Here is a 115343-nt window from a genome sequence, read left to right as displayed (position 1 = left end):
GAAAGTCATTCAAGTTATAGATTATGCTAAAAATAAAAAAATTGTAATGTATTGTACAGGCGGTATTCGTTGTGAAAAAGCTAGCGCTTGGATGCATTTTAATGGTTTTAAATATGTATATCATTTGAAGGGTGGAATTCTTGGTTATGTGCACGATGCTAAAAAAAACGGATTACCGATTCTTTTCCAAGGAAGTAATTTTGTTTTTGATAATCGTATGAGTGAAAAAATTTCAGATAAGATTATATCTTTTTGTAAACAATGTCATAAACCTTCAGATAGATACGTTAATTGCAGTTTCGATTTATGTCATCTTCTTTTTATTCAGTGTAAAAATTGTATGATTAATTTTAAAAATTGTTGTTCTGAAAACTGTATGCAACATATTTTATAATTTTTTTTCTAAATTTTCCCAAGATATTAATGTTTTTTCTAATTTTTTTTCTTCTATATTAAATTCTTTTAAAATTGGTAACTGATTGATAATTTTTTGTTTAAAAAAGTTTGGTTCATTCATTTTGTTTTGTAATTTTTTAATGTTATTTTCTATTTTTTCTATTTCATCTAATACTTCTTTTAGTTCTTTTTTTACTTGATTATGTTTTATTTTTAAAAAGTTAATATTAGATTTAGTTTGATTTGACATATATTTTTTTTGTATTTTTTTATTTTTTTCTTCTTTTAAATTATCATATGAATTAAAATGTGTGTTTATTAATCCATCTCCTTTAAATATCCAGTATTTATTTACTGTATTTTCAATAAAATTTCTATCATGGCTTACTATTAAAACAGTGCCTAAATATTTGATAATAATGTCTTCTAACAATTCGAGTGTGTCTAAATCTAAGTCATTTGTAGGTTCATCAAAAATTAGAACATTACTTGGTTTTAAAAATAATTTTGCTAAAAGTAATCTATTACATTCACCTCCAGATAAAGTTTTTACTAAACAGTGTATTTGATTTGGTTTAAACAGGAATTTTTTTAGATATCCTATCAAATGTTGTTCTTTTCCATTTAATACAATCTTTTCTCTTCCATTATTGATGTTTTCCAAGATAGACTTATTAGAATCTAAAATTGATCGATCCTGATCAAAATATGCTATTTTCAATTCCTTTCCAAAATGAATTGAACCTGTTTGAATTTTTTTTTCTCCCATAAGTATTTTAATCATAGTACTTTTTCCCGATCCATTGTTTCCTACTAATCCTATTTTGTCGCCATATTGTATAATTGAAGAAAAATTTTGAATAATACTTTTTTTTTCAATAAAGAAATTTATATTTTTTAATTTAAAAATTATTTTACCTGGATAACTTTTAATTTCATTAATTTTAATGTTATTAAATGTTTCTATTTTTTTATAATTTTCATGCTCTTTTCGTAATATTTTTAAATTTTTTACTCTTCCTTCATTACGTGTAGTACGAGCTTTGATTCCTTTTCTAATCCAGATTTCTTCTTTTTTTAAATTTTGATCAAATAATTTTTTATTTATTTTTTCAATCCGATTATGTTCTTTTTTTAATTTTATAAATTCTTTATAATTTCCTGGAAAAGAAATCAATCTTCCTCTATCAAGATCAACAATTCTTGTACATACATTTTGAATAAAAGATCTATCATGTGATATAAATAATATTGTTCCTGAAAATTTTTTTAAAAAATTTTCTAACCATGTAATAGTATTAATATCTAAGTGATTTGTTGGCTCGTCAAGTAACAAGACGTCTGGTTTTCCTAATAGTACTGAACTCAATACCACTCTTCTTAAGAACCCTCCAGACAGTTCTGCAAGCAAAGAATTTTTGTCAACTTGAAAAGTTTTAATTATTTTTTTTATTTCTATAATTTCATTAACATTTATTTCTTTTTTGTTCTCTTTTTTAAATTGATTTTTAATAAAATCATATATAGAAATATTTAAATTTTTTGGATTATCTTGTTTTAAATAAGATATTTTTATATCTTTTTTATAAATAATAGAACCATGATCTAAATCTTGATTTTTATTAATTACTTTTAATAAAGTTGATTTTCCCGCACCGTTTTTACCAATTAAACTAATACGTTCGTTTTTGTTGATATAAAGTACAGCGTTTTTTAATATTTCCAAATCACTAAATGATAAAGAGGCATCTTGGATACTAATTAGAGGCATATGTTTCTCGTTTTTTGAGTTTATTAAATATGTTTTATTAACCAAGAATGATAATTCTTTTTTAAATAATCTTTTGTTTGTATTAAATGAGTAATTTTTCTTGCATATAGATTTATTTTTTTAATATCGTCTAAATTAATTTCAAAATTATGTGTTGAGCTTGAAAAAATAATATCACCATCTTTACGTAAGATTCTTTTTAGATTTATTATCAATTCAATATAATCTCTTTTTAATTCAAAAGTTTTTTTCATTCTCTTAGAATTTGAAAAAGTAGGTGGATTTATGAAAATTAAATCAAATTTTTTATTAGTTAAAACAATCCATTCTAAACAATCTTCTTGAATAAAAATATTTTTACTATTTATTAAATTGTTGATAGACATATTACGCATGGACCATCCAATATATGTATTGGATATATCTATAGTTGTAGTGCTTTTAGCTTTTCCTAATCCTGCATAAACAGTAGCAGCACCAGTATATGAAAATAAATTTAAAAAATCTTTTCCTATAGACATTTTACCTAATAATTTTCTTACAAGTCGATGTTCTGAAAATAAACCAGTATCTAAATAATCAATTAAATTTACTATTAACTTTACATGATATTCTTTAATTATAAAAAAACTATTCTTATTAAATAATTTTTGGTATTGTTCTTTGTTTTTTTGTTTTTTTCTAAATTTTATTACTATATTATTTGTAGGAATAGACAATATTTCTTTGCTATGGTAAATAGCACTGCATAATCTTTTATGCGCTTCTTGGTAATTTATTGATTTTGGTGCTTGATATTCTTGAATGACTAGCCATTTTTTATAAATGTCTACTATTATTTTATAATTTGGAAGATCTGAATCATATACACGAAAACATTCTACTTCTTTTAAATCATTCCATTTTTTTAATTTTTTAAAATTTTTTCGTAGTCTATTTTGATATTCTTCACTGTTATCATTAAGTTTATTTGAAAATATTTCATAGTTTTTTAAACGGCAATCTAATGGACCATTTTTAAAAAATAATTCTTCATATGATTCCATTTGTAAAAACGTTAATAAAAATTTAGAAGAACTGAATACTGATAATTTCCAATTTTTGAAGTGTTTTTTTGATACAATTCCTAGTTCAATATATAAAGCTATTAAATTATTTTCAGTTTCATATCTTTCTCCATAAGGGGGATTACTTATTAATGTTCCAATTTCTTTGCTTTGATAGGGATTTTTAAGATACTTTAAATCACATGCAACAAAGTTAACAATATTTTCTAAATTTGCATTTATTGCATTTTTTTTGGCTTTTTTTATAATATTAGGATTGAAATCATATCCTATAAAATAATTTTTAACACATGTTTTTATACCTATTTCAAATCTTTCTTTTGCTTTTTTTAAAATTTTATTCCAAATGTTTTCATTGTGTCTTTTCCAAGATTGAAATCCCCATTTTTTTCTTGTAAGTCCAGGAGCTCTATCAGAAGACATCATTGCCGCTTCAATTAATAGTGTTCCTGATCCACACATAGGATCTATTAAAGGAGTGTTTTTTTTCCATCCTGAACTTAATATAATTGCTGAACTTAAATTCTCTTTAATAGGAGCAATATCAAAAAATTTACGATATCCTCTTTTATTTAAAGACTCTCCACTTAAATCTAACATAACATGTACTGAGTTGTGAAATAAATATGCTGTAATACGAATATCTGGAGTAAGAAGATTTATATTAGGACGAGTAGAATATTTTTGGTAAAATTTATCAACAATCGCATCTTTAATTTTTAATGAACCAAATAAACTATTTTTAATAATATTATTTGTTCCCTTAAATTTAACTAAAAAAGTTTTTTCTAAGTATAATATTTTAGTCCAATTAATGTTATAAGTATTTTTATATAAATCATCGCTATTTGTTATAATAAATTTTTTTATGCATAAAAAAATTCTTGAAGAAATTCTGCTCCACATTAAAGTATTATATAATACTAAATCTTCTCCTTCATAATAAATACCACCTTTTATAATTTTTAAATTTTTACCTCCTAGCGACAGGAGTTCTTTTTCTAATAATTTTTCACATCCAAAATTTGTACTAGCAAATAAACAATTCATTTTTTTACTTTCATTTTTTTTAAAAAATGTTTAAAGTTTTTTAAAAAGTTGATATCTAAAAATATTTTTTAATAAAAAAAATCAATAAACATTCTTAAGAAATAAATTTTTAATTTATATAAAACACTTTTACTTTATAGGTTTCTAATTATTTTTCTAATAAAATTTGGACCATGATATATTAATCCAGAATATACTTGTATTAAATTAGCTCCACACATAATTTTTTCTCTAGCAGAATTTATAGAATTAATACCACCAACTCCGATAATAGGAATTTTTCTTTTTAGACTTTTATATAGTATTGATATCACATCGTTGCTTTTTTTTTGTAAAGGTAAACCACTCAATCCTCCTTCTTGTCTACTATTTTTAATTTTAGGTATTAATGAACGATCTAATGTTGTATTAGTTGCAATCACTCCATCTATTTTATAGTCAATTAACTTATTGGAAATGTAAATTAATTCTTTTTTTGATAGATCTGGAGAAATTTTAATTACTATTGGTACATATTTAGAATATTTGGAATGCATTTCTCTTTGTTTTTTTTTTATATCTCGTAATAAATTTTCAAACAATATACCATATTGTAGTTGTCTTAAATTAATAGTATTTGGAGAGGAAATATTAATAGCAATATAACTGGCATAAAAATATACTTTTTCTATACAAATTAAATAATCTTTTATTGCATCTTCAATTTTTGTTTTTTTATTTTTTCCTATGTTTACACCAATTATTCCTTTAAATTTAGATTTTTTTATATTAGAAACTAAATAATCTATTCCTAAATTATTAAACCCCATTCTATTAATAATTCCTTCTACTGAAGATATTCTAAAGATTCTAGGTTTTGGATTTCCATACTGGGGTAAGGGAGTAACTGTTCCTACTTCGATAAAACCAAATCCTATTTGAGATAAAGAATCTATATAATCTCCATTTTTATCCATTCCTGCAGCCAGACCAATTTTATTATTAAAGGTCAACCCCATACATTTTATTTTTTTTAATGGAATTGGTTTAATAAAAAAATTTCTTAGAATTTGAATTTTTTTAGAATTAAAATATTTTAATGTTAGTATATGTGCTTTTTCAGGGTCAATTAAAAATAAAAGTTTACGAATTAAATAGTAAAACATTATAATTCCTTTCTAAGAACAGTTAAGAATTTATTAAAAATTTTTATATATATTTTTTTAATAAAAAAACACTATTTTTTTAAAATTGATAACCTTTTTATTTATGTTATATTTTTATACATATTGGGATTATTGTTATAATTTTTTTAATATTTTATATATTTTAAATATAAAATTATATCATAATTATCATACTATAAAAAAGAATACTATGAAAACATATATATTATGAAACGATATAATTACCCAATAGTAAAAACATTACTTGATACTGATGCATATAAACTTCATATGCAACAAGCTGTTTTTTATCATTATAAAAATGTAAATGTAGTTGCAGAATTTATTTGTAGAGGTCCTAATATTTTAGGTTGTTATTCTCATATTTTATTAGATCAAATCAATATGATGTCTTCTTTATCTCTTAGTCACGAAGAATATTTATATATGACTACTTTTCCATTTTTTAAAAGAGAATATTTATATTGGTTGAAAAAATTTCGTTATAATATTACACAAGTTAAAGTAAGTAATTATCATGGTCAATTACATATTCGTATAAGTGGATTATGGAAAGAAGTAATTTTATGGGAAGTCCCTATTTTATCATTAATTAGTGAAATTTTTCATAAACATTGCTATCCAGAAATTACTTCAAATATTGCAGTACAGCATTTAGATAAAAAATTAACAGAATTTTTTCAAAAAAATAGGCATTTAGATTTATCTCGTTTAAAAATAGTGGATTTTGGAACAAGAAGGCGATTTTCTTATGATGTACAATATTCAATTATAAAACGATTAAAAGATAAATTTCCTTTTTTAATTGGTTCAAGTAATTACCATATATCACGTATTTTAAAATTACTACCAGTAGGAACTCAAGCTCACGAATGGTTTCAAGCACATCAACAAATTAGTTCCAGTCTAAGAAATAGTCAAATATTGGCATTGAAAACATGGTTATGTCAATATAATCAACATTTAAGTATTGCTCTTACAGATTGTATTACAATGGATTCATTTTTACGTGATTTTAATTTGTTTTTTTCAAAATCTTACCAGGGTATTAGACATGATTCAGGGGACCCAGTGAAATGGGGTGAGAAAGCTCTTAAACATTATGAACGTTTAGGAATTGATCCTACTACTAAAACATTATTGTTTTCAGATAATTTAAATTTTAGCAAGATTATATCTCTTTATAAAAAGTTTAATAATAGAATAAATGTTATATTTGGTATTGGAACACAATTAACTTGTGATATTCCAAATGTTAAGCCATTAAATATAGTAATTAAACTTGTTAAATGTAATGGTAAACCAGTTGCTAAATTATCTGATAGCCCTGGTAAAACCTTTTGTTTAGATAGAGAGTTTATTAAATCTTTGTGTAAAGCGTTTGATTTATCGTTAACATTTTGATTTAAAACTAGTCATATTGATTGACTATCTTTCGATAGACTATTTAAAAAAAAGATACAAGGAAAAAATTATGAGCACAATATCAATATCAGAAATTTATAAAGATGATATTATAGTAAATACTTCCATTACTGTATCTGGATGGGTTCGAAGTCGTAGAAGTTCGAAATCTGGTTTATCTTTTATTACAATTTATGATGGTTCATGTTTTGATTGCATACAAGTTGTTGCTAATAATACTTTGTCCAATTATCATAAAGATATATTGCATTTAACTATTGGTTGTTCTGTAACAATAACTGGAATTCTTATTTTATCTATAGGAAAAAAACAAAAATATGAAATAAAAGCGAAAAGACTTCAGGTATTAGGATGGATTCAAAATCCAGATACTTATCCAATGTCTGCAAAAAAACATAGTCTAGAACACTTAAGAGAAGTGGCGCATTTGCGTTCTAGAACGAATTTAATTGGAGTAATAGTAAGAATAAGAAATCATATATTTCAATCATTACATAAATTTTTACATCAAAAAGGTTATTATTGGATTCCTACACCTATTATTACTGGACTTAATACAGAAGGTGCAGGGGAGATGTTTCGTGTTTCAACAATGGATATGAAAAATATTCCTAAAAAAACAAATGGTTCCGTTGATTTTAAAAAAGATTTTTTCGGAAAAGAATCTTTTTTAACTGTTTCGGGACAACTTAATTTAGAAACATATGCTTGTTCTGTATCAAAAGTATATACTTTTGGCCCTACATTTAGAGCTGAAAACTCTAATACCAGTCGTCATTTAGCAGAATTTTGGATGTTAGAAATTGAATCGTCATTTTGTAATTTATATGAAATATCATTATTTGCTGAAGATATGTTGAAATATATTTGTAAATCTATTTTAAAATATTGTATGAATGATATTAAATTTCTTAAAAATTATATTGATAATGATATAATTAATCGTCTGGAAAATTTTTTATTAGTAGATTTTATACATATAAATTATAAAGATGCCATAGATATTTTATTAAATTCTAAAAATAAATTTGAGAATGTTGTTTCTTTAGGAATTGATCTTAATACTGAACACGAGAGGTTTCTTGTAGAAAAATATTTTAAAGCACCTATAGTAATAATTAATTATCCTAAAGAATTAAAAGCATTTTACATGAGGTTAAATGACGATAAAAAAACTGTTGCTGCAATGGATTTGCTAGTTCCAGGTGTTGGAGAATTAATAGGTGGTTCTCAACGTGAAGAACGTATTGCAGTTTTAGATTTACGTTTATCAGAATTAGGTTTAAAACAAGAAGATTATTGGTGGTATCGAGATCTTCGTCGTTATGGTACTGTTCATCATGCAGGTTTTGGGATGGGTTTTGAACGATTAATTTCTTATATTACTGGAATATCAAATATAAGAGATGTAATTCCATTTCCTCGTACTGTTAAAAACGCTAATTTTTAAGCATTTTTTTTGTATATAAAATTATTTGCTATTTTAATAATGTTTTATCAATTAAAACTTTATGAGAATATAATCATTCTTTAATTTACATCTGTTTTTTAACATAAACTATTTTTACTAAAAAGGTAGTATAAAAATTATGAAAAATCATAAATCTTTGGCAATTTTAATACCAATGCTATTCGCTAGTAACAGTTCAGTAAATGCTGTAGAAATTTTCAACAAAAATGGTAATAAATTAGAACTATATGGTAGTATGAATCCCAATCATAATTTTTCTAACAAATTCCTATCTACTAAAATTGCTTCTAAAGAAGATAATACAAATGCTATTTTAGGATTATCAGGAAAAATAAATATTACTGATAAACTATCAAGTTACGCTAAAATTGAATATAAAACAGATCTTTTTATGCCAGAAGAACTAATGGATAAACAACAACCTAATACTGTACGTTTAGGGTATGCCGGTTTAAAATATGGTAATTTAGGATCAATAGATTATGGTCGTAATTATGGTGTTATTCATGATGCTCAATCATTAACAAATCATATTCCATATATTAATAATAAAAGCGTATTTGCATATAATGATAATTACATGGTAGGTAGAAATAATAGTTTACTTACTTATAGAAATAACAACGTTTTTGGTTTAGTAGACGGTGTTAGTTTTGCATTACAATATCAAGATGAAATCAAAAATAGAATTTCAGATCAGCAAAATAGTGCTGGTTGGGGGGCATCATTAAAATATGAGAGTGATTCTGGACTAACTGCTGTTGGTTCTTGTTTTACATCTGAAAGATTAACATCTGATCAAAATAAAAAAGATTTAAAAAATGAATCTGTCGACTCATATGGATTAGGTTTTAAATATGATGCTAATAATGTATATATTGCAGCTTTTTATGGTGCTGCTCGTAATTTAACACCGCATCATATTCCTAGTAATCGTTTTATTAACGAAACACAAAATATTGAAGCCATTGCAGAATATAGTTTTGACTCTGGATTTCATCCTTCTTTAAGCTATTTAGATTCTAAAGGACAAAATTCAAACGCTCCGAATAAAAGTGAATTAGATTTAGCAAAACAAATTAATATTTCTACTCGTTATGAATTTAATAAAAATGTTTCAACATATATGAATTATAAAATTAACTTATTAAAAGAAAACGAATTTAATACAAAAAATAAAATTTCTACAGATAATATTATTGGTGCTGGAGTAGTTTATCAATTCTAATGTTATTGAATATAATTTTTTGTATTTTATAGAAATTTTTAGAATTTAATTATTAAAAATAAAAACTTTCTACTGATTTATAAAAAATAAAGAAATTGATTTTAATATCAGTAAAAATTTTATTTTTTATTTTTTAGTAGAAAGTAATTTTTTTCTGTAAAATAAAAGTAATTTTATTTCTAGTTTATCAATAAAATTTTTGTATTTTACAAAATATAATTTCTCCTGTCTTTACAAGTATTAATTGAACTTTTAATAAAAAAGGCTTATTGTCACCCATGACACAACTATCAAGATAGTATGTTGCATTGTTATTACGAGAAAGTAAAATCGCTTCGTTTATACTTAATGTATTATTATTTTTAGATAATCCTAATTTTTCTTTAGTTCTATTAATAGACTCTATGTCAACAATATGTATTTTTTTTATGTTTTTAGAAATAGTTTTTTTAAAAATATCAATTAATTTTGTATTTTCTAAAAAAATATTGCTTTTATTTTTTAGTGTACTAATATATAGCGATATTTTTTTAGAAAAAAATATATTCTTATTATTTAATATTTCTAAAATAACATTTTCAATAGCATTTTCAAAACTTAAAAAAATAAACTGTTCTTTTTCTAAAAAGAAATTAGTTTTTTTTATATTCTTTAACAAAGAACAACTGCTTATAAAAAATAAAAAAAAAGTTAAAAGTAATAAAATTTTGTTCAATTTTAAACCTTATAAAATTTAAAGAAGCCAAATATTTTTTAATATAGTGCTTTTAATTTCTCACCTCCTACTAAATGCATATGAAGATAGTTTATTTCTTGTCCACCATTTTTATTACAATTGATAATTATTTTATAGCCATCTTCACTAATTTTTTTATCTTTAGCTACTTTAACAGCAATATAAAACATGTGTGCAAAAATATTTTTATTTTTTTCATTGATATCATTTGATGTTTTTATAAAAGTATTAGGTATAATTAATATGTGTATCGGAGCTTTTGGGGAAATATCTTCAAAAGCCGTTACTATTTCATCTTGATAAACAATTTTTGTTGATGTTTCTTTATTTATTATTTTTTTAAAAATTAAATGTTTATTTTTCATAGAATATTTTTTTTATAATTTAATTTGATATAAAGTTTTATTAATACTAGGGCGAGTTAAATTTTACTCACCCTTTTTATTATATATTATTTATATATTCATCCATTGCGGTTTTTATGTTTTCGGATCTAGTACCAAAAACAGCTTGCACTCCAGATCCTGAAATAACTACACCTGCTGCCCCAAGATTTTTCAAACTATCTTGATTGACTTTTGATATTTCTAAAACTGTAATACGTAATCTAGTAATACATGCATCTAAATTTTTAATATTATTTTTTCCACCCAATGCTTCAATAATATACGGTGCTATTTCTATATTATTTTTAAAAGATATCGTTTTCTTGTTTTCTTCACGTCCAGGTGTTTTTAAATTGAATGTGGTTATTAAAAAATAAAATATAATGTAATATAAAAGACCGTAGCAAATTCCAACAATTGGAAAGAGAAATATTTGATTGCTGTGTCCACTTAATACTATAAAATCTATAAATCCGTGAGAAAAACTGGTTCCAGCACGCATATTTAAAAAAATACATAATGGAAAAGACAATCCTGCTAAAATAGCATGGACAACGTATAGTATTGGAGCGACTAATATGAAAGAAAACTCAATTGGTTCAGTAATTCCTGTCAAAAAAGCTGTTAAAGCTGCAGAAATCATAATACTCCCTATTTTAGCTCTATTTTCTTTTTTAGCTGTATGCCAAATTGCTAAAGCAGCTCCTGGAAGTCCATACATTTTAAAGATAAATCCACCTGATAAATTTCCAGCCGTTTTATCACCTGCCATATATCTTGCAATATCTCCATGGAAAATTTGTCCTACTGAATTTTTATATTCTCCAATTTGCATTTGAAATGGAACGTTCCATATATGATGCAAACCAAATGGTACTAATGCTCTTTCTACTAAACCGTATAGAGAAAAGGCAATGATAGGGTTTTGATAAGCAGCCCATTCAGAAAAAAGTTGAATTTTATTACCTATACTAGGCCAAATAAAAGATAATATTAATCCTGCAAATATTGCAAACAATCCTGAAATAATAGGAACAAATCTTTTTCCAGCAAAAAAACCTAAATATTCAGGTAGCTGAATTCTATAAAATTTGTTAAACATGTATGCTGAAATTGCTCCTGCTATAATTCCTCCTAATATGCCAATATCAGAAAAATTTTTGTTTTTTATTATATCAACATCTGTATTTAATATAGTTGATTCAACTGCAGACAGCGTTTGTATCAATATACTGTAAGCAACAACGGCAGCTAATGCTGCAACACCATCATTATTGCTAAATCCAAGAGCTACACCAATTGCAAAAATTAATGGCATATTGGAAAAAACAGAACCTCCTGTTTGCGCCATAATTTGAGAAATAGTTTCTGGTATCAATCTGAAATGAGCTGACCCTATCCCGAGAAGTATTCCTGCAATAGGTAATACTGAAACAGGTAACATCAGTGATTTACCAACCTTTTGAAGGCTTGCAAATACATTTTTAAACATATAAAAAACTCCTAACTATATCTAAAACATTAAATTAATTAAATAATATAATTTTATTAAAAATTTAAGTTAAATAATGTAAAAAAATTATTTGTAGTAATTTGAGCTAATTCCTCTAAACTGATTTCTTTTATAAGAGCAACTTTTTTTGCTATTTCAAGTAGATATGCCGGTTGATTTTTTTTTCCTCTGTATGGTATAGGTGCTAAATATGGTGAATCTGTTTCTATCAATAATTTTTCTAGTGGTATTTTTTTTAATGTATTACGTAATTCAATTGATTTCTTAAAAGTAATTATTCCAGAAAAGGAAATATAAAATCCAATATCTAATAATCTGAATGCTGATTTTTCGTTTTCAGTAAATGAATGTAAAATTCCGCCACATTTTTCTGCATTTTCTTCCTTTAATATTTTTATTGTATCTGTTATAGAATTTCGACTATGTACTATGATTGGTTTGTTTAGTTTTATTGCAATTCTAATATGTTCTCGGAAAAATTTTTGTTGTAGATTTTTCGTTTCAGATGAGTAATAATAGTCTAAACCTGTCTCTCCTAATGCTATAATACTCTTAGAATTAGATAATTTTTTTAATTCATTCAGATTTTCTGTTTCTTTTTGACAATGTAACGGATGAATACCACAAGAATAAAAAATAGAATCATATTTATCTAATAATTTTTTTGTTTTATAAAAATTATCTATAGAAGTTGATACTGTTAAAAATTTTTTTACATGATTTTGATATGCTTTTTTCAATATTTTTTCTATTTTTTCATGTAATGAATTATGATTTAGTTGGTCAATATGGCAGTGGGAATCAATTAAGAACAAAATTTTATCTCTTTAATTTAAAATTAAGTAAAACTTAAGGTACAATAATAAAACATAAAATTTTTTCCCATACAAGTAATTGTTCTAATAATAGTAATTCATTGTTAATACCAGATGTATTTAATAAAATAAATCGACATTTTGTCCAATTTTGAATACTTTTATTTAAAGTAATATTATTGTATTTTTCAGAAAAAAAATTAATTAGTTTTATTTGATCGCAGTTAGTTAATTTTTTTCTTTCATTAAAATTTATTTTTATAGCATCAAATAATAGTAAACATATCCAATCTATTTTAATTATAGTGTTTTTTTTGCATAATCTGGGTAATATTTTTAATAGGTTTTTATCTTTAATAGAATTTGATAAGGATCTATATAAATTTTTCCTTTCTTCCCATAGTTCTCCTTCAATAAAGTTTTGAGCACATATAGGGGAACCTTGATTAATACGTAATGACGTTAGATTTGATATGTGATCTTTTTTATTTTCATTTTTTAACCAATGTAAACTTTCTTTTTCTATAGGAGAAGATAATCTATATAAAAAACAACGACTTTTTAATGTAGAATGTAATTTTAAACAGTTATAATCTATCAGAAAAAACCAATTTTTTTCGGGCGGTTCTTCTAAAGTTTTTAACAATGCATTTACTGCTGATTCTGTTAATTTATGAACATCTGCTAAAAAAATAATTTTGTTATTTCCTTGCTGTGCTCGTTTAAATACTTTTTCGTTAATTATTCGAATAGATTCAACATCAAAGGTATCGTTTTTTTCATTAATTATATTGTGCCAATCTGGATGGTTTTTTGCAGACATTAGTTTGCATCCATGGCAATTGTTGCAAAATTTTATTCCTATTGGTTTTAGACATAGTAACCATTTACTAATAAGCCAAACTAGTGTAAAAACTCCCATGCCCTTTTGAGTTCTTATTAAAATTGCATGATGTGCTTTTTTTCTTTGATGTAATCCAATAATTTCTTTATATGGTTTTTCCAACCAAGGATACCATTTCATACGATTTTTTTTTCAAGCCATTTTAAAATTTGGCTTTTAATGTTTTGAGTGACAATTTGAATGTCTAAATTAGCGTTTATTTTTATTGTTTTTTTATCTAATTTTATATTTTTTAAATAGCTTTCTCTTGTTTTTTTAAAAAAATTCAAAGATCGATGTTCTATTCGATCTAATTTACTTCTTTTTGACGCTCTTTTTAAACCAATTTCAGGATAAACATCTAAATAAATAGTTAGATCAGGAATAAAGTCTTTTAAAAATAAATATTTTAGCTGATTAATTAGTTTCTTTTTTATACCTAATCCACCACCTTGATAGGCTAAAGAAGATAAATCATGACGATCTGAAATAACCCAAATTCCTTTTTTTAATGCTGGTTGTATTATTTTTTTAACTAGTTGTATTCTTGCAGCATACATTAGTAACAATTCTGTCTCTTTTACGAAGTCTTCAATATGAAAGTTGTTTTTTATTAATTTTCTTATTTTTTCTGCAATTGGTGTACTTCCAGGTTGACGTACTAACATAATATTTTTTATATTATATTCTTTTAAAGTGTGTTGAATACAAATGCTAGCATTAGTTTTTCCAGCACCTTCTAGTCCTTCAATCACAATAAATTTACTTTTTATCATTATTTTTTTAATTTGTTTACGTACGGTTTTAATCGTATACTTCAGGGAAAAATATTAAATATAGAATAAAAATTTATTTTTTATTTTGATTGTTAATATAATCAATTGATTTTTGTACTGTATTCAATTTTTCTGCATCTTCATCTGATATTTCAATATTAAATTCCTCTTCTAAAGCCATAATTAATTCTACTGTATCTAACGAATCAGCACCAAGATCATCTAAAAAAGATGAATTATTAAGTATTTTTTCTACCTTAACGTCTAATATTTTTGAAATTATTTTTTTTATTCTTTTTTCGATATCATTCATTTTAAATGTCTCTTTTTTTTAAATTATTGTCATTTTATCACAAAAAAACAGATTTTTAGATATAAAAAAATTATGTCATGTACATACCACCATTAACATGAAGTGTGTGTCCTGTTATATACGATGCTTTTTCAGAAGAGAGAAATATTACTGCATCAGCTATTTCTTCTACTGTTCCTATTCTTTTCATAGGAATTTTAGACAAATGTTTTTTATATTGAAAAATATTTAAATTTTTTGTAAGATTAGTTTTAATAAGGCCTGGAGCAACAATATTAACGGTAATACCTTTTGATGCTACTTCTAGTGCCAGTGATTTATGAAATCCAATCAGTCCTGATTTTGAAGCACTATAATTTACTTGACCTTCATTTCCAATATAACCAATTACAGAGCCAATTGTAATAATACGCCCATATTTTTTTTTAATCATTGAACGAATAACAGATTTTGACATATAAAATATTGATGTTAAATTAATTTTTATTACATTTTCCCATTCTTTGTTATTCATATAAACCAATAAATTATCTAATTTAACTCCAGCATTGTTAATAAGTATATCAATAGAATATTTTTTTTTGTAAATTTCTTTCATTTTTTCTAAAATTGAATCAGTGTCTTTTAAATCTAAAACAAAACCAAATCCATTTTTTTTTAAATATCTATCAATTACTTTAACTCCACTTATAGTTGTAGATGTTCCAATCACTTGTATTCCTTTTTGTGATAGTTTTATAGCGATTTCTTTCCCAATACCTTGGTTTGCACCTGTTACCAATGCAGTTTTTTTTTAATGTTCATGATTGTTTTTATGAATTTTTTTAAATGCGATTAAAAAATTTTTTAAATTATTTGTGTTTAACATAGTTATATTGTTATTTTTTTTTATCAAATTACTTAAAATTTTATTTGGTCCTATTTCTAACATTGTAAAAATTTTTTTTGATTTTATTAAGTCGATGATTTCTTTCCATCTTACAGTACTGTAAAATTGTCTAACTAATGCTTTTTTAATCTTTTTTTCATTTTTTTCACATATTACGTCTACATTGTTAATAACTGGTATTGTTGGGGATTTTATTTTAATAGATTTCAATACGTATTGAAATTTTTCTGAAACAGGTTTCATTAAACTACTGTGTATAGGTGTATTAATGTTTAATTTTACTACATATTTAGCTCCTTTTTGCTTACAATTTAAACCAACTTTATGTACTGCCGATTTATCTCCTGAAATAATAATTTGATTATCAGAATTTATACTTGCTATAGAAACAACTTTTGGGGAATGTTGTAAACATATATTTTCAATAATTTTTTTATCTAAACCAATAATTGCTTGAACTAGAGATGGTTGATTTATAACAGTTTTTTGCATTAATTTACTTCTTAATTTAACTATTTTTAATGCATCAGAAAATTTTATTGCATTAGCACAGACTAATGCTGAATATTCTCCCAAACTATGTCCTGACATAAATGCTGGACATCGCCCATTTTTTTCTTTCCAAAATTGATAAATAGCAATTGATGAAGTTAATATTGCTGATTGTATATATTTATAGTTATCGCGTTTTTTTGTTTCTCTATTTTGTATTAACTTTAATAAGTTATAATTAATATATTCTGATGCTTCATCAAATATTTTTTTAAAAATATTGTCTTTTTTTTGAAAAAAGGAAGATAACATATTTATATATTGAGATCCTTGACCTGGAAATAGCATGGCAAATGAGTTCATTAAATTTACCCTTTTTATTAAAAATAATATTTTTAAGAATACAATTTTTTTTTTGCAATAAATATGTTTGATAAAATGGTACTTTTTTTAAAAAAGTACCGTATATTTTTATTTTTTAAATTACTTTTTTTCCTCTATAGTATCCCTTGGCAGTAATATGATGTCGAATATGTGTTTCTCCAGAAAATTTATCTTTAGATAAAGTCATTTCTTTTAAAGAGTCATGAGAACGTCTCATTCCTCTTTTAGATCGAGTTGGTTTACTTTTTTGAACAGCCATTTTTTTCTCTATATAATATTATGTAAAATGAGTATTTTTTGTATAAAATTTTAGTAAAAAAAAATTTTATTGTATAATACTGTTTTAAAGTATTACAGTTGCTATACAAGAGTGTTTAAATAATTTTCAAAATTTACATCTAGTGGTGCCGTAATATGCATTTTTTTTCCATTTTCAGGGTGTAAAAAATTAATTGAAGTAGCATGCAGTAAAAGTCTATTAATTTTTGTTTTGTTTTTTATATTAGAATCTAAATCACGTTTCCCATAACGTTTATCAAACAATATTGGATGACCTGCATATAACGTGTGCACACGGATTTGATGAGTTCGACCTGTTTTAGGTGTAATAGAAACTAAAGTTGTGAATAAATATTGTTTTTTTATTCTAAAACATGTTTCTGAAGGTTTTCCTTCTTTGTTAATCGAAACTTTTTTTTGTTTGTTTTGCAATTGAGTTTTTAACAAAGGTTCAGATATCTTTCTTAAAGAAATAGGCCATAGACCATGTACTAATGCTAGATATTTTTTTTGTATTTTTTTTTCTCTCATTTGCTTATGCAGTAATACAAGAGATTTTCGTTTTTTTGCTAGCATTAGAACACCAGACGTATCTCGATCAATACGATGTACGAGTTCAAGAAATTTTTCCAATGGTCGAAGTTTTCGAAAACATTCTATAACTCCTAAGTTTATACCGCTTCCACCATGTACTGCAATACCAGAAGGTTTATTTATTATCAATAAATGATTATCTTCATATAGAATATTATTCAATAAATTTTTTTCATATTTAGTTACAAAAATACTATTTTTTTCTTTGTACATTATTTTTATTGGTGGAATTCTTAGTTTATCTCCAATTTTTAATTTGTAATGTGGTTTGATTCTTTTCTTATTAATTCGAATCTTTCCTGTTCTTATAATACGATAAATCATACTTTTTGGTACGTTTTTAAATTTTTTTTGTAAAAAATTATCTATACGTTGATTTATCATATCTTCATTAATATATATAATAGATACAGATGTCGTTTTATATGTCATTAAAAAAATCTCTATAAATTAAGTAATTTTTTTAATTTTTATTGATTATAATATAATTAAATATATAAATATATTAGTATAAATAATTAAATATTTATAATAATAAATTATAGAAAAAAATAACTTTTTTTGATTTTTTAAAGATTTTTTTTATTTTTAAATTATTTTAATACTATTTTAAAACAACTTATTTTTATATATATTTTAAATAAATATCAGAATTAAATATTAAAAAATTAATTTTTTAAAAGTATATATTTCCTGTTGATGTATTTACTTATTTATAAAAATAAGAGAGAAAACGTTATAATGAAAAGAATGTTAATTAATGCAACTCAGCAGGAAGAGTTACGTGTAGCTCTTGTTGATGGTCAGCGTTTATATGATCTTGATATAGAAAGTTCTGGATCAGAACAAAAAAAATCAAATATATATAAGGGGAAAATCACTCGAATTGAACCCAGCTTAGAAGCTGTTTTTATAGATTATGGTGTAGAAAAACATGGTTTTTTACCATTAAAAGAAATTTCTAAAAATTATTTTCCAGAAAACTATAATTATGATATGCGCGTAAATATCAAAGATATTTTACGAGAAGGTCAAGAACTTATTGTTCAAATAGATAAAGAAGAAAGAGGCACGAAAGGTGCTGCATTAACTACTTTTGTTACCTTAGCAGGAAGTTATTTAGTTTTAATGCCTAATAATCCTAAAATTGCTGGCATATCAAGACGGGTTGAGGGGGGTGATAGAATAGAATTAAAAGAATTATTATCATCTTTAAAAATACCTGAAAAAATGGGTTTAATTATTAGAACAGCTGGTGTGGGGAAATCTATAAAATCATTACAATGGGATTTGTCTCTTAGATTAAAACATTGGGATGCTATTAAAAAAGCTTCAAAAAGAAAATCTGCACCATTCTTAATTCATCAAGAAAGTAATGTCATCGTTCGTGCTTTTAGAGATTATTTACGTCAAGATATTGGTGAAATTTTAATTGATAATCCAGAGATATTAGATATTGCTCGTGAACATATTACAGCTTTAGGACGTCCGGATTTTATTAATAAAATCAAATTATATACTGGAGAAATACCACTTTTTAGTTACTATCAAATCGAATCTCAAATAGATTCTGCTTTTCAAAGAAAAGTAAGATTACCTTCTGGTGGATCAATTATGCTGGATACGACAGAAGCATTAACGGCTATTGATATTAATTCTGCTCGTTCTACTCGTGGGGCGGATATTGAAACAACAGCATTCAATACCAATTTAGAAGCAGTAGAAGAGATTTCTCGTCAATTAAGACTACGTGATTTAGGAGGTTTAATAGTTATTGATTTTATAGATATGACAGCTATAAGTCATCAAAAAACTATTGAAAATAAATTACGTGAAATTGTTCGTGAAGATAGAGCACGTGTTCAAATTGGCAATATTTCTAGATTTGGTCTTTTAGAGATGTCTAGACAAAGGTTGAGTTCATCTTTAGGTGAATCTAGTCATCATATTTGTCCTAGATGTACAGGTACGGGTACAATAAGAGATAACGAATCTTTATCTTTATCTATTTTGCGTTTAATTGAAGAAGAGGCTCTTAAAGAAAATACATATGAAGTTCATGCAATTGTACCAATAGAAATTGCTTGTTATTTATTAAATGAAAAAAGAGAAGCTGTCTATGCAATTGAAAAGCGTCAAGCGGGTGGTAAAACTATTATTGTTCCTAATAAAAATATGAAAACTCCGCATTATCTCGTATCTAGAATAAGAAAAGGTGAACAAATACGTTCTATGAGTTATTCTCTTTCTCATATTAGAAAGAATAAAATATTAAATAATATTAAAAAAGAAATTGTAGAGAAAAAAAATAGATCAAATCCAATTTTAACAAACATTTCCTTATCTAATTATTCATTTCATAAAAAAAATATAGAAAAAGAAAAGATTTTAAGAAAAAAGAATAATAATAATTTTATTGTTAATGCATTATTAAATAATAAAAACCCCTTTTTTAAATTTATGACTTGGATAAAAAATTCTTTTCTAAAAAAGCATGTTTTCATTAAAAATGAGATTTTTAAACGAAATATTTTTCAAAATAAAAAAAACGTTCTTTTTAATAAAAAAGAAAATTTTAATAGTATAAAAAAAATAAGTAAAAAAGATAAGATAGTATCTTCTATTGATAATGATGAAAAAAAGAAACTACTTGATGAAATTAAAAACAATAATTACAAAAAAAATTGTAATTTTTTTGATAAAAAAATTAAATCTACATCTTTAAAAAATATTGATTCTAAAAATAATAGTATTAATTTTAAAAATTTAAATTTTTTAGAAAAAAATTATTATTATATTTTTAATAAGTATAATTTTTTGTATACAAAAAATTATAGTATAAATAAATTTAAAGATTCTTTAAATGTTCCAAGTAAAAACAATATAGATTGCTATGAAATTTTTCAAAAAAGTTTAGAAAGAAATGTATTTTTTAAAAAAAAATTATTAAATAATAATATTATTTTTAATAGTTACTATCCTAATAATGTTATAGTTAATATTAGTTCTATAATTTCGAAAAAATATAACAATTCTCAATTTTTCAATTTTTTTCTTATTGAAAATTTAATTTCAATGAATCCTCATACTATTTTTTTATTAGAATTAGTGTTAGAAACATCGTTAAAAAAATATTGTTTTTTTAAGGATAATCAAGTAAAAAAATATCAAAAAAATAATAATTATAAAAAATCAAATTTATCTTCTGTTTATAAAACAAATAATTTTATTAAAAATTCAATTTTATGGCCAAAAGCACTTAAAAATAAAGAAATTAAAATCAATCAGTTTTGTAAAAAGAAAAAAATAACTACAAAGTCATATTTTATTAAAACATGTTTTAAATATAAAACTTTTACTCAAAATACTGCAAAATTAAAAGTAAAATTGATATCTAAAAAAAATAATTTTTTAGTTTCGGATGAAAAAAAAGTTTTTTTAAATCAAAATTTAAAAAAAGAAAATATAAAAAATAATTCAAGTGCACCAATAACAAAAATTTTTAGTGATGTATCTTTAAGTAAAAATCAAAAAATTATGAAATCTTCAATTTTTTTAAAAAAATCAAATAAAAAATTAAAAAAATCGGCTGGAGCGCATTCTGCTACAAATTTTTCTACTTCTCCTGTTAAAAAATTCGAATAAAATTATTTGTCAAAATATAAAATTTTTTTTAAATAAAAAAAATATTAAAAAAAATAAAATCTATTATTTATTAATGTTATAATTTTTATAAAAAATAAAAACTTACTTTTTAAGTAAGTTTTTATTTTTTATAAAATATTATTTAATTTTACAACTAACTATAACAATCAACAATTTCATTAAAAATTGTTTCAGCCATTTTTAAAATTTTAACATTTGCAAGATAACATTTTTGTTCATAACTTAATTTTTGATAATTTTCATGAATATCATCAGATTCTGATAGTTTTTTATTTTTTAATATTTCAATCATATTTCGTTTAAAAGGAACTTTTTCTTCAAGATCATTACATTTATAGGATATAGATTTTAAAAATTTTAGATAAGATTCATATAATGTTTCGTTTTTATTAACGATTTTTTCTTGGTTTAAATGATGTATTTTAATTGCATTATTTTTATTTTTTTGACTTAAATCATTTGATGAAGATATCGAAAACCGATCATTTTTAACAATTAATAACTCTAGCTCATTTAAAGTTTTAGAATATGGTTTAATCATATAAATATTGCCTTCAGCATTATCTCCTTCGATTTTGAATTCAATCCCATCAAAAGTAATATATGTGTTATTATCCAGATGATATATATCTGCTTCAACTGTTGAACGATCTCGTAATCTTGTAACTGTCCAATGATTGTTTTTTAAAAAGACCACATAATTAGTATCTTGTGCATCACTAGTAGCAACCCATTTTATGGATGTAGGAAGATATGATTGATTTGTTGAACTAGATATAATTTCTGGATTGCTAATACTAAAAACTTGTTTTCCAAGATTTCCAAGAATATCATATCCTAATGTATGACATTCATTAATACTATCAGCGAAATTTATAGTTAATTGTCCAATTTTATTTCTTGCATTTTGTAGATCTTCTCTACGAAACATGAGAAGAGCCCCTAAAGAAGAACTCGGAATCATATGTTCCATTTTTTTTAATGTCTTTTCATTATCGTCCCAATATCCTACGCTTATATACTTATCATCAGTACTAGAAGTTAATGCAATTAAATTTTGTTTATTATAGTCATCTATAATGCACATACCATTATTTAAGCATACTTTAAAAGTATTGTTTTCTTTAACTACTTTTACTCCTATTATATCATTTAATTCGTCTATTAATTGATCGCGTCTATCTATAAAACTATCTACTCTATTAGGTAACTGAACAGTAGGAAAAAATTTAATATCAATGTTGGTATCATAGATTTTATTAATTAAAATATTTGCTTTCTTTATTTTTTCTGTTATTGATTCTTTAACATCTTTTTCTAAAAAACTTAATTTTTCATCGAAATTTTTTAATTCACTAATAATTTTTTTTAAATTATTTTCTATATTTTCATTAAATATATTGACATTGTTGTTAACAACATCGTTTTCTATAGAAGAATATAATTGATTTATCAAAAGAGTAAAAATATTTGATTTTTCGCCAAATAAGTCTTCTAGTTTTAAATATTCTTCTATTTTTGTTTGTTCATCTTGCACTCTTTCACTAATTTTTCGTTTTTCTTCTTTAATAAAATCATTGTATTCATCATATACCTTTTTTATTCGAACTCCCGCGTTAAAATTAGATTCATCTACAGTATTCTCTACAAAAATATTTTGTTGTATTTCGTCTTTGTGTTTTGGATTAATAATTTTATTAGCAGTATTATTAATTAATATCTTTATTGCATTTATTCCAGTAACAGTAGAAGTTAATATAGAACTCATTTGGCTTCCCTTTTTATAAAAAATATCATTATTTATGTGATTTTTTTTGTTGAATTTGTTGTAAAATAATTTTTGTTAATCCTATACCCTTACTAGTCATTTCTTTTGAAATTTCTTGGTCATAAACTTCTGTATAAAGACGACTTTGATTACTATCTAATAAATTATCTTGTGTTAAAGAATTTCTCATACTTTTTAATAATATCTGAATAAAAAGACTTTCTACCTCTCTTGCTATTTCTAGTTGATATTTTTTAGGATTATTTTGTACTTGATATTTTAAATCATTAACAAATTTTGCTCTATAATTTGTTATATTAAATAAAGATAAATCATTTTTCATTAAACAATTTCCAATTTAGCATGAAGACAACCAGCATTTTTCATTAATTGCAGAATAGATATCAATTCGTCAGGTTTAGTTCCTAAAGAATTTAACACTCGAACAATATTATTTAAACTTTTATTTTTAAAAGAATTATTATTAATATAATTGCTATTAGTTATATTTTCTAAAAAATTTTCTTTTTTATTCTTTATTAACGTATTTAAAAAACTTGAATCAATGTTTTGCTCTTCTTTTTTTTCTATTAATATAGATAAATCACCATGAGAAACAATGCATGTTCCTAATTTTACTTCTTGATTAATAACAATGGATCCAGTACGAGGATTAACTATAACTTTAGCTTCTTGAGATGGCATAGAAATATCTATATTTTGAATATTAGAAAGCATATGAACTTGTATTGTATTATTAGCATACGTATTTAATTGTACTGTTTTAGAATTTAAAGCTGTTGCTGTATCTGGATATTTTATGTTAATCATATCACTTATTTTTTGTGCTATACTAAAGTCTTCTTCATTTAATTGTAGATTAATTATTTTATTCTTTCCGAAATCAGTATTTATTTCTCTTTCAATTGTTGCACCATGATTAATTCTCCCTGAATTTACTTGTTTTGAAAAAATAGAATTATTTTTTTTTTGAGAATTATTTTTTTCAGATACTAATATATTTCCTTGAGCAATAGCATAAATTTGATTATCGGTACCTTTTAGAGGAGTCATTAGCAATGTTCCTCCCTTAAGGCTTTTTGCATCACCCATTGATGATACTACTACGTCTATTTGTTCCCCTGTATGGCTGAAAGGAGGTAAGTTTGCCGTAACTATAACTGCAGCTACGTTTTTTAAATGCATGTTGGTATCAGGAGGTATAGTTACACCTAGTTGAGATAACATATTATGTAATGATTGATTGGTAAATGGAGTTTGTGTTGATTGATCACCTGTTCCATCTAAACCTACTATTAAACCATAACCAATTAATTGATTGTCTCTTATACCTTCAACACTTGTTAGATCACGTATTTTTTCAGCATATGTAAAAGAACATAAACTTATTAAAATACAAATAATAAATTTTAATAACGATATTGTCTTAGACATAAAATACCTTATATGCATTTACTTTATTAATTCTATTTTTACATCTATTATATATAAAATATATCTTCTATGATAAATGTTTTTATTAATAAATTTTGTTTTTTAATATACTAGTTTTTTACTCATAAAGGATTGTTTTTTTCAATCCCTTATGAGGTTTTTTTAAAAAAAATATTTTTATAATTAAATAGGTGAAATTTTTAATAAAAATCGCTGTAACCACCCCATTTTTTGAATATCGTTAATACGATTGTTACTTACGTATTCAATGCGTGTATCAGCAACTTGCGTGGAAGCGACTAAATTATTTTTATTTATATCATTAGGATTAATTACACCTGAAAAACGAATGAATTCTGTACCCTGATTAATAGCAACTTGTTTTTCACCAATTACTTTTAAATTTCCGTTTGGAAGAACATTCTGAACAGTAACAGTAATAAGACCAGTAAATGTATTTTTAGCTGAATTACTTCCTTTTCCTGAAAAATCATTTTTTCCTATACTATCTATTCCTGTTTTGTTATCATTAATATCAAATCCTAATACAGGATTTAATTTCCCTGGTGTTACTGTTACACCTACATTTGCTGTTCCATCACGAGTTAAATTTGAAGAAGAACTATTGCTAGCACTTATATTTTCCTGTAATACAACAGTTATTATATCTCCTATATTATGAGATCTATGATCTTCAAAAAGTGGTTGATATCCATAATTTATAGGTATTTTTTCTTGAAACAAAGAACCATTTTTAATTTTAGGTATTATATTAGGTGCTACAGCAGTTGTAATACCACCAACTAAAGGTTTATTTTCAACAGAAGCACAACTTTGAATCATTATTATAAAAAAAGCAGTCAAATAATATTTAATTTTATAACTAAATAATTTTACCACGGAAAAACAATCCTTAATTAAAACATGTTAAAATATATATTTTTAAATTTATTGTATTGATAATAAAGATCGATTTTTATAGTTGAGATAATTTTTGTAACATTTGATCTGAAGTATTTATAGATTTACTATTAATTTCATATGCACGTTGTGTTTGAATCATATTTACTAGTTCTTCAGCAACATTAACATTAGAAGTTTCAACATATCCTTGATATAACAAACCTGTACCGTTCAAACCAGGTGTAGTATCGATAGGACTTCCAGATGCTTGTGTTTCTTGATATAAATTTTCTCCTAAGCTTTCTAGTCCAGAATGATTGACAAAATTAATTAAGTTTAATTGACCAATAGAAATCGGTTGCGTCTGTCCTTGTATAGTTACACTAACAATACCATCTCTTGCTATATTAATATTGATTGAATTAGGTGGAATATTGATTTCAGGAATGATAGGAAAACCGCTATTAGTTACTAATTGACCATTTTGATCTAATTGAAAGGACCCATCTCTAGTATATGCCATATTACCATCTGGTAGTTGTACTTGAAAAAATCCAGGTCCATTAATAGCTACGTCTTTTGAAGAGTCAGTCTTAGAAAGATTTCCTTGACTATAAATTTTTTCAGTTGCTACCGGTCTAACTCCTGTACCTAATTGTAATCCAGACGGTAAAGTAGTATCAATTGATGAATTTGTGCCTGCTTGTCGCATTGTTTGATACATCAAATCTTCAAATACTGCTCTAGAACGTTTAAATCCGTTTGTACTTACATTTGCTAAATTATTAGAAATAACATTCATATTTATTTGTTGAGCATCAAGACCTGTTTTGGAAATCCATAAAGAAGGAATCATTTTTTTGTCCTTTTAACTTAATTGTTAATATTAAATAATTGATTTGCATATTCTGTATTTTGATCACACATAGATATAATTTTCATATTCATTTCAAATTGTCTAGCATTTGAAATCATATCAATCATGTTTTTTGTTGGATTTACATTACTTGCTTCTAACATTTCTGATTGTATGCGTACACTGCTATCATGAAGAATATTTTTATATTGATTTAAATTGTTTTCTTTAAGATAAAACAAACCATTTTCTTTTTGTATAAGATTGTTATTTGGTAGTCGTACTAACTTTAATGAACCTATTGTTGATTCGATAATACTATCTTTGGTTTTCTTGATTTTTTTAATTATACCATTAGATAAAATTTTTAAATTGATATTATTTGGTATTTTTATATTTCCATGATTTCCTATCACTTCATAATTTTGAACAGTAAGTTTTCCTTCTTGATTTATTTTTATATGACCATTTTTTGTATATGCTTCTTGACCATTTATATCTTTTATCGCCAGCCAACCATTATCTTTAACAACTAAATCTAACTTTCTTTGAGTATGAATTAAAGTTCCAGGATATGAATTATAATATTCTTTTACATTTTGATTGTATGTTTTATATAAATTTTGAACATTTTTATCTTTTATAAAAAGATTAAACGATTCTTTAAAACCCACTGTAGATATATTTGCTAAATTATTTGAAATCACTGCTTGTTTGTCTAACAATGTAATAGCAGCATTCATAGATTCATATATTGCTTTTTCCATTAGATGATCCAATTCGATTATAAAATTATTTTAAATTAACTAATGTATTAATTATTTTGTCTTCTGTTTTAAAAGCTTGAGCACTAGATTGATAGTTACGTTGTGCAACAATCATATTAATCAGTTCTTTATTTAAATCAACATTTGATGCTTCTAAAGATTTTGTGTACAATATACCAAAACCCCGGTCTCCAGCTGCTCCTATTTTTTCCTTTCCAGCTTCATTTGTTGCTGACCAAATACTACCACTTTCAGGTTTTAACTTTTCTGGATTGATAAATTTTGATAAAAATATTTGCCCTATTTTTTGTTCCTGTTCGTTTGTGTACTGTCCAATAATTTCACCATTATTTAAAATTTCAAAATGTTCTAAAGAACCTTCTGAATATCCATTTTGAGATAATTCTATTGAAGCAGTATCGGTTTCTGATTTTTTAAGAGCGCATTCTATATTTAATGTGATTCCATCTAAAACAATATTTTTAGAATTTTTTGATTTAATCTGCAAAGAAGAGTTAGATATTAATTTACCTTCAGAATCAAATTTTAAAATAAAATTATTATTAATGATTTCATCAACTGGAATTTTTTTATCACTTAATTTTATATTTAATTTCCATTGATTATTATCAATTCTATTAAAAGAAATATTTAATTCTTGAGGGTTTTTATTTTCATCATAAATAGTGATGTTATGTGTTTCTGTATTAGAGATATTATCATTAGTTCCAGTTATATCATTTGTAGAATTAATATCTCTTATTAAATTAGCTTTTAACTTAATTTCATTTGTTGCTTTTGCTCTTAATAAATCAGATTTTCTTAAATTGATAGGTTCGAGATTAGATACATTATTTAAATCATTTTTTAAATCAAATTGATTTTGACCAGTTAAGTACATCCCTTGTGCATTAACAATATTTTTATTTTTATCAAGTAAAAAATGACCATTTCTTGTATAATGTACATAACCTTTAGAATCTAAAACTCGAAAAAAACCATCTCTTACAATGCCTAAATCTAAATCTCTGTCTGTTTGAACTAATACTCCATCACTAAAGTTTTGAACTAAATTTGAAATTCCAACACCAGATTTAATTGTTTGATTAGAATAAAATGAGTGAGAAACTATGTCAAAAAATGAAGGAGTACTAGATTTAAATCCAATAGTAGAAGCATTTGCTATATTATTCGAGACAATATCTATATAATCATTATTAATCATTAATCCATTGATAGCTTCTATAATTGACATATAATTTATTCCTTAATAATTTTATATATACAAATTTCGTCAAATTGAATTATCTTTATTTAAGAATTTTACGAATCTTTGATAATGTTATAGTGCCCATTGCTCCTAAATCAATAATTGGATCGATTGAGGAAGTAATAATACTATTTACTAAAGCTTTGCTTAAAACTTGTACAGGAATTTCTTTATTCTTGTTTTGAGCTACAACAGCAACATTATATTTTGCAGTTTTCATTTCTTCTTCATCTAAATTTTTACCGTCCCATATAAAAGTATATATACCAGCTTTTAAGTTTTTCATTTCTTTAATGTATATAATTTGTCCTTTATCGTCTGTTATTTTTATATTTACTTTTGTTGTATCATTAATTAATTCCATTCCATATTCTGTTTCGATACCTTTAGTATGTACAATTTGAGAACTAGGTATCATTACATGATGTCCAATTAATGAAGAGACTTGTATATTTTGGCTTTGATTAATTTTATTAGAAAACTTTCCAACAGTATTATTTAATTTTTCAATTCCAGTCGCTGTGTTAATTTGAGCTAATTGTGATGTTAATTCAGTATTTTTAATAGGATCTGTAGGATCTTGATTTTTAATTTGTGCCATTAATAAACTTAGAAAGTTTTTTTGTAAATCTAGTCCATTAGAATTATTATTTTCAATAATATTGTTATTTATAGAAGAATTAATATTTACAGTATTCATTTCTTCTTCCTTATTCTCCAATTGACAACGTTTTCATTATCATAGATTTTGCAGTTTTTACTACTTCTACATTAGCTTGATAACTTCTCGAAGCTGAAATATGATTTACAGTTTCTGTAACTGGATTAACATTAGTTTGTAAAACATATCCTTTTTTATTAGATAAGGGATTATTTGGATCGTATATTAATTTCATTGGGTTGGGATCATTTATTATAGAAAAAACTTTTACTCCACCAATTAAAGAATTTTTTAATGAATCTAATTTAAAAACAACTTTTTTTGCAATATATGGATAAAATTTTCCATCTTTGCATACTATACTTTCTGCATTAGCTAAATTACTAGCAATAACATTTATTTTTTTTGACTGAGCAGTCATGGCTGAACCGGCAATATTAAGTATATTTAATAAAGACATAATTTTTTATCCTTTTAATACATTCATTATATTTTTAATTTCATTTTTTATGAAAACTAAATTTTCTTCATATTTTAAGGTGTTTTTTATAAATTCTATTCTTTCGCGATTCATATCTACTGTGTTGCCGTTTGATGAGACTTCTTTGTTTACTATAGGTTTAATTTCAAATCCAAAAAAATTATTTTTTTTTGGATTTAAATGATGTGATGAGGTTTTTTTTAATGTAATACCAGAATTATTTTTTTTGATTATCTTTTTAATTTCATCTTTGAAACTGATATCTATTGCTTTATAGTTTGGTGTATCTGCATTTGCTATATTTGATGATAAAATTTCTTCTCTTTTAGCATAAAAATTTAATAAATTTTGATTAAAATCAAGCATTTTATTTATTTTATTAAACATTTTCTATTCCTAATATTTTTATGAAAGATATAATGTTATTTATTTTTAAAGAAATATTTTCCAAATGTTGAATTATGTAGTATGAAATAAAATTTTTAGACAATTATAATGTAATTATATTATAGATTTTAAAAACGTTACCTTATTAAATAAATTTATATTATACATTTATTAGATATTTTGTATCAAGAAAAGAACCTTAAAAAATATAATATAGTTATTAAACAATCTTGATAAGTTTAATATTAATTTATATTACTCGATAATTAAGGAAATAAATGAAACTAATGAAAATATTTTTTTGTTTGTTTATATTTTTTTTATTTTTTCAGTCTTTTAAAGCTAACGCGTATAATTTAAGTGATCAATTAAACGATTTTTTTAAAAAAGAATATACTCTTAAAACAAAAAATATAAAAACAATAATACATACTCCACTAAAAAAAAAAATATTTTGTAAAAAACCTATTTTTTCATTGGTAAATAATAATCACGATTTTGGAATAGTTGATGTTATTTTAATTTGTGGAGCTCAACATCAATATTTACAAGTTGAATTACAAGTAGAAGGAGAATATATTATAGCTAAAAAAAAAATACCTAGAGGTACAAGAATAAGAGAAAGAGATTTAAAAAAAATGGTAGGACGTTTAGATACGTTGCCTCGTAATACATATCTTAATAAAAAAGATGTTATTAATAGAGTTAATTTACGTGATATTTTTCCCTTTCAACCTATTACCTCTTTTATGACTCGCCCCTATTGGTTAGTTAAAATCAATCAACAAGTTACTGTAAAGATGAAAGGAATTGATTTTGAAGTTGTTTTTTTAGGAAAAGCTTTAAGTAACGGGGTGAAAAAACAGAAGATACGTGTACAAATAAAAAACGGTAAAGTTTTAACTGGTATGATTGATGAAAATGGTGAAGTCATAGTTTTTTTATAAAAATTAAATAAAAAATTATATATATAGAATATAACTCAACGATAAGTGTTGTAAAAAAATGAAAGAATTAATTAATTTAGTTAAAGAGATGCAAGAAAATCTTATTTCTCTAGAAAATTTAATGAACCAAGAATATAATCTTTTGTCAAAATCTAAAACTAATATAGAAAAAATAGAGTTAATTATAGAAAAAAAAGAGTTTTTTTTAAGGAAAATCGCATCTTTAAAAGAAAAAAAGTTATTCCTTGAAAAGAAATACAGTATTTTTCCACCCTATTTTCAATTTAATGAATTAAATCAATGTTGGAATGAATTTTTTTCTAAATGTTGTTTACTGAAGAAAAAAAATATAAAAAATAAAATGATTTTAAATCAAAAATTTTATCTAAATCAACGTTTTTTAAATATTTTTCAAACATATAGATCAAATAAAAATAATACTACATATGATATTGATGGTAATTTAGAAAATTAAAAATTTATTTTTATGTTTCAATAGACCAATCTAATTTTTCTCCAGCCAAAAAAGGAACAATAACATTATTTCCAATATCAATTTTTTTTAAAATCTTATGAGGTTTTTTCACAAGTGTAATAGTTTCTTTATTAATTGGCATATTATAAAAATTAGGTCCATTTTCAGAACAAAAAGATTGTAAATGTTTTAACGAATTCATTTTTTCAAAAACGCTAACGTAACATAATAAAGAAGATGGAGCATTAAATATACCTGCACAACCAAAAACATCAATTTTATTTTTATGAAAGTGTGGAGCTGTATCACTTCCTAAAAAAAAATGTTTACTACCACTTGATATTACAGTTCTTAAAGCTATCTGGTGTTTTTTTCTTTTTAAAATAGGTAAACAATAAAGATATGGTTGAATTCCATTAATAAACATATTATTTCGATTTAGCATTAAATGATGTGGTGTAATAGTACCAGCTAAATATATAGAATCAGATTCTTCAATATAAGATACTGCTTCTTCTGTGGTAACATGTTCTAGTATTATTTTTAATTCTGGAAATTTCTTACGTAAGGGTTTTAACGTATTTTCAATAAATTTTGCCTCTCTATCATATATATCAATATTTGGATCTATTTCTTCTCCATGAATAAGCAATGGCATTTTTATTTTTTCCATAATCTTTAAAAGATGATAGATATCCTTAATATTTTTTACACCGTATTTTGAATTAGTTGTAGAATAGTTGGGATATAATTTTGCTCCTACAAATATTTTTTCAGAAAAACCCTGTTTTAATTCTTTAGGAGAAGTTTTTTCTGTTAAATAACAGATCATTAATGGTTGAAATTGAGTATTTGATTTCATGGAATTTAAAATTCTACGACGGTAGGAAATTGATCTAAAACAATTTGTAATAGGTTGATCGAGATTAGGCATAATTATTGCACGTTTATAAAATTTTCCAGTATATTGAGAAACTTTTTTTAAAATCTCATTATCTCTTAAGTGAACATGCCAATCATCAGGTTTTATAATTGTGATTTTTTTTAAAAGTTTAGACATTTTGCGTTTAATTAATATAAAAAATAATTTAATATTAACATTTTTTTGTTGAAAATACTTTATAAGTAAAAAGATATTTATTTTTTAACAATTAATTCTAAATCATAATTATAATATTTTAACCTCATAGGTTAGGTTAATTTCAAATGAATATTCTAAAGTCTTTAATATCAGTAAGTGTAATGACATTAATATCACGTGCATTAGGTTTTTTTCGTGATCTTTTAATTGCTCATATGTTTGGAGCTTCTATATTTACTGATGCTTTTTTTATAGCTTTTAAAATTCCTAATCTATTACGTCGAATTTTTGCTGAAGGAGCATTTTCTCAATCTTTTGTTCCTACTTTAATAAAGTATAAATTAAAAAAAGATGAACAGTATATACAAGAATTTGTTAAGTCTACATGCGGTTTAATTATATTAATTTTAACTGTTATTGTAATTTTAGGAATAATTTTTTCTGATTATCTTATTATAATTAGTGCCCCAGGATTTTCCGAATCACCTGAAAAATTACAATTGTCTTGTACATTATTAAGGATTATGTTCCCTTATATTTTATTTATTTCTTTATCATCATTATGTTCGTCTGTTTTGAATAGTTATAATTGTTTTTTTATTCCCTCTTTTTCTCCTAGTCTTTTAAACATTAGTATTATATTATTTTCATTTTTTTTTAATACTTATTTTGAACCTTCTATCATTGCTTTGGCATGGTCTGTTGTTATAGGTGGAATTTTTCAGCTATTTTATCAATTTCCATATTTATATAAAATAAACATGTTGGTTTTTCCTAACATTAGTTTTAAAAATATTGGTCTTTTAAAAGTTTTAAGGAAAATGGGACCTGCTTTTTTAGGTTCTTGTGCTAATCAAATTTCTTTAATCTTGAATACTATTTTTAGTTCTTTGTTGAATTCTGGTTCAATATCTTGGCTGTATTATGCTGATAGACTAATTGAGTTTCCAATAGGTATTATAGGGGTGTCTTTAAGTACAATTTTATTTACATATTTTTCTAGTAGTTATTCAAATAATAATAAATCAGAATACAAAAAATTGCTTAATTGGGGAATTCGTTTAGGTTTGATTTTGTCTTTACCCATTTCTGTTATATTATTTATATTTTCAAAACCATTAGTTATTATTTTATTTCAATACGGAAAATTTACAGATTTCGATGTTTTAATGACGCAGAAAGCACTGGAATTATATTCTTTTGGTTTAGTATCTTTTATCTTAGTTAAGATTTTAGTTTCATCTTTTTATGCTTATCAAGAAGTAAGTGTTCCAATGCGAATTTCAATTTTAACATTGTTTTTAACACAATTAATGAATCCATGTTTAATTTTTTACTTTCAACATTCAGGTCTTGCTTTATCTTGTAGTATAGCTAGTTGGATCAACTTTTTTTTGCTTTATCGAAAATTATACCAAAAAAAAATAGTTGATTTTAAATTAAATGATTTTATTTTTATTTGTCGTTTATTAGTTGCAATATTAGTTATGACATTTTTTTTAATTTTTATGCTATATTTTATTCCTTCTTGGAAGGTTGGTTCATTTTTTGATAAAATAATGCGTTTATTTACTATTTTATTAATTTCTGGAATAGTATATTTAATTACTTTATATTTTTTAGGAATACGTTTGTTACATTATTCCCATAAGTTATTTCAAAAAAATTAATTTTATACTAATAAAATTAATTTAAATATGTTATTTATAATAATATATTATTTATAATAAAATTCGAGATTATAAATCTTTTTCTATCAAATACGTAAAAAATTATATATATTTTTTATTATTTGTAATTAATATAATTAAAAAACGGAGTTTCAAATGAAAAAAAAAGCTCTTACTATTATTTTTTTATTAGTAAGCTTAGTTACTGGTATTCAAGCAAAAGAAAATGATGGTTGGTATTTAGGTACCAAAATGGGATGGTCTAATTTTAATATTCTCGAATATAAAAGTAAAGATGCTACAGAGAATGATAAAAAAGATAAATTAGGTGCACCTGTTTTTGGATTGTTTTTAGGTTATGAATTTAATCCATATTTTTCTTTCGAAATAGAAAATGATACAACAGGATTTTCTCCTCATTTAATTCTTCAAAAAAATGCAGAACATACACAACCCAACAGTATTCAACTTGCTACAAAATTCTCATATCCCATAACAGATGATTTTAATATTTACACTCGATTAGGTGGAATGATGTTTTGGGATAATTTATCTTCTAAAGAAGATTTAAGAAATATCTTTACTAAAAAAAGTACATTATTTCCTAATGTGTCTTTAGGGGCTGAATATATTTTTAATAAAAAATTTATTACTAGATTAGATTATACTTGGAAAAGTAATGTTGAAAAAATAATGAATTTATCTATGAAACCTACTTTAGGAGACTTTATTCTTTCTTTTGGATGGAAATTTGGAAAATCTCATATAAATGATATATTTTATTCATACATTCCTGAATCATCAAACAAACAATATGTTGCACTTAATGAGAATATTAATTTTCCCTTTAATAGTACAGAACTAAAACCTATATCTCATGATAAATTACAACAATTAAACAATGAAATAAAAAATATTAAATCAAAAAATGTTTTTATTATGTTATCTGGCCATGCTGATAGAATAGGAAATAAAGAATATAATCAAAAATTATCTGAAGATCGTGCATATAGTATTAAAAATTATTTTACTTCACATGGTATTTCTCAAGATAAAATAACTATTCAAGGGATGGGAAATGAATTTCCTTTAACTAATCAGATATGTAAAGATATATCTAGTAGACCTTTATTAATTAGTTGTTTAGCACCTGATCGTCGTGTAGAAATTGAAGTTTTGTCTGATTAGTAAAATGTTTAAATATAAAAATATTTTTTAGGGAGATGTTGTTTAATTTTAGTTTGTATTTTTATTTTTTTCGGAGAGAGAGAGATTCGAACTCTCGGATGATTTCTCATCGGCGGTTTTCAAGACCGCTGCCTTAAACCACTCGGCCACCTCTCCAGATAAAAAGTGAATTAAAAAAATACATAAAATACTTTCTAATATTAGAACATTACATGACTTAATGTAAAGATATTTTTTTATTTTTACAATTTAAATATTTTATTAATAAAATTTTATTTGTAATTTTGTTTTTTTTTTTCTATAATGTATTTAAATAAAGGCGTGTTGACAGATTGGCTATGTAGCGGATTGCAAATCCGTATAACCCGGTTCGATTCCGGGATACGCCTATAAATAATTTTCAAATAAAGCCCGGATGGTGAAATTGGTAGACACAAGGGACTTAAAATCCCTCGGCTTTTAAAGCTTTGCGGGTTCAAGTCCCGCTCCGGGTACCAAAAAATTAAATTTTTTTTAAAAAAGCTTGATATACTTTATATCTTTCATTTTTTTTGATTATAAAAAAATCAGAAAAAACTTTTTTTAAATAAAAATCATAGCTAAAACATTGATTTGTAACAAATCTTAATTCTCCATTTTTCTTTAAGTGCTTTATAGAATTAAATATTATTTTTTTTGTTGTATTAAAATTTGTTTTTAGATCATTATGAAAAGGTGGATTAGAAATAATCATGTTAAATTTATTAAAAACATTTGAATAAATATCACTTGATAAAACTTCTCCCTTAAAAAAATTTGCATCAAGCGTAGCTTGACTTGATATTAATGCAGACATTTTTCTATCTATCATCGTTAAAAGACACTTAGGCGATTTTCTTAATAAAGATACTGATAAAAAACCTGATCCACATCCAACATCTAATATTTTTCCATTAATTTTTTTAGAAAAAGTAGATGCAAGAAGTTTGCTACCTTCGTCTATTTTTTTATGACCAAAAACACCTGGTAGAGATTTTATAATTAAGTTTTTCCAAACATGTGTTTTAAAAAAGTTTTCTAGTATAAATTTTTTTTTGTTAACCAGAATGCCTGACATTAAAATAGAATGATTTGCATTATCTACTTTATTCAATTTAATCCATTCTTTTAATATTAACTTTGCACTTTTTACTCCACTTGAATTTCCTCCTACAATAAAAATTTCACTTTCAATAGGAAAATAGGATAGTATATTAAATAATTGAAATGTTGCTTCAGATTTGTTTTTAGGCCAAAAATAAATTAATGTATTATAGTCTTTAACGGTATCTTGTGAGACTAATAATTGACGATAAAAAGTGATATTTTTATTATCATTTGTTTTTTTTAAATTTTGACTTTTTTGAAGATGTATTTTAGTTTTTATAGTTAATAAATGTATAGGTAGTTGATCTTCTATATTCCCTGAAAAAAAAACTTTTTTATTTTTAAAAATTTTTTGATGACGCAGTACAAGTTTACTGTTTTTAGAAAATATCAATATTTTTTCTCTTTAAATTGTAAAATTTTAATAAATTCAAACTAAATAAATTTAAACTATAGCGTTCTTTTGTAAAGTTATAAACTGATTTAATTTTGTTTTAGTCAAAGTATTTTTTACTTTCAATAATTTTAATAAAAAATAGAAATTGTTATCATATAACATTTATATTATAATTTAATCAAACTTATTATTTTTCAATTTTTTAATATAAAAATATAATTTATATTTCATGTGCATATAATTAAATATTATTGAGCAATATATATGCAAAAAATTCCTATTGAACTGAAAGGTAGCAATTTTACATTATTAGTACTATATTTAAACACTAATAATATAGATTTAATCAGTAAATCGCTATATAAAAAAATTCAAGAATATCCTCAATTCTTTAAAAATGCCCCTATTATTGTTAATGTATCAAATTTACTAAATCAAGTAAATTGGAAAAAAATACAGGAAGTTATTATTGCACATGGTTTTTATATTGTAGGCGTAAGTGGATGTAAAGATAATTATTTTAAAAAAGTTATTATTGAATCAGGATTGCCTGTTTTATTAGAAGCCAAAAAAAATAATATGAATCAAGATTTAAATTCTTTTTATAATACTTGTAATTTAAAGAAAACAAAAAATGAACAGCGAGAACGAATTAAAAAAATAGAAAAAACTCACGTTATCAATACACCTGTTCGTTCAGGACAAAAAATCTATGCTCAATACTCTGATTTAGTAGTGATAAACAATGTAAGTGCTGGGGCAGAATTAGTTGCTGATGGTAATATTCATATTTACGGTTCAGTTCGAGGCAGGGTACTTGCTGGTGCCAATGGAGATATAACAAGTAAAATATTTTGTACTACATTATTTGCTGAATTGATATCAGTATCAGGTCAATATTGGTTATCAGATCAAATACCATCACATTTTGTTGGAAAATCAGCTCAAATTTACTTAAAAAATAAATTTTTAACTATTAATTCTCTCAGTTAAGTCTGTTTTTTTAGGAAATTTTTATATGACACGGATTATTGTAGTTACTTCAGGGAAAGGAGGTGTAGGTAAAACCACTTCAAGTGCTGCTATTGCAACCGGTTTAGCACAAAAAGGGAAAAAAACAGTTGTTATAGATTTTGATATAGGATTAAGAAATTTAGATTTAATAATGGGATGTGAGCGTAGAGTAGTATATGATTTTGTTAATGTTATTCAAGGTGATGCTAAAATTCAGCAAGCTTTGATTAAAGATAAAAAAACAAATAATTTATTTATTTTACCAGCATCACAAACTAGAGATAAGGAATCATTAACGTATTCAGGAGTAGAAAAAGTTTTAAATCAACTTATAAAAATGGAATTTGATTTTATCATTTGTGATTCACCTGCAGGAATTGAAACTGGTGCTATTTTAGCGATATATTTTGCAGATGAAGCTATTGTGACTACTAATCCAGAGGTGTCTTCAGTTCGAGATTCTGATAGAATCTTGGGTATTATATCATCTAAATCAAGAAGATCTGAACAAAATATAACTCCTATAAAGGAATATCTTTTATTAACACGTTATAATCCGACACGTGTTAAAAAAGGAGAAATGTTAAGCATGAAAGATGTTTTAGAAATACTGCGTATACCAATTATTGGTGTAATTCCAGAAGATGCTTCTGTTTTACGAGCATCTAATCAAGGTGAATCTATTATTTTAGATCAAACTTCTAATGCAGGAAATGCTTATTTTGACACAGTTAATAGATTATTAGGAGAAAATCATAAATTCCGTTTTATTGAAGAAGAAAAAAAAAGTTTTTTACGACGTTTATTCGGGAGATAGGTATGGCTTTATTAGACTTTTTTTTATCCCGGAACAAAAACACAGCTCATGTTGCAAAAGAAAGATTACAAATAATTGTTGCAGAACAAAGAAAATTTAAAAGTGAACCAGATTACTTGCCACAGTTAAAACGTGAAATACTTTCTGTAATTTGTAAATATGTAAATATAGATCCTCATATGGTTACAATACAGTTAGAACAAAAAAATGAAGATATTTCTGTATTAGAATTAAATATTGTTTTACCTGATTAAGTTTTTAAAATAATTAATAAAAAATTTTATTAAATTTATATAAACATTTTATCAAATTAAATATATAATCAATACTGAATTATATTTAATACTTCAGTATTGATTTTTTTAATTTTCAAATAATTTTAAAATAAATTATCTAAATAATTATTACTTATTTTAGTAAAATGTAAAAACTCTTGGTTTTTAATTTTCAACAAACAAAACGGAATAATATCTTTTGCATTAGGATATAAAACTTCTTTTTTTTCTAATTTTAAAGACTTTTTCCATTTGATTTTTTCCCATCCGTTACCAATTAATATCCAATTTTTTTGAAATTTTTTGATTTTATCTTCTATTTCATTTATTTTAATTAAAGATTCTGTTTCTTCTCCTGTCCATAATAAAACACTATTTCTAATATATGCACCCCAGTACACTTGGCCTATTTTTGCATTCATCGCTACTAATATCTTCTTTTTTTTATATTTTCGCCATGCTTTTTCGGCTAAAATAGATAAAGTTGAAATACCAAATATAGGTATTTTTAAACTTAGGGATAAACTTTGTGCAACTCCTATTGAAATACGTATTCCAGTAAATTTTCCTGGTCCTTTTGCAAAAGCTACATAATTTAAATCTTTCAGTGTAATTTTTGCATTTATTAATACCTTTTGAATCATTGGTAATATTTTTATAGTGTGTTCTTTTTTACAGTTTTCTGATAACGAATAAATGGTTTTTTTTTTGTATATAGCAACTGAACAACAATCAATAGAAGTATCAATGGCTAAAATTATATCAGACATACCTTGCTCAAAATAAATTGAATAAAAAATTTTGTTTAAATAAAAAATTACTGAGAAAACTCTTTATTTATATCTTGATTTCTAGTTATCCTAACTAAATCAATACGATATTCTGTAGCTTTAACAATATGAAAAGAAAAAGAATTAATATAAATTGTTTCTCCTGGAAGCGGTAATTGACCTTTTTGAGAAATTAATAATCCGCCTAAAGAAGCACAGTCGTCTTCTTTAATTAGTTCTTTAGTATTAAGTAATTGTTGTAAAGAATGCAAATCTGTTTCTCCTTTAACTAGCCAACTATTTTGTTCTTTTATAATATCTGGAGTTTCATCTGCGTCTGGAAATTCGCCTGCTATAGCCTCTAAAACATCTAAAGGTGTAATTAATCCTTGAACGACACCGAATTCATTACTTACAATTACAAAACTACCTTGAGCTCTACGCAGTACTCCAAGTAAATTTATAGGATCAAGAGTATCTGGTATTATAATAGGTGGTATTTGAGAAGCAAATTTGTAAACGTCTATATTTTTTTCAATGGCAACTAATAGTTCTTTAGCTCGTACAATACCTATAATTTCATCTAATTCACCTTTGCAAACAGGAAATAAGCTATGAGGTGTATCTAATAATTGTAATCGAATTTCATTAATTTTTTTTTCTGTATTTACCCAAGATATATTACTTCGTGGAGTCATAATACTTTTAATAGATCGACCAGCTAAAGTAAGAACTCCATTAATCATATATTTTTCTTCATCTTTAAAAGATTCAGCTTCTAAGGAAGATGATAGTGCTATTTCTTCTTTGTTATCAATTTTTATTCTTTTTTTACTTTTGTTTTTTTCTCTTATCATTAGACGTAAAATTGCTTCAGCTGCTCTTTGTCTCATGGGTTTTCTAGATTGATTTTTCATAAAATTATGACGAGCAATTTGATTAAAAATTTCGATTAAAATAGAAAAACCTATTGCTGCATATAAATAGCCCTTTGGAATATAAAATTTTAGCGCCTCTGCAACTAAACTAAAACCAATCATTAATAAAAAACTAAGACATAGTACCACTACAGTTTGATGAATATTAATAAAGTTTGTCAATGCTTTTGACGCTAATAACATTAATATTGTAGCTAGTATAACTGCTATCATCATAATTAATAATTGATTTACCATTCCAACTGCTGTAATTATCGCATCTAAGGAAAAAACAGCATCTAATACAACTATTTGAATTACTACGGCCCAAAAACTAGCATAATTTTTGTTTTCTGCGCTTTCGTGTTCTTTATTTTCTAGTCTTTCATGTAATTCAATTGTAGCTTTAAATAAAAGAAATAAGCCGCCAATAAGTAATATTAAATCACGTATTGATAAAGAAAAAAAATTATTACTAACAATAGGAGAAGTAAGTGTTACCACCCAAGATATCAATGATAATAATGCTAATCGCATAATTAAAGCTAGTCCTAAACCAATTAAACGTGCTTTATCTCTTTGATTAGGAGGTAATTTTTCTGATAAAATTGCTACAAATATTAAATTATCAATCCCTAATACCACTTCCAAAATAACTAACGTTAACAAGCCGGCCCAGATTGACGGGTCTAAAAAAAACTCCATCAGAAAAACTCCGTAAAAAAAATAGGACAGCCCAATATTTAATATATCTAAACATCTAAGATATAATATAATTTGAGATTATATAATATTTTATTATATCAAGAAAATTAAAAAATAGTTGAGACAAAATATGGACCATGTCTGATTAAATAGATTCTGCGAGACTTAATTTTTGTGAAGTTAGAAGTTATTATGTTTAGTTAAGTTATAGAGAAGTAAAGATTTTATTTTAAATTTGATAAATATTTATTAATAACTTTTTTTATTTCAAAAAAAGTATTTTTTTAAATATGGATAAATTTTTAGTAAAAAATATTTTTTTGTACACAAATTATATTGTTTTCTGCTAATTTTTTTTATTTAATTGTTATTTTTTTTTATTTTTTTAATTGTTTTTTTTAATATTTTTTCTCAAACTCAAACATAATACGAAGAAACTTATTTTTAACTGCTATTTTTTTTAATTTTTATAAATTTTAAAATTTAGTTTGATTTATTTTCTTAATAAAATTTATTAATTTTTTGTCTATTATAGAAAATAGAAGTTAATGATTTTTATAAGATATGAATTTAAGAAATTTAAGAAAAGTTTTGCTAATATTTTTATTATAAACATTTTTATATTAAAAAACAAGTTTAAATGATTACTTGAAACCGTAGATTTTAGAAATTTTATCTCTTAATAGAAAAGTGTTCTACTAAGAGAGATAATATTTTTAGGTTTTTGATATATACTACTACATATATTTTTTATTATTTAGAGCCTGTATTCTTTTTTCTAAAGAAGGATGAGAGGCGAATAATTCTATAAATGAGTTAGATTTTCCATTAATGCAAAACGCGATTATACTATCTGATTCTTGAGGTTCATGACTTGATTTTAAACGATTTAAAGCAGAAATCATTTTTTCTCGACCAACTAATTTTGCCGAACTTGCATCAGCATAAAATTCTCGATTTCTAGAAAACCACATAGTAATAATACTTGCAAGTACACCAAAAATTATTTCTAAAAACGTAGAAATTAAAAAAAATAAAAACGAATCTTTCCCATCTTCATTATCTTCATTTCGATTACTTGATAACAAGTTGCTTAATGCTTGAGAAAGAATACGAGATATAAAAATTACGAAAGTATTAACAACACCTTGTACTAAAGTCATCGTAATCATATCACCATTTGAAATATGACTAATTTCATGAGCAATTACTGCTTCTGCCTCGTTACGTGTCATATTTTCTAACAATCCTGTTGAAATGGCAATTAACGCTGAATTACGACGAGCACCTGTAGCAAATGCATTAATATCGGCAGCTTCATATATTGCTATTTGTGGCATAATGATATTTTTTTTTATAGATTGTTGACGAATTGTATCGATTAACCAATGTTCTGTTTCATTACTGGGATGATTGATGATTTTACCATTTACAGAACGTAATGCAATCCATTTAGACATCATAAGTGATAAGATAGATCCACTAAAACCAAATAGACTTGACATAATCAACAAACCATAAATACTTTCAGACTGAATTCCTGTTAAAGCAAGAATTAGACTGAATGTTGACATAACTGCTAAATTAGTTAATAAGAAAAGAATAATACGTATCATAAGATATTATCTTCCTCAATTTAGATAAAATAGTTTTAATTAAAAAAGAATTTAATTAAAGAAAATGTAAAAATATTTTTTTTAAGCTAACATAATTTTCTTAATTAAGTCAAGATAGATAAATTATTTAGAATTGATTTTTAATTAAATGTTTCCCAAAATCGACCATCTCGCATAATAAGTGAGTCCGAATTTTTTGGCCCCCATGTGCCAGATTTGTATAACTGTACAGTACTTGTGTTTGTTTTTTTCCAAGCATTTATTATGGGATCAATCCATTTCCATGCTTCTTCTACTTCATCTCGAGATACAAATAATGATTGTATTCCTCTCATACTTTCAAATAACAGTCTTTCATAGGCATCAACAAAATTTTCAGTGTTATTTGTATAGTTACATTCCATTTTGTCACTTTTTAATTCATATTCTCTATTAAGTCCTGGTACTTTATTTAAAAATTCTATTTTAATACCTTCATTAGGTTCTAGACGTATAATTAATTTGTTAGGTGATAAATTTTCATTAAATTCTTGAAATAAGTTCTTAGACATTTTTTTAAAGACAATGACTATTTCAGAGTATTTAGATGCTAAACGTTTACCTGTTCTTAAATAAAAGGGAACTCCAAACCATCGATCGTTATCGATATCAACTTTAATTGAAACGAATGTTTCTGTTTTACTACCTTTGTTTGCTCCATTCTCTTCTACATAAGAAGGTACTTTTTTACCATTTATAATACCAGATGTATACTGACCTCGTGCGGTTTTAATATTTATTTCATTTAAATCAATTTTTTTAAGAGAACGAAGTATTTTTAATTTTTCATTTCTTATATCTTCAGGTGTAATATTTTTTGGTTGATCCATAGAAATAATTGTAAGAATTTGTAGAAGATGATTTTGCACCATATCTCGTGTTTGTCCCATTTGATCAAAATAATTCCATCTATTTTCAATACCAACTTCTTCAGATACAGTGATTTGAATATGATCAATAATTTTGTTGTCCCAACTATGAAAAAAAAATGAATTTGAGAAACGTAATGCGAGAAGATTTAATATCGATTCTTTTCCAAGATAGTGATCAATTCGAAAGATTTGTGATTCTAAAAAATATTTAGAAATTTGTTTGTTAATTTTTTTCGAGGTTTCTAAAGATACTCCTAATGGTTTTTCTATTATTATTCTTGATGGCAAAGAATTTAAATTTACTTTCCCTAATCCTTTAAAAATAGCGTTAAATGTATTTGGAGGAACCGCACAGTAATATATAAAAATATTTTTTTTTGCATTTAATATTTTTTTTAATTCTAAGAAATAAAGATCTTTAAATACATCAATGTTAAAAAAATTTAAACGTGAACTTAATTTTTTCCAAATATTTTGATCAATTTTTTCATTTAAAAAATCTGTTATTGCTTTTTTTACTACTTTTATATAGTCTTCTGTATTCCAATCAGCACGACCTGCACCAATTATACGTGTATCTGGATGTATTTTTTGAGATTTTTCTAATTTGTATAAAGCTGGTAATAATTTTCTTCTTGCTAAATCTCCTTTTGTTCCAAAAATAACTAGATCGCAAGCTTGATTGGTTTCTATAATCATAATTTTCTCTTCAAATTTTAATTTTAAAAATATTTATATGTTAAAATATATATTATTTAAAATAACATTTTTAGTGTTAAAATATTTTTTAACAAAACTATTTTTATTAATTTTACTAAATAAACAAAAAAATATAAATGAATATTTCACATACTTATTTGGGTTTTTATAATTTTATTAAAAATATATTATTAAATTTCTTCTTCTTTTATATTTCCATTAACTTTTTAAAAGTTAAAACTATATATAATTAATAAAAATAAAGAGGTTTTTTTATGTTAAATCGTGTTAGAAGAACGAAAATTGTAGCAACTTTAGGACCGTCTACAGATCAAGCAAATAATCTTGAAAAGATTATTCTATCTGGAGCAAATGTTCTTCGTTTAAATTTTTCTCATGGTTCATCTGATGAACATAAACAAAGAGCACAAAAAGCAAAAGAAATAATGTTTAAATTAAACTGTCATATTGCTTTATTAGGTGATTTACAAGGACCAAAGATTAGAATTTCTAAATTTAAAAAAAATAACATTTTTTTGAAAATTAATAATACTTTTATATTAGATGCAAATTTAAACGAACAAAATGGAAATAATGAAAGAGTCGGAATTGATTATAAAAAACTACCAAATGATTTAAATGTAAATGATATCTTGTTGTTAGATGACGGAAAAATACAATTGAAAGTAACAAAAATTAATAAATTTGAAATATTTACAAAAGTTATTATAGGTGGTGTTCTTTCAAACAATAAAGGTATTAATAAATTAGGTGGTGGTTTATCAGCAGATGCACTAACAGAAAAAGATAAAAAAGATATAATTCTTGCTGCTGAAATTGATGTAGATTATTTAGCTGTATCTTTTCCTCGGTGTGCTAATGATTTAATAAAGGCTAGAGAGTTATTAAAAAAATCTGGTAGTGATGCTAAAATTATAGCTAAAATAGAAAGAGCTGAAGCAGTATTTGATCAAAATTCCATAGAAAGTATAATATTATCTTCAGATGCAATTATGATTGCTAGAGGAGATTTAGGTGTTGAAATTGGTGATGCTGAATTAGTAGGTATGCAAAAAAAACTAATTAGAACTGCTAGAAAATTAAATAAAGTGGCAATTACAGCAACGCAAATGATGGAATCAATGATTTTAAATCCATCACCTACTCGGGCGGAAGTTATGGATGTAGCAAACGCTGTATTAGATGGTAGCGATGCAGTCATGCTTTCTGCAGAAACTGCATCTGGTAAATATCCATCTGAAACTATTATAAGTATGGCTAAGGTATGTGAAGGAGCAGAAAAAGTTCCTAGTATTAATGTTTCTAGACACCGTCTTGATGTAGAGTTTCAAAATATTGAAGAAGCAATTGCTATGTCGTCAATGTATGCTGCTAATCATTTAAAGGGAATTACAGCAATTATTACTATGACTGAATCTGGAAAAACAGCATTAATGACATCTAGAATTACTTCCGGACTACCTATTTTTGCTTTATCAAAACATAAAAAAACTTTAAATCTAACTGCTCTTTATAGAGGCGTTATCCCTATTTATTTTGATAGTAAAAACGATGGCGTTAAAGCTGCTAATGAAGCTATAATTCTTTTATGTAAAAAGAATTATTTATTTAATAATGATTTAGTTATTGTCACTCAAGGTGATATAATGGGAAAAATAGGTAAAACAAATACTAGTAGAATTTTAAGAGTTATATATTAAAAATATTTTTTTTTGGATAAAAAAAATAAATTATTTTAATTTTAATAATATTTTTTTAGATTCTTTTAAATACTTTATTCTCTCGCTTTTTGTTAGAGGTTTTGAAAAAATACATTTTGCTTTTATAGGATTTATCGCACGATTGTTAATCCAAATTTCATAATGTAAATGTGGGCCAGTAGTACGACCAGTATTACCTGACAAAGCTATTTTTTGACCTTTTTTAACTTTTTGACCCACTTTAACTAGAATTTTTTTAAGATGCATATATCTAGTTGTATAATAATTCTTGTTTTTTAAAGAAATGTAAAAACCTGCAATTTTATTAAATTGTGCTTTTATGATTTTACCACTACTAGTAGCAATTACAGGAGTTCCTTGAGGCATGGCTAAATCTATCCCTAAATGACGACTAATACGATGTGTAACTGGATTAAGACGATGTAAATTGAATGAAGAAGATATGCGATATTTTTTTAAAAATGAAAAATTTATAAGTTTTTCTGATTCATTAAAACCATTAACGTCATAGAATTTTCCATTAAATGCTTTTATTGCAAAATATTCTTTATCTAAGTTATTTAACTTTACACCTAATAATATTTTTTTATTCTTTGTTTTTTTATTTAAAAAAATTAAATTAAACTTACTACCAATATTTAATTTATGAAAATTAATTTGCCATTCTATTGCTTTGATAACATTATTTATTTCAAATTGATTTAATCCTGATTGATAAGCACTTTTAAAAAAATTAGAATTTTTTTTAATATAAACACTTTTTTTTTCTAAAATAGAATCAGATACATATCTGATATATTTAAATTCATTTTTATATTTTTTGTATATTTTTTTTTGAAAATCAGAAATACACCATTTTAATTTGACTAAGTTGCCAAATTTATTTACTTTCCAATCAATTTTTTGTCCAATTTTTATATTATTTAAATTTTTATCTATTTTTATTAATTTTAGTATATCATTTATTTTTACTCCTGATTTTTTTAATAAAAAACTAATACTATCTCCATAAGAGATAACATTTTTATATATCGTATAATTTTTTAAACATTCTTTATTTTTTTTTAATCTTCCGAATTCCTTTTTTTGCTTTAAAATTTTTTGATTTAAAAAAGATGTTTTTTTATCTATTAAAAGACTACAACTTGATAGTGATATGAAAGTTATTATAAGGATAATGTTTATTAAAATTTTAATTATTTTATAAAAAAAATCTTCATGAAAAAATGGAAAAATTATTTTATAGAATTGCTGCACTTTTTTTTCCTTAAATATGTTTTAAGCAGCTAATGTATTGATTAGACAATTTCACAAGAAAATTTACATAGCTATTTTGTACTAATGGAATAGCTATACCAAAAAGATCAAGATTCCCTTTTTCAATATTTATTCCCCGTGTTATAACATCAATAATGTTTGAATTAAGATGTGGTTCTGTAAAAATACATCTTGCTTTTTTTTTTAATAGTTGTTTTTTAATTTCATATAAATATTTAGCTCCTGTTTGTATTCCAGGATATCTTGTAAATCTTCCTAATGGATGTAGTCCATAAAATTTTTCAAAATATTTATAAGCGTTATGAAAAGTAAAATATTTTCTTTCTTTAATAGATGATATATTTTTTTTTATGTCTTTATTAGTTTTTGATAAACATGATTTAAAATGCTTTAAATTTTTTTCTATAATATTTTTTTTTTGAGGAATTAACTTTAATAACATATCGTGTATAACTATTGCTGATTCTAATGCAATTTGAGGTGATAACCATATATGCATATCATATGATATATTATTAATTTCTTTTTCATTTTGTAAAGTATTTTTTTGTTTTTTTTTACTTTTTTCAAAATTGAAATCATGTGTTAAAAGAAACTTGATACTTTTTACTTCGCTTAATACAATAGTTTTTTTTTTAAAGTAATTTATTGCTTTTTTTAAAAAAAAAGGTTCTATCTGATCTCCTATTAAAATTATAACATCAGAATGTTTTATTTTAACTAGATCTAATGGTCGCAAATAGTAATTTTGTACTGTTGCTCCATCTGGTAAAATTACTTCTACCTTAGTGACGTTGTGTGCAATTGCTGCTGCAATAAAACCTAACGGTTTAAATATAGTTAATATAGAAGCATAAGAATTACTTGGTGTTAATATGAATAATATTCCTAATATAGAAAAAAAAATTTTCTTTTTATTTTTTAACATAATATTTATGTTCATCTTAAAAAAAATATTTTATAATGATTAATCTGCTATATATTCTAAAATAGAATTTATTTAACATGTTAGAATTAATTATTTTAAAAAATATTCATGTGAGTTTCTCTAATCGTTCTATTCTGTCTAATATATCATTTTCTTTAATTCCTAATCGTATTGTCACTTTAATAGGACCTAATGGAGCCGGAAAATCTACTTTAATACGTGTTGTATTAGGATTAATACAACCTGATTTAGGAAATGTTATTCGATCTCCTAACATATCTATTGGATATGTACCCCAGAAATTACATCTTAATAACTTATTACCTATTACAGTAGAAAGATTTATGAGATTATCAAAAAGGAAAAAAAACGTAAATATATTAAAAATACTAAAACGTGTAAAAGCAGAATCACTTCAGTATTCTCCATTACAAAAATTATCTGGTGGAGAAATGCAACGTATTCTTTTAGCTAGGGCATTATTAAATAATCCGAATTTACTTGTTTTAGATGAGCCTATACAGGGAGTTGATGTAATGGGTCAACTCGATTTATATGAATTAATTAATCAAATTCGATCTGAAATTCAATGCTCTATTTTAATAGTTTCTCATGATTTAAATTTTGTTATGGCTAAAACAGATTATGTAATTTGTTTAAATAAACATATTTGCTGTTCTGGTACTCCGAAAACAGTTTCTAAAAATTTAGAATTTATTTCTATATTTGGTTTAAAACGTATAAAAGAATTAGCAATTTATCAACATAATCATGATCATGTACATCAATATTAAAATTATAGAGTATTTTTTATTATGTTTGAATTAATTTATCCAGGATTGTTAGCTGGTATTTTATTATCTTTTTCAACAGGACCTCTAGGATCATTTATTATTTGGCGTCGTATATCATCTTTTGGTGATACACTTTCTCATTCTTCTATACTTGGCTTGGCGATATCTACACTATTTGAAATTGATTCTTTCTATACAGTATTATTCTTTATGATTTTTCTTGCAATTGTATTAGCGTGGATTGAAAAATTATTATCAGTTTCATTAGAAACAATATTAAGTATAATATCGCATAGTTCATTGTCTTTAGGAATGATTTTTATAAGTTTGATGTCTACTTCTCGTCATATAGATCTCGGTAACTACTTATTTGGTGATTTATTAATTGTAACGGTATTTGACTTATTTATTATTGCTTTAGGAAGTTTGACTGTTTTAACTGTTTTATTTTTCCGTTGGAATTCTATTTTGTTATTGACAATCAATGAAGAATTAGCCCAAATAGATGGTGTTAATATTTTTTATGCACGTTTAACTTTAATGTTAACTACTGCTTTATCTATTTCTATTGCTATTAAATTTGTCGGAGTGCTGTTAATAACTTCATTATTGATTATCCCCCCTGCAACTGCACAACTTTTTTCTAACTCTCCAGAAAAAATGGTTGTTTTTTCAATAGTAATAAGTATTATTTCGGTTACAGGTGGAATGTTTTTATCTTTTTTTTATAATACCCCAACTAGTCCATCCATTGTTTTTTTTTCTTCTTGTATTTATTTATTAAGTAATATAAAAAAAATTATATAAAATTGTTTTATTTTTCAATGATATTTATACCTAATTCATTTAAAGTAGATTTTTTTGATTTACTAGGAGAATTAGTCATTAGACAACTGGCTGAAGTCGTTTTTGGAAAAGCGATGACATCTTTAATGTTATTAGTTTTTGTTAAAAGCATGACTATTCTATCTAATCCTAAAGCTATTCCTGCATGAGGAGGTGCACCATATTTTAGTGCTTCCATCAAGAATCCAAATTTTTCTTTTTGAATTTTTTTTTCTATTCCAATAATGTCAAATATTTTTTTTTGTATTTTAGCATCATGGATACGTACTGAACCACCACCGATTTCATAACCATTAATTACTAAATCATAACTATCAGAAATAGCAAGATGCGGATTTTTTTCAAGTTTCTTTTGATTATTTTTTTTTAAGGCCGTAAATGGATGGTGATTAGAAGAAAATTTTCCATTAGAATCTTGTTTAAACATAGGAAAGTCTACGATCCAAACAGGCTTCCAAATATTTTTTTTAAAAAATATAAAATCATCACCTAATTTTATACGTAGCATTCCAAGAGATCTGTTGACAATTCTTTCTTCATCGGCAATTAAAAACAAGATATCTCCATTTTTTGCATTCGTTTTTTTTAAAATATTTTTTAGTATAGTTTTATCTAAAATATTTTTTATTGAACTTTGAATATCTTGCAAGCCATTTTCAATTTTATTTATTTTTATATAAAATAATTTTTTTGAACCAAATTTTTTTACATAATTAGAATATTCATCAATTTTTTTTCGACTTATCTTGTCACCTTGACAAAAACATAATAAAGCTATTCTATGTTTTTTCTCTAAATTGATTTTAAAAAATGATAAAACTTTTTCTTTAATAAGAAGATCGGAAACATCAATGATTTCCATTGGATTTCTTAAATCAGGTTTGTCTGATCCATAACGTTGCATAGCATCGTAAAAAGAAATTTTAGGAAATTTGTCTAAATGGCAATTAATGATTTTAACCCAAATTTTTTTTATTAATTTTTCTACGAAGTTTCTAATTTTAGTAGAACTTATGAAAGAAGCTTCAATATCAATTTGTGTAAATTCTGGTTGTCGATCTGAACGTAAATCTTCATCACGAAAACATTTAACTATTTGATAATATTTATCAATACCAGAAATCATCAATAATTGTTTAAACAATTGCGGTGATTGAGGTAATGCATAAAATTTTCCTGGATAATTTCTACTAGGTACTAAATAATCTCGAGCACCTTCTGGTGTAGATTTTGTCAGAAAAGGTGTCTCAATATCTAAAAAGTTTTTCTTTGTCATAAAAAGTCTTGTTAAATAAGTAATTTTATTTCTTATTTTAAGATTTTCTAATAACTGAGAACGACGGAGGTCTAAGTAACGATATTTTAATCGTATATCATCGTTACTATTATTTGAATAATCTAATGGCAGTGTTTTTGAAATATTAAAGATTTTTATTTTATTTACTAATATTTCTATTTCTCCAGTATCTAAATTTTTATTTTTAGTATTTCTTTTTTGAACAATTCCTATAATTCGAATACAAGATTCGTTCTTTAAATTTATAGCTTGTTTAAAAACTATATTGTTTTTTCGTTCAAAAACAAGTTGAATAATACCCGTCCAATCTCTCATATCAATAAAAATAAATTGATTTAAATTTCTTATTTTATTTACCCAACCACATAAAATTATTGATTTATGTAAATCAACTATTCTAATATTTCCACAATATTTAGTACGCATAAATTCTCTTCAAGATTTTCTTAATTTTCAAAAATTTCTCTTTTATCTATAAATAGAGTTTTTTATTTTAAAATATAATTAAAAATTTTTAAAATAAAAAAATTGTCTTGAAATATTTTTTTTGGGAGTTATTTAAGAAATAAAGTAGATTGTTAAATTTTATTTTTAAGTGTTTTTTTTATATTAATTAATATTTAATTTTTAATTGAATTTAAAAAAGAAATAAAAATATTTAACGGCTTCTAAAAATAATTCTTCCCTTTGTTAAGTCGTAGGGTGTTAGCTCAATAGTAACTTTATCTCCTGTTAATATTCTAATGTAATTTTTTCTCATTTTTCCTGAAATATGTGCTGTAATGACATGTTTATTTTCTAATTCAACACGAAACATTGTGTTTGGTAATGTATCAATAACAATTCCTTGCATTTCAATGTTATCTTCTTTAGCCATTTTTTTCTCTAGTTACGTTTATTTTTAAAAAATTATTAAAATATTTAATATTTCTTTTATTATATCTGATACTAGTCATTTTGACTAGTATGTTTTTATTGTTCTCTGGATTAAGATTAAGAGGCTAGGATAATGAATTAAGATAACGTTCGCTATCTAATGCAGCCATACAACCACTAGCAGATGACGTAATAGCTTGTCTATATACGTGATCAATTACGTCACCTGCTGCAAATATACCCGGTATGCTTGTTTGTGTATAGTTTCCATGTATTCCTTTGTTTACTTTAATGTATCCATTTTCCATTTCTAATTGATTAGTAAATAGATCTGTATTTGGTGTATACCCAATTGCAATAAATAATCCAGAAATTATAATTTTCCTTTCTTTATTTTCTTTTAAATCTTTATTTTGAATTAATAAATGAGTAACACCTTGATTATTACCTAAAATTTCTTTTACATTAGAATTTAAATACAAGATGACTTTTTTATTTTTTACCATTTTTAATAATCGATCAATTAGAATTTTTTCAGCTTTGAAATTAGTTCTACGATGAATTAAATGCACTTTTTCTACAAAATTTGATAAATATAATGTTTCTTCTAGAGCTGTGTTTCCACCTCCTACTACTGCAACTTCTTGATTTTTGTAAAAAAAACCATCACATACAGCACAAGTAGAAACACCTTTTCCTTTAAATTTATTCTCTGAATTTAGTCCTAAGTAACGTGGGTTTGCACCTGTAGCGATAATAACCGTATCACATGTATATTTATTACGTTCTCCTAATAAAAAAAATGGTTTTTTTTTAAATTCTACTGAAACAATATTGTCATATATAATTTCTGTATTTAATTTTACTGCATGTTTATGCATTCGATCCATTAGTTCAGGACCAGTAATCTTTTTGAAATCGCCTGGCCAATTTTCGATTTCATTGGTATTCATTAATTGACCACCTTTGTTAATTCCAGTAATTAATAAAGGATCTAAATTAGCTCTAGAGCTATATATGGCAGCAGTGTATCCTGCTGGTCCTGAACCTAAAATTATTACTTTTTTATGATTAATTAATTCCATATTGTATTTCCTTTAAATATTTTTAAAATAAGATGTATTAAAACATTATTTAAGATATAAATTTTTTGAAAATATTTTTTTATTAAAAAATATTAATATAATCTATGTAAGTTTAAAAAATTTTAATAATAATTATTCTCTAAATTTATCTTATAATTCATAATCTGGGTATATTATATATAAATAAATTTTATTTTCGTATTTTTAATATATTAGATACCTTTTATATTTTTTAAAAAATCAGTAGAATATTTTTAAAATAACTTTAATTTTCAATTTAAAAGACTTAAAAAATTATGTTAAATCCTTATTTATTACGAAATCAAATACATACGATAGCAGAGAAATTATTAAAAAAAAATTTCGAATTAGATATATCACTCATATCTTCTATGGAAGAAAAACGAAAAAAATTACAAATTAAAACAGAAAATTTACAATGCAAGCACAATACCTTATCAGGGTTGTTTAAAAAAGAAAAAAATTTTCAAGAAGTAGATGAAAATTTAAAAAGAAAACTTGTAGAATCAAGTAAAAGTTTATCTATATTAAAAATTGAGCTTAATCTATTACAAGAAAAAATCCATGATTTTTCTATATCTATACCTAATATTCCTTCTGATGATGTTCCAAAAGGAAATTCATCAAAAAACAATAAAATTGTAAAATATTGGGGTAAAAAAAAAGAATATAATTTTATAGTTCGAGATCATGTAGAAATAGGGAATAAACTAAATCAATTAGATTGGAAATCTTCAGCAAAAATATCAGGTTCACGATTTGTTGTGATGAAAGGAAAAATTGCTCTTTTACATCGTGCATTAAGTCAATTTATGTTAGATTTACATACGATAAAACATGGTTATATAGAAACTTATGTTCCTTATTTAGTTAATCATGATTCACTATACGGAACGGGACAATTACCAAAATTTAGTGATGATTTATTTCACATTAATTCTATTGATAATAAAAAATATGTATTAATTCCTACAGCGGAAGTGCCGTTAACTAATTTATTTTGTAACCAAATATTAGATGAAAAAAAACTACCTATCATGTTAACTTCTCATACCCCTTGTTTTCGATCTGAAGCTTCCTCTTACGGACGTGATAGTAAGGGATTAATTCGATTACATCAATTTGATAAAGTAGAATTAGTTCAAATTGTACAACCGGAATTATCTATGGATGCCTTAGAGTTATTAACTAATCATGCAGAAAAAGTTTTACAGCTTTTAGAATTACCATATAGAAAAGTTCTTTTATGTGGAGGGGAAATGGGTTTTTCTGCAGCTAAAACATATGATTTAGAAGTATGGTTTCCTTCTCAGAAAAAATACAGAGAAATTTCTTCTTGTTCTAATATGAGTGATTTTCAAGCTCGTCGTATGAAAACACGTTATAGAAAAAAAACCGAAAAAAACAATAATTTTGTTCATACATTAAATGGTTCAGGTTTGGCAGTTGGTAGAACATTAGCTGCTATATTAGAAAATTATCAATATAGCGACGGTCGAGTAGAAATTCCAAAAATTTTACAAAAAAAATATATGAAGGGTATAGAATACATAAATTAATTTAGATACATCAAAAAAATGATTATTGGTGAAAAAATGAACTTGATATATAATTTTAGTGCTGGACCAGCCATGATTCCAAAAGATGTTCTTTATCAAGCAAAAAAAGAATTACAAAATTGGAATCACATGGGCTGTTCTGTTATGGAAATAAGCCATCGCAGTAAAGAATTTATTCAAGTAGCTTTAGAAGCAGAAAAAGATTTAAGAGATTTATTAAATATATCCGATTCTTATAAAATATTATTTTGTCAAGGCGGGGCTAGAGGTCAGTTTGCTGCTGTTCCAATGAATTTATTAGGTAATTTTAAAGAAACAGATTACATTAATAGTGGATATTGGTCAAATTGTGCATTAATAGAAGCTAAGAAATATTGTATTCCTAAAAATATATTAGTTAGAAAAACAGAAAATGGTAAGCATTTTCTTTTAAAACCTTCTGAATGGAATATCAGTAATAATTCGGCATATATTCATTATTGTCCTAATGAAACCATAGATGGAATGTCAATTTATGAAGAACCAAATTTTAAAAATAAAATAATAGTTGGAGATTTTTCATCGTTTATTTTATCTCGTAAAATTAATATTAAAAATTATGGTTTGATTTATGCAGGTGCTCAAAAAAACATTGGCCCTTCGGGTATTACAATTATTCTTATTAGAAAAGATTTAATAGGATATGCTTCTAAAATATCTCCTTCTATTTTTAATTATCACACAATGTCAAAATATAATTCTATGTTTAACACACCTCCTACATTTTCTTGGTATTTATCAGGATTAGTGTTTAAATGGTTAAAAAAACAAGGTGGAATAAAAAAAATTGAAGTATTAAATCAAAAAAAATCAAATTTATTATATCAAATAATAGATAATAGCGATTTTTATATCAACAATATAGATAAGAGAAATCGATCTCAAATGAATGTCGTATTTCATTTATATGATTCTAAATTAAATGATTTCTTTTTAAAAGAAGCAAAAGATGTAGGTTTAAATGCTTTGAAAGGACATTATGTAGTTGGAGGTATGCGTGCATCTATCTATAATGCCATGCCATTAGAAGGCGTTCAATCTTTAGCAGAATTTATGTTATATTTTGAAAAAAAATATGGATAAAATATTTTTATTTTCTTAAGGAATAAATTAAAAATTTTATTTTAATTAGAGCGTATTTTTATTATGCAAAAACTTTTGAAGTTAAAACCAGTTTCTTACGTTAATGGAACTATTTATTTACCTGGCTCAAAAAGCATATCAAACAGAGTATTATTATTATCTTCTATGGCTAATGGTATTACTTGTTTAACAAACTTACTAGATAGTCAAGATACTCAATATATGTTAGCTGCTTTAAAAAAAATTGGAATTAAATTTTTTTTATCAAATAATAATACAACTTGTCATGTTCACGGTATTGGGAAAGCGTTTTATTTATCTGATCCTATTTCATTATTTTTAGGAAATGCAGGGACAGCTATGAGACCACTTCTTGCTGCTCTATCTTTAAATCAAAATCATGTTATCTTAAGTGGAGATGATAGAATGCATGAAAGACCAATTGAACATCTTGTTGACGCTTTAAAACAAGGTGGGGCAATTCTTGAATACAAAAAAAATATAGGATATCCTCCTATTTTGACTAAAGGTGGCTTTGTAGGTGGCTCTATTATATTAAACGGAAGTATTTCTAGTCAATTTTTAACATCATTATTAATGATTGCTCCATTAGCATTAAAAAATACTAGTATATTTATTCATGGAAATTTAGTTTCTAAACCTTATATTGATATTACATTAAATCTAATGAAATGTTTTGGAGTTAATATTACAAATAATTCTTATAAATCCTTTTATATAAAGGGAAACCAACAATATAAATCACCAGGAAATTATCTGATTGAAGGAGACGCATCTTCAGCATCATATTTTTTAGCAGCTGCTGCGATTAAAGGTGGTTCAGTAAAGGTTGTGGGTGTTGGAAAAAAAAGTATTCAAGGTGATATAAAATTTGCTGATGTACTTAAAAAAATGGGAGCTATTATTGATTGGGGAGACTCTTTTATTGTTTGTACACGTAATAAATTAGAAAAAATTAATTTAGATATGAATCATATTCCCGATGCAGCAATGACTATTGCAATAGTATCGCTTTTTGCTCAAGGCACTTCAATTATTAAAAATATATACAACTGGCGTGTTAAAGAAACTGATCGATTATTTGCAATGAGTACAGAATTAAAAAAAATTGGTGCAGTAGTTAAAGAAGGAAAAGATTTTTTATCTATTACTCCTCCTGTTTTATTTAAATTTGCAGAAATTGATACATATAACGATCATCGTATGGCAATGTGTTTTTCTCTTATATGTTTATCAGGCATGAGTGTTGGTATACGTAATCCAAATTGTATTTCTAAAACTTTTCCATCTTATTTTGAAGATTTTTTAAAAATTAGCAAATTTAATTAATTTTTAACATTATAGATGATGTTATCTATTTTAATTTAAATTTTTTTCTTTCAAAAAAAACAAATTTTTTAAAAATTTAGTAAAATTTGATCTAAATGAACAACTTTTTTTGAAGTTAGAAAAATTTTACTTTATTAAAAAAGCTATTTTTTTTAATCTCCTAGATTAATAGAAGAAGACGATCTAGATAGAATTTTTTTCCTAAAAATATAATAAAAATTTTTTAGATACAATATATAATATTGCATTTATAGAAAAATATTATAACTAAAAAAAATTAACATCATGTTAATTTCAAAGAATTGTTAAAACAAATAAAAATTCATGATGAACTTGATTAAAATCAATCAATTTCTCCTTTATACCTATCAGAAAATGCTATAATATTAAATTTAATAAATATGAATTTTGAAGAAATAATTAAAACTTTTATAAAGTATTTTATTAAAAAAATATATGTTTTAAAAATAAATATAAATCTTTATTCGCAAAAAATTGCACTCTTTGATATGGATTATTAAAAGATATATAAAACAAGCTTATTTTAACATGAAGTTAAAATGAACATTTAACAAAAGTTTTTTAAATATTATTAATATGAATGAATCTTTTGCTCAACTATTTGAAGAATCACTAAAAGAGATTAAAACTCGTCCAGGATCAATTATTCGAGGTATTGTTGTTTCTATAGAAAAAGAAACAGTACTCGTTGATGCAGGTCTTAAATCTGAATCAGCAATTCCAGCTGAACAATTTAAAAATGCTCAAGGATTTTTAGATGTAAAAGTTGGAGATGAGATTGATGTTGCTTTAGATGCTATTGAAGACGGATTTGGAGAAACACTTTTATCTCGAGAAAAAGCAAAACGACATGAAGCATGGTTAATATTAGAACAAGCTCATGAGAAATCAGAAACTGTTATTGGCATTATTAATGGAAAGGTTAAAGGTGGATTTACTGTAGAACTAAATGATATACGTGCTTTTTTACCAGGTTCTTTAGTTGATATTCGTCCTGTTAGAGATACTATTCATCTTGAAGGTAAGGAATTAGAATTTAAAGTAATAAAACTGGATCAAAAACGCAACAATGTTGTTGTTTCGAGACGTGCTGTAATTGAATCTGAAAATAGTGCTGAAAGAGATCAATTATTAGAAAATTTACAAGAAGGCATAGAAATTAAAGGAATTGTTAAAAATTTAACAGATTATGGAGCTTTTGTTGATTTAGGTGGTGTAGATGGATTGTTACATATTACTGACATGGCATGGAAAAGGGTTAAACATCCAAGTGAAATAGTTAATGTCGGAGATGAAATAAATGTTAAAATTTTAAAATTTGATAGAGAAAGAACACGTGTTTCTCTAGGATTAAAACAATTGGGTGAAGATCCATGGATAGCCATTTCTCATCGTTATCCAGAAGGAATTAAATTAAGTGGTCGTGTAACAAATTTAACAGATTACGGTTGTTTTGTAGAAATTGAAGAAGGCGTAGAAGGTCTTGTTCATGTATCTGAAATGGATTGGACTAATAAAAATATCCATCCTTCTAAAGTAGTTGCTGTGAATAATATAGTAGATGTCATAGTTTTAGACATTGATGAAGAACGTCGTCGTATTTCCCTTGGTTTAAAACAATGCAAGGTAAATCCTTGGCAAGAATTTTCTGAAACTCATAAAAAAGGAGTTCATGTTGCCGGAAAAATAAAATCTATTACAGATTTTGGTATTTTCATTGGTTTAAAGGGTGGTATTGATGGATTAGTACATTTATCAGATATTTCTTGGAAAATATCAGGTGAAGACGCCGTTAAAAATTATAAAAAAGGTGATGAAATATCTGCTGTGGTTTTACAAGTAGATGCTGAAAGAGAGCGTATTTCATTAGGAATTAAACAATTAGAAGAAGATCCTTTTAATGCATATGTTTCAAATCATAAAAAAGGAGCTATAATTACTGGAACGATAAAATCCTTCGATAAGAAAACTGCTATAGTAAAATTAGCAGAAGGCGTAGAAGGTACCATAAAATTTTCTGACTCTTCTCGTATTAATAGTGAAGAAATAATAAAAAAAATAAAAGTTGATGATACTATTTTAGTAAAACTATCTAATTTTGATCGAAAAAATAGAATTATTAATCTTGCTTTTCATGTTATAGATGAAAAAGATAATAAAAAAGATTTAAAAAATAAAATAAATATAAAATCAAATGATGAATCATTTTCTAATGTAATGACGGAAGCTTTTAAAGCAGCTCAAAATACTGAATAATTATTTGAAAAACAAAAATATATTTTTTGTAAGTTTTTAAAAAACATTTTTATAAAAATATATTAATTATAGAGGATTTATGACAAAGTCAGAATTATTCGAAAGAATTGCTGAACGAAAATCTTATATTTCAAATAAAATAATAGAATATGCTGTAAAAGAAATGCTCGAATATATGTCAATTTCGCTGTCTAAGGGAAAACGAATTGAAATTCGAGGATTTGGTAGTTTTTCTTTGCATTATAGATCTTCTCGTATAGGTCGAAATCCCAAAACTGGTAAAAAAATTAAATTAAATGAAAAATATGTACCTTATTTTAAACCAGGAAAAAAACTGCGAGATCGAGTTAATTTATATAAATAGTATATTTTAATACTTCTGCAATAGAAACTAAGTTCATATATAATTTTCTTATAAAAAGCTTAGTTTCTATAATATTAAACAAAATTTGAGTGTATTAATATGAAAAAAAACATTATTGTAGCTAATTGGAAATTAAACGGTGATATAAAAACTATTTCTTGCTATTTAACTTATTTAAAATTAAGATCTTCATCTTTTTCAAAAAAAAATATTATTGTAATTGCACCCCCTACTGTATTCTTAGAAAGAGTATACAAAGATATAAATAATACAAATATTTGTCTTGGTGCACAAAATGTAGATGTAAATTTGACAGGTGCATTTACTGGTGAAAATTCTGCTTTAATGATGAAAGATGTTGGTGTTAAATATATTATCCTCGGTCATTCTGAAAGACGTTTGTTCCACAACGAAAATAACGAAATAATTGCAAAAAAATTTAGTTTAGTAAAAAAATTAAACTTAATTCCTATTTTATGTATAGGTGAAACTGAAATAGAAAAAAAATCTAATAAGACTGAAAAAAGTTTAAAAATACAATTAAAGTCTATATTAAATGTTTGTGGAGAAAAAGCATTTAGAAATACAGTCATTGCATACGAACCTGTTTGGTCTATTGGTACGGGTATTTCAGCAGATCCTAAAAACGTGCAATTAATACATCAATTTATAAAAAATTATATAAAAAAATATGATTCTGTTAGTGCAGAAAATTTGATTGTACAATATGGTGGTTCTGTTAATTCATTAAATACAGAAAATTTCCTTAAGCAACCTGATGTTAATGGATTATTAATTGGCAGTGCATCTTTAAAACATGAAGAGTTTTTAAAAATTATAAAAATATCAGACAATATTTTATAAGAAAATAATTATTTTTTTATATAAATTGTGTATATCCATCCTCCTAGATTTATACCTAGAATAGGGGCAATTGTAGGTATTAAAAAATATGGAAAAATCATATTATCACTACCTGTAAATGCTAATTTACCCCATCCAATTAAACTTAAAAATATTCTAGGACCTAAATCTCGAGCTGGATTTAAAGTAATATTATTATATGAACCTAACAATAGGTTAATTATTGTAATTAACATTCCTATTAAAAAAGGATTTATAAAACTACAAGATGGAAACAAATTATTTTTTTCATTTATTTTCATAAGTATAATTATAAAAATCATTCCAACAGACATTTCTAATGTAAAATCATGAATTAAATTGCAATTTTCTTTAGGAAAAGCACAAAAAACTGAAGCTAATTCAAGACTTTTTTGTGTCCCCGGGACAATATTATATTGAGACTTAAATGAATTGAACAAATTATAACAAATAAGATACATTAAAACGGTAAAGAAGAACGCCCCAGCTATTTGAGATATAATATAAGGTATTACTTTTTTTTGATTAAATCGATAAGACAACCAAAGAAAAATAGTAATAGCTGGATTTAAATGTGCTCCAGATATTGAAAAACTAAAATACACTGATATAAATACTCCTAATCCCCAAAAAAAACTAATTTCATAGTTATTAAAATGAAAATTTGTTAATTTAGATATGGCAAAAGAAGTAATTCCTAAAAATATAATTAAACCTGTTCCTAAAAACTCAATAAAACACTGTTTTAAAATTTTTTTTTTTAAAAAGATTCATTGTTTTAATACCTTTATAATTTTATTTCTTTAAAAATAAAATTAACAATTTTAGAGCGCCGGAAAAACCGGCACTAATTTTTTTATTAGTATAGCTTTTTAGCTGTAATTAACCAATCTTTTTTAAAAACACGTTTCATATTTTTTAATGCATCTGTTATATCGTTAAATACCATTTTTTCATTTTGTACTCCAACACATTTTCCTTTGTAACCTTCTATCAGTAATTCTACTGCATACGCTCCCATTCTTGAAGCAAGTATTCGATCGTATACTACTGGAGCTCCTCCTCTTTGGATATGCCCTAAAATTGTAGCTCTTGTTTCTCTATTTGTTTTTCTCTGAATATACTTGGCTAATTTTTCTACATCACAAATGTATTCTGTTATCGCTACTATTGCATGTTTTTTACCTTTTTCGATTCCTGCTTGGATTTCAGAAACTAATTCTTCTTTTGTATAATTGATTTCTGGAAGAACAATAAATTCGCAACCACCAGCAATTGCAGCAGCTAATGTTAAGTCACCACAATATCTTCCCATAACTTCTACAATAGAAATTCTTTGATGAGAAGAAGAAGTATCTCTTAATCTATCAATTGCTTCTACAACTGTTTCTAAAGCTGTAAAATAACCTATTGTATAATCAGTACCTGCTACATCATTATCTATAGTTCCTGGAATACTAATACATGGAACACCCATTTTTGTTAATTTTTGAGCTCCTATATAGGATCCGTCACCTCCGATTACAACAAGGGCATCTATATTTCTTTTATTCAAATTATTCATTGCAATAGTACGTATTTCATTTTTATAAAAATCCGGAAATCTAGCAGATCCTAAAAATGTTCCGCCTCTATTAATCATATCAGAAACACTATATCTATCTAGTTGTATCATACGGTTTTCGTATAAACCTAAATATCCATCATAAATACCAAATACTTCTAATTTTTCACTTAATGCTGTTCTTACTACACCCCTAATTGCAGCATTCATTCCAGGAGCATCTCCACCGCTAGTTAATACTCCAATTTTTTTAATCATAAAAATCCCGTTTTTTCACTACTATAAAAGTTTCTTTTTTTTCCTATTATTAATTTTTAACAAAATTTTATTTAAAAAATTTTCAAATTCAATTTAATAAAAAACGTATTTATATAATGTATAAATATATTTTTATATATAATTATATGCACTTGATTTTAAAGTTATTAAACATTGAAAGTGTTAAAAACTTTTTTTAAAAAATTTATTTTAGTTTTTTTATTAAAATAAGATTTAATCTCTAATCAAATTAGAGATAATTTTTTTTATATAGCAATTTTTGATGAAAAAATGTTTTATATTAAACAATTGATTTTAAATAATACCATTTAATAGGAATACATTCTTCGTTGAATTCTAAAACAATGGGAATGGCAGTTGGAATATTTAATTCCAAAATTTTTTTATTGTCTATTTTATTTAAAAATTGAATTAATGCACGTAAAGAATTTCCGTGTGCTACAATAAGAACTTTTTTTCTTTTTTGTATTTGTGGTAAAATAAATTCATTCCAGTAAGGAATTACTCTTTTTGCAGTCAATTGTAAACTCTCACCTAATGGAAGTTTATCAGTTTCTATATTTGCATAACGTATGTCATTTCCTGGAAATCTTTTATCTTTTGATTTAATTTGAGGAGGGATAATATCGAAACTTCTTCTCCATAAATTTATTTGTTCTTCACCATATTTTTTAGTCATTTCATCTTTATTCAATCCTTCCAGTGCACCATAATGTCTTTCATTTAAACGCCAAGATTTTTGAACAGGTAACCAAGATTGATCTAACGTATCTAAAATATATCTTAAGGTATGTATCGCTCTTTTTAACATAGAAGTATGTGCATAATCGAAAAAAAAATTTTCTTTTTTTAATAACAAGCCTGCTTTTTGAGCTTCATTTTTTCCATTTTGACTTAGTTCTATATCGTGCCATCCAGTAAATTTATTTAAGTTGTTCCATTTGCTTTGACCGTGTCTAATTAATACTAATTTATTAGTTTTCATGTTTTATCTTCTATTTTTTTAAATATATATATAATTATTTTATTAAAAAATTAATATTAATAAAATAAAAATAATTAATTGTTATAAAAATAAAAGCACAGTTCATAACTAAGAATTACTGTACTTTTGAAGTATATTAAAAAATAAATTTTTTTTAACATATAAAAATAAATTTATATATTAATTAAAATGCGATTTAAATCTTCTAATATGTTTTTTATAGTTATTAAAAAACCAACAGACTCTTTTCCATCTATTAAACGATGATCATAAGATAATGCTAAATACATCATAGGAAGAATTTTTACTATTCCATTTATAGCCATAGGACGTTCTTTGATAACATGCATTCCCAATATCGCAGTTTGAGGAGGATTAATAATAGGTGTAGACATTAAAGAACCAAAAACACCACCATTAGTTATGGTAAAATTTCCTCCGATTAATTCTTCTAATTTTATTTTATTTTCGCTACTTTTAATGGAAAAGTCTTTTATTTTTTTCTCTATATCAGCGATGCTCATATTATCTGCATTTCTTAAAACTGGTGTTATTACTCCTCTTGGAGTAGAAACAGCAATACTAATGTCAAAGTTTTTATAATAAACAATGTCAGTTTTATCGATAGAAGCATTTATTTCTGGAAATTTTCTTAAAGCTTCTACTACTGCTTTTACAAAAAAAGACATAAATCCGATACGGACACCGTGTTCTTTTTCAAAAGATTCGCCATATTTTTTACGTAATGATATTATTGGTTGCATGTTTACTTCATTAAAAGTAGTAAGCATTGCTGTATTATTTTTAGTTTCTAATAATCTTTCAGCAATTTTTTGACGTAGTCGCGTCATTTTTATTCTATTTTCAAAAATTTTGTTTTCGTTTGCATTAAAAAAAGAATGTTTCTTTAATTTTTTTTCAATATTATTTTCAATATTTTTTTGATTTTTTATATAACTTAATTCATTAAATATTTCGTTATTTTTATTAATTCTTACTAAACGTCTTATAGAAGGTGTGAAATTATATATTTTTTCTTTAAAAGGAATATTAAAATTCTTATTTTTTGTAAAATTTTTTTTATTTTCTACTGATTGCAGTCTTGTTTTATTTTCAATATTTTTAGATTCAATAATCTTTCCTAATATTTGATTTGATTTAACAATCGCCCCTTCTTTTTCTAAAACAACATCTAATACTCCATTACATGGAGATGAAACTTCTAGCATCACTTTATCTGTTTCAATATCAACTATATTATCTTCAGAAGAAATTTTTTCTCCGATTTTTTTATGCCATTTTACGACAACTGCATCATTAACAGATTCAGGTAGATCTGGAACAAGAATGTTTATTCTATTCATTTTTTATCCTTTTATACTATTTTAAGAAATTAAATGCATTATATATTATTTTTTCTTGTTCTTTCCTATGTGTTAAAATATGACCGGCTGCAGGTGAAGCGGCAGATGGACGACCAATATAATTTAAATGAGTATTATGCGGTAAAAGAGTACATAAAGAATCTTTAATATAGAACCACGCACCCTGATTATGTGGTTCTTCTTGACACCAAATAAAATCTTGAACATAAGAATAAATTTTTAATATTTTCAATATTTCATATTTAGGAAATGGATATAATTGCTCAATTCGAATTAATTCAATATTATTAATATTATATTTATTACGATATTCTAAAAGATCATAATATATCTTACCAGAACAAAAAATTAGACGTCTTACTTCTTTTTGATTTTTATTTGTTTCATGTATTACATTTTTAAAGTTTCCATTTATTAAAACTTCTAAAGAAGATCCTGCCATAGTATTTCTTAAAAGTGATTTAGGAGTTAAAATAATTAATGGTTTATAAATATTACTAAATATTTGACGTCTTAATAAATGGAATATTTGTGAAGATACAGTAGGTATACATACCTGCATATTGTTTTCTGCACATAGTTGAAGAAATCTTTCAAGTCTAGCAGAAGAATGTTCAGGTCCTTGTCCTTCATATCCATGAGGTAAAAAAAGAACTAAATTAGATTTAATATTCCACTTTTGTTCACTTGAACTAATAAATTGATCTATAACGACTTGAGCACCGTTAGCAAAATCCCCAAATTGTGCTTCCCAAATTGTTAAATTATTTGATGGAAATAATGAATATCCATATTCAAAAGCTAAAACTGCTTCTTCTGATAGAACAGAATCCCAGATTTCAAATTTTCCTTGATTTTTTTCTATATTTTGTAAAGGGATGTAAATAGAATCGTTTTTTTGATCATGAATAGAAGCATGACGGTGAAAAAAGGTTCCTCTACTTATATCTTCTCCTGAAAGACGACATGAAATTCCTTCCTTTAGTATTGTTGCGTAAGCTAATAATTCAGCCGTACCCCAATCAAAAAATTTTCGTCCTTCAGACATCTCCATTCTTTCTTGATAAATTTTTTTAACTCGATCATGTACTTCAATTGAATTAGGAATAGTATTAATAGAATGTAATAAATCTTTAACATTAAAAAAATCTAATTTTTTGTTTTCTTTTTGTTTTTTTATAAAAAACTTTTCATTTTCATATTGAAATTTTATATCGTTATTTTTTGAGAAAATATCTTTTCCTTGTACTAGTTTATTAGTATATTTTTCTACTATTTTTTCAACATCATGAGATGTAATTAATTTTTCAAAAATTAATAAGTTAGAATATATTTCACTTATAGTAGGATGATTTCGGATTTTTTTATACATAAGAGGTTGTGTTACAGAAGGATCATCTACTTCATTATGTCCATGTCTTCTATAACAAACTAAATCTACAAAAACATCTTTTTTAAATTTCTTTTTGAATTTTAAGGCCAATTGAATTGCAAAAATAGAAGCTTCTATATCATCAGCATTGACATGAAATACAGGTGATTGAATTATTTTAGCAACATCAGTACAATACCTGCTAGAACGAAGATTTTTAGGATTAGATGTAGTAAATCCAATTTGATTATTAATTACTATATGAACAGTGCCACCTACTTTATAAGCTTCTGTTTGAGACATATTTAATGTTTCTTGAATTACACCTTGTCCGATAATAGAAGCATCGCCATGTATATTAATAGATAAAATTTTATTTTCAGAAATTTTTAATTGATCTATAGATGCTCGTGCTATACCTAAAACAACTGGATTGACTATTTCTAAATGAGATGGATTATATGCTAATTTTAAATTTATTTTTTCTTTTTCATTTTTTATTTGTGTAATTCCACCTATATGATATTTTACATCGCCACTATATTTTTTTGGTATGTTGATACCAGAAAATTCATCAAATAAGATTTTTGGATTTTTGTTTAATACATTTACTAATACATTCAATCTACCTCTATGTGCCATACCTAAGATAATTTCAGATATATTATTTTTTTTTGAATATCGAATTATTTCGTGCAGAATAGTAATTAATGCCTCTGCTCCTTCTAAAGAAAATCGTTTTGTACCAGAAAATTTTTTCCCCAAGTATTTTTCAAAAGTTTCTCCATAAATAATTTCTTTTAAAAATCTTATTTTTTCTTTTTGTAAAAATAAATTTTCTTTAAAAAACAGTTCTATATTTTTTGTAATCCATTTTTTTTCAAATGAATTTTCGATGTACATATATTCAAATCCAATAGAACCGCAATATTTATTATTTAATTCTTTATATAAATCTATAATTTTTATTTCATATTGAGAAGAATTTTTAAAATCCACTTTAACGGTTGTTTCTAATTCGTCTTTATTAAAGTCATAAAAAGAAGGTTCTAAATATTTATATTTTTTTTGTTCATTTAATTGAATAGGATCGATTAAAGCTTTTTTATAACCTTTTTTTCGAAAAGTATTAATAATATAATTTATTTTCTTTTCTAAGATATCTTGTTTATCAACTTTGATTTCTTTAAAATGATTATTTTTATAAAAACATTTTTTCTCCCTTAAAATATCTTTTTCTTTTTTAGATAAATTTGAAAATTTATTGTGCCATGTAACATCAACAGATTTTGGATTTATTAAATAATTTTCATATATTTTTTGAATATAACTCTGATTACTACTAGATAACCAGGAAGAATTAAACCATTTTTCTAGTGTATTTTTTTTCATATTTTTTATTTAAATTTTTTATTAAATTATTTAGATAGAAAATCTAAAAATAGGTAAAATTTTTATAATTTAATTTTTTTAAATTATGCGGGATTATAAATATCAATAAACTTTACATCTAAACCATACTTATTATTTAACCATTTACCTAAAGATTTAATTCCATCTTTTTCTGTGGCATGATGTCCTATGGAAAAAAAATGAACACCTAGTTCTTTAGCAATATGCATGGTTTCTTCTGAAATTTCACCTGTTAAAAAAGCATCTATTCCAAAATTATACGCTTTTTTTATAAAGTTTTGTCCTTTTCCACTACACCAAGCTATACGAGAAATATACAATGGAGCATTTTCATATATATGTATAGGCTTTTTTTTATATTTTTTTTCAATTTTTTTAGCAAAATCAAAAGCATTTATATTGTCTTCTAAAATTCCCCATAATAAATAAGGTAAAATATGACCTTTAATACAAATGTTTAATTTTTTAGCTATTTGCGCATTATTGCCTAGTGTAGGATGAATATCTAAGGGTAGGTGCCAACTGTATAAATTAATATTATTAGAAAGTATAGTTTTTAATCTTTTTCTCTTCATGTTATGAATATACTGAGATTCTCTTTTCCAAAAATAGCCATGATGAACTATTATAGTATTAGAATGGTAAGATAATGCTTTATCTAATAAGTCTTGGCAAGCAGTAACACCTGTAATAATTTTTTTAATTGTTTTTTCGCCTTCTATTTGTAACCCATTAGGTACAACATCATTGTATTCATCACTTGATAATTTTTTATTAATGATTTTTTCTAATAAAAAATTGTCCATATTGTTAAACCTTTTCTTTTTTAAAATCTAATTGAGCTTTATTGTATACTAATAATGCTTTTTTTTTACTGTTTTTATAGTCTATAATTGGTTCTGGATAGTTTATTTTACAGTTATTTTTTACTGACCACTCGTACGGGTTATGGATATAATTGTCTGGTACACAATTTAATTCTGGAATATATTTACGTATAAAAAAACCTGATTTATCAAATTTTTTTGATTGATTTAAAGGATTAAAAATACGTATATACGGAACAGAATCACTCCCTGTAGAAGCTGACCATTGCCATCCGCCATTGTTTAATGCAAAATCTCCGTCAATTAGATTAGACATAAAGTATTTTTCACCCTTTCTCCAATTAATTAAAAGATTTTTTACTAGAAAACTAGACGTAATCATTCTTAATCTATTATGCATCCAACCTGTTTGATTTAATTGTCTCATCCCTGCGTCTACTATAGGAAAACCTGTATTTCCATTTTTCCAAGCGTTAAAATAATTTATGTTATTTGTCCAATTAATTTTTTCTTCCCATATAACTAATGATTTAGATTTGCTGAGTATTGGAAAACCAATTAACAAATGATAATAAAATTCACGCCATATTATTTCATTTAACCAATCTGAACTTAAAATAATATTTAATGGTATTGTTTTATATTTTTTTAAAATTATTTTTAAACAATATCGTGGTGATATTATTCCTAAGGATAAATAGGGAGATAGCATACTAGTAGCGTTTAAAAATGGAAAATTTTTTTTTAAAGAATATCCTTCTATTTTATCGACACAAAAATTTTTTAGTCTATTAATGGCTTGTTTTTCTCCAATAGGAAAAACTTTTTGATCAAAATTAACAACCAAGTTATCTGAAAATAATTTTAGTAATGAAAAATTAGGATAAAATCTTCTTTTTATTGGAATAGGAAAACATTCAGGGATTTTTTTTGATAAATTATATATTACTTTTTTTTTGAAAAAAGAAAAAATTTTATATGTTTTATTGTTTGTATTTTTTATTCTATCAATAGAAATCAAGAGACTATCGTGAAATCCTTTTACAACAATACCTTTTCGAGATAATTTTTTTTTTACTAGATAATCACGATTTCGTTCATTTATTTCATATTGATAATTATAAAACAAACTATTTATTTTATTTTTTTTACAGAAATGAATTAAATAATCTATTGAAGTTAAAAAATTAGGACATTCATGATGATGTAGAATAATATTTAATTTAAATAATTCTTTTTGTAAACTAATTAAATTTTGGTAGATAAATGATATTTTTTTAGAAGAAAAAAAATGATCTTTCCATTGTTGTGGAGTAGAAATAAATAAACCAATAACTTTATCCATATCAAACATACAAGCGTTATGTAATGCAGTATTATCATATAGACGAAGATCGTTTCGAAACCAAATTAAATTTTTTTTCATGATTTTTTTTTAATATATTTGTATTTTTTTAAAAAATATATGTTACACTTTTTGTTTGTTTTTTTTTAAATTAAATTTTTTTTAAAAATTAAATTAAAAAAAAATATTTTTATTTTTATAGTTTTAACAAAAAAACTATTAAAAAATTTTGTTATGAATTAATCTATTAATAGATATAACTTATAAATCAGCTATTAGAATACATTTATTCTACTAAGATAACAAAAATAATTATAAATTTTTTAGATTTATATTTTTCATGTATTTTTTTAAAAAAATATTTTTAAATAAAAAAATCTTCAAATATTTTCTTACTTATAAAAAAGAAATATATTTCGATGCATAGGCGTAAAATATGAAAAAAATAGGTATTTTTTTTGGAAGTGATACTGGAAATACAGAAAAATCAGCAAAATTAATTCATAAAGAAATCGGTAGTAATATTTCTATATTACATGATATCAGCAATGCTTCTAAAAAAGATATTGAAATTTTTGATTATCTAATATTAGGGGTTCCTACTTGGTATTATGGCGAAATACAATGCGATTGGGATGATTTTTTACCTACTTTAAAAAAAATAAATTTTTTGAATAAAACTATAGCATTATTTGGATGTGGTGATCAGGAAGATTATGCGGAATATTTTTGTGATGCATTAGGTTTAATACATAAAGTTTTAAAAAAAAATAATGCTAAAATAGTTGGGAAATGGCCTACAATTGAATATAATTTTGAATCTTCTAAAGCTCTTTTAAATAAAGATTATTTTGTAGGATTAGCTTTAGACGAAGATCGGCAACCAGAAAAAACAGAAGAAAGAATAAAAACATGGATAAAAAACATTCTTCCTAATTTTCACGTATAAAAAATATGATATTGTCATAAAAAAATATATTAATTTAAAAAATAAATTTTATATGCAATATGATTATATATAACTATAAATTAAAGAAAAAATATGAGTTTTAAAATAAATAATTTTAATTTTCTAAAATCTATACCTAGAAAACAACATCGAAAAAAAATTAAACTAAATTATATTAATCTTCCTTTTGTAGGCAAAGATATTTGGACTTTATACGAACTATCTTGGTTAAATAAAAATGGTTTGCCGAAAATTGCCATAGCTAAAATAGAAGTTGATATAAATAGCACTAACATTGTCGAATCTAAAAGTTTTAAAATTTATATAAATAGTTTTAATCAAATAAAATTTAATAGTGATGCTGATTTTATTAAAATTTTAATTGATGATCTTACTAGATGTGTATGCGGAAAAATTTCTGTTAAACTTTTCAGTTTAGATGAAATTAAAAATCAAAAAATCATAGATTTTCATGGTATTTGTATAGATAATCAAAACATTAAAATAGAATCATATAAATATGAACCATCATTACTTATGATTAATTCTGAAAGAAAAATAATCAAAGAAGATTTATATACTCATTTATTTAAATCTAATTGTCCTGCTACCCGACAACCTGATTGGGCATCAATATATATTAAATATACTGGATTGTCAATTAAGCACGATTCACTATTACGTTATTTGATTTCTTTTCGTTCTCATAACGAATTTCATGAAGAATGTATTGAAAGAATTTTTAATGATATTAATAATATTTGTAAACCTAAAAAATTAAGTTTATATGCAAGATATACTCGAAGAGGTGGAATTGATATCAATCCATGGCGTAGCAATGATATTTTTTCACCTTCTCTTATTAGATTAGCTAGACAATAAAAAGTTAAAAAAAAAATTTTAAAAAAAGCAGTATTAAGATTATACTTAATACTGCCATATCAAAAAAAATAAGATACATCTTAATATATAAAATCATCTTATTTATTTAAAACACTTCATATATAAAAAAATATGCTTTTTATAGAAATAATTATATTTTATATTTCTTTTAAAGCAACTAATGTGACCAAATCTAGTACCTTACTAGAATAACCTGTTTCGTTATCATACCAGGAAATTAATTTAGAAAAATTTTTATTTAGAGACAAACCAGCTTTAGCATCAAAAATAGAAGTTAATTCGTTACCATTAAAATCTGTTGATACAACTTCATCTTCAGTATATCCTAAAATTCCTTTCATTTTATTTTCAGAAGCATTTTTAATAACTTCACAAATTTCATTGTATGTCGCTGATTTTTTATGGCGTACTGTTAAATCAACCACAGAGACATTTGAAGTGGGAACTCGAAAAGCTATTCCTGTTAATTTACCATTTAAATGTGGTAAAACTTTTCCTACAGCAATAGCTGCACCTGTAGAAGAAGGAATAATGTTTTGTAAAGCTCCTCGACCTCCTCTCCAATCTTTATTAGAAGCGCTATCAACAATTTTTTGAGTGGCCGTACTGGCATGTACAGTAGTCATTAGTCCTTCAACAATACCAAAATGATCGTCTATTATTTTTGATAAAGGAGCTAGACAATTAGTTGTACAAGAAGCATTAGATACAATTTTTTCTCCTTTATATTTATCAAAATTAGCACCTCTAACAAACATTGGAACACCATCTTTTGATGGTCCAGTGATAACAACTTTTTTTGCACCAGATAAAATATGTTTATAAGCAGTATCTTTTGTTAAAAAGAGACCGGTAGATTCAATTACTACATCAATTGATAATTTATCCCACATTAATTTTTCAGGATCTTTTATAGAGGTAATTCTAATTTTTTTTCCGTTAACAATAAGATTTTTATCTTTAACTTCAATATTTTTTTTAAAAATTCCATGAGTTGAATCATATTTTAACATATAGGCTACATATTCAGGATCAAGTAAATCATTGATCGCTACAACTTCAATGTTTTTACGTTCCTGAGCTAGACGGAATAAAACACGTCCAATACGACCAAATCCATTAATACCTACTTTAATAGTCATTGTTTCACCATTTTTTTGTAAATTATTTATAATCAATATCTTCTTTTTTATAAAAAAATATTTTTCAAAAGAAACAATTTTAATATTCTTTTAATATTTTATTAGGATGAATTTTTGATGCATAATATATTGGATACCAATTTGCAATAATTCCTATTATTAGAGTACTTATAAAAATAATAATTAAATCAAACAAATTTAATTTTAATAATAAAAAACTTTTATAATAAACATTTTTTAATAACCAACTTTCTTCAAAATTTTTTTCTAAAAAAAACATAATTTTTTTATAGTTTAATACTGTTATAATTCCTGTTAATAAACCTATTAAATTTCCTATAATAATAAAACGCATTCCATAGTAAAAAAAAATTAGCTGAATAAGAACATTATTGGCTCCTATACTTCTTAAAATAGCAATTTCTTTTGTTTTTTTAGATATAGATGTTAAGGAAATAGATACTACACTAAAACATGAAATTATTATTATTAAAAATAACGTAAAATATATTATTGTTTTAATTGTTTGAATATCATGATAGATATATTTATAACTATACATCCAACTATAAAAAAAAAGAGGTTGTTTTATTTTTTTAGCTATTTTGAGAATAATTTTATCTGCTTGAAATGGATCAGACATATATAATTCAATTTTATTAATATTGTTTTCTATTTTTAAAAATTTTTGAAAAAAAAGAAAAGGTATTAATCCAATATTTGAATTAGAAATTCCATTAGAATGAAATATAGATTTAATTTTAAAAGAAAAATTTTGTATTTTATTTTTATCAAAATTTATATATTTATTTAAAATAATTAAATTAATTGAATCTCCTTCTTTGAGAGAAAAATATTTTGCTAAGTCGGAAGAAAGAATGATTTCGTTATTATAGATTTTTTTTAATTTAGAAAAATTATATATTTTTTTTTGAAAAGAAAAATATTTTTTTATATATTTTATATTTTTAAAACTTTTAATGTTAATAAATTTCATTTGGTCATTTTTTAATAAAACACTATTCATTAAAATATATGGTTCAGAATAGATAACTTCTGGTAGTGACGTTAATTTTTTTGTAATATCTTTCCAAGTAAGTAATGATTTATCTGTTAGTTCAATAATTCCATGTGGTAGAGCTGATAAAATATTTTTTTTCATTAATATTTGAAAACCGTTTAGAGCACTAAAACTTAAAATTAATGTGAATATACTGATAGAAATTCCTATTTTAGATAAAATAGAAATTAATAATACTGCATGATTTTTATTATTTCGATGATACAATCGTTTTGAGACTAAAAAAGGTAAAACATTCATTTAATATATCTTTTCATGTTAATTTTTATTGTTAAATAATTGACCATTTTTCATTTCAAATAAAATAAATTCTTTTTTTATAAAACGAAAATCATGACTTACAATGACAAAAGAAGTATCTAAACTTCTATTTAACTTAAATATTAAATCAAAAACGATTTTTGCATTATTTTCATCTAAATTACTTGTTGGTTCGTCTGCTATTATTAAAGAAGGTTGATTTATTAAAGCTCGAGCGATGGCTACACGTTGTCTTTCACCACCAGATAATTCAGAAGGATATTTATTTATTTTTTTTTCTAAATTGACTTTTTTTAATATTTCATATGATTTTTCTTTTGATTCTTTGATACTTTTTCTGCTGATTAATGATGGCATGGCAACATTTTCAAGAACATTAAAATCTAAAAGTAAATGATGAAACTGAAAAATAAATCCTAATTTTAAATTTCTTAACTTAGCTATTTCGTTAGATGACATAGAATTTAACAAAATGCCTTCGAATAATATACTTCCAGAAGTAGGTGTATCTAATCCACTTAATAAGTGTAAAAGAGTACTTTTTCCAGAACCAGATTTTCCAGTTATAAATACTATATCGCCTTTGTGAATTTTTAATGATATTTTATTTAAAATTTTTATTTCTTCTTTTTTTTTGTAAAAAGATTTTGTTAAATTAATACATTGTAAAACTATATTTTTATTCATCAGATAAGATTCTAGATGGCATGGATTTAATAGCATACCAAATTGGATATAGCGTTGATAAAATTGTAAGAAATATAGATGTAATATTTATTATAAAAATTTGAATAGGGATAATCTTTATAGGAATTTTAATATCGATAAAAAAAATATTAATTAAAAAATTTAAAAAATCTTTTTGAAAAATTAATATAATACTAATTATGGTACCAAACAAGTTTCCGATTATAGAAATACTTGATCCTAAGACAATGAATATTAACATTATTTTATAACGAGGTAAGCCTTGAGATTGAAAAACTGAAATATTATTTTTTTTATCTAGTACATGAATAGTTAACGATATAACTATGTTAAAACCCGCTACCAATAAAATTAAAATAAAAAAAAATAACATGATGTAATTTTCAATTTGCATTGCTTTAAATAATTCACCTTTTTTCATTTTCCAATCTAATACAATGAAATTTTTATTTAATTTTTTTATTTTTTGAATATCCAGAGTAAATGGATCTTTCAACCATATTCTCCAACCAGTGACACTACTTTGGTCATAATTTAAAAAATTTAAAGCATTTTTTTCATTAATTAATATTTGATATTCATCAATTTCATTGTTAGTTGAGAATACACCAGTTATTTTAAATAATTGTATATTAAGACGATTTTTCAAAAATTTTTTTTTACTAGTAGGTAAAACAATTAATTTAATTTTATCATTGATATTAACATGTAGTTTTTTAGCTAGTTCTTTTCCTATAATTGCATGGTATTCTCTTGAATTAAGAGTATATAAAACATTTTTTATATTATAATTCTCCAAAATTTTTTTATTCTTTGTTTTAATACCAATTATCTCTCCTATATTTATTTCTTTTTTATCTTCAATAATTACTTTTTTACTAATAAAATTAGTAATTTTTTTAACATTTTTTAACTTTAGAATTTCTTTAGGAAAATCTAATTTATTAACATTACGATTTTTATTAGTAATAATTATATGAGGAATAAAAGATAAAATTTCATTTTTAAATTTATTTTGAAATCCATTAATTATAGATATGGTAACAATAGTTGAAGATATACCAATGCTTATTCCTAAAATTGATAAAATAGTAATAATTTTTTTAAAATTTGGTAAATGAGGATTCCATAGATAACGTAAACCAATAAATATATATATAGGCTTATACATTTATAATATCTTTAATAGTTAATAATTTTTTTTTAATAAATTTAATTAAAAAAATAGTTTTTTTTATGTTAACTTCATAATTAGTGTTTTTAATTATATATTAACATATTTAATAAAAAATTTTAAAAAATATATATAAACATATTTATAAATAAATTATTATTTATTTCTATGTTATTAAGAAAAAGATATTTTTTTTGATAATATGTTTAATCTATTTTTAAAAATTTTATAAAATATCTAGTTAGATAAATAATATATGATAAAAAAAAATAAAAAAATATATATATCAGATGAATTGATTTCATCAATAATTCCATTTGAATGTGCTTCTATTATTGAAAATCATCCAGACTTAGTTGTATTAATTACATCTAATATAAAAGATACCTTGCAATTGGAAAAATTAACAAAACAATTTACAGATAGACAAGTAATGGTTTTTCCAGATTGGCAAATATTGCCATATGATCACATTTCTCCTGACAAAAAGATTATTTCTTCTCGTATTTCTATTTTATATCATTTATCCAAAATAAAAAAAGGTTTATTAATTGTTGCAATTCAAACTCTTTTACAAAAAATATGCCCTTATAAATATATTTATAGAGAATCTTTCTTAATTAAAAAAGATAATTTTTTTGAATTTAAAAATTTAATTTCTAAGTTAGAAAACATTGGATATCATAAAAAAAATGAAGTAAAAGAGATTGGTGATTTTAGTATAAAAAAATCGTTAGTTGATATTTACCCTGTTGGTACAATTTCACCATATAGAATTTATTTTACAGAAAATAAAGTTTTTAATTTAAAACTTTTTAATATAAATAATCAGCTAACTTTTAAAGAAAAAAAATCAATTGTCATTATGCCAAAAAATGAATTTCCAATACATCAAGATGGAATTGATATTTTTAGAAAAAATTATAACCAAATTTTTTCTAAAATCATGGAATTTAATAATTTCTATAAAAATGTTTTTGATAAAAAAAATTTTTTTAGTATGGAGTATTTACAACCATTATTTTTTGTAGATCCATTGTCAACATTATTTGATTATTTATCTAAAAACACCTTAATTATTTATCAAGATCAATATCAAAAAAAATCTAATGAATTTTGGAAAAAAATCACGGAAAGATACAATATTTTACAAAAAAAATGTTTTGATTTAATAATCAAACCAGAAAAAATGTGGATCACCACTAAAGAATTGTCGTTTTTTTTAAAAAAATATTCTTCTGTCCGAATTTTACTTAGTAAAAATAGAGATACTAAGGGTTTTATTAAAAATAATTATAAAAAATTACCTGAATTTTTTCTAAACAATAACACTGATGAAATATTTTCTTTTTTAAAACATTTCTCAGGAAAAATAATTTTTTCTTTAACACAAGAGGAATGTATCAAAACATTTTTAAAAATTTTAGCATCTAAAAACATTTATCCGAAATATGTAAAAAATATCACTGATTTTAAGCAAAAATTTAATTATTTTTATATAATAGGGAATTTATACAATGGATTTATAAATGTAAAAAATAATTTTTTGTTTGTTCCTATCAATAAAATATTTCCAAAATTTAATCAAAAAAAACCTCTAACATTAATTAAAAAAAATATTTTTCAAAAAAAAAAGAATCATTTAAATCAATTAAAATTAAATGATCCAATCATACATATTGAACATGGTATTGGACGATATCAGGGATTAACTAAGATAAAAACAGCTAGTATTGAATCTGAATATTTAATTATTTTATATGCAGAAGAAGATAAATTGTATATTCCTATTTCTCATTTATATCTCATTTCTCCCTATGTTGGAATTCTAGAAGAAAATGTACCACTTCATAAATTAGGTGGTGATAGTTGGAATAAAGAAAAAAAGAAAATCAATAAAAATATTTACGATCATGCAGCATTTTTATTAGACATCTATGCACAGAGATCATCTCAAGATGGATTTTCATTTCAAATAGATACCAAGAAATACGAACTTTTTTGCAAAGAATTTCCATTTAAAACTACATTAGATCAAGATGAAGCGATAAAATGTGTATTGAATGATATGAAAAAGTCTATTCCAATGGATAGATTAATTTGTGGAGACGTGGGGTTTGGTAAAACTGAAGTAGCAATAAGAGCTGCTTTCATATCTGTATTAAATAATAAACAGGTTGTTGTGTTAGTACCAACTACTTTGTTAGCACAACAACATTTTGATAATTTTAAAAAACGTTTTTACAATTGGTCTGTCAAAGTTGATATTTTAACTCGATTTAGAAATGAAAAAGAACAAGAAAATATTTTAAAAAAAATTAAAAATGGAGATATTAAAATATTAATAGGAACACACAAAATTTTATTAAAAAATATAAATTGGTATAATCTTGGTTTACTTGTTATTGATGAAGAACACCGATTTGGTGTATATCACAAAGAAATTATAAAAAAAAAATATTCTAATATTGATATATTAACTTTAACAGCTACACCTATACCTCGTACCTTAAATATGGCTATGACAGGTATAAAAGATCTATCTATTATATCACAACCACCTAAAGAAAGATTAGAAATAAAAACTTTTATAGAAGAATATAATCCTATTTTAGTAAAAGAAGCAATTTTACGTGAAATATCGCGAGGTGGACAAGTATATTATATTTATAATAAAGTTAAAAATATCAATAATATAGCTAGAAAATTATCAAATTTAATTCCTGAAGCAAACATTAAAATAGGTCATGGTAAAATGAAAAATACCGAATTAAAAAATATAATGAACGGATTTTATCATCATCGTTTTAATGTTTTAGTTTGTACAACTATTATTGAAAGTGGTATTGATATACCAAAAGCCAATACAATTATTATAGAAAATTCAGATTGTTTTGGATTATCTCAACTTCATCAACTTAGAGGGAGAATCGGAAGATCAAATGATCAAGCATATGCTTTTTTTCTTGTTAACAATTTAAAAAAAATTACATCAGAGGCAAAAAAAAGATTAGATGCTATTTCATCAGTAAATAATTTTGGAGGTGGATTTACTTTATCCAATGAAGATTTAGAAATTAGAGGAATAGGTGAATTGTTAGGTAAGGAACAAAGTGGTCATATACAGAACATTGGTTTTTCTTTATATCTAAAATTGTTAAAGAAGGCAATAAAGATTTTGAAAAATGGTGGAGAAAGATCTTCATTAGAAGAATTAGTAAAAAAATCAGATATTGAACTTTATGCACCTTCTTTATTCCCCTCAAATTATATTTTTGATGTGAATAAACGATTATTTTATTATAAAAAAATTGCAAATTCTAAAAATAAAAACGATATAGAAAAAATTAAATTTGAGTTAGTAGATCAATTTGGAAAATTACCTATTCCTGCAAAAAATTTAATTTTAATTTCTAAAATTAGATTCTTAACAGAAGAAATCGGTATTTTACGAATTAAATCTAATAACAAAATAGGAATTATAGAATTTGATAAACATAATTTTATTAATACAGAATATTTATTAAAATTATTTAAAAAAGAACCTGATCTTTGGAAAATGGAAAATTCAACAAAATTAAACTTTTTTCATGATTTTAAAGATAATTATAAACGTCTTAAATGGATTAAAAATTTTTTGAAAAATTTAAATAAAAAAATTATAAAATTCAAATGAATTAAAATTGTTCTTAAAATTTTTTTTATAAATCACTGTATAAAAAATATTGAGGAAAATATATGAAACAAATTATTTATATTGCTAATGCAATAAGTGAAAATATAGAAGTATGGAATTTATATAATAATGGAGATATGGAATTAATACAAAAAGTTCAAACTAATGGTCAAGTACAACCAATTTCAATTATAAAAAATAAAAAATTATTATATGCTGGAGTTCGTCCTAACAATCGTATTATTACTTATTGTATAGATAAAAATGGTTTACTTGAAAAAAAAGGAGAAGGTATTATTCCTGGTACTCCTAACTATATTTCTTTTGATGGCAGTAAAAAATTTTTATTCTGCAGCTCATATCATGCTAATTGTATAAGCGTAAGTCCATTAGATAAAAATGGAGTTCCTAAAAATCCAATACAAATTGTTCATAATATTGAAGGTTGTCATGCTTCTAAGTTCAATAATAAATATAATGCTTTATTTGTTACTTCATTAAAAAATGATTGTATTTATTTATATTATTTAACAGATTTTGGTATACTAAAAAGCACAGAGCAAAAATTAGTTTATTCTCAAACAAAATCAGGACCACGTCATATTGTATTTCATCCAAACCAAAATTTTTCTTATACTATTAATGAATTGAACGGTACTGTTGATGTATGGAAAATATACAAAGAAAACAATATATTAAAGGTGAAAAACATACAAAATACAAAATTATCAAATAATTTAATGGAAAAAAAATATTGGTCTTCTGATATTCACATAACTATGTGCGGTAATTTTTTGTATGTATCTGATAGATTTCTTAATAGTATTTCATTATTTCATATTAATAAAAATGATAATACTGTTGTTTTTTTTAAAAAATACGATACAGAGGAACAACCTCGTTCATTTTGTATTGATAGTAACAATAGTTATTTAATCGTTGTTGGTCAAAAATCTAATAAGTTAAGTTTATATAGAATTTGTCAAAAAACAGGTGAATTAAACAAAGTAAATCAATATAAAACAGGTGAAGGTCCTTTATGGATAACTTCGCTTGTAATTTAAATTACTAAATAAAATACATTTTAAATATATAAATTAAATATTTTTTATATCAAATAAAGTATCATCATCTAAAGACTTTTTAATAACATTAATAAGTTTTTTTAAACATTCTACACTTATGATATAAGGTGGTACAATATAAATTGTTTTTTTAAAAGGTCGAATCCAAACACCATTTTTTACAAAAAATTTTTGTATAAGGGCCATATTGACAAAATGTAAACATTCAACTACCCCAATAGCGCCTAATACACGAACATCTACCACTCTTGGATGATGAATTAATGGTAATAAATTTTGACAAAGTTCTTTTTCAATATTAATGACTTGTTTTTTCCATGTATTCTCTTCTAATATTTTTATATTAGCATTAGCTGCAGCACATGCTAATGGATTACCCATATAAGTAGGGCCATGCATAAAACAACGTACCTTGCTTGTACTAATTGTATCTGCAATATTTCGTGAAGTTAAAGTGGCAGCCAATGTTATTGTACCACCCGTCATGGCTTTACCTAAACATAGTATATCTGGTATAACATTGGCATGTTGAAAAGCAAAAAATTTTCCAGTACGGCCAAACCCCGTTGCAATTTCATCAAAAACTAATGGAATAGAATAATTTTTACATATTTTTTTTATTTCCTTTAGATATGTAGGATGATAAAAATTCATTCCTCCTACACCTTGTACAATAGGTTCTAATAGCACACCAGCTATTTTTTTTGATTTTTTTTCTACTATTTTTTTAAAAGATTGAATATCAATAGAATTCCATTCTTTATGGAAAGAAGAAGTAGGTTTTTCTGCAAATAAATTTCTTGGTAAAAATTTATTATATATTCTATGCATAGAATTATCGGGATCAGAAATAGACATAGCTGCAAAAGTATCGCCATGATATCCATTTCTAATTGTTAGAATTTGTGTTCTTTCTTGGCCTAAAGCTTCCCAATATTGTATTAACATTTTTATCGCGACTTCAATAGCTATCGATCCAGAATCAGAAAGAAAAACACAATCTAATTTTTTTGGAGTTAATTTGATTAGTTTTCTACAAAGTAGAATTGCAGAAGGATGAGTAATACCTCCGAACATTACATGAGACATTTTTCTAATTTGTTTTTTTAAAGATCTATTTAATGTAGGATGATTGTAACCGTGTATGGTAGACCACCATGAAGACATACCATCAATTATATTTTTTCCATTTTTTAATTTTAAATAAACACCTTTTGCTGATATTACAGAATAACATGGAAGAGGGTTTACTATAGAAGAATATGGATGCCAAATATGTTTATGATCAAAAAATATATCAGATTGACTCATTATGATTTATATATAAAAATGTTAAATAAGTTATTATAAACCCTTACTTAAATAAAATCATATTTTTTTTGGAGATTATATGAATCGAAAATGGAATCTAGAAGATACAAAAAAAATTTTTGAAAAACCTTTTTTTGATCTTATATTCGAAGCTCAAAAAAAACACCGTGAACATTTTGATCCTAATAAAATACAAATTAGCACATTACTATCAATCAAAACCGGTGCATGTCCAGAAGATTGCAAGTATTGTCCACAAAGTTCGAGATATAAAACTGGTTTAAAAAAAGAACCATTATTAGAAATAGAACAAATTTTAAAAGCTGCAAAAAAAGCTAAATCTTCAGGTTCAACTCGATTTTGCATGGGCGCTGCATGGAAAAATCCTAAAGAAAAAGACATGCCATATTTAGAAAAAATTATCAAAGAAGTAAAAAAAATGGGAATGGAAACCTGTATGACTTTAGGAACATTAAATAATTCTCAAGCAAAAAAATTAGCTAGTGCAGGTTTAGATTTCTATAATCATAATTTAGATACATCTTCTAACTTTTATAGCAGTATTATAACAACTCGTACATATGAAGAACGTTTAAATACCTTAAAAAAAGTTCGAAATTCAGGTATGAAAATTTGTTCTGGAGGAATTATTGGTCTTGGAGAAAAAAAACAAGATCGTATGGAACTTCTAATGGAATTATCTAACTTATCTATTCAACCAGAAAGTGTGCCAATAAATATGTTAGTAAAAATACCAGGAACACCCATGGAAAAAAACGAAAATGTAGATCCATTTGAGTTTATTAGAGTAGTTGCTGCCACAAGAATTATGATGCCAAAATCTTATATTCGATTATCTGCAGGTCGTGAAAATATGAATGATCAGACTCAAGCTATGTGTTTTATGGCAGGAGCAAATTCTATTTTTTATGGATGTAAATTATTAACTTCAAGCAATCCAAAAGAAGAAAAAGATCAAAAACTTTTTCAAAAATTAAATCTTTTTCCTGATTATAAAACAAAAAGTATTACTGAAGAAAATAAAAATTATGAAAATTTAAAAATATCTAATTTAAGTAAAGAAAAATACTATAATGCAGCAATATAGTAAAATAAATATAAAAATATTTTTTAAGAAATATTTGTATTTATTTTAAAAAAATAATTTTTTTTTAATTTGAGTAACCAACCATTATATTCTTTTGTATTAATAAATTAGTTAAATACATAGAATAAACTGTGTTGAGTTACCCAACTTGAAATTTTATAAATTTAAAAAACTTATTTTTATTAAATAATAAAAATTACATATAATTCTTAATTATGAAAGAAAAAAAATTATGATAAAAAAAATATTTATTACTGGTACCGATACAGGTATAGGAAAAACAACTGTAAGCAGTATTTTATTAAAAAAAGCAAACGAATTAGGATATAAAACTGCAGGATATAAACCTATATCTTCTGGAACAAAAAAACGTAAGATTATATCTTCTAGAATAAACAAAAACAGACATAAATTTATAAATCAAGATGCTATAATTTTAAAAGAAAATAGTTCTGTTTTATTAGATTATAAAGAAGTAAATCCAATTTCCTTTTCTGGAAACATACCGCCTCATATACTTAGTTTAATTCAAAAAAAAGTTATAAGAAAAAAAGATTTATCTTTAGGTTTACAGCATATTTCTCAAAAATCTAATTGGATTTTAATAGAGGGGGCTGGTGGGTGGTATACACCTTTATCTGAAAAAAATACTTTTTCGGATTGGGTTAAGGAGGAAAAATTAGAAATTATTTTTGTTGTAGGAATAAAATTAGGATGTATTAATCATGCTATTTTAACTGAAAAAGCAATTCTTTCAGAAAACTTAACATGTTTAGGATGGATTGCTAATAATATAGCTCCAAAAAATAAATATACTTCGTATTATATCCAAACTTTGTTAAGTTATATTAAATCACCATTACTAGGAACAATTCCTTATTTAAAAAATAAACATACAATTAATATAAAAAAAATAAAAATTCTAGTTCCTGAATAAAATATAAAAATAAATCTTTTCAAAAATTTATTATTATAATAATTAATATTATCTTTAACAAAGATGGATACACTAAGTATATTTTGATTTAAATATAAACAGGATACTTTGAACAAAGTTCTAGTACTTCATTTTTTATATTAATAAAGCTATTTTTGTTTTTAATATTATTTAAAATATGAATTATCCAATCTGATACTTGTAATATTTCGTTTTCTTTAAAACCTCTTTTTGTGACAGCAGGTGTTCCAATACGAATTCCAGAAGTAATAAAAGGACTTCTTAAATCATTCGGAACAGTGTTTTTATTAACAGTGATGTTGCATTTTCCTAAAGCAATATCAGCTTCTTGTCCTGTTATTTCTTTATTTGTTAAATCTACTAAAAATAAATGATTAGATGTATTTCCAGATACAATCTGATAATCTTTTTTTAAAAAAGATTGAACCATAATTTTGGCATTTTTAATTACCTGTTTTTGATATATTTTAAAACTAGGTTCTAAAGCTTCTTTAAAAGCAATAGCTTTCGCGGCAATAACATGCATAAGTGGTCCACCTTGTGCACCTGGAAAAACAGATAAATTTATTTTTTTATAGAATTCATCAGTTCCATTTTTAGCCAGAATCAAACCACCTCGAGGACCTGCTAATGTTTTATGTGTTGTACTTGTTACCACGTGCGCATAATCTATAGGATTAGGATAAAGATTTGCAGCTATTAATCCAGCAATATGAGCAATATCAACAACAAAATAAGCATTAATTTCATCAGCAATATTGCGCATTTTTGACCAATTACAAACTCCGGAATATGCTGAAAAACCACCAATAATCATCTTAGGTTTATATTTTTTTGCTAATTTCAACATTTCTTGATAGTCAATTTCTCCATTTTTATCTACGCCATATCCAATGACATTATATATTTTCCCTGAAAAATTTACAGAAGAACCATGTGTTAAATGACCTCCATGAGATAATTTCATTCCTAATATTGTATCACCAGGATTTAGCAATGCGGTATAAACAGCAAAATTAGCTTGAGATCCTGAATGCGGTTGCACATTAGCATAATCAGCGTTGAAAAGCTTTTTTGCTCGATTAATTGCTAATTTTTCTACAATATCTACGTATTCACAACCACCATAGTAACGTTTTTCAGGATAACCTTCTGCATATTTGTTCGTTAATTGTGAACCTTGTGCATACATGACATAATTACTAGTATAGTTTTCTGATGCAATTAATTCTATATGATTTTCTTGTCTTTTTCTTTCTTGATTAATAGCTTTCCATAATTCTGGATCATATTTTGAAAATTCTATTTTTTTATTAAACATTTTTTTCCTATATTTTTAAAATAAGATGAAAATTAAACATATATAATTAAATTTTATATAGATAATTTTTTTAAGTATTTTATTTATTAAAAAATTTTTTAATTTTTAGTATTAGTTCACTTTTTGAAAAAAAATATTCTTTTCCTTTTTTTAAATCTTTCAATAAAAAACAATTTTTCTTTATTTCATTTGTACCTATTAAAATTGCTATATGAGCTGAAGAAGCTACAGCGTTTTTTATTTTTTTTGAAAGACTACAAGTTAAAAAATCTACAAATATTTTTAATTTAGGATATATATTTCTGATTTCTTCTGATAACCTTATTGCATAAACTTTATTTGATTCTCCTATAAATATAATATAAATATTAATTTCTTCTTCTTTACAAGAAAGAATGTTTAAAGATCGTATTAACAAAACTAAACGTTCAATACCTATTGCAAATCCTATTGCAGATGTTTTATTTCCACCTAATTCTTGAACTAAAGAATCATATCTTCCTCCGGCACAAATAGTATTTTGTGATCCTATTTGATCTGTTTTCCATTCAAATACAGTACTATTATAATAATCTAATCCTCGTACTAAATTATGGTTATGTATATATTTTATTTCGTGTGAATTCATCATATTACATAAAATATTAAAGTGATTAATTGAAGAAGAATTAATATAATTTTTTAATAGTGGAGCTTTTTTTAAAATTTTCTGTAAAACAGTATTTTTAGAATCTAAAATTCTGAACGGATTGGTATATAAGCGTTTTTTAGAATCTTCATCTAAAAAATTTTTGTGTTTTTCAAGAAAAAAAACTAATTCTTTCTGATATTTAATACGATCTAATTTTGAACCAATGGAATTAATTTCTAATTTTACATAAGGATCAACACCTAAACATTTCCATAAACGACTTATTAATAAAATAATTTCTAAGTCAATATCGGCTGTATTCAACCCAAAAACTTCAACTCCTAACTGATAAAATTGCCGATATCGACCTTTTTGTGGTCTTTCATATCTAAACATAGGACCTAAATACCAAAATCTTTGTTTCTTTTTAAAAAATAAATTATTTTCTATCATAGCACGTACACAACCTACTGTTCCTTCAGGACGTAAAGTTAAACTATTTCCCTTTCTATCTTTAAAAGAATACATTTCTTTTTCAACTACATCAGTTACATTGCCAATAGCTCTTTGAAAAATTTTAGTTTTTTCTAATATAGGTAATCTAATTTCTTCATAACAATAACTAGTTAATATTTGTTTTATAATATTTTCTACTTTTTTCCAAATTTTTAGTTCTTCAGGAAGATAATCATGCATTCCTCTTACTGAATTAATTTTTTTGTTCACTATTTTCTCTTATTATGTTTCTTAAGTATATTTTTTGATAATAGTTAAATGTTATTTTTTTTTAATTTGTCTAAAAATTTTGCTTTTTTACGAATTTGAATCTCAAGTTCTTTAACAATTTCTTCGTTTTTTAATTTATTTTTTTGACGTATACCGTCTTTATATAACGCACTTTTTTTAGATCCTCCAACAATTCCTAATGTAGATACTTTAGCTTCTCCGATTCCATTAACAATACAACCAATAATAGAAACATCCATAGGAGTGGAAAGATCTTCTAAATTTTTTTCTAATTGATTGACTACATTAATTACATCAAATTCTTGTCTAGAACAAGTTGGGCATGCAATAAAATTAACACCTCTAAATCTAATTCCTAACGTTTTGAGAATATCATATCCTACTTTTACTTCTTCCACTGGATCTGCAGCAAGTGAAATTCTTAAAGTATCACCAATACCAGCTAATAACATAGAAGCAATTCCAATAGAAGATTTAACTATTCCATTGCGCAAAGCTCCTGATTCTGTTATTCCAATATGTATTGGTTGTGTAATTTTTTTTGCTAAAATTTTATTTGCTTTCACTCCTGAAAAAACATCTGATGTTTTTATACTAACTTTAAATTGATTAAAGTTTAAAGCATCTAAATATTCAATATGCCTGATGGCTGATTCTACTAAAGCTTCAGGAATAGGTGATTTATATTTTTTTAATATATCATTTTCTAATGAACCTGCATTAACACCAATTCTAATAGGTATATTTTTATCTTTTGCACAATCAACTATCTCTGATATTCTTCTTTTATTACCGATATTGCCTGGATTGATTCTTAAACAATCAGCTCCATATTTTATTGATTTAATAGCTAATCTATAATCAAAATGTATGTCTGCAATTAACGGAACCTCTACATTTGCTTTAATTATTTTAAATGATTCAGCAGCTTCTAAGGTAGGAATAGAAATTCGAACAATATCAACTCCTACTTTTTTTAATTTTATAATTTGTTTTATTGTTTCTTCTATATTTGTAGTTTGAGTATTAGTCATTGACTGTACAGAAATAGGTGCTCCATTCCCAATAGGAACATCACCAACATAAATACGATTAGATTTTCTTCTTTTAATATTTTTATATTTATTCATATTTTTTTATATACATTTAATATAATTTTTATAAATTAAGAGAGTATTTCTAGTATATTTCAGATAAAATATTAAAAATATTTAAATATCAATACTCTTGAAAAATTTATAATTAATTTTTAATACGATTAATTATCTCTCCAGTTAATTGACCACACGCAGCGTTAATATCTTGACCTCTATTTTTTCTAATCGTTGTGTTAAAACCTTTTTTTCTTAAAATATTTGCAAAAATATTAATTCTATTATTACTGCTACACGCAAAATTTGCATTTTTAAAAAAATTCCAAGGAATAAGGTTTATTTTACTAGGTATTTTTTTTAAAATATTTGCTAATTCTTCAGCATTTTCATTTGAATCATTAATACCACTCAGCATTACATATTCTACAGTAACACCACCTCTGTTTGCGTGAGAACCTTTTAAATATTGAGAAACAGAATACAAAAAAGCTTTTATATTATATTTTTTATTTATTGGCATAATTGAATTTCTAATAAAATCATTTGGTGCATGTAAAGATATGGCTAAACTAACATCAATCTTTTTACTTAATTTGTCTAGGGCAGGAACAATTCCTGAAGTAGAAAGAGTAATACGACGTTTTGATAATCCAAATCCATTTTTATCTAAAATAATTTTTATTGCAGAAATAACATTGTTTAAATTTAATAAAGGTTCTCCCATTCCCATAAAAACTATATTAGTAATTATACTGTTATTTTTTTTTTCTTTTAACTTTTTATTTGCTTGCCAAATTTGAGAAATAATCTCAGAAACTTTTAAATTTCTGTTAAAACCTTGTTGTCCAGTAGCACAAAACTTGCATTTTAAAGAACAACCAATTTGTGAAGAAACACAAAGAGTGGCACGTTTTTTTTCGGGGATATAAATAGTTTCTATTTTTTGTTTATCAATAGATGTAATCCATTTTATGGTACCGTCATAAGACACTTTTTCTTCTATAAAATTTGACGCAAATATATAGGATTTTTCACTTAATTTTTTTCTCATATCTTTTTTAAGATTTGACATTAAATCAAAATTACTGCAATTATAATTATAAATCCATTTCATAAGTTGCTCTGTAACAAATTTTTTTGCCCCAAGAGAGACAAGAAAAAGTTCTATTTCTTTACGGTTTAAATCCAGTAAATTGATCTTATAATCAGAAATATTTTGTATATTAATACCCTTATGCATCTAATAGCCTTAAGTAATTAGTTCACAAACATTTTATAGATAATTAATTTAATTAAAAATATTAAAAATATATAAATTATGATAATATAAAAAACAATATATTTTTTTGATAAAACTTTATCTTTTTTAAAATTTAGGAGAATATAATGCATCCAATGTTAAATATTGCTATTCGTGCAATTCGAAGAGGAGGCAACATTATTGTTCAAAATTATGATACTCAAAAATTTATTAAAGAAGATATAGATAAAAAGAAAATATTTATTAAAAATATAATGTATAAAACATACAGAATAATTAATGAAGTAATTTATAAATCTTATCCAAATCATGTTATTTTGAATAAAAATACTGATTTTATAAAAAATGAAAACAACACCTTATGGATTATTAATGAATTAGACGGAAAAAATAATTTTATTAAAAATTTTCCACATTTTTGTATATCTATTGCTGTTGTTATAAAAAATAACACAGAAATATCAGTGATATATGATCCTATAAGAAATGACTTATTTACAGCTGTGAAGGGTCAAGGTTCACAGTTAAATGGTTATCGTATTCGATGTACTAACATTAATAGCCTAAACTATACTACGGTAGCCGTCAATTTACCTCTTAAAAACTATGAACAATCTTTATCTTATTTGGACATATACAAGAAATTACTTTCATGTGGAATTTCCCTTAGATGTACTGGTTCTACTGTACTAGATTTAGCTTATGTAGCTTCTGGTAGAATAGATTGTTTATTTGATTTTAATCCAAAACCCATTAATCTTATAGCAGGAAAATTACAAGCAAGAGAAGCAGGTTGCTTAACTAGTAATTTTACTGAAAATAGTAATGATCGTAATGATCATACTTCAAATTTAACTAGTAGTCCGAAATTTATTAGATTGATTACTGAAAAAATACGTCAATATTACTCCTTTAAAAATTAATTAAATTATTTTATTTATTAAAAACACACCATTTTTTATCAATAAAAAAGGCCGACCAACCTGTAAATTTTCCTTCTTTTTTAGAAGCAATGTATTGCTTTTTATCTAATTTATTAAAACAAACTATAGTTTTATTTCCTTTGTTATCTTTTTGAGGTCCACTAGCTAAATAGTGTAATTTTTTTGGTAATAAATGTTTGAATTTAGCAAGTTCTTCGACAAAAGGCGATCTTGTTTCGCGTGATTTAGGGAAATTATTTGCAGCAAAAAAAATACCAGAGATTCCCTCTCGTAAAACAAACCATGTATCAGATTGTTTACATAATATATCAGGGAATGGAATAGGTTCTAACTTTGGTTCTGATATTTCACCATTAGGTAAAATTTTCCTTGTATTTTTACATTCATTATTAATACACATAAAAAACTTTCCAAATCTACCAGTTTTAAATAACATGTCATTTTTACATTTATCACATCTTATTTTTTTGAATGAGTGATTTAAGTTTTTTTCAAATTCACCTTTCTTAAGATTATAACCACTACAACTGGGGTTATTTATACAAATATAAATTTTAAAATTTTCATTAATTAAATAAGCATCCATTACCATATTGCATATTTTACATCTTGTTTTTGAATTTAAACTTTTTTCTTTTTTTTCTTCTTCTTTTGTTTTACTTAAATCATTTAATGAAATTAAATTTATTGTATTTTTACAACGTTTTTCATGAGGTTCGGAATTATATCCTAAACAACTTAAAAAAACACCAGTGATAGCTGTTTTAATACCCATATTTTTATTACATATAGAACAAGTAATTTCAGTTGGAATAGTAATATTCAGTTCCATACCGCCTTCTTCAGGATCTTTTTTTGCTCTTTCCAACTGTTGGGAAAAATTATCGAAAAAAGAATTTAATAAATTTTTCCAATTAATTAGTTTTTCAGAAATTTGATCAAGGCTTTTTTCCATACGAGCTGTAAAATGATAATCAACTAAATCTGAAAAATTTTTTTTCAATCGAGTTATAAGAATTTCCCCTATTTTTGTAGCATAAAATTTATTTTTTTTAACTTTTAAATACCCTTTTTCTTTTATTTTTGTTATTATAGCAGCGTAAGTAGAAGGTCTTCCAATACCTCTTTTTTCTAATTCGCGTACTAAAGATGACTCACTAAACCTTGGTGGGGGCTTGGTAAAGATTTGATTAGGTAAAACTTCATCTAAAAGCAAAACACTTCCTATATCTAATATAGGAAATTCAAAATTAATATTTTTTGATTTTTTTAAAGCTTTAGTCCAACCTGAAAAAAGAATTATTTTTGTATTTGATTGCAATTTAAATGCATCAGCCATGACTGTTGTTTTAATAGATTTGTATTTTTCAGATTTCATCTGAGAAGCAACAAAATAATTCCAAATTAATTTATATAATTTTATAGCATCTACATCACAATTATTGATATTAGTAATTTGTACATCTGATGGTCGAATAGCTTCATGAGCTTCTTGAGAATATTTCTGATTTGAATATATATTTGGATTTTCAGGTAAATAATCACTTCCATATCTATTTTCTATATATATTCTAACTTTTTTAATAGCATAATCACTTAAAAAACAAGAATCAGTTCTTATATAAGTTATATATCCTTGCTCGTATAACTTTTGTGCTAAAAACATTGTTTTTTTTACACTAAATCCTAAATCAAGATTAGAAGCCTGTTGTAAAGTAGAGGTAATCAATGGAGCTGGTGGTTTTTTTTTTAAAATTTTATCTCTTCGATCAGTAACAAAAAAAGATAGATTTTTAATTCTTTCGATTGTAGAATTTACTTCTTTTTTATTTTTTAATAAAAATGTTTTATTTTTATAATGTGTTACGTCCATAATTATTTTTTTATTTTCTCTAGATAAAAGAGAAAGATTTATTTTCCAGTATTCATCTTCTATAAAATTTTTAATTTCATATTCTCGTTCTGCTATAAGCCTAACAGCTACAGATTGAACACGACCTGCAGATAACCCTCTTGATATTTTTTTCCATAATAAAGGTGAAATCATATATCCTACAATTCTGTCCATGAATCGACGAGCTTGTTGTGCATACACTCGATTCATATTAATTTTACCAATATTCTTAAAAGCTTTTTCAATTGATTTTTTAGTTATTTCATTAAAAACAACACGTCGAAATTTAGAAGAATTTCCTCCAATTACTTCTTTTAAATGCCATGCTATCGCCTCACCTTCTCTATCTAAATCCGTAGCAAGATATATATAGTGAACTGTATTTGCAATATCTTTTAATTCAGAAATAATTTTTTCCTTACCAGGTAAAATATGATATTCTGCTTTCCAATTTTTATATGGATTAATTCCCATTTGTTGTACTAAAGTTTCTTTTTCATTACATCCTAAGTTAGATCTTTTAAGATTTGTTTTATTTTTAGATTTATTACTTATTAAATCTCGTACATGTCCTACACTAGATTTTACTATATATTTATTACCTAAATATTTACTTATAGTTTTTGCTTTAATTGGAGATTCAACAATAACTAAAGATTTACACATAATTTTCGTCCGATGACATTAAAATTTCTTTTTTAAGACAATACCAGGATTAATTCAAAATAGATTAAAAAATTTACATGTACTTTTAATTTTTACAATATATATTGTAATTTAAAGAAGATGTTTTTTTAACAAAATAGTTAATTAACGTTTAAAGATAGTTTTTAAAAAGAAAATATTTTAATCATAATACTTTTAATATTTTCAATAATAAGAGATGTAAAATTTTCTAATTTTTTGTTATTATAAATATATTGAATATTTAATAAAGTATATTCTTCTTTCATTTTAGACATTAAAATACTATCACTTGTGTTAATTTCATCAACTAATTTTTTTTTAAAAGCTATTGTTCCAAACCAATGTTCTCCATTGGATACATTTTCAATATCTAAAGATGGTCTCATTTTCTTTATAAATTTTTTAAAAATTCCATGTGTTATATTTAGTTCTTCACAAAATTTTTTGCGTGTTAAGTCTGTATTTTTACCAAACATCGTTAATGTGCGTTTGTAATCTCCAGCAGTATGTAATTCAATATCAATGTCATGCTTTTTTAATAATTTATTAAAATTAGGCAATTGACCTACCACACCAATTGAACCTATTATAGCAAATGGTGCTGAAATAATATAATCTGCAACACAAGCCATCATATAACCACCACTAGCAGCAATTTTATCGATACATACAATTAAACGTATTTTGTTTTGACGTAATCTTTCTAATTGAGCTGCTGCTAAACCATATCCATGAATAACACCACCTGCACTTTCTAATCGTAATAGAACTTCATCATCTTGATTCGCAACTAAAAGTATTGCAGATATTTCTTCTCTTAATCCAATAACTTCGTTTGCATGAATTCCACCTTTAAAATCTAATATAAAAAGTGTTTTTTTTCTTGAAATCAAAATTTTATTTTTATTTTTTTTTTCAGATTCTTTATCTTTTTTTTTCTCTTCTTTGATCCAATTTTTTCTTTCAAATCTATTCATCTTAGATAATAAAATAGTTTTTTTTATACTTTTATATTTTTTTTCTAATAAAATTATTTTAAATTTTTTTTTATCTTTTCTTTTTCTTTTTATTATGTTGTAAGTTAATGGTATTAAAAAAATAATAAATAAAAAAGTAATTGTTTTTGCTAAAAACAACTCATAACTTAACAGTAAATTCACAAAATTAACCTTTTTAAAAAATAAATTTAAATAGTTTCTAACGTGCAAAATTTTATTTTTTTTCAACATTAATTAGATTATATAAATTATTCAATAGTGTTAAATTTAACATCATCCATTGACCTTCTTTTAAATTTTTTGGTAAAATAATATTACCGTATCGTACTCTAATTAATTGACTAACTTGACATTTAATTGATTTTAACATTAATCTAATTTCACGATTTTTACCTTCACATAAGATCCCCTTAAACCATTTATTTTTTCCTTCTTTTTTATCGTATAAAGGTACTATTTCTTTAAAAGAAGCATTACCATGTATAATTTTAACTCCTTTTTTTAAAGTATTTATTTTATTTTCATTGATTTCTCCAAAAATTCGAATTTTATATTCTCGTTCAATCTGATTACGTGGATGCATAAGTTTATTTGCTAAAACGCCATCATTAGTGAATAATAACAACCCTTTAGTATTAATATCTAATCTTCCTATACTAACCCATCGATTTAAATTCAACTTAGGAAGTTTATCAAATACAGTTAATCTTTTTTGAATGTCACTTCTAGTACAAATTTCTCCGATAGGTTTATTATAAATTAAAACTTTAGATTCATTTTTTTTTCTTTGTACAACTATTTTTTTTTTATTAATTAAAATTTCACCAGGATTTTTTTTATTTAAATATTCACCAATTACAGCTTTTTTCCCGTTAATAGTTATATTACCGCATTTAATCATATGTTCAATAAAACGACGTGAACCATATCCTAAATTAGATAATATTTTTTGTATTTTTTCAGTCATTTTGAAAACCTTATAACATTCTTAAAGAAGTTAATAGGAATTAAAGTTAATAATATTCCTAATCCTGATGGAAAAATAAACCATAATTTATACAATAAAATTGTTTTCTTATAAATATACATTTCTAAAAAACCTGCAATTAATGGAAAAATTAAAAAAACAATAGAAGCATAGAACGAACTTACTCTTTTTTGCAAATAAAAATAAGATAAAATACCACAAATTCCACAAAAATTACCAAGATAAAAAATAGCTAAAATAGATCTAGTAGAAAAAAAATTAATATGAGGAGTTTCGATAAACCAAGATATAGTAGACAAAAATATTCCAGATATTAAAGATGGTAATGCATTAAATGTAATAACAGATACATTACAAGATTTTTTTTGGCATTCAACATAAATTACAGCATGACTTAACAATGCTAAAAGTAAAGCTAAAATTCCTTTCCATTGAAAAAAGTATTCTGATTTAAGATCTATTAGTAATACAAAAAACAATGTAATTAAAGAGGTTACTATACCTATTTTTTGAATAAAATTTATTTTTTTTTTTAAATAAACATGTGAAATTAGTAATACTAAAACAGGCATATTAGCAAAGATAATAGAAGAAATAGAAGAATTTACACAACTACTACCGTACAACATTAATGTAAAAGGTATTGAAAAATAAAAAATAGAAATAAAAATCTGAAAACGTCTTTGACCATATGGAAACAAAAGAGGTGTTTTTGTTAAATAAGAAAGTATAATTAATAAAGGAGAAGCTGCTAAAAAACGTATTCCAGTGGCAAAAAAGGGTGGAATTGTTTCTACTGCAATTTTCATTGCTATCCAAGTGGTTCCCCAAGTAATTGATACTAAACAGAATAATGTTATTACTATAATTTTATTCATTTCAAAATTCCAAGATAATAAAAATGTTTACTATATAACATATTAAACTAATAACAGTTATGCTTTATTTTTTATAATTTTTATTCTAAATAATAACAAAATATTCAAGAATAAAGTTTTTTAAAATTTAATTTGAATTATTTTAGTCAATAGATTATTGTGAAAAATTATCCAAGATAATAAAAAAAATCTTAATGTTTTTAATTAAAGTCTTAAAAGGTAATCAATGCAAAATATCTTTAGCAAGATTTATGAATCAAAATCTTTAAATCAAGAAGAAAGTTATCAACTTTTTAAATCAATTGCCTTAGGTGAGATTAATGAAATACAATTATCATCTATTTTAACAGCAATGCAAATGAATGGTGAATCAGAAGAAGAAATATTAGGTGCAATATATGCTTTCTTAGAAAGAATGAAATTCTTTCCTAGACCCAATTATATTTTTTCTGATATAGTTGGAACAGGTGGAGACATTAAAAATACTATTAATGTTTCAACTGCAAGTGCTTTTGTTGCTGCATCATGTGGATTTAAAATTATTAAGCATTGTAATAAAGGGGTTTCAAGCAAATCTGGTTCTTCTGATATTTTAAATAAATTTAAAATTAACTTAAATGGATCTCTAGAAAATTCTAAAAAAATTTTGGATAAATTAAACATTTGTTTTCTTTTCGCCCCTAGATATCATAATAGTTTTAAATATGCATCTAACACTCGTAGTATTCTAAAAATTAAAACTATTTTTAATTTATTAGGACCATTTCTTAATCCTGCCAGTCCTCCGTTGACTGTAATTGGTGTTTATAAAAAAGATTTAATAAATCCTATGTCTAAAATTTTAAAAAAACTAAAATACCAACGTGGTATAGTTTTACATGGTAGTGATACAGATGAAGTTACATTGCATGGTACGACATATGTTTCTGAATTATTAAATAACAAAATTTATTCGTATGAACTAGAACCAGAAGATTTCGGTATAAAAAGATATCCTAAATCAATATCTGTGGAATGTTCATCAGAAGAAAATTATCATCTTATTAAAAAAACAATGAAAGGTCAGGGTGAAAAGTTATATGAAGAATTAATTGCAGTTAACGTTGCAATATTATTAAAAAACTTTGGATGCGAAAATTTAAAAGAAAATACAAAATTAGCACTAAAGAAAATTCGCAGTGGAGACGTCTATAAACATATAATGCAGGTTTCTAATATGTCGAAAGAAGATTAATATGCCAGAGACAATACTAAATAAAATTATAAAAGATAAAATAGATTGGATTAAAAATAGAAAAAAAAAACAACCATTAATTACATTTAAAGACAAAATTAATAAAGAAACACGTAATTTTTACGAAATTTTAAAAAGAAAACGACCTTTTTTTATATTAGAATGTAAAAAAAGTTCTCCTTCTTTGGGAATAATAAGAAAAAATTTTAATTTAATTGAAATTGCAAATATTTATAAAAAGTACGCTTCAGCTATTTCAGTTCTTACAGACGAAAAATATTTTAATGGAAATATAGAATATATAAATATAGTACGAAAATGTGTATATCAACCAATTTTGTGTAAAGATTTTTTTATTGATCCATATCAAGTTTATTTGGCTAGATATTACAATGCTGATGCTATTTTATTAATGTTATCTGTTTTAAACGATGTTCAATATATTGAATTATCTAGAATTGCTAAAGAATTAAACATGGGAATATTAACAGAAATTAATAATCTTGAAGAGTTAAAGCGAGCTATTAAATTAAATGCTTCTGTTATTGGAATAAATAACCGTAATTTACATGATTTATCAATAGATTTAAATAGAACACGAAGTTTATCACCTTTAATTAAAAATAGAATTATTATCAGTGAATCCGGTATAAAAACACATCATCAAATAAAAGAATTAAGTAAAATTGTTAATGGTTTTTTAATAGGTTCAAGTTTAATGCGTAAAAAAAACCTAGAAACAGATATAAAATCTTTAATAATAGGCGATAATAAGATATGTGGATTAACTCGCATTATTGACGCAAAAATTGTAGAAAATTGTGGAGCAGTTTACGGAGGATTAATTTTTGCAAAAAATTCATTACGTAAAATCAACAAAAAAATTGCAAAAAAAATTATCTTTGATAATAGTTTGAGATTTGTAGGTGTTTTTCAAAATCAAGATATAGAAACAATTATTGACATAGCTGAACAACTTTCTTTATATGCTGTTCAATTGCATGGTTCTGAAGATCAAGACTATATTAATATGCTAAGAAGAAGACTATGTAAAAATATAAGAATTTGGAAAGCTTTTTCTATTCAATCAACTTTACCATTGTTAAATTTGAACAATGTCGATAAATATATTTTTGATTCTGGTTCGGGAGGAACTAATAGAGCTTTTAATTGGTCTATTTTAAAAGGATCTATTTTAGACAACGTGATTTTAGCAGGAGGTATTAATACAAATAATTTTCTTATTGCATCTCAATTTAACTGTTCAGGATTAGATTTTAATTCAGGAGTAGAAAAATCTCCTGGAATTAAAGATCACAAAAAAATTAATTTAATTTTTAAAACACTAATATTTTAATAAATTGTTTTTTTAAAAAAAACTGGAAATCAATTAAAAATGACTTTACTTAATCCTTATTTTGGCAAATTTGGAGGTATGTATGTTCCTCAAATATTAATGCCAGCTTTATATCAATTAGAAAAAAATTTTGTTGATGCAAAAAAAGATCCAAATTTTCAAAAAAAATTTTTTGATTTTTTAAAAAACTATGCCGGAAGACCAACTCCATTAACTTTATGTAATAATTTAACTAAAGGTACAAAAACACGCATTTATCTTAAAAGAGAAGACTTATTACATGGAGGGGCACATAAAACCAATCAAGTATTAGGACAAGCAATGCTAGCAGTAAAAATGAAAAAAAAAGAAATAATTGCTGAAACTGGTGCTGGTCAACATGGTGTTGCTGCCGCCATTGCTTGTGCATTGTTTAACTTAAAATGTAAAATTTATATGGGTTACAAAGATATAAAAAGACAAAGTCCTAATGTTTTTCGAATGAAATTAATGGGTGCAGAAGTTATATCAGTAGAAAATGGCTCAGGCACATTAAAAGATGCATGTAATGAAGCCTTACGTGATTGGTCTAGAAATTACCAAAAATCACATTATATGATTGGTACAGCTGCAGGTCCACATCCTTACCCAACAATTGTAAAAGAATTTCAAAAAATGATTGGAGAAGAAGCAAAAAAACAAATTTTAGAACAAGAAAATAGGTTACCGGATGCAATTATTGCTTGTGTAGGAGGAGGGTCTAATGCAATTGGTATTTTTTCTGATTTTATAGACGAAAAAGTAAATTTAATTGGTGTAGAACCAGCTGGTAAGGGCATAGAAACAGGAAAACATGGAGCACCATTAACTCATGGTAGAACAGGTATTTATTTTGGAATGAAGTCGCATTTAATGCAAAGTCAAGAAGGTCAGATAGAAAAATCTTGGTCTGTTTCTGCTGGTTTAGATTTTCCATCTGTTGGTCCTGAACATTCTTGGTTAAATAGTATTAATCGTGCTAAATATGTTTCTGTTACTGATATAGAAGCTTTAGAAGCATTTCAGATTCTATCTAAAAAAGAAGGTATTATTCCTGCATTAGAATCTTCTCATGCATTAGCTTATGCATTGAAATTAATGTATCTTTATCCTAAAAAAGAACAAGTATTTATCGTTAATCTTTCTGGACGTGGAGATAAAGATATATTTACAGTTCGTGAGATTTTAAACAAACAGGAACAAAAAAATGAGTCGTTATAAAAAAACATTTCAAAATTTATCTTTTTTGAAAGAAGGATGTTTTGTGCCATTTGTAGTTATAGGAGACCCTTCTTTAGAAACGTCATTAAAAATCATTGAGACACTAATTGAAAGTGGGGCAGATGCATTAGAATTAGGAATTCCCTTTTCAGATCCATTAGCAGATGGTCCCACTATTCAAAATGCGAGTCTACGTTCATTATCTAAAAAAAACACTTTTTTAAAATGTTTTGAAGTAATTAAAAATATACGTAATAAATATCTAAATTTACCTATAGGTATCTTATTATATGCTAATTTAATATACAATTACGGTATTAAAAACTTCTATGATAAATGTTTTCAATCTGGTATAGATTCTGTATTAATAGCAGATGTACCTATAGAAGAATATAGCTATTTTTATAAAATAGCAAATCGATACGATATTGATTCTATTTTTATATGCCCACCAGATGCAGATAATATATTTTTATCTAAACTTTCTTTATATGCAAAAGGATATATTTATTTATTATCTCGTTCAGGAGTGACAGGAATAGAAAAGGAAATAATATCATTATCGAATGTATTTATAAACAGAGTAAAAAAATATAATTCTCTTCCACTTTTACAAGGATTTGGAATTGGAAATGCTATACAAATTCAAAGATCACTTTTATCTGGTACCAATGGTGTAATATGTGGTTCAGCAATTATAAATATAATTGAAAAAAATTTAAATAAAGAACAAAAAATGATAGATGAAATAAAAAATTTTGCTGTTAAATTAAAAAAAGCTACTAAATTTGTTCAGTCTTAATGTATAAAAATTTAAATTTTATTTATCTTCATAAATAAATTATTTCTTAAAAAAAATTCATCTAAAATAGATGTGTATAATCTTTAAATTTTATACAATGTTTATAAGGAATATACATATGTCTGTTACAATACGCGAATTATGCAATGATACATATCATTTCGTCTCCAAAGAAATAAAAATTATTATTTTTATATCTACATTAGCTACTTTTATGAGCATTTTGATAAATATGCTTATTAAACCTAATATGCACATTATTTCTATGATAGAAAATAAAAAATTTATAAGTTCTCATTCAATCTTTGATTTAATTAATAATATGAGTACATATGAAAAAAAAGAATTATTAAAATATTCAATATTTAAAATACTTGAATTTTTAATAAGTAAAACTTTTTTATTAGGTAGTATAATTACTTTAATTACACATTTATCTAAAAATAGAAGAGAATCGATTAAGTCTTCAGTTTACTCTTTATGTAAATTTTTACCAAGTTTATTTATATTAAATTTTATTACAACTTTTATTATTCAAATAGGTTTTATGTTTTTTATTTTTCCAGGTATATTTTTATCAGTTTTACTTGCTTTATCACCTATTATTTTATCATTTAAAAAAAATAATTTAATAGATTGTATACGTCTTAGTTTTTCTATTTCCTGTAAACATTTAAATATTATTGGAACAAGTGTTCTATTTTGGATGTGTGTTAAATTTATTTTAACGACAATATTTTCTAATAATTATATAATAAGTAAGAATTTTATTTTTTTAATATTGAATATTAATATGAATATATTTTTTTCAATTTTAATTGTATATTTATTTCGTTTTTACATGCTTTTTTTACGTTCTTAAAAAATTAAATATTTTTTAGGTTATTAATATGAAAAAAATACTAAATTTATTACCTATACTAACTTTCTTCATATTTTATAGATTTTATGATATTTTTACAGCATCAAAATCTTTAATTTTTACATCAGGTTTGACTTGTTTGCTTTACTGGATCATTTATAAAGAAACAGATAAAATTAATTTATTTAGTTTTATTACAATTGCTATTTTTGGTTCTCTAACAATATTTTTCCATAATAGTCAATTTATTAAATGGAAAATAACAATAATTTATATGATTTTTTCTATAATATTATTTATTAGTCAATTTTGGAAAAAAAAACCTATAGTTCAAATATTTTTAGAAAAAGATATAAAAATTTCCAATTTTTATTGGAAAAAAATCAATTTTTTTTGGGCATTGTTTTTTTTATTTTGCAGTATTTTAAACATTTATATAGCGTTTTGGTTACCAGAAAAAACTTGGGTAAATTTTAAAGTCTTTGGACTTTCATTTTTAATGTTTATTTCAATTTTAATTACAAGTGTTTATATAAATTTTAAAATATTAAAAGAAAAATAAATTGTATTTTGTTTCAATATAATAGAGTGAAAATTTTAATAATGCCAAAAAAAAACAAATCACCACAAGGAACAATAGTCTTAAAAACACTTACCATGCCTTCAGATACCAATGCTAATGGTGATATATTTGGTGGATGGATTATGTCTCAAATGGATATGGGTGGTGCTATATTAGCCAAGGAAATAGCGGGTGGAAGAGTAGTAACAGTACAAGTAGACGGCATTACTTTTTTTAAACCGGTATCAGTCGGAGATGTTGTAAGTTGTTATGCACATTGTATTAAAACTGGAAACAGTTCTATTACCATTAATCTAGAAGTGTGGATAAAAAAAATTTATTCTAAACCGTTAGGTCAATTTTATTGTGCTGCAGAAGCTATATTTATTTATGTAGCAATTGATAAAAGAGGAAAACCTCGAGAATTATTACCTATGAGTATTATTTAAAATAAAAATTTTAAAAAATTAAAAATATTTTTATAATTTTCATTACTATATAAATAAATTTTAAACATAATTTAATAAAAAATTTTAAACAATAAGACTCAACACTTTAAAAGTCAAATAACATGCATAATCTTATGCAATAAGATATTTACTTTTTATTTAAAGTGTTGAATTCATGAATTTTAAAATATATTTCTTTATTTTAAATGCTAAATTATCAATTTTTATTTCATGTTTAAAAATTATAAAAATATTCAATGAAATATAAAACACTTTTATGAAAAAGTATGAATAGGACCTTCAAATGAATGGATATTTTCTATGATTTAATAAAATGGCTAGTTGTGTTAATATACTGGTTACTAATTGCTAACATTACCTATCGTATTCTAATTAAACGTCGTAGTATACCTTCCTCTATGTCTTGGCTCTTAACTATTTATATTCTTCCATTCATAGGAATAGCCATTTGGTTTTTCTTTGGCGAGTTATATTTAGGAAAAAGACAAAAGAAAATAGCAAGAAAAATTTGGTCTATATCTAATACATATCTTAATGAACTTAAATCTTGTAAATATATCTTTCAAATAAAAAATAGTGAAGTAGCTACTTCTTTATTTCAATTGTGTAAACATCGACAGGGAATTTCTGGAATTAAAAACAACAATATAACTCTTTTAACTAATACTAAAAAAACCATGGAAGTTTTAATACGCGATATTTATTCAGCACGTAAAAATATTGAAATGGTGTTTTATATTTGGAAACCAGGGGGGATTGCTGATGATGTAGCTGTTGCTCTAATAGATTCTGCTAAACGCGGAGTACATTGTAGACTTATGTTAGATTCAGCAGGAAGTGTAGAATTTTTTAGAAGTCCCTGGTTTAATGTTATGAAAAAATCTGGAATTGAAATTGTAGAAGCATTGAAAGTTAGTTTGATAAGAATTTTTTTACGACGTTTAGATGTAAGACAACACAGAAAAATTATATTAATTGATAATTATATTTCTTATTCTGGTAGTATGAATCTAGTAGATCCATATTTATTTAAACAATCTTCAGGAATAGGTCAATGGATTGATTTAATGACAAGAATAGAAGGTCCTATAGCTACAACAATGGGCATTATTTATTCATGTGATTGGGAAATTGAAACAGGTTTTAAAATTTTACCTAAATTACCAAGTAAGGAAATGTTAAAAAAAAAATGTAATCAAAACTCTAGTGTTCAAGTGATTGCATCAGGTCCAGGGTTTCCTAAGAATGTAATTCATCAAGCATTATTAACTGCTATTTATTCAGCAAGAAATGAATTAATTATGACCACTCCATACCTTGTACCTAGTGATGATTTATTACATGCTATTTGTACTGCCGCTCAAAGAGGTGTAAAAGTCAGTATCATTATACCTTTGTACCATGATTCTATTCTAGTTAAATGGGCAAGTAGAGTGTTTTTTAGTGAATTATTAGAAGCAGGAGTAAAAATATATCAATTTAAAAAAGGATTGTTACATAGTAAAAGCATATTAATTGATCAACAACTTAGTTTAATTGGAACTGTTAATTTAGATATGAGAAGCTTATGGTTAAATTTTGAAATTACTTTAGTTATTGATGATAGTAAATTTAGTCATAATTTATCTTCTATACAAAAAGAATATATTGCTAATTCTCGATTATTAGATAAAAATATTTGGTCTATGCGTGCATATTGGACTCGCGTTTTAGAAAAAATTTTTTATTTTTTAAGTCCATTATTATAATTTTAAAAAAATAATTTTTTAAAAAACGTTTTTTATAAGTAAATAGATATTCAAAAATTTTTAGGGGTTCATTAAAAAAACCCCTGATATTTAAAATGATATTTAAAATAAAGAAAAAATATTTAAAATTTTTTTAACGGGAAAATTAAAATTTTTAAAAAATATATACGTAATAATTATATATTATTATAACAATATTTCATGAACTAAAAAATTAAATTACATATATATTTTTAAAAAATTTTACTTGAATAGTAAATGACCCATTTTTTCAGCTTTAGTTTTTAAATAACGAGCATTTTTATCATTTTTTTCTACAATAATAGGAATTCTTTCTACAATTTCTATTCCAGATGCCATGAGCATTTTAACTTTGAATGGATTATTTGTTAAAAGACGAATTTTTTTTATATTCAAAATATTAAAAATATCAGCGCATAATGAAAAATCTCTTTCGTCTGCAGAAAAACCAAGTTTTTGATTGGCTTCAACAGTATCTAAACCTTTGTCTTGCAAAGAATATGCTTTAATTTTATTAAGAAGACCAATATTTCTCCCCTCTTGACGGTGATATATTAATATACCGTTTCCTTCTGAAGCAATTTTACTCATTGCTATTTCTAATTGAATACCACAATCACATCTCAAACTAAAAAAAGCATCTCCTGTTAAACATTCAGAATGTACTCTAGCAAGAATAGGAATATTTTTTTGTATATTTCCATATACAAGAGCAATATGATTTTTTCCATTCTTTTTTTCTTCGAAACCAAATATCAAAAAATCTCCCCAAGGGGTTGGTAAAATAGCTTTTTCTATTTGAACTAATTGCATAAATTCTCCAATTTTACTGTACTTAATTATTTAAAAAAAAATTAGTTGATAGTTTACATATAGAAACATATTTCTTAAAAAATATTCTTAAGAATTTATTTTATATAAACATTTATTAATCTAAAAATATTATTGCATAGATTCTATTATAAAATTTAATTTTTTAATCGGATTCTTTGAAGTTGTAATAGAACGTCCTATAACTATATAGTCTATTTGACATTCTTTTGCTTCTTTTGGAGTAATAATATGCTTTTGATCAAATGAAGAATCAGTTGAAAATCTAATACCTGGAGTGACAATTTTACATTTATCTCCATATAATAATTTCATTTTTTTTGCTTCTTTTCCTGGACAAACAATTCCATCTAAACCACATTCATTAGATAATTTTGACAATATTAAAATATAATCTTTTAATGATATTTTAATTCCAATTTCTTTTAAATCTTTTTCTTTTAAACTAGTTAATACAGTTACAGCAATTAATAAAGGAGCTTTGTTAAAAGATTTTAAAGCTTTTTTTGCTGAAAGAAGCATGTTTTTACCACCAGATGCATGAACACTTAACATCCATACCCCCAAATCTGCAGCTGCTTTTGTTGCGTTAAACACAGTATTGGGAATATCATGAAATTTTAAGTCAAGAAATATATTAAATCCCAATTTATGTAATTCTTTTATAAATTTATATCCTAAAATTGTAAACATTTCTTTACCAATTTTTAGATAAAAAACAGAAGGATCAAGAAGATCTACTAATTTCATAGCTTTTTTCTTAGTACAAAAATCTAAAGCAATGATAATTTTTGGAACATTATAATGATTGGGATGTAACACTATTTGACCTCTATTAAAAATGATTTTTATATATTTTTTCAATATATCAAGATGCTAATTACATAATATTCAAAACATTTAAAATAAACAATAATGAAATTTTTAATAAATTAATTATTTTTTAACAAATAAATTCGTTTGAAAACTAGCATGGTATGATGAACGAACAAAAGGTCCGCAAAATGCATTAGTAAAACCAATAGATAATGCTTCTTTTTTTATATTTTCAAATTCTGAAAGCGGTATATAACGTTGTACTGGAATATGATTAATACTAGGTTGAAGATATTGTCCTATTGTCAATAATGTAACACCACTTGAATAAAGATCTTTCATTACTTGAATGATTTCTATATCTTTTTCACCTAATCCTAACATTAAACCTGATTTTGTAGGAATTTCAAAATATTTTTTCTTGAAGGACTCTAATAAAAATAACGATTTTTTATAATTAGCCCCAGGACGTATTTTTTTATAAAGACGAGGAACGTTTTCTATATTATGATTAAAAACATCAGGCAATCCTGAATTAAAAATTTTTAAAATTAATTCAACTCTTCCTCTGAAGTCAGGAACTAATATTTCAATTTTAACTTGATTCTTTTTTCTAATTGATTTAATGCAATTAACAAAATGTTGAGCGCCTCCATCATATAAATCATCTCTTACAACTGAAGTAATTACTACATAATCAATACCCATATCAAATACAGTTTTTGCTAAATTGTTTGGTTCTTCTACATTTAAAGAGTTAGGTATACCATGAGAAACTGCACAAAATGGACAATTACGAGTACATTTTGATCCAAGAATCATAAACGTTGCAGTTCCATGATTAAAGCATTCTGGTAAATTTGGACAATTAGCTTCTTCACAAACAGAATACAAATTATTTTTACGTAAAGCATTTTTTATTTTACGAATACGAGATGTATCAACAGGTATTTTAACTTTTATCCAATTAGGTTTGCTGAGTTTTGTTGTTTTTTTAGAAAAATTTTTAGTAGGAATAATATTTAATATTTTATTTTCTTTTATAATTTTAAATAAAGAATGTTTTTTTTTATTCATAAAATGAATTGTCTCGATTAGAAATATTAATTTCTATTATAGTTATTAACTTAAAAATAATTATTTAACAAAAATTTTATATTTTTTATTAAAAAATATAATTCTTTCTAAGAATTATTATTAATATTAAAATTTTTTTTCAATAATTGAAACATTTAATAATTGAGATAGTTTTTTAATTAAAATTAAACGAATATCTTTTAATGTTAAAAAAGTATTAAATTCTTTAATTTGTGTCATTTTCATATCAACATCACCACAAGGATGAATATAATTAAATGGTGTTAAATCCATATGAACATTTAATGATAAACCATGCAATGTAAATCCTTTTTTTACTCTTAACCCTAACGAACATATTTTTTTATTATTTATATAAACTCCAGGAGAGTTTTTTTTAACATTTGATTTAATAGAAAAATAATCTAGAGTTTCTATTATTAAATTATGCATTATATTTATAAGATCACGAATAGTAACTTTTCGACGTTTTAAATCAATTAAAAAATATAATATTTGTTGTCCAGGACCATGATATGTAATTTGACCACCTCTATCTGTAGTTACTACTGGAATATCGTGAAGAATATTATCATTAGATGTAGTTATATTTCTTTTATTTAACAAACCTTGAGTAAAAATTGGATAATGTTCTAAAAACCAAATTTCGTCAAATGTATAAATATCACGTGTTTTTGTAAAGAAATGCATTTTATTAAACATTTCAATCCAATGTTTTAAACCGAAATTGCGAAAAAAAATAATTTTATTATTCAATAAGAAAATCCAATTTTTTATTCAAAAAATACTAAATAAAATAAAAAATATTAATTTTAGTACATTACTAATGTAGTAGTTCAGAAAAAATAGACTTTATTCCAATACTAAGAAACTCTATTCCTAAAGACATTAGTAATAAACCCATAATACGTGTAATAATATTAATACCTGTTTTTCCTAATATTTCAACCACGCATGGAGCAGCTCGAAAACATAACCAGCAAACACATGAAAATAAAAAAATAGCTATACTACACCCTAAAAAATTGATCCAAGTAGAATAATAAGTACTCCAAACAATAGTTGAACTGATTGCTCCAGGTCCTGCAATTAATGGCATGGCTAAAGGTACAACACTTATGTTTTCTTGATTTTCTTCTGTACTTGTTTTTTTATTTTTTGTAAATTTTCCACTAATCATAGAAAAAGCAATACCAATAATCAGTATTCCTCCTGCTATACGAAATGAATTAATAGATATGCCAAAAGCATTTAAAATGCTATTACCTAAAAATAAAGATATTAACAAAATTAGAAAAGCAGAAAAATTAGCAATTAAATTAGTTTTTTTTCGTTCCAGATTAGATTGATTATTAGTCATAGTTGTAAATATAGGAATCATTCCAATTGGATTAACTAAAGCACATAAACTTACAAAAAATTTTATATATATAGAAAAATCAAACATTGAAATATGCATATTATACTCTTAATTTATATTGAATTTCTTTTAATTACATTAAAATAACAGCAATGTTTAATATAATAAAATTATTAAAAAAATATTAGCTCAAAGAACTGAGATAATATAAAAAATATATTTTTGTATATAAATTTAATTAAAAATTATTTAAACATTATTAATGTTAGTATTTAATTATCAAGTCGTGCAATAATACTGCGTGTTTGTAATCGAATCTCTGAAAGAATAACTTGTATTAAATCAGATACTTTATAGTGTAAAATACCTTTAATAAAGACTTTTCCTGTTTCTTGACTAAAAATTAATTCTTCTCTAACAGGATGTAAAAATAAAGCAGGAATAAATACATTTGCACCGTTTTCTAATAATTTAGCTCTTATTCCACTTCTAGAAACATCTGTAATTTCAGCATTAAATTTTTTATTTTTATATTCTTTTTTTTGTAGAAGTAAGGTGTAAAGCCAATCTGACACATCTCTTTCTGCAATTCTATTACGACGTTTCTGCTCACTAATTCTTAATTTTATATCTTCACTGGGCTTAGTAATATTTTTATCTTTATTAATAATAGATTTTAATAAACGATGATTAATCATATCACTGTATTTTCGAATAGGAGATGTCCAAGTAGCATACTCTGAAAGACCTAATGCAAAATGAGGACCTGGGGTAATACTAAAATCTCCAAAAGATTGATAACGACGAATACGGCTATTAACATAATTATTAGATAATATATTTAAAACACGTCTAAGATTACAAAATCCTTTTAATGTAATTATTTCTTTTACAGTAAATTTTAAGTTATATTTTTCTAAAAAAGAAACGACGTTTTCAGCATTAATAAAATCAAAACCAGTATGTGTATTATATATTCCAAATCCCAGGTTTTTTGATAAAAAATTGGCAGCAGATATATTTGCTATTATCATTGATTCTTCGATAATTTTATGTGCAATACGTCTTTTTTCTACAACAACATCTTCTACAATTCCAGTGTCAGAAAATTGAAATCTATATTCCAAACTATCTTTAAATAATACAGAATTTAATGCTCGCCATTTTATACGTAATAAACATAAACGATGTAAAAGCAATATTTGATTTTCAATTAATTTTGTTTCTGGCTTCCATGAACCTGTTTTTTCAATCCAATCTGATACATTGTCATAAGATAATTTTGATTTTGATTTAATCCATGCTAAAAAAAAATTAATTTTATTACAAATATTTCCGTTTTTTAAAACATTAATACGACATGCTAATACTGGACGGCGTTCGTTGGGATTTAAAGAACACATATCTTCTGATAAATTGCGAGGTAACATAGGAACATTGAAACCTGGTAAATAATTTGTAAATCCTCGTTTTGCAGCAATGATATCTAATTTACTACCACTTTTTATGTAAGAAGTCGGATCTGCAATAGCTACAGTTAAACAAAAACTGCCATCATTATTTTCTTTAATAAAAAGAGCGTCATCAATATCTTTTGTATTAAAATTATCTATTGTAATAAAGTTACAATGAGTTAAATCCTTTCTATCAGAACGATCTTTCAGAATAAGATCATCTTTTTCTATTGTAGGTGCTTTTCTCTCAAGATTATGACGTGATAAAGTTACCCACCATGGTATAAGTGGATTATTTGCCTTAACTATTTCTTCAACTAATTCAGCATAAAATATATGATTTCCGTTAAGTTTATGTTTAATTAATTTCGCTACGGCCCAATCCCCTGTCTCAAAAATATCAATACAATTTTTTTTAATTCGGCATAATATAAAGTCTTTTAAAAATGGATAGTCTGGTAAAATGAACAATTTATTGTCTTTTTTTTCAATTTTCCCTACAAATCGATTTAAAAAAGATTCAATTAATTTTTCAGGTTCAGCTATTTCACGATCTTTTTCCACTTTTAACAAAGCTAATATTTTATCTCCATGCATAACATTTTTCATATTTTTAGGAGGTATAAAATAACTTTTTTGTGCATCAACTTCTAAAAACCCAAATCCTCTTTCAGTACTTTTTACTATTCCTTCAACCCGTGGTGTTTTAGCATGTAGATTTTTTTTTAATTGTGCAAGTAATGGATTGTTTTGGAACATAATAATACTACCTAATTACCATAGTAGAAAATAAATAATTAATAATTTTAATATATAACTTATTTGAATAATATCATAGATAAATTTTATTAAAAATTTCAATGAAAATTAATATTATATTTATCAAATCAATTTAAAGTTAAATTTTAAATTAGTAAAATGAAAAAATATGTACAAAAATTTTTTGTTTAAATAATAGAACCTATTCCGTTTAAATGAAAACCATGGTCAACATTAATAATTGAACCAGTAATTCCAATAGATAAATCAGAGCATAAAAAAGATGCAACGTTTCCTATTTCTTCGCTAGTAACATGATTTTTTGTTAAAGATAAAGACTTGTGTATTTTTTTTATTTTTTCAAAATTTTTAATTTGATAAGAAGATACAGTTTTAATGGGTCCAGAAGAAATAACGTTAACTCTAATATTTTTTTTACCTAATGAATGAGCCATATAGCGAACATTTGCTTCTAAGGAAGATTTTGCTAAACCCATCATATTATAATTAGACACTATTTTTTGTGAACCTAAATAAGATAATGTTACTAAGGAGGAAAATTTATTTAACATATTTTTACATTCTCTTACCATGCTTAAGAAACTATATGAACTAATTTCGTGGCATATATTAAAGGATTCTCTATTACTACCTTCAATAAAATCTTCATGCATTTGTTTTTTAGGACAATAAGCAATAGAATGAATTAATCCATCAAAATTCTCCCAAACTTTTTTTATATTAAAAAATAGTTCTTTAATGTTTTCATCATGAGATACATCACAAAAGAAAATAGTATTATGATTAATTGGTTGAATTAAATATTTGATTTTATTAATTATTTTTTTGTTTTGACAAACAAAAATTAATTCTGCTTGTTGCTTATACATTGATTTTGCAATACCCAATGCGATTGATTTTTCATTTAATATACCAGTTATTAAAATTTTTTTACCTTTTAAAATGCCCATTTTAATATTCCAAATATATATCATATACGTGAAAATGTTCTATTTTTTATATTTAAAAACGGTAAAATATTTAAATTAAATTATAAATTCTTATTACTTTTTCTAAATATTGTGAAGCCTGTATTGATGGGTGTTTTTTTACATATTTAAAAAATGTTTTTACTGTCATAGAATTTATTATTTTTATTGCTTTATTTCTATTTTTAGAAAATATTTTTAATAATGCACTCGTTCCATTAACATATGCAACAATGGTTGCATATCTCATTATTTCCTTATTTTTTATACCAAATAAATTTTTTTTTTGTAATAAATTTATATAAGAGGTACCAATATTAATATTTATTTTAGGATTATATAATTCTTTAACAGAAGGTTGACCTTTTTTCCCATTTAAACGATATATTTCTAGACCTGCTGCAGACGGTTTTATTTGCATCAAACCAATTGCATTTGATTCACTTTTAGCATAAGGATTACCAGAAGACTCAGCATAAATAATAGATTTAATTAATTTTTCTTCAACATTATATTTATTTGATGCTTTCTTAATAAGAAAATTCCAGTTATGAATGGTTTTTTCTATATTTTTTTTATTTAAAAAAGAATAATTATTTGCTGTATTTTTTTTTACATTTAAATAATTATTGCATCCCATCAGTAATATAATAGAAAGAATTAGTATTTCTAATGTTACCAAAAAAAATTCCTTAAAATTAAAAGATAAATACATAAATAATATATTTACTTTATTTCATTAATAATTTGACTAGCTGCTCCAATATAATTGGATGGAGAGATTTTTTTTAAACGTTCTTTTTCTATCTTTGGAATATTTAATTTTTCAATAAATTTATGTATATCAATTTTCTTTATTTCTTTTCCTCGAGTTAATTTTTTTAATTTTTCGTATGCGTTTTCAATTTTATAACGACGCATAACAGTTTGAATTGCTTCAGATAAAACTGACCAATTTTTGTTTAAATTTTTTAATAGTTGTGAAGTATTAATTTTTAATTTATTTGTTCCAGATAAAACTGAATGATATGCAATAATAGAATATGAAAACGCCACTCCTATATTTCTTAAAACAGTGGAGTCACTTAAATCACGTTGCCATCTAGAAATCGGTAATTTGTTTATCATATGGTTCATTAAAGCATTTGATAATCCTAAATTACCTTCAGAATTTTCAAAATCAATAGGATTAATTTTATGAGGCATAATAGAAGAACCTATTTCTTGATCTACTGATTTTTGTTTGAAATAATTAAGCGAAATATACCCCCAAATGTCACGATTGAAATCAATTAATATATTATTAAAAAGAGACATACATCCAAAAAATTCTGCAATATAGTCATGTGGTTCTATTTGTGTCGTATATGGATTCCAAGAAATGCCAAGTGATGTTATGAATTCTTTGCTTACTGCATGCCAATTAACTTGTGGGTAGGCTACCAAATGCGCATTGTAGTTTCCAGTAGTGCCATTTATTTTGCCTAATATTTCTATTTTTTTTAATTTATGATATTGACGTTGCATGCGATAGTAAAAATTAACCATCTCTTTTCCCATAGTAGATGGAGTAGCTGGTTGTCCATGGGTTAAAGATAATAATGGAATATCTTTATATTGAAAAGAGGCGTTTTTTAAAAATTCAATTATCTTTTTCCATAACGGTAAAATAATTTCATCACGAGCATTTTTTATCATTAGCGCATATGCTACATTATTTATATCTTCTGAAGTACACAAAAAATGTACAAATTCTAAAAATGGTGATAATTTTTTTGATTGAGAGATTTTATTTCTTAAAAAATATTCTAATGCTTTAATATCGTGATTAGTTTCTTTTTCTATATTTTTAATAGATATAGCATCTTTTTCATCAAATTTTTCAAAAATACTATCAAGAAATAATATATCTGATTTTTCTATATTTTTAATCTCTGGTATTTGATGCATATTAATTATTTTTTTTAACCATTGAATCTCTACATTAAGACGATACTTTAAAAAGCTAAATTCACTAAAAATATTTCGTAATAACTTAGTAGAATTAGAATATCGACCATCAATTGGAGAAACAGCTGTTAATGAATTCAACTCCATATTTTATATTCCTAATTTTTAAAAATTGTAAAAAAATTCATAAATTAATTTTTTTAAATTTTTTTGTTAAAAACATCCAAATATACGATTAAATAAATCATTAAAAATAAATTATATTGAAAATAATTATTTTTATTTCTTAAAAAAATATTAAATTATAAAAATGGTAGTCTTGATTTTATAACCCCCCCGCCTATGCATATTTCTGATAAATAAAAAACTATTGATTGTCCAGGTGTAACTGCAATAACAGGAGAATCAAACAAAACTTTAATAGAAAAATTATTTATATATTTTATATTACAAAAAACATCGGTTTGACGATATCTTATTTTTGCTTGACAAAAAAAAGGAAAATTAATTTCATCATTATTAATCCAATTAATTTTTTCAGCTATTAAACCTATAGACATCAGATTTTTATTAAATGAACCTTGAGCAACAATTAACGTATTATTTTTCATTTTTTTTTCTACTACATACCATGGTATGTTATATTTTCCCTTAATTCCACCAATCCCTAAACCTTTACGTTGTCCTAATGTATAACAAAATAAACCTTTATGTTGCCCAATAATTTCACCATCAGTTGTAATAATATCGCCTTTTTTCGCTGTAATATAACGATTTAGAAAATTATTTATTTTTTTAGGCCCAATGAAACAAATTCCAGTAGAATCTTTTTTTTCAGCAATTTTTAAACCAATTTTTTTTGCAATTATTCTAACTTTATTTTTTTGTAAACTTCCAATGGGAAATAAAATGTTTTTTAGTTGTATACTTTTTAAGGTATATAAAAAATAGGTTTGATCTTTTTTCAGATCTGTTCCTTTTAAAAGATAATATTTTCCATTTTTTTTCTTAATCCGTGCATAATGACCGGTAGCAATATAATTTGCTTGAAGCTCTTTAATCGAATAATCAAAAAATATTTTAAATTTAATTTCTTTATTACACAATACGTCAGGATTTGGAGTTTTTCCTTTTTTATGTTCAATCAAAAAATTTTCAAATACTTTTTCCCAATATTCTTTAGAAAAATTTATTTTATGCAAATGAATATTTAACTTTTTACACACATCTTCGGCATCAGATAAATCCTGAGCCGCACTGCAATATTTTTTTTTATCATCTTCCTCCCAATTCTTCATAAATAAACCTTCTACTTGGTAGTTGTTTTTTTTTAAAAACCAAGCAGAAACTGATGAATCTACACCTCCAGACATAGCGATAATTACTTTTTTCTTTTTTTCTTTCATAAATAATCAGATCTTAATTTTTTTAAAAAATATTAAATTTAATATTTTTTTGAAATAAAAAAATTATTTTTTAATATTACAAAAATTTTTTAAATATTTTTTATATCTATAGAAATTTAACTAATTGAATTTATATTATATTCAAATGAATATAAGAAATATATTAAATATTTATACTTTTAAAAAATATTAATATAAAATAAATTTTCAATGTATTTTTAAGCAAATATTTTAACTAAATTAATTTTAAAAATGGTCAAAAAAATGAAAAATATAAGAAACTTTTCTATTATCGCTCATATTGATCATGGAAAATCAACTTTATCTGATCGTTTAATTCAAAAATGCGGTGGACTTTCTGAAAGAGAAATGTCTGACCAAGTTTTAGATTCTATGGATTTAGAAAAAGAAAGAGGTATTACAATTAAAGCACAAAGCGTAATGATTGATTATATAAATAAAAATGGTAAGATTTTTCATTTGAATTTTATTGATACACCTGGTCATGTAAATTTTTCCTACGAAGTTTCTAGATCA

102 protein-coding genes and 3 tRNA genes (2 of these 105 cut by a window edge) are annotated in these 115343 nt (G+C 24.2%); 39 read left to right on the top strand and 66 right to left on the bottom strand.

Annotated elements, in window-relative coordinates:
- Positions 1-394: the 3' end of an oxygen-dependent tRNA uridine(34) hydroxylase TrhO gene (gene trhO, locus D9V76_RS01870; RefSeq protein ID WP_158337273.1), read on the top strand. 545 nt of this gene lie to the left of the window's left edge; the window shows 394 of its 939 coding nt (coding positions 546-939); the start codon falls outside the window, past its left edge; it ends in the stop codon at positions 392-394.
- Here trhO and D9V76_RS01865 read toward each other — a convergent pair.
- The 3 genes from D9V76_RS01865 to pyrD all read right to left on the bottom strand — a co-directional run bounded on the left by D9V76_RS01865 (position 389) and on the right by pyrD (position 5429).
- The gene (locus D9V76_RS01865; protein WP_158337271.1) at positions 389-2167 is read right to left on the bottom strand and encodes an ATP-binding cassette domain-containing protein; all 1779 of its coding nucleotides are present in this window, start codon (positions 2165-2167) and stop codon (positions 389-391) included. The genes trhO and D9V76_RS01865 overlap by 6 nt on opposite strands.
- 23 nt (positions 2168-2190) lie before the next feature.
- Entirely contained in the window at positions 2191-4284 is a 2094-nt protein-coding gene (rlmKL, locus tag D9V76_RS01860; RefSeq protein WP_158337269.1) for a bifunctional 23S rRNA (guanine(2069)-N(7))-methyltransferase RlmK/23S rRNA (guanine(2445)-N(2))-methyltransferase RlmL, read from the bottom strand.
- 134 nt (positions 4285-4418) lie between these two features.
- A complete protein-coding gene (pyrD, locus tag D9V76_RS01855; RefSeq protein ID WP_158337267.1) occupies positions 4419-5429 on the bottom strand; it encodes a quinone-dependent dihydroorotate dehydrogenase in 1011 nt (336 codons plus the stop codon).
- A 228-nt stretch (positions 5430-5657) separates the two neighbouring features.
- Here pyrD and pncB point away from each other — a divergent pair, with 228 nt between their 5' ends.
- The 3 genes from pncB to D9V76_RS01840 all read left to right on the top strand — a co-directional run bounded on the left by pncB (position 5658) and on the right by D9V76_RS01840 (position 9574).
- Positions 5658-6854 (top strand): nicotinate phosphoribosyltransferase, encoded by a 1197-nt coding sequence (gene pncB / locus D9V76_RS01850; RefSeq protein WP_158337265.1) that lies wholly within the window; start codon positions 5658-5660, stop codon positions 6852-6854.
- Between the two features lie 70 nt (positions 6855-6924).
- The gene (gene asnS / locus D9V76_RS01845) at positions 6925-8325 is read left to right on the top strand and encodes an asparagine--tRNA ligase (protein ID WP_158337264.1); all 1401 of its coding nucleotides are present in this window, start codon (positions 6925-6927) and stop codon (positions 8323-8325) included.
- A gap of 139 nt (positions 8326-8464) precedes the next feature.
- Positions 8465-9574, top strand: a complete 1110-nt coding sequence (locus D9V76_RS01840) for a porin (protein WP_158337262.1) — start codon at positions 8465-8467, stop codon at positions 9572-9574.
- 187 nt (positions 9575-9761) lie between these two features.
- Here D9V76_RS01840 and D9V76_RS01835 read toward each other — a convergent pair whose 3' ends face one another.
- From D9V76_RS01835 to rluC, 11 genes are all read right to left on the bottom strand, one after another.
- The gene (locus D9V76_RS01835) at positions 9762-10289 is read right to left on the bottom strand and encodes a hypothetical protein (RefSeq protein ID WP_158337260.1); all 528 of its coding nucleotides are present in this window, start codon (positions 10287-10289) and stop codon (positions 9762-9764) included.
- 38 nt (positions 10290-10327) lie between these two features.
- Positions 10328-10675: a histidine triad nucleotide-binding protein gene (locus D9V76_RS01830; RefSeq protein ID WP_158337258.1), complete on the bottom strand. Its 348-nt coding sequence runs from the start codon at positions 10673-10675 to the stop codon at positions 10328-10330.
- A 79-nt stretch (positions 10676-10754) separates the two neighbouring features.
- Positions 10755-12188, bottom strand: a complete 1434-nt coding sequence (gene ptsG, locus D9V76_RS01825) for a PTS glucose transporter subunit IIBC (RefSeq protein ID WP_158337256.1) — start codon at positions 12186-12188, stop codon at positions 10755-10757.
- Between the two features lie 56 nt (positions 12189-12244).
- Positions 12245-13024, bottom strand: coding sequence for a TatD family hydrolase (locus D9V76_RS01820; protein ID WP_158337254.1), 780 nt, complete (start codon positions 13022-13024; stop codon positions 12245-12247).
- 34 nt (positions 13025-13058) lie between these two features.
- On the bottom strand, positions 13059-14048 hold the full coding sequence (locus D9V76_RS01815) for a DNA polymerase III subunit delta' C-terminal domain-containing protein (protein WP_158337252.1): 990 nt from the start codon (positions 14046-14048) through the stop codon (positions 13059-13061).
- Positions 14045-14683 (bottom strand): dTMP kinase, encoded by a 639-nt coding sequence (tmk, locus tag D9V76_RS01810; RefSeq protein WP_158337250.1) that lies wholly within the window; start codon positions 14681-14683, stop codon positions 14045-14047. The genes D9V76_RS01815 and tmk overlap by 4 nt, the downstream gene beginning before the upstream one ends.
- Positions 14684-14756: 73 nt before the next feature.
- A complete protein-coding gene (gene acpP / locus D9V76_RS01805) occupies positions 14757-14996 on the bottom strand; it encodes an acyl carrier protein (RefSeq protein ID WP_158337248.1) in 240 nt (79 codons plus the stop codon).
- A gap of 70 nt (positions 14997-15066) precedes the next feature.
- Positions 15067-15777 (bottom strand): beta-ketoacyl-ACP reductase, encoded by a 711-nt coding sequence (locus D9V76_RS01800; protein ID WP_158337246.1) that lies wholly within the window; start codon positions 15775-15777, stop codon positions 15067-15069.
- Between the two features lie 12 nt (positions 15778-15789).
- On the bottom strand, positions 15790-16740 hold the full coding sequence (fabD, locus tag D9V76_RS01795) for an ACP S-malonyltransferase (RefSeq protein ID WP_158337244.1): 951 nt from the start codon (positions 16738-16740) through the stop codon (positions 15790-15792).
- A 115-nt stretch (positions 16741-16855) separates the two neighbouring features.
- Positions 16856-17020: a 50S ribosomal protein L32 gene (rpmF, locus tag D9V76_RS01790; RefSeq protein WP_158337242.1), complete on the bottom strand. Its 165-nt coding sequence runs from the start codon at positions 17018-17020 to the stop codon at positions 16856-16858.
- A 101-nt stretch (positions 17021-17121) separates the two neighbouring features.
- Positions 17122-18066, bottom strand: coding sequence for a 23S rRNA pseudouridine(955/2504/2580) synthase RluC (gene rluC, locus D9V76_RS01785; protein ID WP_158337240.1), 945 nt, complete (start codon positions 18064-18066; stop codon positions 17122-17124).
- 309 nt (positions 18067-18375) lie between these two features.
- Between rluC and rne the strand changes: the two genes are divergently transcribed.
- A complete protein-coding gene (rne, locus tag D9V76_RS01780; RefSeq protein ID WP_158337238.1) occupies positions 18376-21279 on the top strand; it encodes a ribonuclease E in 2904 nt (967 codons plus the stop codon).
- Positions 21280-21433: 154 nt separating this feature from the next.
- Here the strand turns inward: rne and D9V76_RS01775 are convergent, their stop codons facing one another.
- From D9V76_RS01775 to flgB, 10 genes are all read right to left on the bottom strand, one after another.
- Positions 21434-23068: a FlgK family flagellar hook-associated protein gene (locus D9V76_RS01775; RefSeq protein WP_158337235.1), complete on the bottom strand. Its 1635-nt coding sequence runs from the start codon at positions 23066-23068 to the stop codon at positions 21434-21436.
- A 28-nt stretch (positions 23069-23096) separates the two neighbouring features.
- Complete coding sequence (locus tag D9V76_RS01770) at positions 23097-23411, bottom strand: rod-binding protein (RefSeq protein WP_158337233.1); 315 nt, start codon at positions 23409-23411, stop codon at positions 23097-23099.
- The gene (locus tag D9V76_RS01765) at positions 23411-24523 is read right to left on the bottom strand and encodes a flagellar basal body P-ring protein FlgI (protein WP_253254716.1); all 1113 of its coding nucleotides are present in this window, start codon (positions 24521-24523) and stop codon (positions 23411-23413) included. Before D9V76_RS01765 ends, D9V76_RS01770 begins: the two co-directional genes overlap by 1 nt.
- A 183-nt stretch (positions 24524-24706) precedes the next feature.
- Complete coding sequence (locus tag D9V76_RS01760; protein WP_158337230.1) at positions 24707-25423, bottom strand: flagellar basal body L-ring protein FlgH; 717 nt, start codon at positions 25421-25423, stop codon at positions 24707-24709.
- Between the two features lie 76 nt (positions 25424-25499).
- Positions 25500-26282 carry a flagellar basal-body rod protein FlgG gene (gene flgG, locus D9V76_RS01755; RefSeq protein WP_158337228.1) on the bottom strand — a complete coding sequence of 261 codons (783 nt, stop codon included), beginning with the start codon at positions 26280-26282 and terminating at the stop codon, positions 25500-25502.
- A gap of 17 nt (positions 26283-26299) precedes the next feature.
- Positions 26300-27049 carry a flagellar basal-body rod protein FlgF gene (gene flgF / locus D9V76_RS01750; protein ID WP_158337226.1) on the bottom strand — a complete coding sequence of 250 codons (750 nt, stop codon included), beginning with the start codon at positions 27047-27049 and terminating at the stop codon, positions 26300-26302.
- A gap of 25 nt (positions 27050-27074) precedes the next feature.
- On the bottom strand, positions 27075-28304 hold the full coding sequence (locus D9V76_RS01745; RefSeq protein ID WP_158337224.1) for a flagellar hook protein FlgE: 1230 nt from the start codon (positions 28302-28304) through the stop codon (positions 27075-27077).
- A 55-nt stretch (positions 28305-28359) separates the two neighbouring features.
- Positions 28360-29019 carry a flagellar hook assembly protein FlgD gene (locus D9V76_RS01740; RefSeq protein ID WP_158337222.1) on the bottom strand — a complete coding sequence of 220 codons (660 nt, stop codon included), beginning with the start codon at positions 29017-29019 and terminating at the stop codon, positions 28360-28362.
- A gap of 10 nt (positions 29020-29029) precedes the next feature.
- Positions 29030-29440: a flagellar basal body rod protein FlgC gene (gene flgC, locus D9V76_RS01735; protein WP_158337220.1), complete on the bottom strand. Its 411-nt coding sequence runs from the start codon at positions 29438-29440 to the stop codon at positions 29030-29032.
- A 6-nt stretch (positions 29441-29446) separates the two neighbouring features.
- Complete coding sequence (gene flgB / locus D9V76_RS01730) at positions 29447-29848, bottom strand: flagellar basal body rod protein FlgB (protein WP_158337218.1); 402 nt, start codon at positions 29846-29848, stop codon at positions 29447-29449.
- A gap of 278 nt (positions 29849-30126) precedes the next feature.
- Here flgB and flgA point away from each other — a divergent pair, with 278 nt between their 5' ends.
- Positions 30127-30795 (top strand): flagellar basal body P-ring formation chaperone FlgA, encoded by a 669-nt coding sequence (gene flgA / locus D9V76_RS01725; RefSeq protein WP_158337216.1) that lies wholly within the window; start codon positions 30127-30129, stop codon positions 30793-30795.
- 58 nt (positions 30796-30853) lie between these two features.
- A complete protein-coding gene (gene flgN / locus D9V76_RS01720) occupies positions 30854-31270 on the top strand; it encodes a flagellar export chaperone FlgN (RefSeq protein ID WP_158337214.1) in 417 nt (138 codons plus the stop codon).
- 10 nt (positions 31271-31280) lie between these two features.
- On the opposite strand, the gene pyrC is transcribed toward flgN, so the two are convergent.
- Positions 31281-32330: a dihydroorotase gene (gene pyrC, locus D9V76_RS01715; protein ID WP_158337212.1), complete on the bottom strand. Its 1050-nt coding sequence runs from the start codon at positions 32328-32330 to the stop codon at positions 31281-31283.
- A gap of 146 nt (positions 32331-32476) precedes the next feature.
- On the opposite strand from pyrC, the gene murJ reads away from it, so the two are divergent.
- A complete protein-coding gene (gene murJ, locus D9V76_RS01710) occupies positions 32477-34021 on the top strand; it encodes a murein biosynthesis integral membrane protein MurJ (protein WP_158337210.1) in 1545 nt (514 codons plus the stop codon).
- Between the two features lie 156 nt (positions 34022-34177).
- The gene (locus D9V76_RS01705; protein ID WP_158337208.1) at positions 34178-35209 is read left to right on the top strand and encodes an OmpA family protein; all 1032 of its coding nucleotides are present in this window, start codon (positions 34178-34180) and stop codon (positions 35207-35209) included.
- Positions 35210-35280: 71 nt separating this feature from the next.
- Here the strand turns inward: D9V76_RS01705 and D9V76_RS01700 are convergent.
- Positions 35281-35365, bottom strand: a tRNA-Ser gene (locus D9V76_RS01700).
- A gap of 162 nt (positions 35366-35527) precedes the next feature.
- Here D9V76_RS01700 and D9V76_RS01695 point away from each other — a divergent pair.
- Together D9V76_RS01695 and D9V76_RS01690 are read left to right on the top strand one after the other, a co-directional pair.
- A tRNA-Cys gene (locus D9V76_RS01695) sits at positions 35528-35598 on the top strand.
- Between the two features lie 20 nt (positions 35599-35618).
- Positions 35619-35706 (top strand) — tRNA-Leu (locus tag D9V76_RS01690).
- Positions 35707-35711: 5 nt separating this feature from the next.
- Here the strand turns inward: D9V76_RS01690 and rsmC are convergent.
- Positions 35712-36728: a 16S rRNA (guanine(1207)-N(2))-methyltransferase RsmC gene (gene rsmC / locus D9V76_RS01685; RefSeq protein WP_158337206.1), complete on the bottom strand. Its 1017-nt coding sequence runs from the start codon at positions 36726-36728 to the stop codon at positions 35712-35714.
- Between the two features lie 267 nt (positions 36729-36995).
- On the opposite strand from rsmC, the gene minC reads away from it, so the two are divergent.
- Genes minC through minE form a run of 3 tightly spaced genes read left to right on the top strand, consistent with a single transcriptional unit; the run spans position 36996 to position 38816 of the window.
- Positions 36996-37724, top strand: coding sequence for a septum site-determining protein MinC (gene minC / locus D9V76_RS01680; protein WP_158337204.1), 729 nt, complete (start codon positions 36996-36998; stop codon positions 37722-37724).
- Positions 37725-37749: 25 nt separating this feature from the next.
- Positions 37750-38562, top strand: coding sequence for a septum site-determining protein MinD (minD, locus tag D9V76_RS01675; RefSeq protein ID WP_158337202.1), 813 nt, complete (start codon positions 37750-37752; stop codon positions 38560-38562).
- A 2-nt stretch (positions 38563-38564) separates the two neighbouring features.
- Positions 38565-38816, top strand: coding sequence for a cell division topological specificity factor MinE (gene minE, locus D9V76_RS01670; protein WP_158337200.1), 252 nt, complete (start codon positions 38565-38567; stop codon positions 38814-38816).
- Between the two features lie 125 nt (positions 38817-38941).
- Here minE and tsaB read toward each other — a convergent pair whose 3' ends face one another.
- The 4 genes from tsaB to zwf all read right to left on the bottom strand — a co-directional run bounded on the left by tsaB (position 38942) and on the right by zwf (position 44455).
- Positions 38942-39607, bottom strand: coding sequence for a tRNA (adenosine(37)-N6)-threonylcarbamoyltransferase complex dimerization subunit type 1 TsaB (tsaB, locus tag D9V76_RS01665; protein ID WP_172599432.1), 666 nt, complete (start codon positions 39605-39607; stop codon positions 38942-38944).
- Positions 39608-39654: 47 nt separating this feature from the next.
- Positions 39655-41229, bottom strand: a complete 1575-nt coding sequence (locus D9V76_RS01660) for a TerC family protein (RefSeq protein ID WP_158337197.1) — start codon at positions 41227-41229, stop codon at positions 39655-39657.
- Positions 41230-41966: 737 nt separating this feature from the next.
- Positions 41967-42845 (bottom strand): protease HtpX, encoded by an 879-nt coding sequence (gene htpX / locus D9V76_RS01655; protein ID WP_158337195.1) that lies wholly within the window; start codon positions 42843-42845, stop codon positions 41967-41969.
- Between the two features lie 140 nt (positions 42846-42985).
- Positions 42986-44455, bottom strand: a complete 1470-nt coding sequence (gene zwf, locus D9V76_RS01650) for a glucose-6-phosphate dehydrogenase (RefSeq protein ID WP_158337193.1) — start codon at positions 44453-44455, stop codon at positions 42986-42988.
- A gap of 275 nt (positions 44456-44730) precedes the next feature.
- Between zwf and pyk the strand changes: the two genes are divergently transcribed.
- On the top strand, positions 44731-46176 hold the full coding sequence (pyk, locus tag D9V76_RS01645) for a pyruvate kinase (protein ID WP_158337191.1): 1446 nt from the start codon (positions 44731-44733) through the stop codon (positions 46174-46176).
- Between the two features lie 30 nt (positions 46177-46206).
- On the opposite strand, the gene mepM is transcribed toward pyk, so the two are convergent.
- Together mepM and znuA are read right to left on the bottom strand one after the other, a co-directional pair.
- Positions 46207-47454, bottom strand: coding sequence for a murein DD-endopeptidase MepM (gene mepM / locus D9V76_RS01640; RefSeq protein ID WP_172599431.1), 1248 nt, complete (start codon positions 47452-47454; stop codon positions 46207-46209).
- Between the two features lie 10 nt (positions 47455-47464).
- Positions 47465-48403: a zinc ABC transporter substrate-binding protein ZnuA gene (znuA, locus tag D9V76_RS01635; protein ID WP_172599430.1), complete on the bottom strand. Its 939-nt coding sequence runs from the start codon at positions 48401-48403 to the stop codon at positions 47465-47467.
- Positions 48404-48480: 77 nt separating this feature from the next.
- Between znuA and znuC the strand changes: the two genes are divergently transcribed.
- The gene (gene znuC, locus D9V76_RS01630; RefSeq protein WP_158337185.1) at positions 48481-49197 is read left to right on the top strand and encodes a zinc ABC transporter ATP-binding protein ZnuC; all 717 of its coding nucleotides are present in this window, start codon (positions 48481-48483) and stop codon (positions 49195-49197) included.
- A gap of 21 nt (positions 49198-49218) precedes the next feature.
- Positions 49219-50004 (top strand): zinc ABC transporter permease subunit ZnuB, encoded by a 786-nt coding sequence (znuB, locus tag D9V76_RS01625; RefSeq protein WP_158337183.1) that lies wholly within the window; start codon positions 49219-49221, stop codon positions 50002-50004.
- A gap of 7 nt (positions 50005-50011) precedes the next feature.
- Here the strand turns inward: znuB and aspS are convergent, their stop codons facing one another.
- From aspS to trxB, 3 genes are all read right to left on the bottom strand, one after another.
- A complete protein-coding gene (gene aspS / locus D9V76_RS01620) occupies positions 50012-51766 on the bottom strand; it encodes an aspartate--tRNA ligase (protein WP_158337181.1) in 1755 nt (584 codons plus the stop codon).
- Between the two features lie 232 nt (positions 51767-51998).
- Positions 51999-52217, bottom strand: coding sequence for a translation initiation factor IF-1 (gene infA / locus D9V76_RS01615; RefSeq protein ID WP_158337179.1), 219 nt, complete (start codon positions 52215-52217; stop codon positions 51999-52001).
- A gap of 124 nt (positions 52218-52341) precedes the next feature.
- The gene (gene trxB, locus D9V76_RS01610; RefSeq protein WP_158337177.1) at positions 52342-53301 is read right to left on the bottom strand and encodes a thioredoxin-disulfide reductase; all 960 of its coding nucleotides are present in this window, start codon (positions 53299-53301) and stop codon (positions 52342-52344) included.
- 296 nt (positions 53302-53597) lie between these two features.
- Between trxB and serS the strand changes: the two genes are divergently transcribed.
- The 6 genes from serS to tpiA all read left to right on the top strand — a co-directional run bounded on the left by serS (position 53598) and on the right by tpiA (position 60858).
- Complete coding sequence (gene serS, locus D9V76_RS01605) at positions 53598-54881, top strand: serine--tRNA ligase (protein ID WP_158337175.1); 1284 nt, start codon at positions 53598-53600, stop codon at positions 54879-54881.
- A 36-nt stretch (positions 54882-54917) separates the two neighbouring features.
- Positions 54918-56003 carry a phosphoserine transaminase gene (gene serC / locus D9V76_RS01600; RefSeq protein ID WP_158337724.1) on the top strand — a complete coding sequence of 362 codons (1086 nt, stop codon included), beginning with the start codon at positions 54918-54920 and terminating at the stop codon, positions 56001-56003.
- Positions 56004-56066: 63 nt separating this feature from the next.
- Positions 56067-57353 carry a 3-phosphoshikimate 1-carboxyvinyltransferase gene (gene aroA, locus D9V76_RS01595; protein ID WP_158337173.1) on the top strand — a complete coding sequence of 429 codons (1287 nt, stop codon included), beginning with the start codon at positions 56067-56069 and terminating at the stop codon, positions 57351-57353.
- 597 nt (positions 57354-57950) lie between these two features.
- Positions 57951-59630, top strand: coding sequence for a 30S ribosomal protein S1 (gene rpsA / locus D9V76_RS01590; RefSeq protein ID WP_158337171.1), 1680 nt, complete (start codon positions 57951-57953; stop codon positions 59628-59630).
- Between the two features lie 79 nt (positions 59631-59709).
- The gene (ihfB, locus tag D9V76_RS01585; RefSeq protein ID WP_158337169.1) at positions 59710-59994 is read left to right on the top strand and encodes an integration host factor subunit beta; all 285 of its coding nucleotides are present in this window, start codon (positions 59710-59712) and stop codon (positions 59992-59994) included.
- Positions 59995-60093: 99 nt separating this feature from the next.
- Positions 60094-60858, top strand: a complete 765-nt coding sequence (gene tpiA / locus D9V76_RS01580; protein ID WP_158337167.1) for a triose-phosphate isomerase — start codon at positions 60094-60096, stop codon at positions 60856-60858.
- An 8-nt stretch (positions 60859-60866) separates the two neighbouring features.
- Here the strand turns inward: tpiA and D9V76_RS01575 are convergent, their stop codons facing one another.
- From D9V76_RS01575 to phrB, 7 genes are all read right to left on the bottom strand, one after another.
- Positions 60867-61649 carry an MIP/aquaporin family protein gene (locus tag D9V76_RS01575; protein WP_158337165.1) on the bottom strand — a complete coding sequence of 261 codons (783 nt, stop codon included), beginning with the start codon at positions 61647-61649 and terminating at the stop codon, positions 60867-60869.
- Positions 61650-61738: 89 nt separating this feature from the next.
- Positions 61739-62701, bottom strand: a complete 963-nt coding sequence (gene pfkA, locus D9V76_RS01570; RefSeq protein WP_158337163.1) for a 6-phosphofructokinase — start codon at positions 62699-62701, stop codon at positions 61739-61741.
- 301 nt (positions 62702-63002) lie between these two features.
- Entirely contained in the window at positions 63003-63707 is a 705-nt protein-coding gene (gene gpmA / locus D9V76_RS01565; protein ID WP_158337161.1) for a 2,3-diphosphoglycerate-dependent phosphoglycerate mutase, read from the bottom strand.
- A 173-nt stretch (positions 63708-63880) separates the two neighbouring features.
- Positions 63881-65071 (bottom strand): dihydrolipoyllysine-residue succinyltransferase, encoded by a 1191-nt coding sequence (sucB, locus tag D9V76_RS01560; protein WP_158337159.1) that lies wholly within the window; start codon positions 65069-65071, stop codon positions 63881-63883.
- Between the two features lie 16 nt (positions 65072-65087).
- A complete protein-coding gene (locus D9V76_RS01555) occupies positions 65088-67856 on the bottom strand; it encodes a 2-oxoglutarate dehydrogenase E1 component (RefSeq protein WP_158337157.1) in 2769 nt (922 codons plus the stop codon).
- An 83-nt stretch (positions 67857-67939) separates the two neighbouring features.
- Positions 67940-68683 (bottom strand): Nif3-like dinuclear metal center hexameric protein, encoded by a 744-nt coding sequence (locus tag D9V76_RS01550; RefSeq protein ID WP_158337155.1) that lies wholly within the window; start codon positions 68681-68683, stop codon positions 67940-67942.
- 4 nt (positions 68684-68687) lie between these two features.
- Complete coding sequence (phrB, locus tag D9V76_RS01545) at positions 68688-70130, bottom strand: deoxyribodipyrimidine photo-lyase (RefSeq protein ID WP_158337152.1); 1443 nt, start codon at positions 70128-70130, stop codon at positions 68688-68690.
- 355 nt (positions 70131-70485) lie between these two features.
- On the opposite strand from phrB, the gene fldA reads away from it, so the two are divergent.
- Together fldA and queF are read left to right on the top strand one after the other, a co-directional pair.
- Positions 70486-70998, top strand: coding sequence for a flavodoxin FldA (fldA, locus tag D9V76_RS01540; protein WP_158337150.1), 513 nt, complete (start codon positions 70486-70488; stop codon positions 70996-70998).
- Positions 70999-71091: 93 nt separating this feature from the next.
- A complete protein-coding gene (queF, locus tag D9V76_RS01535) occupies positions 71092-71880 on the top strand; it encodes an NADPH-dependent 7-cyano-7-deazaguanine reductase QueF (RefSeq protein WP_158337148.1) in 789 nt (262 codons plus the stop codon).
- A 158-nt stretch (positions 71881-72038) separates the two neighbouring features.
- Here the strand turns inward: queF and gap are convergent, their stop codons facing one another.
- The 4 genes from gap to D9V76_RS01515 form a co-directional block, all read right to left on the bottom strand.
- On the bottom strand, positions 72039-73043 hold the full coding sequence (gene gap, locus D9V76_RS01530; RefSeq protein WP_158337146.1) for a type I glyceraldehyde-3-phosphate dehydrogenase: 1005 nt from the start codon (positions 73041-73043) through the stop codon (positions 72039-72041).
- A 79-nt stretch (positions 73044-73122) separates the two neighbouring features.
- A complete protein-coding gene (locus tag D9V76_RS01525) occupies positions 73123-74364 on the bottom strand; it encodes an FtsX-like permease family protein (RefSeq protein ID WP_158337144.1) in 1242 nt (413 codons plus the stop codon).
- A gap of 18 nt (positions 74365-74382) precedes the next feature.
- Positions 74383-75072 carry a lipoprotein-releasing ABC transporter ATP-binding protein LolD gene (gene lolD / locus D9V76_RS01520; RefSeq protein WP_158337142.1) on the bottom strand — a complete coding sequence of 230 codons (690 nt, stop codon included), beginning with the start codon at positions 75070-75072 and terminating at the stop codon, positions 74383-74385.
- Entirely contained in the window at positions 75065-76264 is a 1200-nt protein-coding gene (locus D9V76_RS01515; protein ID WP_158337140.1) for an ABC transporter permease, read from the bottom strand. Before D9V76_RS01515 ends, lolD begins: the two co-directional genes overlap by 8 nt.
- Positions 76265-76523: 259 nt before the next feature.
- Between D9V76_RS01515 and mfd the strand changes: the two genes are divergently transcribed.
- The gene (gene mfd / locus D9V76_RS01510; protein WP_172599429.1) at positions 76524-79943 is read left to right on the top strand and encodes a transcription-repair coupling factor; all 3420 of its coding nucleotides are present in this window, start codon (positions 76524-76526) and stop codon (positions 79941-79943) included.
- A 62-nt stretch (positions 79944-80005) separates the two neighbouring features.
- A complete protein-coding gene (gene pgl, locus D9V76_RS01505; RefSeq protein ID WP_158337138.1) occupies positions 80006-81007 on the top strand; it encodes a 6-phosphogluconolactonase in 1002 nt (333 codons plus the stop codon).
- A 33-nt stretch (positions 81008-81040) separates the two neighbouring features.
- Here pgl and bioA read toward each other — a convergent pair whose 3' ends face one another.
- Positions 81041-82339, bottom strand: coding sequence for an adenosylmethionine--8-amino-7-oxononanoate transaminase (gene bioA, locus D9V76_RS01500; protein ID WP_158337136.1), 1299 nt, complete (start codon positions 82337-82339; stop codon positions 81041-81043).
- A 79-nt stretch (positions 82340-82418) separates the two neighbouring features.
- Here bioA and bioB point away from each other — a divergent pair, with 79 nt between their 5' ends.
- Together bioB and bioD are read left to right on the top strand one after the other, a co-directional pair.
- Complete coding sequence (gene bioB / locus D9V76_RS01495; RefSeq protein ID WP_158337134.1) at positions 82419-83447, top strand: biotin synthase BioB; 1029 nt, start codon at positions 82419-82421, stop codon at positions 83445-83447.
- 232 nt (positions 83448-83679) lie between these two features.
- Positions 83680-84384 carry a dethiobiotin synthase gene (gene bioD / locus D9V76_RS01490; RefSeq protein ID WP_158337132.1) on the top strand — a complete coding sequence of 235 codons (705 nt, stop codon included), beginning with the start codon at positions 83680-83682 and terminating at the stop codon, positions 84382-84384.
- An 88-nt stretch (positions 84385-84472) separates the two neighbouring features.
- On the opposite strand, the gene glyA is transcribed toward bioD, so the two are convergent.
- The 4 genes from glyA to rlmN all read right to left on the bottom strand — a co-directional run bounded on the left by glyA (position 84473) and on the right by rlmN (position 89438).
- Positions 84473-85726, bottom strand: coding sequence for a serine hydroxymethyltransferase (gene glyA / locus D9V76_RS01485; protein WP_158337130.1), 1254 nt, complete (start codon positions 85724-85726; stop codon positions 84473-84475).
- Positions 85727-85805: 79 nt separating this feature from the next.
- The gene (gene hisS, locus D9V76_RS01480) at positions 85806-87083 is read right to left on the bottom strand and encodes a histidine--tRNA ligase (protein ID WP_158337128.1); all 1278 of its coding nucleotides are present in this window, start codon (positions 87081-87083) and stop codon (positions 85806-85808) included.
- Between the two features lie 44 nt (positions 87084-87127).
- The gene (ispG, locus tag D9V76_RS01475) at positions 87128-88234 is read right to left on the bottom strand and encodes a flavodoxin-dependent (E)-4-hydroxy-3-methylbut-2-enyl-diphosphate synthase (protein ID WP_158337126.1); all 1107 of its coding nucleotides are present in this window, start codon (positions 88232-88234) and stop codon (positions 87128-87130) included.
- Between the two features lie 112 nt (positions 88235-88346).
- The gene (rlmN, locus tag D9V76_RS01470) at positions 88347-89438 is read right to left on the bottom strand and encodes a 23S rRNA (adenine(2503)-C(2))-methyltransferase RlmN (protein ID WP_158337124.1); all 1092 of its coding nucleotides are present in this window, start codon (positions 89436-89438) and stop codon (positions 88347-88349) included.
- Positions 89439-89584: 146 nt separating this feature from the next.
- Between rlmN and D9V76_RS01465 the strand changes: the two genes are divergently transcribed.
- Positions 89585-90382 (top strand): inositol monophosphatase family protein, encoded by a 798-nt coding sequence (locus D9V76_RS01465; protein ID WP_158337122.1) that lies wholly within the window; start codon positions 89585-89587, stop codon positions 90380-90382.
- 10 nt (positions 90383-90392) lie between these two features.
- Here the strand turns inward: D9V76_RS01465 and topA are convergent, their stop codons facing one another.
- The 4 genes from topA to D9V76_RS01445 form a co-directional block, all read right to left on the bottom strand.
- A complete protein-coding gene (gene topA / locus D9V76_RS01460) occupies positions 90393-92963 on the bottom strand; it encodes a type I DNA topoisomerase (RefSeq protein WP_158337120.1) in 2571 nt (856 codons plus the stop codon).
- A gap of 164 nt (positions 92964-93127) precedes the next feature.
- Positions 93128-94144, bottom strand: a complete 1017-nt coding sequence (sohB, locus tag D9V76_RS01455) for a protease SohB (protein WP_158337118.1) — start codon at positions 94142-94144, stop codon at positions 93128-93130.
- A 52-nt stretch (positions 94145-94196) separates the two neighbouring features.
- Positions 94197-94949: a pseudouridine synthase gene (locus tag D9V76_RS01450; protein WP_158337116.1), complete on the bottom strand. Its 753-nt coding sequence runs from the start codon at positions 94947-94949 to the stop codon at positions 94197-94199.
- Positions 94946-95848, bottom strand: coding sequence for a DMT family transporter (locus D9V76_RS01445; RefSeq protein ID WP_158337114.1), 903 nt, complete (start codon positions 95846-95848; stop codon positions 94946-94948). The genes D9V76_RS01450 and D9V76_RS01445 overlap by 4 nt, the downstream gene beginning before the upstream one ends.
- Before the next feature lie 226 nt (positions 95849-96074).
- Between D9V76_RS01445 and trpD the strand changes: the two genes are divergently transcribed.
- The 8 genes from trpD (at position 96075) to cls (ending at position 104122) form a co-directional block, all read left to right on the top strand.
- Positions 96075-97082: an anthranilate phosphoribosyltransferase gene (gene trpD, locus D9V76_RS01440; protein ID WP_158337112.1), complete on the top strand. Its 1008-nt coding sequence runs from the start codon at positions 96075-96077 to the stop codon at positions 97080-97082.
- A gap of 1 nt (position 97083) precedes the next feature.
- Positions 97084-98439, top strand: a complete 1356-nt coding sequence (gene trpCF / locus D9V76_RS01435) for a bifunctional indole-3-glycerol-phosphate synthase TrpC/phosphoribosylanthranilate isomerase TrpF (protein ID WP_158337110.1) — start codon at positions 97084-97086, stop codon at positions 98437-98439.
- Positions 98440-98478: 39 nt separating this feature from the next.
- Positions 98479-99678, top strand: coding sequence for a tryptophan synthase subunit beta (trpB, locus tag D9V76_RS01430; protein ID WP_158337108.1), 1200 nt, complete (start codon positions 98479-98481; stop codon positions 99676-99678).
- The gene (gene trpA, locus D9V76_RS01425) at positions 99665-100480 is read left to right on the top strand and encodes a tryptophan synthase subunit alpha (RefSeq protein WP_158337106.1); all 816 of its coding nucleotides are present in this window, start codon (positions 99665-99667) and stop codon (positions 100478-100480) included. The genes trpB and trpA overlap by 14 nt, the downstream gene beginning before the upstream one ends.
- A gap of 118 nt (positions 100481-100598) precedes the next feature.
- On the top strand, positions 100599-101342 hold the full coding sequence (locus D9V76_RS01420; protein WP_158337104.1) for a YciC family protein: 744 nt from the start codon (positions 100599-100601) through the stop codon (positions 101340-101342).
- A gap of 28 nt (positions 101343-101370) precedes the next feature.
- Entirely contained in the window at positions 101371-101904 is a 534-nt protein-coding gene (locus D9V76_RS01415) for a septation protein A (protein WP_158337102.1), read from the top strand.
- Between the two features lie 41 nt (positions 101905-101945).
- Positions 101946-102353: an acyl-CoA thioester hydrolase YciA gene (yciA, locus tag D9V76_RS01410; protein WP_158337100.1), complete on the top strand. Its 408-nt coding sequence runs from the start codon at positions 101946-101948 to the stop codon at positions 102351-102353.
- A gap of 308 nt (positions 102354-102661) precedes the next feature.
- Positions 102662-104122, top strand: a complete 1461-nt coding sequence (gene cls / locus D9V76_RS01405) for a cardiolipin synthase (RefSeq protein ID WP_158337098.1) — start codon at positions 102662-102664, stop codon at positions 104120-104122.
- Positions 104123-104365: 243 nt separating this feature from the next.
- On the opposite strand, the gene ribA is transcribed toward cls, so the two are convergent.
- From ribA to mnmA, 10 genes are all read right to left on the bottom strand, one after another.
- On the bottom strand, positions 104366-104956 hold the full coding sequence (gene ribA, locus D9V76_RS01400; protein ID WP_158337096.1) for a GTP cyclohydrolase II: 591 nt from the start codon (positions 104954-104956) through the stop codon (positions 104366-104368).
- Positions 104957-105085: 129 nt separating this feature from the next.
- Positions 105086-105796 (bottom strand): orotidine-5'-phosphate decarboxylase, encoded by a 711-nt coding sequence (gene pyrF / locus D9V76_RS01395; protein WP_158337094.1) that lies wholly within the window; start codon positions 105794-105796, stop codon positions 105086-105088.
- 114 nt (positions 105797-105910) lie between these two features.
- Entirely contained in the window at positions 105911-106867 is a 957-nt protein-coding gene (lipA, locus tag D9V76_RS01390) for a lipoyl synthase (RefSeq protein WP_158337092.1), read from the bottom strand.
- Positions 106868-106993: 126 nt separating this feature from the next.
- Entirely contained in the window at positions 106994-107644 is a 651-nt protein-coding gene (lipB, locus tag D9V76_RS01385; protein WP_158337090.1) for a lipoyl(octanoyl) transferase LipB, read from the bottom strand.
- Between the two features lie 67 nt (positions 107645-107711).
- Entirely contained in the window at positions 107712-108347 is a 636-nt protein-coding gene (locus D9V76_RS01380) for a YchE family NAAT transporter (protein WP_158337088.1), read from the bottom strand.
- A gap of 173 nt (positions 108348-108520) precedes the next feature.
- Positions 108521-110461: an exoribonuclease II gene (gene rnb / locus D9V76_RS01375; protein WP_158337086.1), complete on the bottom strand. Its 1941-nt coding sequence runs from the start codon at positions 110459-110461 to the stop codon at positions 108521-108523.
- A gap of 188 nt (positions 110462-110649) precedes the next feature.
- Positions 110650-111432: an enoyl-ACP reductase gene (locus tag D9V76_RS01370; RefSeq protein ID WP_158337084.1), complete on the bottom strand. Its 783-nt coding sequence runs from the start codon at positions 111430-111432 to the stop codon at positions 110650-110652.
- 70 nt (positions 111433-111502) lie between these two features.
- On the bottom strand, positions 111503-112132 hold the full coding sequence (locus D9V76_RS01365; RefSeq protein WP_253254729.1) for a transglycosylase SLT domain-containing protein: 630 nt from the start codon (positions 112130-112132) through the stop codon (positions 111503-111505).
- A 44-nt stretch (positions 112133-112176) separates the two neighbouring features.
- Positions 112177-113547: an adenylosuccinate lyase gene (purB, locus tag D9V76_RS01360; protein ID WP_158337080.1), complete on the bottom strand. Its 1371-nt coding sequence runs from the start codon at positions 113545-113547 to the stop codon at positions 112177-112179.
- Positions 113548-113702: 155 nt separating this feature from the next.
- Positions 113703-114806, bottom strand: coding sequence for a tRNA 2-thiouridine(34) synthase MnmA (gene mnmA, locus D9V76_RS01355; protein ID WP_158337078.1), 1104 nt, complete (start codon positions 114804-114806; stop codon positions 113703-113705).
- Positions 114807-115070: 264 nt separating this feature from the next.
- Here mnmA and lepA point away from each other — a divergent pair, with 264 nt between their 5' ends.
- Positions 115071-115343: the 5' portion of a translation elongation factor 4 gene (gene lepA, locus D9V76_RS01350; RefSeq protein WP_172599428.1), read on the top strand. Its footprint extends 1521 nt past the window's final position; the window shows 273 of its 1794 coding nt (coding positions 1-273); it begins with the start codon at positions 115071-115073; the stop codon falls past the right edge of the window.

Source organism: Buchnera aphidicola (Rhopalosiphum padi) (assembly GCF_005080845.1).
Taxonomy (GTDB): Bacteria; Pseudomonadota; Gammaproteobacteria; order Enterobacterales; family Enterobacteriaceae; genus Buchnera; species Buchnera aphidicola_AO.
Note: the sequence above shows the minus strand (reverse complement) of the source record. Positions and strands in the feature narration are given on the sequence as shown.

Bases quoted from the DNA above. Each gene is read 5' to 3' on its own strand.
- D9V76_RS01840 (WP_158337262.1), top strand. From the start codon at position 8,465: ATGAAAAATCATAAATCTTTGGCAATTTTAATACCAATGCTATTCGCT.
- D9V76_RS01420 (WP_158337104.1), top strand. From the start codon at position 100,599: ATGTCTGTTACAATACGCGAATTATGCAATGATACATATCATTTCGTC.
- D9V76_RS01705 (WP_158337208.1), top strand. From the start codon at position 34,178: ATGAAAAAAAAAGCTCTTACTATTATTTTTTTATTAGTAAGCTTAGTT.
- pgl (WP_158337138.1), top strand. From the start codon at position 80,006: ATGAAACAAATTATTTATATTGCTAATGCAATAAGTGAAAATATAGAA.
- D9V76_RS01775 (WP_158337235.1), bottom strand. From the start codon at position 23,068: ATGAGTTCTATATTAACTTCTACTGTTACTGGAATAAATGCAATAAAG.
- sucB (WP_158337159.1), bottom strand. From the start codon at position 65,071: ATGAATAGAATAAACATTCTTGTTCCAGATCTACCTGAATCTGTTAAT.
- rpmF (WP_158337242.1), bottom strand. From the start codon at position 17,020: ATGGCTGTTCAAAAAAGTAAACCAACTCGATCTAAAAGAGGAATGAGA.
- minE (WP_158337200.1), top strand. From the start codon at position 38,565: ATGGCTTTATTAGACTTTTTTTTATCCCGGAACAAAAACACAGCTCAT.
- ptsG (WP_158337256.1), bottom strand. From the start codon at position 12,188: ATGTTTAAAAATGTATTTGCAAGCCTTCAAAAGGTTGGTAAATCACTG.
- flgB (WP_158337218.1), bottom strand. From the start codon at position 29,848: ATGTTTAATAAAATAAATAAAATGCTTGATTTTAATCAAAATTTATTA.
- D9V76_RS01815 (WP_158337252.1), bottom strand. From the start codon at position 14,048: ATGAAATGGTATCCTTGGTTGGAAAAACCATATAAAGAAATTATTGGA.
- D9V76_RS01370 (WP_158337084.1), bottom strand. From the start codon at position 111,432: ATGGGCATTTTAAAAGGTAAAAAAATTTTAATAACTGGTATATTAAAT.
- acpP (WP_158337248.1), bottom strand. From the start codon at position 14,996: ATGAATGATATCGAAAAAAGAATAAAAAAAATAATTTCAAAAATATTA.
- asnS (WP_158337264.1), top strand. From the start codon at position 6,925: ATGAGCACAATATCAATATCAGAAATTTATAAAGATGATATTATAGTA.
- fldA (WP_158337150.1), top strand. From the start codon at position 70,486: ATGAAAAAAATAGGTATTTTTTTTGGAAGTGATACTGGAAATACAGAA.
- pncB (WP_158337265.1), top strand. From the start codon at position 5,658: ATGAAACGATATAATTACCCAATAGTAAAAACATTACTTGATACTGAT.
- gap (WP_158337146.1), bottom strand. From the start codon at position 73,043: ATGACTATTAAAGTAGGTATTAATGGATTTGGTCGTATTGGACGTGTT.
- trpCF (WP_158337110.1), top strand. From the start codon at position 97,084: ATGCCAGAGACAATACTAAATAAAATTATAAAAGATAAAATAGATTGG.
- D9V76_RS01830 (WP_158337258.1), bottom strand. From the start codon at position 10,675: ATGAAAAATAAACATTTAATTTTTAAAAAAATAATAAATAAAGAAACA.
- znuC (WP_158337185.1), top strand. From the start codon at position 48,481: ATGTTAGAATTAATTATTTTAAAAAATATTCATGTGAGTTTCTCTAAT.
- ribA (WP_158337096.1), bottom strand. From the start codon at position 104,956: ATGCAATTAGTTCAAATAGAAAAAGCTATTTTACCAACCCCTTGGGGA.
- D9V76_RS01515 (WP_158337140.1), bottom strand. From the start codon at position 76,264: ATGTATAAGCCTATATATATATTTATTGGTTTACGTTATCTATGGAAT.
- rlmN (WP_158337124.1), bottom strand. From the start codon at position 89,438: ATGCATAAGGGTATTAATATACAAAATATTTCTGATTATAAGATCAAT.
- bioB (WP_158337134.1), top strand. From the start codon at position 82,419: ATGAATCGAAAATGGAATCTAGAAGATACAAAAAAAATTTTTGAAAAA.
- lipA (WP_158337092.1), bottom strand. From the start codon at position 106,867: ATGAATAAAAAAAAACATTCTTTATTTAAAATTATAAAAGAAAATAAA.
- ispG (WP_158337126.1), bottom strand. From the start codon at position 88,234: ATGAATAAATATAAAAATATTAAAAGAAGAAAATCTAATCGTATTTAT.
- flgF (WP_158337226.1), bottom strand. From the start codon at position 27,049: ATGGAAAAAGCAATATATGAATCTATGAATGCTGCTATTACATTGTTA.
- aroA (WP_158337173.1), top strand. From the start codon at position 56,067: ATGCAAAAACTTTTGAAGTTAAAACCAGTTTCTTACGTTAATGGAACT.
- flgC (WP_158337220.1), bottom strand. From the start codon at position 29,440: ATGTCTTTATTAAATATACTTAATATTGCCGGTTCAGCCATGACTGCT.
- purB (WP_158337080.1), bottom strand. From the start codon at position 113,547: ATGGAGTTGAATTCATTAACAGCTGTTTCTCCAATTGATGGTCGATAT.
- lolD (WP_158337142.1), bottom strand. From the start codon at position 75,072: ATGAATAAAAATATAGTTTTACAATGTATTAATTTAACAAAATCTTTT.
- D9V76_RS01765 (WP_253254716.1), bottom strand. From the start codon at position 24,523: ATGTCTAAGACAATATCGTTATTAAAATTTATTATTTGTATTTTAATA.
- glyA (WP_158337130.1), bottom strand. From the start codon at position 85,726: ATGTTTAATAAAAAAATAGAATTTTCAAAATATGATCCAGAATTATGG.
- D9V76_RS01525 (WP_158337144.1), bottom strand. From the start codon at position 74,364: ATGAATGTTTTACCTTTTTTAGTCTCAAAACGATTGTATCATCGAAAT.
- mfd (WP_172599429.1), top strand. From the start codon at position 76,524: ATGATAAAAAAAAATAAAAAAATATATATATCAGATGAATTGATTTCA.
- fabD (WP_158337244.1), bottom strand. From the start codon at position 16,740: ATGAACTCATTTGCCATGCTATTTCCAGGTCAAGGATCTCAATATATA.
- D9V76_RS01380 (WP_158337088.1), bottom strand. From the start codon at position 108,347: ATGCATATTTCAATGTTTGATTTTTCTATATATATAAAATTTTTTGTA.
- tsaB (WP_172599432.1), bottom strand. From the start codon at position 39,607: ATGTCTGATATAATTTTAGCCATTGATACTTCTATTGATTGTTGTTCA.
- mnmA (WP_158337078.1), bottom strand. From the start codon at position 114,806: ATGAAAGAAAAAAAGAAAAAAGTAATTATCGCTATGTCTGGAGGTGTA.
- rne (WP_158337238.1), top strand. From the start codon at position 18,376: ATGAAAAGAATGTTAATTAATGCAACTCAGCAGGAAGAGTTACGTGTA.
- tpiA (WP_158337167.1), top strand. From the start codon at position 60,094: ATGAAAAAAAACATTATTGTAGCTAATTGGAAATTAAACGGTGATATA.
- D9V76_RS01465 (WP_158337122.1), top strand. From the start codon at position 89,585: ATGCATCCAATGTTAAATATTGCTATTCGTGCAATTCGAAGAGGAGGC.
- pyrD (WP_158337267.1), bottom strand. From the start codon at position 5,429: ATGTTTTACTATTTAATTCGTAAACTTTTATTTTTAATTGACCCTGAA.
- flgG (WP_158337228.1), bottom strand. From the start codon at position 26,282: ATGATTCCTTCTTTATGGATTTCCAAAACAGGTCTTGATGCTCAACAA.
- D9V76_RS01740 (WP_158337222.1), bottom strand. From the start codon at position 29,019: ATGAATACTGTAAATATTAATTCTTCTATAAATAACAATATTATTGAA.
- rlmKL (WP_158337269.1), bottom strand. From the start codon at position 4,284: ATGAATTGTTTATTTGCTAGTACAAATTTTGGATGTGAAAAATTATTA.
- ihfB (WP_158337169.1), top strand. From the start codon at position 59,710: ATGACAAAGTCAGAATTATTCGAAAGAATTGCTGAACGAAAATCTTAT.
- D9V76_RS01660 (WP_158337197.1), bottom strand. From the start codon at position 41,229: ATGGAGTTTTTTTTAGACCCGTCAATCTGGGCCGGCTTGTTAACGTTA.
- aspS (WP_158337181.1), bottom strand. From the start codon at position 51,766: ATGCGTACTAAATATTGTGGAAATATTAGAATAGTTGATTTACATAAA.
- D9V76_RS01770 (WP_158337233.1), bottom strand. From the start codon at position 23,411: ATGAAAAATGATTTATCTTTATTTAATATAACAAATTATAGAGCAAAA.
- D9V76_RS01445 (WP_158337114.1), bottom strand. From the start codon at position 95,848: ATGAATAAAATTATAGTAATAACATTATTCTGTTTAGTATCAATTACT.
- znuB (WP_158337183.1), top strand. From the start codon at position 49,219: ATGTTTGAATTAATTTATCCAGGATTGTTAGCTGGTATTTTATTATCT.
- pfkA (WP_158337163.1), bottom strand. From the start codon at position 62,701: ATGATTAAAAAAATTGGAGTATTAACTAGCGGTGGAGATGCTCCTGGA.
- flgN (WP_158337214.1), top strand. From the start codon at position 30,854: ATGAAAGAATTAATTAATTTAGTTAAAGAGATGCAAGAAAATCTTATT.
- D9V76_RS01555 (WP_158337157.1), bottom strand. From the start codon at position 67,856: ATGAAAAAAAATACACTAGAAAAATGGTTTAATTCTTCCTGGTTATCT.
- pyk (WP_158337191.1), top strand. From the start codon at position 44,731: ATGTTAAATCGTGTTAGAAGAACGAAAATTGTAGCAACTTTAGGACCG.
- tmk (WP_158337250.1), bottom strand. From the start codon at position 14,683: ATGATAAAAAGTAAATTTATTGTGATTGAAGGACTAGAAGGTGCTGGA.
- D9V76_RS01865 (WP_158337271.1), bottom strand. From the start codon at position 2,167: ATGCCTCTAATTAGTATCCAAGATGCCTCTTTATCATTTAGTGATTTG.
- D9V76_RS01415 (WP_158337102.1), top strand. From the start codon at position 101,371: ATGAAAAAAATACTAAATTTATTACCTATACTAACTTTCTTCATATTT.
- trpD (WP_158337112.1), top strand. From the start codon at position 96,075: ATGCAAAATATCTTTAGCAAGATTTATGAATCAAAATCTTTAAATCAA.
- D9V76_RS01450 (WP_158337116.1), bottom strand. From the start codon at position 94,949: ATGACTGAAAAAATACAAAAAATATTATCTAATTTAGGATATGGTTCA.
- serS (WP_158337175.1), top strand. From the start codon at position 53,598: ATGTTAAATCCTTATTTATTACGAAATCAAATACATACGATAGCAGAG.
- D9V76_RS01550 (WP_158337155.1), bottom strand. From the start codon at position 68,683: ATGGACAATTTTTTATTAGAAAAAATCATTAATAAAAAATTATCAAGT.
- zwf (WP_158337193.1), bottom strand. From the start codon at position 44,455: ATGATTATAGAAACCAATCAAGCTTGCGATCTAGTTATTTTTGGAACA.
- gpmA (WP_158337161.1), bottom strand. From the start codon at position 63,707: ATGAAAACTAATAAATTAGTATTAATTAGACACGGTCAAAGCAAATGG.
- murJ (WP_158337210.1), top strand. From the start codon at position 32,477: ATGAATATTCTAAAGTCTTTAATATCAGTAAGTGTAATGACATTAATA.
- bioD (WP_158337132.1), top strand. From the start codon at position 83,680: ATGATAAAAAAAATATTTATTACTGGTACCGATACAGGTATAGGAAAA.
- pyrC (WP_158337212.1), bottom strand. From the start codon at position 32,330: ATGTCTAAACTTTTAAAAAAAATCACAATTATAAAACCTGATGATTGG.
- phrB (WP_158337152.1), bottom strand. From the start codon at position 70,130: ATGAAAAAAAATTTAATTTGGTTTCGAAACGATCTTCGTCTATATGAT.
- queF (WP_158337148.1), top strand. From the start codon at position 71,092: ATGAGTTTTAAAATAAATAATTTTAATTTTCTAAAATCTATACCTAGA.
- minC (WP_158337204.1), top strand. From the start codon at position 36,996: ATGCAAAAAATTCCTATTGAACTGAAAGGTAGCAATTTTACATTATTA.
- htpX (WP_158337195.1), bottom strand. From the start codon at position 42,845: ATGATACGTATTATTCTTTTCTTATTAACTAATTTAGCAGTTATGTCA.
- bioA (WP_158337136.1), bottom strand. From the start codon at position 82,339: ATGAGTCAATCTGATATATTTTTTGATCATAAACATATTTGGCATCCA.
- cls (WP_158337098.1), top strand. From the start codon at position 102,662: ATGGATATTTTCTATGATTTAATAAAATGGCTAGTTGTGTTAATATAC.
- znuA (WP_172599430.1), bottom strand. From the start codon at position 48,403: ATGTTAAAAAATAAAAAGAAAATTTTTTTTTCTATATTAGGAATATTA.
- D9V76_RS01745 (WP_158337224.1), bottom strand. From the start codon at position 28,304: ATGTCAATTATAGAAGCTATCAATGGATTAATGATTAATAATGATTAT.
- infA (WP_158337179.1), bottom strand. From the start codon at position 52,217: ATGGCTAAAGAAGATAACATTGAAATGCAAGGAATTGTTATTGATACA.
- minD (WP_158337202.1), top strand. From the start codon at position 37,750: ATGACACGGATTATTGTAGTTACTTCAGGGAAAGGAGGTGTAGGTAAA.
- serC (WP_158337724.1), top strand. From the start codon at position 54,918: ATGAACTTGATATATAATTTTAGTGCTGGACCAGCCATGATTCCAAAA.
- rnb (WP_158337086.1), bottom strand. From the start codon at position 110,461: ATGTTCCAAAACAATCCATTACTTGCACAATTAAAAAAAAATCTACAT.
- yciA (WP_158337100.1), top strand. From the start codon at position 101,946: ATGCCAAAAAAAAACAAATCACCACAAGGAACAATAGTCTTAAAAACA.
- rpsA (WP_158337171.1), top strand. From the start codon at position 57,951: ATGAATGAATCTTTTGCTCAACTATTTGAAGAATCACTAAAAGAGATT.
- rluC (WP_158337240.1), bottom strand. From the start codon at position 18,066: ATGACATATAAAACGACATCTGTATCTATTATATATATTAATGAAGAT.
- trxB (WP_158337177.1), bottom strand. From the start codon at position 53,301: ATGGAATTAATTAATCATAAAAAAGTAATAATTTTAGGTTCAGGACCA.
- trpA (WP_158337106.1), top strand. From the start codon at position 99,665: ATGAGTCGTTATAAAAAAACATTTCAAAATTTATCTTTTTTGAAAGAA.
- topA (WP_158337120.1), bottom strand. From the start codon at position 92,963: ATGTGTAAATCTTTAGTTATTGTTGAATCTCCAATTAAAGCAAAAACT.
- trpB (WP_158337108.1), top strand. From the start codon at position 98,479: ATGACTTTACTTAATCCTTATTTTGGCAAATTTGGAGGTATGTATGTT.
- flgA (WP_158337216.1), top strand. From the start codon at position 30,127: ATGAAACTAATGAAAATATTTTTTTGTTTGTTTATATTTTTTTTATTT.